The 110,637-nt window shown below is 68.2% G+C and carries 110 protein-coding genes, 1 tRNA gene and 1 pseudogene; 66 read left to right on the top strand and 46 right to left on the bottom strand.

Features of this window, described 5'->3' with window-relative positions; translation table 11 throughout:
- Nucleotides 1-226, top strand: a 226-nt coding sequence (locus DI276_RS05495; RefSeq protein WP_198680468.1) for a fatty acid desaturase family protein, incomplete at its 5' end; no start/stop codon positions are given.
- Here the strand turns inward: DI276_RS05495 and DI276_RS05490 are convergent.
- The 5 genes from DI276_RS05490 to DI276_RS05470 form a co-directional block, all read right to left on the bottom strand.
- On the bottom strand, nucleotides 146-1,654 hold the full coding sequence (locus tag DI276_RS05490; protein ID WP_112262153.1) for a glycoside hydrolase family 130 protein: 1,509 nt from the start codon (nucleotides 1,652-1,654) through the stop codon (nucleotides 146-148). The genes DI276_RS05495 and DI276_RS05490 overlap by 81 nt on opposite strands.
- Nucleotides 1,651-2,661, bottom strand: a complete 1,011-nt coding sequence (locus DI276_RS05485) for a glycosyltransferase (RefSeq protein WP_112262152.1) — start codon at nucleotides 2,659-2,661, stop codon at nucleotides 1,651-1,653. The genes DI276_RS05490 and DI276_RS05485 overlap by 4 nt, the downstream gene beginning before the upstream one ends.
- Complete coding sequence (locus tag DI276_RS05480; RefSeq protein ID WP_198680467.1) at nucleotides 2,658-3,662, bottom strand: glycosyltransferase; 1,005 nt, start codon at nucleotides 3,660-3,662, stop codon at nucleotides 2,658-2,660. The genes DI276_RS05485 and DI276_RS05480 overlap by 4 nt, the downstream gene beginning before the upstream one ends.
- A 178-nt stretch (nucleotides 3,663-3,840) precedes the next feature.
- Nucleotides 3,841-4,134 (bottom strand): hypothetical protein, encoded by a 294-nt coding sequence (locus DI276_RS05475; protein WP_157984533.1) that lies wholly within the window; start codon nucleotides 4,132-4,134, stop codon nucleotides 3,841-3,843.
- 264 nt (nucleotides 4,135-4,398) lie between these two features.
- Nucleotides 4,399-5,394, bottom strand: a complete 996-nt coding sequence (locus DI276_RS05470) for a tetratricopeptide repeat protein (RefSeq protein WP_157984532.1) — start codon at nucleotides 5,392-5,394, stop codon at nucleotides 4,399-4,401.
- 515 nt (nucleotides 5,395-5,909) lie between these two features.
- Between DI276_RS05470 and DI276_RS05465 the strand changes: the two genes are divergently transcribed.
- The 4 genes and pseudogenes from DI276_RS05465 to DI276_RS05450 form a co-directional block, all read left to right on the top strand.
- Nucleotides 5,910-6,887 carry a transcriptional regulator gene (locus DI276_RS05465; protein ID WP_157984531.1) on the top strand — a complete coding sequence of 326 codons (978 nt, stop codon included), beginning with the start codon at nucleotides 5,910-5,912 and terminating at the stop codon, nucleotides 6,885-6,887.
- Between the two features lie 144 nt (nucleotides 6,888-7,031).
- Nucleotides 7,032-7,760, top strand: a complete 729-nt coding sequence (locus tag DI276_RS05460; protein ID WP_157984530.1) for a GAF and ANTAR domain-containing protein — start codon at nucleotides 7,032-7,034, stop codon at nucleotides 7,758-7,760.
- 5 nt (nucleotides 7,761-7,765) lie between these two features.
- Nucleotides 7,766-8,506, top strand: a complete 741-nt coding sequence (locus DI276_RS05455; RefSeq protein ID WP_112262232.1) for a GAF and ANTAR domain-containing protein — start codon at nucleotides 7,766-7,768, stop codon at nucleotides 8,504-8,506.
- Between the two features lie 348 nt (nucleotides 8,507-8,854).
- Nucleotides 8,855-9,566 (top strand): annotated as a pseudogene (locus DI276_RS05450) (AI-2E family transporter); the annotation flags it as partial.
- Nucleotides 9,567-9,680: 114 nt separating this feature from the next.
- On the opposite strand, the gene DI276_RS05445 reads toward DI276_RS05450, so the two are convergent.
- The 3 genes from DI276_RS05445 to DI276_RS05435 form a co-directional block, all read right to left on the bottom strand.
- On the bottom strand, nucleotides 9,681-10,742 hold the full coding sequence (locus DI276_RS05445) for a magnesium and cobalt transport protein CorA (RefSeq protein ID WP_198680465.1): 1,062 nt from the start codon (nucleotides 10,740-10,742) through the stop codon (nucleotides 9,681-9,683).
- Complete coding sequence (locus tag DI276_RS05440) at nucleotides 10,739-11,230, bottom strand: STAS domain-containing protein (protein ID WP_269814226.1); 492 nt, start codon at nucleotides 11,228-11,230, stop codon at nucleotides 10,739-10,741. The genes DI276_RS05445 and DI276_RS05440 overlap by 4 nt, the downstream gene beginning before the upstream one ends.
- 277 nt (nucleotides 11,231-11,507) lie before the next feature.
- On the bottom strand, nucleotides 11,508-11,717 hold the full coding sequence (locus DI276_RS05435) for a hypothetical protein (RefSeq protein ID WP_112262144.1): 210 nt from the start codon (nucleotides 11,715-11,717) through the stop codon (nucleotides 11,508-11,510).
- Between the two features lie 303 nt (nucleotides 11,718-12,020).
- On the opposite strand from DI276_RS05435, the gene DI276_RS05430 reads away from it, so the two are divergent.
- Complete coding sequence (locus DI276_RS05430) at nucleotides 12,021-12,572, top strand: DUF5994 family protein (RefSeq protein ID WP_198680464.1); 552 nt, start codon at nucleotides 12,021-12,023, stop codon at nucleotides 12,570-12,572.
- A gap of 467 nt (nucleotides 12,573-13,039) precedes the next feature.
- Here the strand turns inward: DI276_RS05430 and DI276_RS05425 are convergent.
- Nucleotides 13,040-13,114: transfer RNA gene (locus DI276_RS05425), tRNA-Arg, on the bottom strand.
- A 150-nt stretch (nucleotides 13,115-13,264) separates the two neighbouring features.
- Here DI276_RS05425 and DI276_RS05420 point away from each other — a divergent pair.
- Nucleotides 13,265-14,173: a cation diffusion facilitator family transporter gene (locus DI276_RS05420; protein ID WP_112262143.1), complete on the top strand. Its 909-nt coding sequence runs from the start codon at nucleotides 13,265-13,267 to the stop codon at nucleotides 14,171-14,173.
- Between the two features lie 261 nt (nucleotides 14,174-14,434).
- Here DI276_RS05420 and DI276_RS05415 read toward each other — a convergent pair whose 3' ends face one another.
- A complete protein-coding gene (locus DI276_RS05415; protein ID WP_157984528.1) occupies nucleotides 14,435-15,094 on the bottom strand; it encodes a hypothetical protein in 660 nt (219 codons plus the stop codon).
- Nucleotides 15,095-15,234: 140 nt separating this feature from the next.
- Here DI276_RS05415 and DI276_RS05410 point away from each other — a divergent pair, with 140 nt between their 5' ends.
- Nucleotides 15,235-15,921, top strand: coding sequence for a hemerythrin domain-containing protein (locus DI276_RS05410; protein ID WP_112262141.1), 687 nt, complete (start codon nucleotides 15,235-15,237; stop codon nucleotides 15,919-15,921).
- A 50-nt stretch (nucleotides 15,922-15,971) separates the two neighbouring features.
- Here the strand turns inward: DI276_RS05410 and DI276_RS05405 are convergent, their stop codons facing one another.
- The gene (locus DI276_RS05405) at nucleotides 15,972-20,198 is read right to left on the bottom strand and encodes a GH92 family glycosyl hydrolase (protein WP_112262140.1); all 4,227 of its coding nucleotides are present in this window, start codon (nucleotides 20,196-20,198) and stop codon (nucleotides 15,972-15,974) included.
- A gap of 149 nt (nucleotides 20,199-20,347) precedes the next feature.
- Between DI276_RS05405 and DI276_RS05400 the strand changes: the two genes are divergently transcribed.
- Nucleotides 20,348-21,517: an ROK family transcriptional regulator gene (locus DI276_RS05400; RefSeq protein ID WP_198680463.1), complete on the top strand. Its 1,170-nt coding sequence runs from the start codon at nucleotides 20,348-20,350 to the stop codon at nucleotides 21,515-21,517.
- A 220-nt stretch (nucleotides 21,518-21,737) separates the two neighbouring features.
- On the opposite strand, the gene DI276_RS05395 is transcribed toward DI276_RS05400, so the two are convergent.
- The 3 genes from DI276_RS05395 to DI276_RS05385 all read right to left on the bottom strand — a co-directional run bounded on the left by DI276_RS05395 (nucleotide 21,738) and on the right by DI276_RS05385 (nucleotide 25,260).
- Nucleotides 21,738-23,612 carry an acyl-CoA dehydrogenase family protein gene (locus tag DI276_RS05395; protein ID WP_112262138.1) on the bottom strand — a complete coding sequence of 625 codons (1,875 nt, stop codon included), beginning with the start codon at nucleotides 23,610-23,612 and terminating at the stop codon, nucleotides 21,738-21,740.
- 137 nt (nucleotides 23,613-23,749) lie between these two features.
- A complete protein-coding gene (locus DI276_RS05390; RefSeq protein WP_112262137.1) occupies nucleotides 23,750-24,433 on the bottom strand; it encodes a DUF305 domain-containing protein in 684 nt (227 codons plus the stop codon).
- Complete coding sequence (locus DI276_RS05385) at nucleotides 24,433-25,260, bottom strand: DUF3105 domain-containing protein (RefSeq protein WP_112262136.1); 828 nt, start codon at nucleotides 25,258-25,260, stop codon at nucleotides 24,433-24,435. The genes DI276_RS05390 and DI276_RS05385 overlap by 1 nt, the downstream gene beginning before the upstream one ends.
- 169 nt (nucleotides 25,261-25,429) lie before the next feature.
- Here DI276_RS05385 and argS point away from each other — a divergent pair, with 169 nt between their 5' ends.
- From argS to rho, 6 genes are all read left to right on the top strand, one after another.
- Nucleotides 25,430-27,058: an arginine--tRNA ligase gene (gene argS / locus DI276_RS05380; RefSeq protein WP_112262135.1), complete on the top strand. Its 1,629-nt coding sequence runs from the start codon at nucleotides 25,430-25,432 to the stop codon at nucleotides 27,056-27,058.
- Entirely contained in the window at nucleotides 27,058-28,476 is a 1,419-nt protein-coding gene (gene lysA, locus DI276_RS05375; protein ID WP_112262134.1) for a diaminopimelate decarboxylase, read from the top strand. Before argS ends, lysA begins: the two co-directional genes overlap by 1 nt.
- Nucleotides 28,473-29,774 carry a homoserine dehydrogenase gene (locus DI276_RS05370; protein ID WP_112262133.1) on the top strand — a complete coding sequence of 434 codons (1,302 nt, stop codon included), beginning with the start codon at nucleotides 28,473-28,475 and terminating at the stop codon, nucleotides 29,772-29,774. The genes lysA and DI276_RS05370 overlap by 4 nt, the downstream gene beginning before the upstream one ends.
- A 14-nt stretch (nucleotides 29,775-29,788) precedes the next feature.
- A complete protein-coding gene (gene thrC / locus DI276_RS05365; RefSeq protein ID WP_408610495.1) occupies nucleotides 29,789-30,838 on the top strand; it encodes a threonine synthase in 1,050 nt (349 codons plus the stop codon).
- Nucleotides 30,835-31,680: a homoserine kinase gene (thrB, locus tag DI276_RS05360; protein WP_112262131.1), complete on the top strand. Its 846-nt coding sequence runs from the start codon at nucleotides 30,835-30,837 to the stop codon at nucleotides 31,678-31,680. Before thrC ends, thrB begins: the two co-directional genes overlap by 4 nt.
- 321 nt (nucleotides 31,681-32,001) lie before the next feature.
- Nucleotides 32,002-34,020, top strand: a complete 2,019-nt coding sequence (rho, locus tag DI276_RS05355) for a transcription termination factor Rho (RefSeq protein ID WP_112262130.1) — start codon at nucleotides 32,002-32,004, stop codon at nucleotides 34,018-34,020.
- Nucleotides 34,021-34,105: 85 nt separating this feature from the next.
- On the opposite strand, the gene DI276_RS05350 is transcribed toward rho, so the two are convergent.
- Nucleotides 34,106-34,468 (bottom strand): hypothetical protein, encoded by a 363-nt coding sequence (locus DI276_RS05350; RefSeq protein ID WP_112262129.1) that lies wholly within the window; start codon nucleotides 34,466-34,468, stop codon nucleotides 34,106-34,108.
- 279 nt (nucleotides 34,469-34,747) lie between these two features.
- Between DI276_RS05350 and rpmE the strand changes: the two genes are divergently transcribed.
- The 5 genes from rpmE to prmC all read left to right on the top strand — a co-directional run bounded on the left by rpmE (nucleotide 34,748) and on the right by prmC (nucleotide 39,627).
- Entirely contained in the window at nucleotides 34,748-34,960 is a 213-nt protein-coding gene (rpmE, locus tag DI276_RS05345; protein WP_112262128.1) for a 50S ribosomal protein L31, read from the top strand.
- Nucleotides 34,961-35,049: 89 nt separating this feature from the next.
- Entirely contained in the window at nucleotides 35,050-36,117 is a 1,068-nt protein-coding gene (prfA, locus tag DI276_RS05340) for a peptide chain release factor 1 (protein WP_112262127.1), read from the top strand.
- 22 nt (nucleotides 36,118-36,139) lie between these two features.
- Nucleotides 36,140-37,348, top strand: coding sequence for an acyl-CoA thioester hydrolase/BAAT C-terminal domain-containing protein (locus DI276_RS05335; RefSeq protein WP_112262126.1), 1,209 nt, complete (start codon nucleotides 36,140-36,142; stop codon nucleotides 37,346-37,348).
- Between the two features lie 11 nt (nucleotides 37,349-37,359).
- Nucleotides 37,360-38,745 carry a dihydrolipoyl dehydrogenase gene (gene lpdA, locus DI276_RS05330; RefSeq protein WP_112262125.1) on the top strand — a complete coding sequence of 462 codons (1,386 nt, stop codon included), beginning with the start codon at nucleotides 37,360-37,362 and terminating at the stop codon, nucleotides 38,743-38,745.
- An 18-nt stretch (nucleotides 38,746-38,763) separates the two neighbouring features.
- Nucleotides 38,764-39,627 (top strand): peptide chain release factor N(5)-glutamine methyltransferase, encoded by an 864-nt coding sequence (gene prmC, locus DI276_RS05325; protein WP_112262231.1) that lies wholly within the window; start codon nucleotides 38,764-38,766, stop codon nucleotides 39,625-39,627.
- Here the strand turns inward: prmC and DI276_RS05320 are convergent.
- Complete coding sequence (locus DI276_RS05320; protein ID WP_112262124.1) at nucleotides 39,624-39,884, bottom strand: hypothetical protein; 261 nt, start codon at nucleotides 39,882-39,884, stop codon at nucleotides 39,624-39,626. The genes prmC and DI276_RS05320 overlap by 4 nt on opposite strands.
- A 15-nt stretch (nucleotides 39,885-39,899) precedes the next feature.
- Here DI276_RS05320 and DI276_RS05315 point away from each other — a divergent pair, with 15 nt between their 5' ends.
- On the top strand, nucleotides 39,900-40,121 hold the full coding sequence (locus DI276_RS05315; RefSeq protein WP_112262123.1) for a hypothetical protein: 222 nt from the start codon (nucleotides 39,900-39,902) through the stop codon (nucleotides 40,119-40,121).
- A 333-nt stretch (nucleotides 40,122-40,454) separates the two neighbouring features.
- On the opposite strand, the gene DI276_RS05310 is transcribed toward DI276_RS05315, so the two are convergent.
- The 5 genes from DI276_RS05310 to DI276_RS05290 all read right to left on the bottom strand — a co-directional run bounded on the left by DI276_RS05310 (nucleotide 40,455) and on the right by DI276_RS05290 (nucleotide 44,352).
- The gene (locus tag DI276_RS05310; RefSeq protein WP_112262122.1) at nucleotides 40,455-41,204 is read right to left on the bottom strand and encodes an ESX secretion-associated protein EspG; all 750 of its coding nucleotides are present in this window, start codon (nucleotides 41,202-41,204) and stop codon (nucleotides 40,455-40,457) included.
- Nucleotides 41,201-42,361 carry a hypothetical protein gene (locus DI276_RS05305; protein ID WP_112262121.1) on the bottom strand — a complete coding sequence of 387 codons (1,161 nt, stop codon included), beginning with the start codon at nucleotides 42,359-42,361 and terminating at the stop codon, nucleotides 41,201-41,203. The genes DI276_RS05310 and DI276_RS05305 overlap by 4 nt, the downstream gene beginning before the upstream one ends.
- Before the next feature lie 89 nt (nucleotides 42,362-42,450).
- Nucleotides 42,451-42,990, bottom strand: a complete 540-nt coding sequence (locus DI276_RS05300) for a DUF3558 family protein (protein ID WP_112262120.1) — start codon at nucleotides 42,988-42,990, stop codon at nucleotides 42,451-42,453.
- Nucleotides 42,990-43,436, bottom strand: coding sequence for a type VII secretion target (locus DI276_RS05295; RefSeq protein ID WP_157984527.1), 447 nt, complete (start codon nucleotides 43,434-43,436; stop codon nucleotides 42,990-42,992). The genes DI276_RS05300 and DI276_RS05295 overlap by 1 nt, the downstream gene beginning before the upstream one ends.
- Before the next feature lie 100 nt (nucleotides 43,437-43,536).
- Nucleotides 43,537-44,352, bottom strand: a complete 816-nt coding sequence (locus DI276_RS05290) for a hypothetical protein (protein WP_112262118.1) — start codon at nucleotides 44,350-44,352, stop codon at nucleotides 43,537-43,539.
- A gap of 322 nt (nucleotides 44,353-44,674) precedes the next feature.
- Between DI276_RS05290 and DI276_RS05285 the strand changes: the two genes are divergently transcribed.
- From DI276_RS05285 to DI276_RS05225, 13 genes are all read left to right on the top strand, one after another.
- The gene (locus DI276_RS05285) at nucleotides 44,675-45,325 is read left to right on the top strand and encodes an L-threonylcarbamoyladenylate synthase (RefSeq protein WP_112262230.1); all 651 of its coding nucleotides are present in this window, start codon (nucleotides 44,675-44,677) and stop codon (nucleotides 45,323-45,325) included.
- A gap of 80 nt (nucleotides 45,326-45,405) precedes the next feature.
- Nucleotides 45,406-46,545: a glycosyltransferase family 4 protein gene (locus DI276_RS05280; RefSeq protein WP_112262117.1), complete on the top strand. Its 1,140-nt coding sequence runs from the start codon at nucleotides 45,406-45,408 to the stop codon at nucleotides 46,543-46,545.
- 58 nt (nucleotides 46,546-46,603) lie between these two features.
- The gene (locus tag DI276_RS05275; RefSeq protein WP_086664599.1) at nucleotides 46,604-47,050 is read left to right on the top strand and encodes a hypothetical protein; all 447 of its coding nucleotides are present in this window, start codon (nucleotides 46,604-46,606) and stop codon (nucleotides 47,048-47,050) included.
- 149 nt (nucleotides 47,051-47,199) lie between these two features.
- On the top strand, nucleotides 47,200-47,976 hold the full coding sequence (gene atpB, locus DI276_RS05270) for a F0F1 ATP synthase subunit A (protein ID WP_112262116.1): 777 nt from the start codon (nucleotides 47,200-47,202) through the stop codon (nucleotides 47,974-47,976).
- Nucleotides 47,977-48,037: 61 nt separating this feature from the next.
- Entirely contained in the window at nucleotides 48,038-48,283 is a 246-nt protein-coding gene (locus DI276_RS05265) for an ATP synthase subunit c family protein (protein ID WP_086664600.1), read from the top strand.
- 31 nt (nucleotides 48,284-48,314) lie between these two features.
- Nucleotides 48,315-48,857 carry a F0F1 ATP synthase subunit B gene (locus tag DI276_RS05260; protein ID WP_112262115.1) on the top strand — a complete coding sequence of 181 codons (543 nt, stop codon included), beginning with the start codon at nucleotides 48,315-48,317 and terminating at the stop codon, nucleotides 48,855-48,857.
- 3 nt (nucleotides 48,858-48,860) lie between these two features.
- Entirely contained in the window at nucleotides 48,861-49,694 is an 834-nt protein-coding gene (locus DI276_RS05255; protein WP_198680480.1) for a F0F1 ATP synthase subunit delta, read from the top strand.
- Nucleotides 49,695-49,740: 46 nt separating this feature from the next.
- On the top strand, nucleotides 49,741-51,387 hold the full coding sequence (gene atpA, locus DI276_RS05250; protein WP_112262113.1) for a F0F1 ATP synthase subunit alpha: 1,647 nt from the start codon (nucleotides 49,741-49,743) through the stop codon (nucleotides 51,385-51,387).
- Nucleotides 51,388-51,395: 8 nt separating this feature from the next.
- Nucleotides 51,396-52,310, top strand: coding sequence for a F0F1 ATP synthase subunit gamma (locus DI276_RS05245; protein ID WP_112262112.1), 915 nt, complete (start codon nucleotides 51,396-51,398; stop codon nucleotides 52,308-52,310).
- Complete coding sequence (atpD, locus tag DI276_RS05240) at nucleotides 52,303-53,739, top strand: F0F1 ATP synthase subunit beta (RefSeq protein ID WP_232836461.1); 1,437 nt, start codon at nucleotides 52,303-52,305, stop codon at nucleotides 53,737-53,739. Before DI276_RS05245 ends, atpD begins: the two co-directional genes overlap by 8 nt.
- Nucleotides 53,740-54,002: 263 nt before the next feature.
- Entirely contained in the window at nucleotides 54,003-55,211 is a 1,209-nt protein-coding gene (locus DI276_RS05235; protein ID WP_112262110.1) for an MFS transporter, read from the top strand.
- A gap of 16 nt (nucleotides 55,212-55,227) precedes the next feature.
- Nucleotides 55,228-56,730, top strand: a complete 1,503-nt coding sequence (locus DI276_RS05230; protein WP_112262109.1) for an ABC transporter transmembrane domain-containing protein — start codon at nucleotides 55,228-55,230, stop codon at nucleotides 56,728-56,730.
- Nucleotides 56,727-58,457 (top strand): ABC transporter ATP-binding protein, encoded by a 1,731-nt coding sequence (locus DI276_RS05225; protein ID WP_112262108.1) that lies wholly within the window; start codon nucleotides 56,727-56,729, stop codon nucleotides 58,455-58,457. The genes DI276_RS05230 and DI276_RS05225 overlap by 4 nt, the downstream gene beginning before the upstream one ends.
- Here DI276_RS05225 and DI276_RS05220 read toward each other — a convergent pair.
- Both DI276_RS05220 and DI276_RS05215 read right to left on the bottom strand, forming a co-directional pair.
- Nucleotides 58,454-59,668 (bottom strand): hypothetical protein, encoded by a 1,215-nt coding sequence (locus DI276_RS05220; RefSeq protein ID WP_157984526.1) that lies wholly within the window; start codon nucleotides 59,666-59,668, stop codon nucleotides 58,454-58,456. The genes DI276_RS05225 and DI276_RS05220 overlap by 4 nt on opposite strands.
- Complete coding sequence (locus tag DI276_RS05215; RefSeq protein WP_112262106.1) at nucleotides 59,659-60,147, bottom strand: SigE family RNA polymerase sigma factor; 489 nt, start codon at nucleotides 60,145-60,147, stop codon at nucleotides 59,659-59,661. The genes DI276_RS05220 and DI276_RS05215 overlap by 10 nt, the downstream gene beginning before the upstream one ends.
- Before the next feature lie 106 nt (nucleotides 60,148-60,253).
- Between DI276_RS05215 and DI276_RS05210 the strand changes: the two genes are divergently transcribed.
- Both DI276_RS05210 and DI276_RS05205 read left to right on the top strand, forming a co-directional pair.
- Nucleotides 60,254-60,619 carry a F0F1 ATP synthase subunit epsilon gene (locus DI276_RS05210; protein WP_112262105.1) on the top strand — a complete coding sequence of 122 codons (366 nt, stop codon included), beginning with the start codon at nucleotides 60,254-60,256 and terminating at the stop codon, nucleotides 60,617-60,619.
- Nucleotides 60,620-60,641: 22 nt separating this feature from the next.
- Nucleotides 60,642-61,073 (top strand): DUF2550 domain-containing protein, encoded by a 432-nt coding sequence (locus DI276_RS05205; RefSeq protein WP_112262104.1) that lies wholly within the window; start codon nucleotides 60,642-60,644, stop codon nucleotides 61,071-61,073.
- Here the strand turns inward: DI276_RS05205 and DI276_RS05200 are convergent.
- Entirely contained in the window at nucleotides 61,070-61,642 is a 573-nt protein-coding gene (locus tag DI276_RS05200; protein ID WP_112262103.1) for a cob(I)yrinic acid a,c-diamide adenosyltransferase, read from the bottom strand. The two genes, DI276_RS05205 and DI276_RS05200, sit on opposite strands and share 4 nt — an antisense overlap.
- Before the next feature lie 35 nt (nucleotides 61,643-61,677).
- Here DI276_RS05200 and murA point away from each other — a divergent pair, with 35 nt between their 5' ends.
- Nucleotides 61,678-62,943: a UDP-N-acetylglucosamine 1-carboxyvinyltransferase gene (gene murA / locus DI276_RS05195; RefSeq protein WP_112262102.1), complete on the top strand. Its 1,266-nt coding sequence runs from the start codon at nucleotides 61,678-61,680 to the stop codon at nucleotides 62,941-62,943.
- Here murA and DI276_RS05190 read toward each other — a convergent pair.
- Nucleotides 62,940-63,227 (bottom strand): hypothetical protein, encoded by a 288-nt coding sequence (locus tag DI276_RS05190; protein ID WP_112262101.1) that lies wholly within the window; start codon nucleotides 63,225-63,227, stop codon nucleotides 62,940-62,942. The genes murA and DI276_RS05190 overlap by 4 nt on opposite strands.
- Nucleotides 63,228-63,329: 102 nt before the next feature.
- On the opposite strand from DI276_RS05190, the gene DI276_RS05185 reads away from it, so the two are divergent.
- Both DI276_RS05185 and DI276_RS05180 read left to right on the top strand, forming a co-directional pair.
- Nucleotides 63,330-65,324, top strand: coding sequence for a protein meaA (locus DI276_RS05185; RefSeq protein ID WP_112262100.1), 1,995 nt, complete (start codon nucleotides 63,330-63,332; stop codon nucleotides 65,322-65,324).
- 17 nt (nucleotides 65,325-65,341) lie between these two features.
- On the top strand, nucleotides 65,342-66,100 hold the full coding sequence (locus tag DI276_RS05180; protein ID WP_112262099.1) for an enoyl-CoA hydratase-related protein: 759 nt from the start codon (nucleotides 65,342-65,344) through the stop codon (nucleotides 66,098-66,100).
- Here the strand turns inward: DI276_RS05180 and DI276_RS05175 are convergent.
- Nucleotides 66,015-66,872, bottom strand: coding sequence for a helix-turn-helix transcriptional regulator (locus DI276_RS05175; RefSeq protein WP_232836459.1), 858 nt, complete (start codon nucleotides 66,870-66,872; stop codon nucleotides 66,015-66,017). The genes DI276_RS05180 and DI276_RS05175 overlap by 86 nt on opposite strands.
- 102 nt (nucleotides 66,873-66,974) lie before the next feature.
- On the opposite strand from DI276_RS05175, the gene DI276_RS05170 reads away from it, so the two are divergent.
- The gene (locus tag DI276_RS05170) at nucleotides 66,975-67,673 is read left to right on the top strand and encodes an SDR family oxidoreductase (protein WP_112262228.1); all 699 of its coding nucleotides are present in this window, start codon (nucleotides 66,975-66,977) and stop codon (nucleotides 67,671-67,673) included.
- On the opposite strand, the gene DI276_RS05165 is transcribed toward DI276_RS05170, so the two are convergent.
- Together DI276_RS05165 and DI276_RS05160 are read right to left on the bottom strand one after the other, a co-directional pair.
- The gene (locus DI276_RS05165) at nucleotides 67,670-68,077 is read right to left on the bottom strand and encodes a hypothetical protein (RefSeq protein ID WP_112262098.1); all 408 of its coding nucleotides are present in this window, start codon (nucleotides 68,075-68,077) and stop codon (nucleotides 67,670-67,672) included. The two genes, DI276_RS05170 and DI276_RS05165, sit on opposite strands and share 4 nt — an antisense overlap.
- A complete protein-coding gene (locus DI276_RS05160) occupies nucleotides 68,074-68,649 on the bottom strand; it encodes a DJ-1/PfpI family protein (protein WP_112262097.1) in 576 nt (191 codons plus the stop codon). The genes DI276_RS05165 and DI276_RS05160 overlap by 4 nt, the downstream gene beginning before the upstream one ends.
- A gap of 109 nt (nucleotides 68,650-68,758) precedes the next feature.
- Between DI276_RS05160 and DI276_RS05155 the strand changes: the two genes are divergently transcribed.
- Entirely contained in the window at nucleotides 68,759-69,676 is a 918-nt protein-coding gene (locus tag DI276_RS05155; RefSeq protein WP_112262226.1) for a GlxA family transcriptional regulator, read from the top strand.
- Here the strand turns inward: DI276_RS05155 and DI276_RS05150 are convergent.
- Nucleotides 69,667-70,203: an NUDIX domain-containing protein gene (locus DI276_RS05150; protein ID WP_198680462.1), complete on the bottom strand. Its 537-nt coding sequence runs from the start codon at nucleotides 70,201-70,203 to the stop codon at nucleotides 69,667-69,669. The two genes, DI276_RS05155 and DI276_RS05150, sit on opposite strands and share 10 nt — an antisense overlap.
- A 54-nt stretch (nucleotides 70,204-70,257) precedes the next feature.
- On the opposite strand from DI276_RS05150, the gene nucS reads away from it, so the two are divergent.
- Nucleotides 70,258-70,917 carry an endonuclease NucS gene (nucS, locus tag DI276_RS05145; protein ID WP_112262096.1) on the top strand — a complete coding sequence of 220 codons (660 nt, stop codon included), beginning with the start codon at nucleotides 70,258-70,260 and terminating at the stop codon, nucleotides 70,915-70,917.
- Here the strand turns inward: nucS and DI276_RS05140 are convergent.
- A complete protein-coding gene (locus DI276_RS05140; RefSeq protein WP_157984525.1) occupies nucleotides 70,869-71,456 on the bottom strand; it encodes a hypothetical protein in 588 nt (195 codons plus the stop codon). The two genes, nucS and DI276_RS05140, sit on opposite strands and share 49 nt — an antisense overlap.
- A gap of 169 nt (nucleotides 71,457-71,625) precedes the next feature.
- Between DI276_RS05140 and DI276_RS05135 the strand changes: the two genes are divergently transcribed.
- The 4 genes from DI276_RS05135 (at nucleotide 71,626) to DI276_RS05120 (ending at nucleotide 76,387) form a co-directional block, all read left to right on the top strand.
- Entirely contained in the window at nucleotides 71,626-73,317 is a 1,692-nt protein-coding gene (locus DI276_RS05135; protein ID WP_112262094.1) for a sodium:solute symporter family protein, read from the top strand.
- An 11-nt stretch (nucleotides 73,318-73,328) separates the two neighbouring features.
- Nucleotides 73,329-73,574, top strand: a complete 246-nt coding sequence (locus tag DI276_RS05130) for a hypothetical protein (RefSeq protein ID WP_112262093.1) — start codon at nucleotides 73,329-73,331, stop codon at nucleotides 73,572-73,574.
- Nucleotides 73,575-73,772: 198 nt separating this feature from the next.
- Complete coding sequence (locus DI276_RS05125; protein WP_157984524.1) at nucleotides 73,773-74,795, top strand: hypothetical protein; 1,023 nt, start codon at nucleotides 73,773-73,775, stop codon at nucleotides 74,793-74,795.
- Between the two features lie 86 nt (nucleotides 74,796-74,881).
- Entirely contained in the window at nucleotides 74,882-76,387 is a 1,506-nt protein-coding gene (locus DI276_RS05120) for an aldehyde dehydrogenase family protein (RefSeq protein WP_112262091.1), read from the top strand.
- Nucleotides 76,388-76,409: 22 nt separating this feature from the next.
- Here the strand turns inward: DI276_RS05120 and DI276_RS05115 are convergent, their stop codons facing one another.
- Nucleotides 76,410-77,405 (bottom strand): ABC transporter substrate-binding protein, encoded by a 996-nt coding sequence (locus tag DI276_RS05115; protein ID WP_112262090.1) that lies wholly within the window; start codon nucleotides 77,403-77,405, stop codon nucleotides 76,410-76,412.
- A 143-nt stretch (nucleotides 77,406-77,548) separates the two neighbouring features.
- Between DI276_RS05115 and dhaK the strand changes: the two genes are divergently transcribed.
- The 5 genes from dhaK to DI276_RS05090 all read left to right on the top strand — a co-directional run bounded on the left by dhaK (nucleotide 77,549) and on the right by DI276_RS05090 (nucleotide 82,618).
- Nucleotides 77,549-78,541: a dihydroxyacetone kinase subunit DhaK gene (gene dhaK, locus DI276_RS05110; RefSeq protein ID WP_112262089.1), complete on the top strand. Its 993-nt coding sequence runs from the start codon at nucleotides 77,549-77,551 to the stop codon at nucleotides 78,539-78,541.
- 1 nt (nucleotide 78,542) lies between these two features.
- Nucleotides 78,543-79,169 (top strand): dihydroxyacetone kinase subunit DhaL, encoded by a 627-nt coding sequence (dhaL, locus tag DI276_RS05105; RefSeq protein ID WP_112262088.1) that lies wholly within the window; start codon nucleotides 78,543-78,545, stop codon nucleotides 79,167-79,169.
- Complete coding sequence (gene dhaM, locus DI276_RS05100; protein WP_112262087.1) at nucleotides 79,166-79,855, top strand: dihydroxyacetone kinase phosphoryl donor subunit DhaM; 690 nt, start codon at nucleotides 79,166-79,168, stop codon at nucleotides 79,853-79,855. Before dhaL ends, dhaM begins: the two co-directional genes overlap by 4 nt.
- Nucleotides 79,856-80,214: 359 nt before the next feature.
- A complete protein-coding gene (locus tag DI276_RS05095) occupies nucleotides 80,215-81,990 on the top strand; it encodes a 3-hydroxyacyl-CoA dehydrogenase family protein (protein WP_112262086.1) in 1,776 nt (591 codons plus the stop codon).
- Nucleotides 81,991-82,033: 43 nt separating this feature from the next.
- Nucleotides 82,034-82,618, top strand: coding sequence for a DUF3558 family protein (locus DI276_RS05090; protein ID WP_112262085.1), 585 nt, complete (start codon nucleotides 82,034-82,036; stop codon nucleotides 82,616-82,618).
- Here DI276_RS05090 and sigJ read toward each other — a convergent pair.
- Complete coding sequence (sigJ, locus tag DI276_RS05085) at nucleotides 82,590-83,465, bottom strand: RNA polymerase sigma factor SigJ (RefSeq protein ID WP_112262084.1); 876 nt, start codon at nucleotides 83,463-83,465, stop codon at nucleotides 82,590-82,592. The genes DI276_RS05090 and sigJ overlap by 29 nt on opposite strands.
- 42 nt (nucleotides 83,466-83,507) lie before the next feature.
- Between sigJ and DI276_RS05080 the strand changes: the two genes are divergently transcribed.
- The gene (locus DI276_RS05080; RefSeq protein ID WP_112262083.1) at nucleotides 83,508-83,891 is read left to right on the top strand and encodes a hypothetical protein; all 384 of its coding nucleotides are present in this window, start codon (nucleotides 83,508-83,510) and stop codon (nucleotides 83,889-83,891) included.
- On the opposite strand, the gene DI276_RS05075 is transcribed toward DI276_RS05080, so the two are convergent.
- Nucleotides 83,827-84,027, bottom strand: a complete 201-nt coding sequence (locus DI276_RS05075) for an FmdB family zinc ribbon protein (RefSeq protein WP_112262082.1) — start codon at nucleotides 84,025-84,027, stop codon at nucleotides 83,827-83,829. The genes DI276_RS05080 and DI276_RS05075 overlap by 65 nt on opposite strands.
- Before the next feature lie 32 nt (nucleotides 84,028-84,059).
- Here DI276_RS05075 and DI276_RS05070 point away from each other — a divergent pair, with 32 nt between their 5' ends.
- Complete coding sequence (locus tag DI276_RS05070; RefSeq protein ID WP_112262225.1) at nucleotides 84,060-84,353, top strand: hypothetical protein; 294 nt, start codon at nucleotides 84,060-84,062, stop codon at nucleotides 84,351-84,353.
- Between the two features lies 1 nt (nucleotide 84,354).
- Here the strand turns inward: DI276_RS05070 and DI276_RS05065 are convergent, their stop codons facing one another.
- Both DI276_RS05065 and DI276_RS05060 read right to left on the bottom strand, forming a co-directional pair.
- Entirely contained in the window at nucleotides 84,355-85,035 is a 681-nt protein-coding gene (locus DI276_RS05065; RefSeq protein ID WP_112262224.1) for an alpha/beta fold hydrolase, read from the bottom strand.
- Nucleotides 85,035-85,580, bottom strand: a complete 546-nt coding sequence (locus tag DI276_RS05060) for a GNAT family N-acetyltransferase (RefSeq protein ID WP_112262081.1) — start codon at nucleotides 85,578-85,580, stop codon at nucleotides 85,035-85,037. The genes DI276_RS05065 and DI276_RS05060 overlap by 1 nt, the downstream gene beginning before the upstream one ends.
- A 45-nt stretch (nucleotides 85,581-85,625) precedes the next feature.
- Here DI276_RS05060 and DI276_RS05055 point away from each other — a divergent pair, with 45 nt between their 5' ends.
- Nucleotides 85,626-86,132 (top strand): histidine phosphatase family protein, encoded by a 507-nt coding sequence (locus DI276_RS05055; RefSeq protein WP_232836458.1) that lies wholly within the window; start codon nucleotides 85,626-85,628, stop codon nucleotides 86,130-86,132.
- 87 nt (nucleotides 86,133-86,219) lie between these two features.
- On the opposite strand, the gene DI276_RS05050 is transcribed toward DI276_RS05055, so the two are convergent.
- Complete coding sequence (locus tag DI276_RS05050; RefSeq protein WP_112262080.1) at nucleotides 86,220-87,419, bottom strand: chromosome segregation protein; 1,200 nt, start codon at nucleotides 87,417-87,419, stop codon at nucleotides 86,220-86,222.
- Nucleotides 87,420-87,455: 36 nt separating this feature from the next.
- The gene (gene ccrA, locus DI276_RS05045) at nucleotides 87,456-88,769 is read right to left on the bottom strand and encodes a crotonyl-CoA carboxylase/reductase (protein WP_232836457.1); all 1,314 of its coding nucleotides are present in this window, start codon (nucleotides 88,767-88,769) and stop codon (nucleotides 87,456-87,458) included.
- A gap of 164 nt (nucleotides 88,770-88,933) precedes the next feature.
- Here ccrA and DI276_RS05040 point away from each other — a divergent pair, with 164 nt between their 5' ends.
- Both DI276_RS05040 and DI276_RS05035 read left to right on the top strand, forming a co-directional pair.
- Nucleotides 88,934-89,293, top strand: a complete 360-nt coding sequence (locus DI276_RS05040; RefSeq protein ID WP_112262222.1) for an SPW repeat domain-containing protein — start codon at nucleotides 88,934-88,936, stop codon at nucleotides 89,291-89,293.
- Between the two features lie 61 nt (nucleotides 89,294-89,354).
- Nucleotides 89,355-89,921 (top strand): TetR/AcrR family transcriptional regulator, encoded by a 567-nt coding sequence (locus DI276_RS05035; protein ID WP_232836456.1) that lies wholly within the window; start codon nucleotides 89,355-89,357, stop codon nucleotides 89,919-89,921.
- Here DI276_RS05035 and mce read toward each other — a convergent pair.
- Nucleotides 89,884-90,330, bottom strand: coding sequence for a methylmalonyl-CoA epimerase (gene mce / locus DI276_RS05030; protein WP_112262077.1), 447 nt, complete (start codon nucleotides 90,328-90,330; stop codon nucleotides 89,884-89,886). The genes DI276_RS05035 and mce overlap by 38 nt on opposite strands.
- A gap of 123 nt (nucleotides 90,331-90,453) precedes the next feature.
- Between mce and DI276_RS05025 the strand changes: the two genes are divergently transcribed.
- The 5 genes from DI276_RS05025 to DI276_RS05005 all read left to right on the top strand — a co-directional run bounded on the left by DI276_RS05025 (nucleotide 90,454) and on the right by DI276_RS05005 (nucleotide 95,541).
- Nucleotides 90,454-91,644 (top strand): acetyl-CoA C-acetyltransferase, encoded by a 1,191-nt coding sequence (locus DI276_RS05025; RefSeq protein WP_112262221.1) that lies wholly within the window; start codon nucleotides 90,454-90,456, stop codon nucleotides 91,642-91,644.
- 9 nt (nucleotides 91,645-91,653) lie between these two features.
- Nucleotides 91,654-92,598, top strand: coding sequence for a methylmalonyl Co-A mutase-associated GTPase MeaB (gene meaB, locus DI276_RS05020; protein WP_112262076.1), 945 nt, complete (start codon nucleotides 91,654-91,656; stop codon nucleotides 92,596-92,598).
- On the top strand, nucleotides 92,595-93,203 hold the full coding sequence (locus tag DI276_RS05015; protein ID WP_112262075.1) for a hypothetical protein: 609 nt from the start codon (nucleotides 92,595-92,597) through the stop codon (nucleotides 93,201-93,203). The genes meaB and DI276_RS05015 overlap by 4 nt, the downstream gene beginning before the upstream one ends.
- A 209-nt stretch (nucleotides 93,204-93,412) precedes the next feature.
- A complete protein-coding gene (locus DI276_RS05010) occupies nucleotides 93,413-94,897 on the top strand; it encodes a sensor histidine kinase (RefSeq protein WP_157984523.1) in 1,485 nt (494 codons plus the stop codon).
- A complete protein-coding gene (locus DI276_RS05005; RefSeq protein WP_112262073.1) occupies nucleotides 94,888-95,541 on the top strand; it encodes a response regulator in 654 nt (217 codons plus the stop codon). The genes DI276_RS05010 and DI276_RS05005 overlap by 10 nt, the downstream gene beginning before the upstream one ends.
- Here the strand turns inward: DI276_RS05005 and DI276_RS05000 are convergent.
- On the bottom strand, nucleotides 95,538-96,854 hold the full coding sequence (locus tag DI276_RS05000) for a glycosyltransferase family 2 protein (protein ID WP_112262072.1): 1,317 nt from the start codon (nucleotides 96,852-96,854) through the stop codon (nucleotides 95,538-95,540). The genes DI276_RS05005 and DI276_RS05000 overlap by 4 nt on opposite strands.
- 318 nt (nucleotides 96,855-97,172) lie before the next feature.
- Here DI276_RS05000 and wecB point away from each other — a divergent pair, with 318 nt between their 5' ends.
- From wecB to DI276_RS04985, 3 genes are read left to right on the top strand one after another with little or no spacing between them, the layout of a single operon-like run.
- Nucleotides 97,173-98,429, top strand: a complete 1,257-nt coding sequence (gene wecB / locus DI276_RS04995) for a non-hydrolyzing UDP-N-acetylglucosamine 2-epimerase (protein ID WP_112262071.1) — start codon at nucleotides 97,173-97,175, stop codon at nucleotides 98,427-98,429.
- Nucleotides 98,426-100,189 carry a DUF2334 domain-containing protein gene (locus tag DI276_RS04990; protein ID WP_198680461.1) on the top strand — a complete coding sequence of 588 codons (1,764 nt, stop codon included), beginning with the start codon at nucleotides 98,426-98,428 and terminating at the stop codon, nucleotides 100,187-100,189. Before wecB ends, DI276_RS04990 begins: the two co-directional genes overlap by 4 nt.
- Nucleotides 100,186-100,791, top strand: coding sequence for a hypothetical protein (locus DI276_RS04985; protein WP_112262070.1), 606 nt, complete (start codon nucleotides 100,186-100,188; stop codon nucleotides 100,789-100,791). Before DI276_RS04990 ends, DI276_RS04985 begins: the two co-directional genes overlap by 4 nt.
- Here DI276_RS04985 and DI276_RS04980 read toward each other — a convergent pair.
- From DI276_RS04980 to DI276_RS04950, 7 genes are all read right to left on the bottom strand, one after another.
- On the bottom strand, nucleotides 100,776-102,311 hold the full coding sequence (locus DI276_RS04980; RefSeq protein ID WP_112262069.1) for an alpha/beta hydrolase: 1,536 nt from the start codon (nucleotides 102,309-102,311) through the stop codon (nucleotides 100,776-100,778). The genes DI276_RS04985 and DI276_RS04980 overlap by 16 nt on opposite strands.
- Before the next feature lie 14 nt (nucleotides 102,312-102,325).
- Entirely contained in the window at nucleotides 102,326-103,849 is a 1,524-nt protein-coding gene (locus DI276_RS04975; RefSeq protein ID WP_112262068.1) for an alpha/beta hydrolase, read from the bottom strand.
- 185 nt (nucleotides 103,850-104,034) lie between these two features.
- Nucleotides 104,035-105,009, bottom strand: a complete 975-nt coding sequence (locus tag DI276_RS04970) for an ABC transporter substrate-binding protein (protein WP_112262067.1) — start codon at nucleotides 105,007-105,009, stop codon at nucleotides 104,035-104,037.
- Between the two features lie 17 nt (nucleotides 105,010-105,026).
- A complete protein-coding gene (locus DI276_RS04965; RefSeq protein WP_112262066.1) occupies nucleotides 105,027-106,061 on the bottom strand; it encodes an ABC transporter permease in 1,035 nt (344 codons plus the stop codon).
- Nucleotides 106,061-106,825: an ATP-binding cassette domain-containing protein gene (locus DI276_RS04960; RefSeq protein ID WP_112262065.1), complete on the bottom strand. Its 765-nt coding sequence runs from the start codon at nucleotides 106,823-106,825 to the stop codon at nucleotides 106,061-106,063. Before DI276_RS04960 ends, DI276_RS04965 begins: the two co-directional genes overlap by 1 nt.
- Complete coding sequence (locus DI276_RS04955) at nucleotides 106,822-107,853, bottom strand: class I mannose-6-phosphate isomerase (protein WP_232836455.1); 1,032 nt, start codon at nucleotides 107,851-107,853, stop codon at nucleotides 106,822-106,824. The genes DI276_RS04960 and DI276_RS04955 overlap by 4 nt, the downstream gene beginning before the upstream one ends.
- Nucleotides 107,850-108,833, bottom strand: a complete 984-nt coding sequence (locus DI276_RS04950; RefSeq protein ID WP_112262063.1) for a LacI family DNA-binding transcriptional regulator — start codon at nucleotides 108,831-108,833, stop codon at nucleotides 107,850-107,852. Before DI276_RS04950 ends, DI276_RS04955 begins: the two co-directional genes overlap by 4 nt.
- A gap of 245 nt (nucleotides 108,834-109,078) precedes the next feature.
- On the opposite strand from DI276_RS04950, the gene DI276_RS51840 reads away from it, so the two are divergent.
- Both DI276_RS51840 and DI276_RS04945 read left to right on the top strand, forming a co-directional pair.
- Complete coding sequence (locus DI276_RS51840; protein WP_232836454.1) at nucleotides 109,079-109,237, top strand: hypothetical protein; 159 nt, start codon at nucleotides 109,079-109,081, stop codon at nucleotides 109,235-109,237.
- Nucleotide 109,238: 1 nt separating this feature from the next.
- On the top strand, nucleotides 109,239-110,465 hold the full coding sequence (locus DI276_RS04945; protein ID WP_232836453.1) for a glycoside hydrolase family 47 protein: 1,227 nt from the start codon (nucleotides 109,239-109,241) through the stop codon (nucleotides 110,463-110,465).
- Nucleotides 110,466-110,637 lie beyond the last annotated feature (172 nt).

Here is a 110,637-nt window from a genome sequence, read left to right as displayed (position 1 = left end):
GTTCCACCTCATGACCGGCAACCTCAGCCACCAGATCGAGCACCACCTGTTCCCGGACCTGCCCAGCAACCGGTACGCCGAGATCGCGCCGAAGGTCCGCGCGCTCTGCGAACGCTTCGGCCTGCCGTACACCACCGGGCCGTTGCTACAGCAGACCACCAGCGTGTGGAAGCGCGTGCTGAGGCTCGCTTTCCCCGGTCAGGGCGGCCAGCAGACCGCGCAGTGACGTGGTCGCCAGCCCGATGGTCGCGTCGCTCGCGCCGTAGGGGATCACCAGCGTGTCGTCGTGCAGCAGGGCGCCGCAGGAGTAGACGACGTTGGGCACGTAACCGTCGCGTTCGGCGGCGGTGGGCAGCAGCAGCGGTTCGGGCAGCGTCGCCAGCACCCGCTCGGGGTGGTCGAGGTCGAGCAGCATCGCGCCCATCGTGTAGACCCGCATGGGGCCGACGCCGTGGGTCAGCACGAGCCAGCCCTCAGGAGTCTCGATGGGCGAACCGCAGTTGCCGACCTGGACGAGGTCCCAGTCCCGGCCGGGCACCTGCACGGGCTGGGTCCCGTTCCAGGTCCTGATGTCGTCGGAGGTCACCACGGCCGAGCTCTCGCCGTCCCCGCGCGTCAACGCCGCGTACCGGCCTCCGATCTTCCGGGGGAACAGGGCCATGCCCTTGTTGCGTGCGGCCGAACCAGTCGTCTGCGTGATGTGGAACGTGCGGAAGTCCTTGGTCTGCAGCAACTGTGGTGCGACATCGACACCGTCGAAGGCGGTGTAGGTGGCGTAGTAGGTCTGTTCGCCGTCATCGTCGGTGAAGCGCACGAACCTGGCGTCCTCCATGCCCTGGCGTTCGGAGGGGCCGGTCGGCCAGAGCACCCGCCCGCTGACGACGGTGTCGCCGGGGAACTCCGAGGTGTAGTTGCACGCGGCGATCCACCGGATCAGTTCGACGGTCCGGTGCGCCTCCTGGCGGGCGACCAGGCTCGGGTGCAGGCCGGCCAGCACCAGGTCCAGGTCGGTGCCGGTGAACCGTGCGGGCAGCCACCGGTTCAGGACGGCGGAGACCTCGTCGTCGTGGCCGAACTCGGCGAGCTTGCCCTGGAAGAGGCGCTTCTCGTACACCGCCTGCTGGTGCGCACCGGTGGTGACGACGTTCGGTGGCGTGTCGACGGTGAGCGCGCCGCCGGGACCGATCACCCCGGTGCGGAAGCCGATCGAGGACAGATGGCCCTCACCGATGCCACGCACACTGAGCACATATCTCAGCTGCCCCTGTGCCATTCCGCTCTGGTCGGGATGCGCGACCATGGACGGGTTGCACAGCGCGGCGCCTTCGATGGCGTACTCGTGCGTGAAGTACGCGCCGATGAGCAGCCGGCGGGACTCGGACAGCTCGACACCCGCGGCGAGGCGGTGACTGACGCTCGCGAAGTGATCGGTGAAGATCGCCCGGACGTCCCGGTGCCTGCCCGCGAACATGCGGACCGTGCGATCCAGCGCGGTGCACACCGTCGCCTCGTCCAGTGCCATCACCCGCCGGATCACGGCCGCGGACCGCGACTCGTGCTCTGGCCGCTCCTCTCCCGGCACGAACAGCTTGGCGATGACGCGGCGCGGGTTCGGCCGCAGCCGCAGTGACGTTCGCGTGATTTCGGCGTTCATCCGGTGCTCCCCAGCAAGGTGCGGCCGTGTTGCAGAGTGGAGATCAGCGCCAGGGTCGACTCCGCGCCCTGGTTGCGGTTGGGGCCGTCGTGGGTGAGTCCGTCGTAGCCGCCGCCGGTCTCCTCGTCGAGCATGGGCAGGCCGAGATCGTTGTCGCCGTCGAACCACGCGACGGCGCGGCCGACACCGATGAGCCACCGAAGGTCGCCTGTGACCTGGTTGGCGCGAGCACAGGCGTCGGCGAGCGCGGCGACCTCGATGGGTTGCTGGTCGAACGCCGGGCGAGGTTCGCCGACGCGCCAACCGCCTGCCGGGGTCGGCGACAGGTGGACCTCGTCCGACTCGACGGCGAGCAACCAGTCCAACAGTTGCAGGCCGTCATCGCGGATCTGGGGATCGTCGAGGAGGTCGCCCGCGGCGATGAGCGCCTCGGGCAGTACGGCGTTGGCGTAGAAGAGTCGTTGTTCGGGCCACGGCCAGTCCGGTGTGTCACCGGGTTCGCCGACGTACGAGGCGATGTCACCGAGCAGCTTGGCCGCGAGCGCGTGATCGGGGTCGCCGCTGAGCACCTCAGCGGCGCCGAGGGCGGCGAAGGCCATCGAGCGCACCGATGGTGGCCGGTGGTGGGCGCTCCTCTCGAAGCGGGCCAGTGCGGCCTGCCGGATCCAGGGCACCGGGCAGCGGGCCGCTGCGGTGCCCAGCCCCCACAGCGCGCGTCCCCACCAGTCGCCGAGGCCTGGCTCGTCCAGCCAGCCGCGGTCGGGACCGAGCCGGTTGTGGAAGCGCCCGTCATCGGCCTGCGCGTGAGCGGTGAAGGCGAGATAGCGCTCCAGCAGGACGACCAGATCGGCGGACAGCTCCGGCTCGCGGCACAGCACGACCAGACCGCGGGCGACGTCGTCCAGGCAGTAGCCGTGTTCCCGGCGGGGCAGTGGACCGTCGGCGTGCTCGTGCAGACCCGTGTCGTCGCTGAGCCGGATCAGGTGAGTGAAGCTCGGGCCGGTCACGTGGTCACGACGACTCGGGCGGTGAGAAGGCGCTCTGCCAGGCGGTGATACCGGTTCGCGACGGCTGACCAGCTCAGCGCCGGGGCGAGACTGGTCGAACGGTCGCTCATCGCGGCCGCGAGTCCCGGTTCGGTCAGCACCCGCCGCAGCGCCGCACTGATGGCGGCCGAGTCGCGGTGGGGAACCAGCAGCCCGGCCCCGTCCGCCAGCAGTTCGACGGCGTGCGGGAACTCGGTCGCCACCACCGGTTTGCCCGCGGCCAGGGCTTCGATCAGCACGCCGGACGTGACCTGTTCGGAGGAGTCGTAGGGCAGCAGGACGACATCGGCTTGGCCGACCAGCTCCGCCAGCGCGTTGACCTCGCGGTAGGCCGGGTCGAACTCGACCAGGTCCGCGACGCCGAACGCGATCGCGCGGTCGCGCAGGTTGCTGCGGTAGAGCTCGCCCTCGTGCGCCAGCACCTTGGGATGGGTCTGGCCGGCCACCAGGTAACGGGGCCGCAGGTCGCGCAGCGCAGGCAGTGCGGAGATCCCCCATTCGATGCCCTTGCCGTGTCCCAGCAGACCCCAGGTGAGGATCATCGGCCGGTCGGTGGACGGACCGCGGGCGGGTGGCTCGACGGGAAGTGCGCCGTGCGGGATCACGACGACCTCGTCTGGCCGTTCGACGGCGTAGCCGTCCACGAGCCGCTGCCGCGCGGCCTCGGACATGGTCACCACAGCGTCGGCGAAGCCGACGGCCTCCTCGAGCACCTGCCGCTGGCCAGGAGTGGGCGTGGTGAGCACCGTGTGCAGCACGATGATCACCGGCACCCGCAGGCGGGCGAGCACGCCCAGCACGTCCGCGCCGTCGCGGCCGGCGTAGATGCCGTACTCGTGTTGCACCACCACCAGGTCGCAGCGGTTGAGCACCTCGGCAGCCTCCTCGACCGCGCCGGGAGTCATCTGGTGCACCATCGAGGTTCCCGTGGCGGCGACCGGCTCCGTGAGAACGCGGACCACCCTCCCCGTGCTCCCCGGGGTCGCCGCGGTCAGATGGTGCAGGAGTGACGCGGTGAACGTGGCGAGGCCACATTGCGTCGGCGGATACGTGCTCAGAAAACCGTAAGTGCGGACCACGAAGCGGGCCTTTCGGATTGATGGAAGCAGAAGCTCCACTGTGGACTGCGCTGACGAGTGGTCAACGCACCCGGTGCGGGAGGTGACCGTCCAGGTGCAGCGTGTGCACCGCGACCCGGCCCTGGCGCGCGGGCACTGTGAGGCGATGTCCGTCCAACGTGGCGAGATCGATGGTGTGCACGGGGCGTGCGACGAACCCCTCGAGCCGAGTCCGGCGCCAGCCGGCGGCGAGGTGGTAGTAGCTCAGCCAGAGCACATCGCCCAGTTCGGCGAGCAGTGTGCGCGGCGAACGTCGAGGCCGCTCGGAGGACGGGACGGCCGGTGGTGCGGTGGGAAGGTGGGATGCCGACATCATGCCGGGCTCCCGTCTCCGGCCGGAGAAACGGCCGGTTCAGTTTTTTCGCCGAGTACGACGTGGGCTTGACCGCTCACGTACGAGGTGTTCCTCGGCAAAATCAACTCTACACCATTCAGGCTGTGCTCGGCTGAATGTGAAGCATGATTTTTGGTTGCCGGTCTTCGCAGGTGGGAGGCACTCTTGGCGATCTTTTGGAACTGATTTGAGTTTCATTCGCGTGTAACATGGTGGCGAATCGCACAAATTCCGCGGATTGCAGAATCAAGACCCCGGCGGGAGCGAGCGGGCTGTTCGCGAGAACTGCTTGACCGGGGCCGCGATACCGGCGATGCGCGCGGACAGTTCCCGTGCGCCCGCGTGGGAGCCGTGTCGCCGCGCGAGCAGGCCGAGCGGGCGGAGACGATCACGGACGCGGGCCGAGCCGATGTCCTCAGTGGACGCCATCGCCCGGAATCCGATGTCCACCGCACCGTCGATGTTCCCTTCGACGAGGTGGTTGATCGCCAGGAGGATGTGGCTGAAGGCGCGGCTGCGGGCCATCGCGTCGCCGTAACCGCCGATCGCTCTGGTCAGCAGTGGAATGGCGATGCGGGTGTGGCGCGGGTTCGCGGTGCGGGCCAGATCGGTGTGGACGGCACCGGCCAGGGCAGACAGGTCGTTCTCGGTGAAGAACTTCGCCCACTCGGGCACAGGGGTGTCGCCGGCGGCGGCGAAGTGCTCCTTGCCGCGGTTGAGCAGAACGCACGCCATGTCCTCGTCACCCTGTTTGGCGTGTGCCCACGCGGCGTTCATGGACAGGATGCTGGCCCCGATCTCGTCGCCAGGCCGGGTCACGTCACGTTGCCCGAGTTCGAAGTACCCGAGCGCGTCGTCGAGGTTTCCCTGATGCAGGCACACGCGTCCGAGCCGGTAGCAGATGTTGGCGATCAGCCCGCTGTGGCGGCCGCGGCCGGCCAGCACCAGGGCGTGGCGGAAGTGTCCGCGGGCACTGCCGGCCAGGCCCGCGTCGAAGCACACCCAGCCGGCGAGGTTGTGCAGATCGGCCAAGGCGACGTGCAGCCGCTGGCGCACCACCGGCGTCGCGGAGGCTTCGGCCGTCTCCTCGCACTCGCGCACTCGGAGCCGGACGGCATCGAGGCAGGCCTCGCCGCCGTGCCGGTAGTCCAGCGCGCGCAGAGCGTGCGTGTCCGACTCCATCCGTGCGACGTCGGAGGCACCGATCGACAGAGGGGCAGGAAGAAGGTGCGGAGCGGCCACGGCGACTCTCCTGGCGTGCGGACGGAGAAGTGGGCACCGCCGAGGTCCGGAGCGGTCGAGCGACCATCCGGCTGACGACTCGGCGAGCCGCCAGGCCAGGAAACCCTGATCACCACAGAGGATAGACCGGCTCCTCGGCCGGGTGTGCCGCCGTTCGACGGACCGAAGCCCGCGGCCGGCAACGGCGGTGTCCGCTCTTGTCGAGCAACAACAAAGCACTGCAGGCTGCACCGCATCTTGAGCGTGACCGAGTTTCCGCCAATGCGTTGTGCACCCCGCAGTGGCGACTGATTCCCGGCGACCACGCCCACGTCCGTTCACCCGTCTGCTGCCGCCCCGTTCGGTGGCAGCGGTCGCCCGTGAGCTCAGCTAGGTTGACACCGGTCGAGTCATGTCGACGAATGTTCGTTCCGCTCCCAGTTCTGCGGCTGACCAGCCGCTGGCCGGGGGCGGGTAACCGCCCTGGACCCCGGCGGCGCCCACTTCCTTCAGTACCGGCTGACAGGAGTGCCGCCATGGCGACCCCGGATTTCCTTCCTGGCGCGGAACGTGCACCGCGCAGGATCAGTCTGTCCGATGTGGAGCGGTTGGAGGCGGAGACAGACGCCTTGCGCCTGATGGACTACCGCCTCGGCGGGGGTGCCAGTCTCGCCGCGGTCCGCACGCGGATGGGGGACGGGCGGCTGATGCTCGAGGCGTCAGCCGCCGAGTACGTGCAACGGCGGCTGCACGTGGCGCTGGGCGATCTGTACAACCTCGCCGGCTGGGTGTCCTTCGACGTCGGCCTGGTCGGCAGCGCCCACGTGCACTTCGCCGAAGCGCTGATACACGCGGGGTGGGGCCGGAGCAACAGCCTGGTCGCCAACATCTGTTATCGGCTCGGACGCGTGTGTTTGCACCACGGGAGCCTCGACGAGGCTTTGGACCACTTCGAGCTGGGCCGGCTCGCGGCAGCCGGGCCGGGTGACGAGATCGCGGCCAGCATCCTGTCGGTGAACGCGGCGTGGACCCACGCGAGGAAGGGAGACGGTGCTCAGACGCTCGCCGACCTCGACCGCGGCCGGAGTCACTTCGCGGCCGCCGACCACACCGCTGTGCCCTCCTGGGCCAGGTTCTTCACCGAGACCGATCTGTCCGCCGTGACCGGTGCCGTCCACACCGATCTTGCCCTCACCGTGAACCCTCACCACACCCGGAACGCGATTCCGCTGCTCACTGAAGCAGTCGGCGACTACGGCGACGACATGGCCCGCAGCCGCGCGCTCAGCCTCATCCTGCTGTCCATCAACCATCTGCTCGACCGGGACCTCGACCAAGGCGTTGCCGTCGGATTCCGAGCGCTGGCATCCGCCGAACAACTGGCCTCAGCACGCGTCCGTGACCGCATCCGCCCGCTCGGCGAGCACGCGGAGCAGCACCGCTCGCACGCCGGCGCACGCGAACTCGCCACGTGTGTCGCCGCTCATGTCGGTACACCGGCGGGGCCGCGCTGACACGTTCCGCGGTTGGAGCTGCTGTGTTCGACGAGCGCCACCCCCGCACTGGTCCCGATCGCTCCCGTAACCGGAGTCTGGCAGCGGGCGCGTGAAGGACTAGAGTCCGTACGTACGAGATCACAATGGCGAGGAGTGACCGGAGTGGGCACGAATCGGCATCTCGACCTGCTCGTCGTGATCAATGAGATCGCCAGGGCCGACCAGGTGCCCGTCGATGTCCGCCATGTCTGTCTTGCCTGCAAGGTCGGCCTGAACGCGGCCGGCGTCGCGGTCTATCTGATCGGTAGCGCGCAACCACTGGAAGTCGCCGGAGTCACCGGCGACGAGATGGCCGAGTTGCAGGCGACGGTGGGTGAGGGGCCGGTGTCGGAGGCTCTGCGGCAGAACCACCCGGTGTTCGTGTCCGATCTGGCGGACGGGTGGAGTGCGAGTCGCTGGCCCGTGTTCGCTCCGGCCGCGGTCGCGGCCGGGGTGGCGGCGGTCTTCGTGATCCCCCTGACGCTCGGGGCGATCGCGCTGGGCGCGCTGGAGATCTGCCGGCACGTCGGCGGCCCGTTGTCGCAGGACGAGCTCGCGGACGCGCTGCTGTTCGCCGACACCGCGACAACGCTGCTGCTCGGGCGGCCCGCGACACCGGCGTCGCAGGACGGCGCCGACCTGTGGGGCACGGAGCCGGAGCGCCGGTGGGGAGTGGTGCACCAGGCCACCGGGATGGTGTCGGTGCAGCTGGACACCGATCTCGGCGAGGCGTTCCTGCGGTTGCGGGCCCATGCGTTCCTCACCGGCCGCCGCCTGTCTGAGGTCGCGGCCGACGTGGTCGCGCGCAAACTGAGGTTCACCCCGGATACCAACCATGAGAAAAAGAGGTGAGTCACGTGTTGGACCGGCGGATCGCTCAGACCTTCGTCGAACTGGCGGACACGCTCGTGCTGAGGTTCGACGCCATCGACTTCCTGCACACCCTGACCGAACGCTGTGCCGAGCTGCTGGAGGTCGACGCGGTCGGGATCCTGCTGGCGGATCAGCGGGGTGCGCTGAACCTGGTGGCCGCGTCCACCGAGCAGGCCAGGATGCTGGAGCTGTTCCAGCTGCAGGACGAGGAGGGCCCCTGCCTGGACTGCTTCCGCACCGGGCAGCCGGTGGCGTGCGACGACCTGGCCCAGGAGCCGCAACGCTGGCCCCGGTTCACGCTCGCGGCGCGCGAACAGGGATTCTCCGCCGTCCACGCGGTGCCGATGCGACTGCGTGAGCAGATCGTCGGCGCGCTGAACCTGTTCCGGACCTCCCCCGGGGTCATCCCGGAGGAGGCGGTCGAGCTGGCTCAGTCCTTCGCCAACGTCGCGACGATCAGCATTCTCCAGGTCCGTGCGCTCCGGCACAGCGAGATGGTCACCGAACAGCTGCAGAACGCCCTCAACAGCCGCGTGGTCATCGAACAGGCCAAGGGCATCCTGACCGAACGCCTGCAGATCGATGTCGAGGACGCGTTCTCCCTGATGCGGAACTACGCACGCACCCACAACCAGCTGCTGTCGGACGTCGCGAAGCAGGTGGTCTCGCGATCGCCCGAGATCGCCGAACTGACGGGGATCGACAATCTCGGGTCACACCGTTAGAGAGGCGGCGCAGTCCACCGGCGTGAATTCGACCGAGCAGAGAGCACTTCGCGCGTCGGGAGCCGGAACTGGCGCCGTCCTCGGCGCTGCCCGAGAACGGTCATGAGACGACCGGGACGGGAGTCGCACGATGCCGAGCGAGCGCGCCTACAGGGTTCCCGCGCGGACCATCCTCGCGACCATCGGGCTGACCCTGGCCACGGTCGTGGCCGTGGTGTTCGTCATGCACGTCCAACGAGTTCTGGTGTGGATGCCATCGCGGTCGTCTTCACCGTCGCGCTCTACCCGACGGTGAACTGGCTGCAGAACCGTGTCAGCTGATACCGCCGCTCGCTGGCGACACTGGTCGTGTTCCTCGTGGTCTTCCTGGCGTTCGGCGGCGTGCTCACGCTCTTCGCCCTACCGCTGGCCGAGCAGGGCACGCAGCTGGCGGCACGGTTGCCCGACATGATCGCCGACGCACGCGGCGGCAGAGGCCCTGTCGGGACTCTGCTGGAGCGCACCAACGCGCTGGAGTTCCCCCGCGACAACGAAGAACGCATCCGGCAGTTCGCCACCGGCCTCGGCACCCCGGCGCTGAACTTGCTGCGCAGTGCGGTCACCGGGATCGTCGCGACCATCTCCATCTTCGTGCTGGCCTACCTCGCGGTGCTGCAAGGCCCCAAAGTGATCGACGGGACGCTCGCGCTCTTCCCGCCGCAACGCGCGCAGCGCATCCACCGCGTCGGCCGCGAGTGCGCGAAGACCGTCACCGGCTACATCACCGGCAACCTGCTCATCAGCGTGATCTGCGGCGTGCTCACCTACATCGTGCTGAAGATCCTCGGAGTGCCGTTCGCCGAGCTGATCGCGGTTCGTCGCAATAGCCGACCTGATCCCTCTGGTGGGCGCCATCCTCGGCGCGGTGGTCGCCGGCGTCGCCGCGCTCATACACTCGCTGCCCGCGGCCATCACCGTGATCATCTTCTTCATCGTCTACCAGCAGCTGGAGAACCACCTGCTCCAGCCGGTGATCTTCTCCCGCACGGTCCGGCGCAACCCGTTGACCGTGCTCGTCGCGTTGCCGCTGGCGACCGAACTCGCCGGAATACTCGGCGCCTTGCTCGCCATCCCGGTCGTCCTGCGCGACGTCTGGCACCACCGCGCCGCAGCGCCGGACGCCGGACCTGTCGGGTCAGAGCCAGCCGCGGCGTCTGAACACGAAGTACAGGCCGGTGCAGACCAGCGCCATGAGCAGCAGCGCGAACGGGTATCCCCACATCCAGTTCAGCTCGGGCATGTGGCGGAAGTTCATCCCGTAGATCGTCCCGATCAGGGTGGGAGCGAACAGGATCGCCGCCCATGAGGAGATCCTCTTGATCTGCTCGTTCTGCGCGTTGCTGGCCTCGGCGAGGCGTTGCATCTCCTCGTTCTGCGCTTGGGTGACCAGGGTGGTGTTGACGGCGAGGATGTCGGCGAGCACGCCGCGAAAGCCGTCGACCTGCTCGACCACGCTGATGACGTGGTCGGCCACGTCGCGCAGGTGGCGCTGAAGTTCCTCGTCGACGCCGTGCTCGGCGAACCCGGCTGAGAAGTTGTCGAGGATCGTGAGGAGCGGGTGGGTGGCGCGCTGGAACTCCATCACCTCACGGGACAGCTCGTAGATTCGCCGGGAGGCGTTCGGGTCACGGCTGAACACCTGGGTCTCGATCTCTTCGATGTCGTTGTGCAGTCCGGACACCACGGGCGGGTAGCCGTCGACCACCGCGTCCAGCACGGCGTACAGCACCGCCTCGGGGCCCAGCCGCAGCAGGTGCGGCTGGTTCTCCAGCCGCTGCCGCACGCCGGCCAGGTCCGGTGTGTCGCTGTGCCGAACCGTGAGCACGAAATTGGGACCCACGAACAGGTGCAGCTCACCGAACTCGACCCGCTCGGTGTCATCGCGGTAGCTGGCCGAGCGCAGTACCACGAACCGGGTGTCGCCGTAGCGTTCCAGTTTCGGGCGCTGGTGGGCCGTGATGGCGTCTTCCACCGCCAGTTCGTGCAGCCCGAGCTGGGTGGCCGCGTCCATGAGCTGTGCCTCGGCGGGTCGGTAGAGGCCGATCCAGGCCGTGCTGTCGGGCTGCGCCTCGATCAGTTGGAAGGTGTCGGCCAGGGTGGCTGGGGACGCGGCATGCCGCCCGTCCGAGTAGACGACGTTGTTGATGATGCTGCTGTTTTCTGAAGGCAACTGCTGGTACTCCTTGCCGGAGGTCACACCGAGGACGGCGTACCGGGCCCAGCGCGCGGCCCTGGCAGGATGCAGTCATCGTCGGCAACGTCGCCTGGGCGCAGCCGGGCGTGGGCGACGTCGGGACAGACATCGAACAACTCGTCCAGTCCGGTGATCGCCAGCGGCCGAAGCACCACTCGAGTGCCTGCGACGAGACACAGCCTGACGCCGGCCGTCTCTGCCGCTTCCCTGACAGTGACCAGGACGGTGAGCCCGGCTGCTCCGAAGAAACTCACATCGGTGAGGTCTATGACCAGACGTGGGTGAGCCGGCCGCAAGTGATGGAGGAGGCGGTCACACAGCAGCGGGCCGGTGGACCTGTCCACCTCGCCGTGCACGGCGACCACGAACGCACCGGGCGGGGCCGGGCACACGGTGACACTCAGAATCTCCTCACCTGGCTGGAAATCTGGTTGGACAGCAGCTGCGCGCCTCGGACGGTTCGTCGGCGTGCGCTGGAGGGAGGGCGTCATGGGGGACATCTCCTGGTAGTTCTTCGTCAGGTTCGGGAGAGGGTCGAGTCGGACTTCGTTCGAAGCTCGATACCGGCCTCACCGTGCGGCGAAGGCGGTTGTGGAGAACTGAGGATGAAAACGTTTTCTTGCCATCGCGCGATCTTCATGGTCGAGCCGCCCTTCCGGTCACCCGTGTCGTGACGCGGATGCGGTCAGGCGGGTTCGGCGTGATGGAAGTTGCCAAGACTTGGCACCGGCGGGCTCGCCGGCGGCCGGACGTGTGCCGACCCGGGAGTCATGTGGCTGTCCCATTAGGACTGACTGGAAGGGCGTCCGCTGCATCACCGGTGGCGAGCGCGCGGATCCGGTCGATCATCAGTTCGGCTTCGGCCGCGCTGAAAACGCCCAGCGCGACAGCACCCAGGATGGATGCGACCGTGCTCTGGTGGGGCTCCGCAATCCCCATGAGCGTCGTGGTAGCGGAAAGCTGATCGACCTGCGCCATGAGAGTGCCCCTCGGTCGGCTGCCGTCATGCCGGGGTCCAGGGCACTTCCAGGAACACTACTCGCTTGTCAGGACAACGTTTGATCATCGCGCGCCTCGGCCTGCGCCGGCCGCACACGCAAGGCGCCAAGCCGTGCGCACGACACGGTCCAGCCGCCTTCTGGCCAGTGCTGCCAGGGGTTCATCGGCGTAGGCTGAGGGCACCAGAGGCGAACGAGCACCGCGGTGTCGCAGGTGCCGCCTCAGGCGCAGGAGCAATCCCGGCGCTCACTCATCGGGTGAACCGGAGGCAGGAGCTCCGAGATGATCTCGGATCAGCTCAGTCCCACCCGCACGCCACCGACTGACCATCGCGACCTCTCGTTGCGCTTGCAGATGAAGCCGGCGGGGACGGCACTCAAACCCGTCGCCGGTGGCTGGTGGCCGTGGTCGGACGACCCAGCAGCCGAGTTCCCCGCCCTGATCGCCGCACTCGGCGCCTGGGTGGGCCCGGTCAACCGTGTCTCCTACCACCTGGACACCTGGGGTCCAGTCGCCAGGAAAGCACCCGTCGACGGCCGGATGGTTCGATTCGAGGGCTTCCGGTCGATCGATCCGCACACCGTCGTGGTGATCGGATCCGACCGCCGGAGGGTCAGCCTGCTCGTCGTGCCGCCCGCCATCCCAGCAGGTGTGGCACGCGCGGTGCTGAGGTCGGTCGCCGACCGCGACTCGACCGCGAGCGTCGCCGACATCCTGGCCGCCAACGGCGTGCTGCTGGAAACCCACGACCTCAGCCTCATGATCGTTCCCAGGTCCCGCCCGGCAGAGCCGGCCGAAGAACGGTGGGAAGCCGAAGGCGGCCACATCAGGTGACCCGGACGCTTCCAGTTCGAGACTGAGCGGCACGGCGTCTCATTCCGAGTCGAGCGGCGACGCGGTGGACCGCACGACCTGTCTGGCGAGCCGGCGATGTTGAACGGCCGGCATTCGCGCCCACCACCGCTGACCGGAGTCCTTGGCGGGTCGCCCGCCGACTGCGCGCACGCCGACGCGCTGCGGGCACTGCCCGCTGAGCTCGGCGGTGACCTCGTGGTGACCTCGGCTCGCCGTCGGCCTGGTCGTGGCCCAATGCCCGGATGAAGGCGACCACGACGAGTTCGTCACCGAAGCTCTGACGTTCCTCGAATCGTGACTGGATGCTGCTCTTCCTCGGCGCCGCCGCTGATCGGCAGACCTGGATGGCACGAACCTGCGCACGTCATCCAGCAAAAAATATGCTCGGTAGCGACCTATCGCTACCGAGCACAACTATCCTGAACTGCAGAAACGCTTGATCAAAGTGGTGCCCCCGGCAGGATTCGAACCTGCGCACCCGCCTCCGGAGGGCGGTGCTCTATCCCCTGAGCTACGGGGGCGCTACCAACATGGAAGATCCTAGCGCACGACAGCGACCAGGTTTCACACCTACCCCCGCCAACGGCCCCACAGTGGTCTCCGTCACCTGCACCCCTGGTCGGGAATACCCCCGATTGCACTCATGCGCATATCGCTATATGTTCCGAGTCATGGGTCACGGGCACGGACACGGAACGGCGTCAGCCAGCGGTCAGCACGCCGGCAAGCTGTGGATCGCCTTCGGCATCGGCGCGGCGTTCATGGTGGTCGAGTTCGTCGTGGGGTTCGCGACGTCGTCGCTCGCGCTGATCTCGGACGCCGCGCACATGCTCACGGACGTGCTGGGTGTGGGCATGGCGCTGGCCGCGATCCTCGTGGCGCGCAGGGCCAAGGCCGGCAAGAACCGCACGTTCGGGTTCTACCGGGCTGAAGTGCTGGCGGCGCTGGCCAACGCGGTGCTGTTGTTCGGAGTGGCCGGGTATGTGATCTACGAGGCGGTTGGGCGGTTCCAGGACCCGCCTGCGGTGGCGGGCTGGCCGGTGCTCATCGCCGCCGCGCTCGGGCTCGGGGCCAACCTCGTGAGTTTCAGCGTCCTCAAGGAGGGTGCCAAGGACAGCATCAACGTCAAGGGGGCGTACCTCGAGGTGCTGGCCGACCTCATCGGGTCGGTGGGTGTGCTGATCTCCGCGGTGGTCACCATCACGACCGGGTGGAAGTACGCGGACCCGATCATGGGTGTGTTGATCGGCGTGTGGGTGCTGCCGCGGACGTACGGGCTGGCGAAGAACGCGCTGCACATCCTGTTCCAGCACGCGCCCGAGCGGCTTGACGTCACCGAGATGCAGGCGGCACTCACCCAACTGCCCGGCGTCACCGAGGCGCACGACCTCCACGTGTGGACGCTCACGAGTGGCATGGAGGTGGCTTCCGCTCACCTCGCGACCGCCGAGGATGCCGACCATGAGAGCGTGCTCAACGCGGCTCAGTCGTTGCTGGCGACCAAATACCACATCGAGCACGCCACGTTGCAGGTCGAGGGCGGCTCGTCAGCGCAGCGGTGCCGGGAGCTTTCTTGGTGAGGCCGGCAGGTCGCGCATCCCGTCCTTGGTGGACGGGGCTCCGGTTCGTGACGGAACGGGCTCGGTTCGAGGTTGCGGTACCGGGACCCAGACGCGGCCTCGTTCGAACGGCACCACAACAGCCTCCCCAGTCACCGCTGATGAATTGCCAAGATCTCATCTGAAGTACGTCCGAACGGGATAGAGCCGTTCAGGTGACGAGAATAGCCGCGCTCCGTGACGGAATGCGGCCTTTTCCGGGCAGAGGAGAGCAGTTGGGCGTTACAGCCCAGTGGGCTGTCCTGCCTTCGGCCCCTTCACGAGCACGGCGCGGACGCCGACGACGGCGAACCAGAGCGCCATCAGCATTCCGATGATGAACAACACGTCGAGCGACTCGATGCCGAGCGGGCCGACCGCCCAGGGACCGAGGCTCCAGCAGATGCCTCCGACCACGGCGCCGGCCGCGACGACGGGGTGGGCCAGCTGTCGTCCGCCGAGCACCGCCAGCGCGGCCACCGAGCAGCCGAACAGCGGGAACGCCAGCAGCGCCAACACCATGTGGGCGTTCAGGAACGGCGTCGCGTGGCCCGCTGCCGCCGCGTCGCTCTCGAACGTCGCCGCGAGGTGCGGCACGTTCTCGACCACCGACAGGACCGCGCCGGCAACCGCCACCCAGCCGGCGCGGCGGGCGGCGGCCGACAGCGCAGGTCGATCACGAAGCAAGCCGATCAGGCCCACGGCGAACAGGATCGAGCTCAGCAGGATCAGGCTGTGGGAGGGGATCCACAGCGAGTCGCCGATCCAGGCCGCTTGGGCGGCATGCCCGGACAGCGCCGAATCTTCCTCGGGGTGCAACATGCCGCCGATGAACAGCGCGACCGCACCGGCGATCAACGCCCAGGGCCACTGACCAGTTCGCGGCGCTGCGTCTGCGTTCATGACGAAAGTGTGCCGCGCAACAGCCTTGATCACTGGAAACTCCGCGAAACTGTTCCGAAAAGCGGTCCGGCAGGCCTGGAAACGGGACGGATTCGGCGTTGCAATGGCAGCGGCCGCGGTGTCGATCTACGGTCACCGGCATGGACGCCGCAGAACAGCCCCGCACCACCGGGGAGAGGGTGGACACCTGGGAGATGGTGGTGATCCACAGGTGGTTCAAGCGCGAGTTCGCCCAGCTGCCCGCGCTGGTCCGGGGCGTGGCTCCGGGCGACCGCGCCGGCGCGCGGTATGTCGCCGAGTTCGTCGAGATGATGGTCGAGCTCTTGCACCACCATCACGTGGGCGAGGACGAGATGCTCTGGCCGAAGCTGCTCGAGCGCGTCGGCAGCATGGACAGCGAACTCGTGCAGCGCATGGAGAAGCAGCACGAGGTGGTCGGGAACGCGCTCAACCGGGTGGATGAGCTGCTGCCGCAGTGGAGGCAGAACGCCGACGAGTCCACCCGCGGTGAGCTCGCCGAGGTCCTCCACGGCATGTCCGTGGCGTTGATCGAGCACCTGACCGAGGAGGAGAACAAGGTCCTCCCGCTGGTCTCGGTGCACATCACCCAGGCGGAGTGGGACGCGCTGGGCCGCAACGGCGCGAGCAGCATGCCCAAGGGCGCCAAGGGGTTCGACGTGATCGGGATGATCCTGCAGGAGACCACGCCCCAGGAGCGGGCCGGGTTCCTCCGCCTGCTGCCGGCTCCGGTGCGCATGCTCTACAAGATCGTCGGCGCCGGCATCCACCAGCGCGCCAAGCTTCACCGACGCCAAATCGCCGCGTGAGAAAGGGCCGCGTTCCGATGACGGAACGCGGCCCTCAACTCAACTGGCGACTACAGGCCGGAGCACTGACCTGCCTTCGGCCCCTTCACGTCGTTGGTGAAGCCGTTGTTCAGCGGGGCGGGGTCGTTGCCAGTGCAGGACAACGGCCCGCCCACCGTCGAGAACGCCACGACGGAACGGGTCTTGTTGGACGTCAACGAGATCGGGCCACCGACCGAGGTGTTTTCGACCGCGACCTCGACCGTCGAGGCGTTCACCGACACCGGGCCGTCCACCCGAGTGCCCACCAGCACCACGGACGCCGCGTCCGACGCCGACAGCGGGCCCTTGATCTGGCCGCCGAAGACGTACAGCGTGGCACCGCGCGCGACCGTGACCGGGCCGTTGATCGTGGCACCGTCCACATAGGTCACGCCCTTGACCTCCAGCGGACCGTTGACCGTGCCGGTCACCGTGGTGGTGGGAGCCCGCAGCGGCTTCGACAACAGCTCGAACTCCGCCAGCGCGACGTCCTCCGAGAACTCCAGGCGGTAGAAGTTGTAGCGGCCAGGCGACGCGATCTTGAACGACCGGGTGTACTGCTGCCACTGGAAGTTCTCGCCGGAGCGCTTGTCGACCGTCGCCCACGTCTTGCCGTCGTAGGAGGCCTTGAGCTCCCACGAGGACGGGGACTTGCCCGACTTCGCGTTGGTCAGCGTGTAGAACTCCGCCTTCTCCTTGGCGTCGGCCGCCTTGAAGTCGAACGAGCGGACCACCGCCGAAGTGGTGGAGTTGTTGTCCACCAACGCCCCGGCGGACACACCGGCCGAAACGTCCCGCAGCGGCGCCGGAACCGCGTCACCGGTGGTGATCGAGTCCGGCACGTCTCCAGCGCCCGTGCCCCACGCCGACGGCGCCGGGCCCATGTCGAAGTCGATCGTGGCACCAGCAGCGAGCACGTCGTGCGGCAGCGACGTCTTGCTCCACGCCTTGCCGTTGACCTTCACGCCCTGCACGTAGATGTTCTTCGCGCTGTTCTTGGGCGCGTTGATCACGAGCTTCTTGCCGTTCTCCAGCTTGACCGTGGCCTTGGTGAACAGCGGCGAACCGATCGCGTAGGCCGGCTTGCCCATCTGCAACGGGTAGAAGCCCAGCGACGAGAACAGGTGCCACGCGGACATCTCGCCGTTGTCCTCGTCACCCGCGTAGCCCTGACCCTGCTCGGAACCCACGTACAGGCGCGAAAGGACCTCGCGCACCTTCTCCGCGGTCCGCGCCGGCTTGCCCGTGTAGTTGTACATGTAGGGGATGTGGTGCGACGGCTGGTTGGAGTGGCCGTACTGGCCCATCCGCACGTCCCGCGCCTCGACCATCTCGTGGATCACGCCGCCGTAGCCGCCGGGGAACTTGGCCGTCTCCGGCGAGGTGAAGAACTGGTCGAGCTTCTGCGCCAGCTTGTCCCGCCCGCCGTACAGGTTCGCGAGACCCTGCCCGTCGTGCGGCACCGTGAACGCCATGTTCCAGCCGTTCGTCTCGGTGTAGTCGTAGCGCCAGTCCTGCGGGTTGTACTTCGCCGGGTCTTCGACGCGCCACGAGCCGTCAGTGTTGCGGCCCTGGAAGAAGTCGATCCGCTTGTCGAACGTCAGCACGTAGTTCTGGGCGCGGTTGAGGAAGTACTCGTACTCCTCGGCGTACCGCTTCTCACCTGTCTTCTCGTGCAACGCCTTCGCCATGTTCGCGATGCCGAAGTCGTTGAGGTAGCCCTCGATCGCCCACGACCACGCCTCGTGCTCCATCTGGTCGTGGCCGGTCCAGCCGAGGAAGATCGACCGGTCCATGCCCTTGCGGCCGACCGCGCTGTTCGGCGGCAGCACGGAGGCGTTCTTCACCGCGGCGTCGTACGCGGCCTTGATGTCGAAGTTGTTGACGCCCTTCAAATAAGCGTCCGCGAACGCCACGTCGGAGCTCGTGCCGGTCATCAGGTCCGCGTAGCCGGGGGAGGACCAGCGCGACACCCAGCCGCCCTCCCGGTACTGCTCCACGAAGCCGTCGGCCATCTCGCCCGCCTTGGACGGGGTGAAGAGGCTGTAGGCGGGCCAGGTCGTCCGGTAGGTGTCCCAGAACCCGTTGTTGACGTAGATCTTGCCGTCCACGATCTTCGCGCCGGTCTTCGTCGGTGTGTTCGCACCGGCCGCCGGCGACACCGGGGACGCGTACTGCAGCTTGTCGCCGACCTTCTCGTAGCCCGAGTTCGGGTACAGGTAGAGCCGGTACATGTTGGAGTACAGCGTGATCAGCTGGTCCTCAGAGGCGCTTTCCACCGACAGGATGCCGAGGATCTTGTCCCACGCGGCCTGCGCGCGGTCGCGCACGGCGTCGAAGGAGTCCGAGGGCTTGATCTCCTGGTCCAGGTTCGACTTCGCCTGGTCGACCGAGATCAACGACGTGGCGAGCCGCAGTTCGACCGTCTTGTCGCCGAACGAGAAGTAGCCGCCCACGTTGTCCCTGCCGAAGCCGGACAGCTTGCCGCTCGCCGTCACCGCCTTGTCGACCTTGCCGTAGACGAACAACCGGGTCGTGCCCGCCGAACCGATCCGCACGTCGGAGAAGCCTGTGACGACACCGCTCGCCGCGTCCAGCGTGAGGCCGCCGGAGTTGTTGACGTTGTCGAACACCAGGTTCTTCTGCTCGCCGTCGGTGAACGTGAACCGGAAGACGGCCGCGTGGTCGGTCGGCGCGATCTCGGTCTTCATGCCGTTCTCGAAGGTCACGCCGTAGTAGTGCGCCTTCGCGATCTCGTTGTCGTGCTTGAACGGCAGCGACCGCAGCGCGCGGTCCTGCGTGGGTGCCTTGTCCGACGGCATGACCTGGAACGTCTGCCGGTCACCCATCCACGGGCTCGGCTCGTGCGACGCGGTGAACGCCTGCAGCGTCGTCAGGTTCTGCGCGTTGTTGTGCTGCTGGTACTCGTACAGCCAGCTGGACGAGCCCGCGTTGGTCATCGGGGTCCAGAAGTTGAAGCCGTGCGGCACCGCCGTCGCCGGGAAGTTGTTGCCGCGCGAGAAAGAGCCGTTCGAGTTCGTGCCGCGCGTGGTCAGCACGTAGTCCGACGGCTTCGCGTACTGCTTCTTGACGACGTCGCCGATCCGGATGTCGTCGTACCAGGCACCGAACTCCGTGGGGCCCTTGGGACCGTCGTAGGCGACCAGGATCCGCTTGATCGTCTTGCCGGCCGCGACCGCGCCGATCGTGGACGCCACCTTGTTCCACTGGTTGGCGTACAGGAACTTGCCCGCGCCCTGGCCCTGCGGCGACAGCACGGCGCCGTGCTGGTCGACCGCCTTGAGGTCGCTCAGGTACGTGCCGTCGGAGAACGCCAGGTCCACCGAGGAGTACGTGCTCGGGTAGTTCAGGTTGTCGTTCACCCAGTCCGGGAAAACCATGTACGACAACTCGGTCTGCGGCTCGACCTTCACGTCGACGTCGAAGACCTTGTTGTAGCTGTAGGCCCTGCCCTCGGTCGTGTGTCTGCCCTGGGCGCGGAACGCCTTCTGGCCGGTCCAGCCGACCCGTGACTTGGCCGTGTAGCCGCTCGTGGGACCGGTGCCGACGAGGCTGCGCATGTTCGGCGCCGGCGGGTTCGTGGAGCCGTCGGAGAGCTCGATCTCGGAGATCTGCACGAGGTTCACGCCGTGGTTCGCCGTGATGTCGATCTTGTAGTGCCGGTACGACGCCGGCGAGGTGACGTCGTAGACCTTGGTCTGGAACCGCTCGGCGAAGTCCTGCCCGGTGCGGGTGTCGACGACGGTCCAGTTGGTGCCGTCGTTCGAGCCCTGCAGCGTCCAGTCCTTGGGGTCGCGCTCCGGTGCGTCGTTCGCCGACGAGACCGAGTACTTCTTGATCGTCTGCGGGCCCGCACCGAAGTCGAACGTCACCCAGCCGGTGGCAGCGAAGACCAGCCACTTGGTGTTGATGTTGCCGTCGTTGATCTTGTCAACGCCCTCGTTGGGGGCGTTCTCACCGCTGGCCGCCACCAACGCCTTTTCGGCGACGTTGCCGGGGAGGCTCGTGCCGCTCGACCCGATCACGCCGGCCGACTTGGGGTTGCCCGCCGGGTCGGTCTCGACCGTGCTCACCCACGACGGTTGCGGTTGACCGTCCTCAAAGGACGACGAAAAGCCCACGCCTGACTCCTCTGGTGCCGCGGCCGCGTTGCCGCTGGTGACGCCGCACACCAGTGTCGCAGTGATCGCAAGGCTCAACAGAGTCGTAGTTCGTCTTTTCCCCAGTTGCCTCATTGCAACCCTTCCGCCGCCGCCTGCCCCATTTGCGAGGCAGCGTTTCTGCACGTGACATCGTTGTCAAGGGACCGGACATAGATTGTCTGCAAACCTGTCCTCTCAACAGTTGCGCGCACGGACCACCGCTCAAGATCTAGACTCGGTCGGTGACCGACCGCAAGCCGCCAGAGGTGGGTACACCAGCGGGCATGCGCGTGCTCAACCAACGCGCGGTGCTGGATCGGTTGCGCCGTCTGGGTGCCGCCACGCGGCCGCAGATCGCGAAGGACACCGGGTTGTCCAAGCCGACGGTCGGTCAGGCGCTCGTCGATCTCGAACGCCACGACCTGGTGCGCCCGATCGGCCGCACGTCGTCCGGCCCCGGCCGCTCCGCCGTGGTCTACGAGCCGAACCCGGCCGCGGGGTACGTGCTGGGCATCGACATCGGGCGCGAGCGGATCAGGGCGGCGGTGGCCGATCTGGGCGGGTCCGTGGTGGCACGCGTGGACGAGCGCAACCGCAGCCGGTCCGCGTCTTCCTTGGTGCGCACGGTGACCGAGCTGGCCGCGCGGACCGCGGCCGACGCGGGGATCGCGCTGACGGACGTCGTGGTGAAGGTGATCGGCAGTCCCGGGGTGATCGACCAGCGCTCGCGGGTGGTGCGGCACGCGCCCAACCTGCCCGGCTGGGAGTCCGCCGGCGTGCTCGACGAGCTGGAGTCGTCGCTGGGACCGGTCGTGGTCGTGGAGAACGACGCCAACCTGGCCGCGTTGGGGGAGCACGTCTACGGCGCGGCTCAGGACGTGCGCGTGTTCGTCTGCGTGACCGTCGGCACCGGTGTCGGCATGGGAATCTGCGTGGACGGCGTGCTGTTCCGCGGCGCGCACGGGGCTGCGGGCGAGGTCGGATTCCTGCCGTTCGGGAAGTCCGCTTCGGACGTCCAACGTGGACAGTTCGAGGAGGCTGCGGCGGCGGAGTCCGTTGTGGCGCTGGCGCGTGAACGTGGGTTGTCGGCGCGCTCTGCTCGGGACGTGTTCGCTGCCGCGCGTTCCGGTGACGTGCAGGCTCTTGAGGTCGTGCGGGTGGAGGCGGAACGGCTGGCGTTCCTCGTCGCCTCGGTCGCCGCGGTGATCGACCCCGAGCTGGTCGTGCTGGGCGGTGGCGTCGGGTCGAACGTCGACTTGTTGCTCGAACCCGTGGAAGCCGCGTTGCGCACGATGACCCCGTTGGCGCCGCGGATCGTGGCCGGCTCGCTGGACGACGGCGCGGTGCTCTCCGGAGCGATCGCGATGGGCCTCGAAGCAGCCCGTGAATTGGTCTTTGAAGTTACTCTCTGAGAGTAGTTGACTGCCCCTCACCTGGTAATTCACTCAATTGTCGTAACTGTTAACGGCGTTCAGTGTCTTAGCGTTACCGGCACCTCCACCTGGAGGGTGTTGTGTCCTTCCGTTGCAAGGGGAGTCGGTAGGGGGATGCGGGGGACGTAGCCCCCTACCGGCCGTGCACTGGGCAGGTGCCGCGCCCGCACCATCAGCCTGCCCAGTGCAGTAACGGCTCTTACCGCGGTGTCGGCCGGTGGACGTTGGTCGCCGTCGACTCGCGGTGCGTCGAGTCCGCGATCCAGCTGCCGGGGATCGACGCGTCGATCACGCCCTCCTCCAGCCACGCGTAGTTGCCGTCCATGACCTGCTTGGCCAGCACCACGTCGCTGTCGTCGGTGTTCTTCCACAGCTTCTCGAACAGCTCGTCGACCCGGATCCGCGCCTGCTTGGCGAACGCGTCCGCGAGCGCTGCGGCGTTGGGGTTCTTGTCCTGCTGCGCCCGCACGCACGCGGCGCTGATCGCGAACAGCTCGGCGCCGATGTCCACGATCCGGCTGAGGAACCGCTGCTTGCGCTCCATCTTCCCCTGCCACCGCGACATCGCGTAGAACGTCTGCCGCGCCAGCTTGCGCGCCGACCGTTCGACGAACCGCAGGTGCTTGGCGAGCGGCCCGAACTCGGTGTAGCCGGCCGGGCTCTGCCCCTTGCCGACGACGAGCGTGGGCAGCCACTTGGCGTAGAACCCACCCGCCTTCGCCGCGGCCTTCATCTTCGCCTGGCGATCCGCGTCGGGGTCGATGATGTCGCCGGCCACTGACAGGTGAGCGTCCACGGCCTCGCGGGCGATCAGCAGGTGCATGATCTCCGTCGAGCCCTCGAAGATGCGGTTGATCCGGAGATCGCGGAGGACCTGCTCGGCCGCGATGCCGCGTTCTCCGCGCGCTGCTTGGCTTTCCGCCGTCTCGTAGCCGCGGCCGCCGCGGATCTGGACCAGTTCGTCGGCCACCAGCCAGGCCTTTTCGCTGGCGTAGAGCTTCGCCAGTGCGGCCTCGATCCGGATGTCGTGCTTGCCGGCGTCGGCCAGCTCGGAACTGAGGTCCAGCACGGCTTCCAGCGCATAGGCCGTCGCTGCGATGTAGGCGATCTTTCCTGCGATGGCTTCGTGTTTGCCTACCGGCAGGCCCCACTGCGTGCGCGCGGTGGACCACTCGCGGGCGATCTTCAGGCACCACTTGGCGCTTCCCGCGCAGAGTGCGGGGAGGCTGAGCCGGCCGGTGTTGAGGGTGGCCAGCGCGATCTTGAGGCCGGCGCCCTCCTTGCCGATGAGGTTCTTCTTGGGCACCCGGACGTTGTGGAACCTCGTGACACCGTTCTCCAGGCCCCTCAGGCCCATGAAGGCGTTGCGGTTCTCGACGGTGATGCCTTCGGCGTCCGCTTCCACGACGAACGCGGTGATGCCCTTGTCCGGCACCTGGGCCATGACGACGAGAAGGTCGGCCACGACTCCGTTGGTGGTCCACAACTTCACGCCGTTGAGCACGTAGTCGTCGCCGTCGGGCGTCGCGGTCGTGCCGAGGCGGGCGGGATCGGAGCCGACGTCCGGCTCGGTGAGCAGGAACGCGGTGATCTCGCCCTTGGCGCACCGCGGCAGGAACTCCTGCTTCTGCTCAGGGCTGCCGAACATCGCGATCGGCTGCGGAACGCCGATGGACTGGTGCGCTGACAGCATCGCGCCGATTGCCGGGTTGGCGCTGCCGACGAGCATGAGCGCCTTGTTGTAGTAGACCTGGGTCAGGCCTACGCCGCCGTACTCCGGCTTGATCTTCATACCGAACGCGCCCAGGTCTTTCAGGCCCTTGAGGACGTCGTCTGGGATTTGGGCGTCGCGTTCGATCACTGCGTTGTCGATGTGGGACTCGGTGAACTTGCGGAGCTTCTCGAGGAAGGCTTCGCCTCGTTCGCGGTCTTCTGCGGTGCCACTCGGATGCGGGTGGATGAGGTCGATGCGGAAGTGACCGAGGAAGAGCTCTTTGCCGAAGCTCGGTCGCTGCCAGCGGGTTTCCCGTGCTTGTTCGGCGACCTGCCTGGCCGCGCGCTCGTCGACGGTCATGGTTACCTCCGAGTAGGGGTGTGACCTACGTTACTCGGCGGTAGGCGGATGTCCACTGGTCCGGCGGGTGAAAACGATGAAGGGCTCCTTCATCCACGTGAGGTGGAGGAAGGAGCCCTTCATCGAGCAAAACCGGGCTACGGCAGCGGGGCGGCTCCGCGCTTCGCCAGGTAGTCCTTCATCAGTTCGGTCTCGCTGCCCTGCGACTTCAGCATGTTGTCGGCCAGGGTCCGGACGAACGGCTGCGAAGCCCGAGTCGCCGCGTACTCCGCCATTGGTGCGCCGCCCACGTGGTGGCGGAGCATCAGCTGGAGGAAGTACACGTCGAAGTCGCGTCCGGCCGGCATCGTGCGCAGCTTGGTCAGCTCGTCGGTGACGGCCATGCCCGGCATCAGCGGCTTGCCCGCTTCGGGTGTGGTGGCGCCGTGGCCGTGGACGCCCGAGTCGTTCATCCAGGCCATGTAGACGCCGGAGACGTTCTGCTCGTGCTCGTTCCACATCATCAGCCAGCCCTTCATGCGGCCGACCTGTTCGAGCTGGGTGGAGGCGATGTCGAAGGCGAGCTGGCGGATCTCCGGGTCGCTGGAGCGGTCGCGGGCGATGTTGGCCATCTGGATGCCCTGCAGGTGGTGCTGGGACATGTCCTGGCAGAAGCCGATGTCTGCGGAACCGGAGGCCGGAACCGCGGAGGATGACGAGCCGGGGAGCTTGACCAGCAAACCTACCGCCGCGCCCAGCAAGAGGACGGCGAGCACGGCGGCGCTGATGACGAGCGTCCGAGCGACCCCTGAGGGCCGCTCGGACGCGGTGTCAGACGACATCAGCTCGACGGGGGCGTCGAGGCTGAGCCCGACGGCGGCGTGTTCGGCTGCTGGCCCTGCTGGCCCTCGGTGGTGGACTCGTCCTTGCCACCGTCCATCGGCACGGCGTCGGCGCCCGGCTTCTCGGCGACGAACGGGGCCGGGTTGGAGAGGAACTGCGTGTTCTCGCAGGACGCGCCGACCTCGGGGTACGTGTTCGGGTTGCGCAGCAGCGAGGAGATGAACTGGTCGACGCGCTCGTCGTCGGCCTTCTCGACCTTCAGCTGGTGGCCCCAGGACTGCAGGGAGATCGGCTTGTCGAGGCCCGGGAACGGCGACAGCATCATGTACGGGACGCCCTCGACCTTGGTCTTGAGCTTCGCGAGCGCGTCGTCCTTGACCTGGTCGGGGTTGTAGGCGATCCAGACGGCGCCGTGCTCGAGGCCGTGGACCATGTTCTCCGTGCGCACGGCCTTGTCGTAGACGACGCCGGTGCAGTCGGCCCACTGCGAGTCGTGCGGGCCGCCGAAGGCAGGGGTCTGGTCGTAGGCGACGCGCTGGGTCGGCTCGACGTGGCGGGAGCCCTTGTACTCCTTGGACACGATGCCCGCGAGCTGCAGCGACGGGTCCTTGTTCGTGTCCGAGGGCTTCCACTTGGCCAGGGCGGCCTCTTTGGCGTTGTTCGCGCTGATCTGCGTGTACGCATATCCGAACACGCCGCCCGCGAGGCCGAGAACGGCGATCACCGCGATGATCGTGCCCCACGGCTTCGGCTTGCTCGCCACCACGGAGGAACGGGCGGCCGCCACGCTGTTGCGTGTGGCCTTCGTCTTCTTGCCGCTTACCATGTCCGCCTCAGTTGTCGTCCTGGTCAACCGGCGCCAGTGTAGGGACTTCGTGTCTGGTCACTGTCAGCGCGTAGCGATACCACGTGGGCGTTAACACTTGCCGTCTCACCCTCCGGGAGCCGGTAACCCGGTCGAGACCTGCGACAACGCTTCTCTAGACTCATGCGTCGTGACACCTGAAGCGCTCGCCGATCTCGTCCGGACCACGGTTGCCCAGTTGCTGGCCGACCGACGCCTGGACGCTGCTGCTCTCCCCGAGCAGGTGACGGTCGAGCGCCCCAGAAACCCCGAGCACGGCGACTACGCCACGAACATCGCGCTCCAGCTCGCCAAGAAGGTCGGCGTCGCGCCCCGCGACTTCGCCAGCTGGCTCGCCGACGCACTGAAGGAACAGCCCGCCATCGCCAAGGCGGATGTCGCCGGACCGGGCTTCCTCAACCTGACGATCGCCACCGAGGCCCAGGGCGCGATCGTCGCGGACGCGCTGAAGGACGGCTACGGCACCGGGGCGGAGCTGGCCGGCAAGAAGATCAACCTGGAGTTCGTGTCCGCGAATCCGACCGGCCCCATCCACCTCGGTGGTGCGCGCTGGGCGGCCGTCGGTGACGCGCTCGGCCGGGTCCTCGCAGCCCGTGGTGCCGAGGTCACGCGCGAGTACTACTTCAACGACGCGGGCGCGCAGATCGACCGGTTCGTCCGGTCGTTGATCGCCGCCGCGAAGGGTGAGCCGGCTCCCGAGGACGGCTACGCGGGCACGTACGTGAGCGACATCGCGGCCGAGGTGCTGCGTCGCGAGCCGGGCGCGCTCAGCGACCCCGAGCTGGTGCGCAAGGTCGGCGTCGGGCTGATGTTCGACGAGATCAAGCGCACCCTGCACGACTTCGGCACCGACTTCGACGTCTACTTCCACGAGGACTCGCTGCACCAGAGCGGCCGAGTGGCCGAGGCCGTCGCCAAGCTCAAGGCCAACGGCTCGCTGTACGAGAAGGACGGCGCCTGGTGGCTGCGGTCCACGGACTTCGGTGACGACAAGGACCGCGTCGTCATCAAGAGCGACGGCGACCCCGCCTACATCGCGGGCGACATCGCGTACCTGGTCGACAAGCGCGGCCGCGGTTTCGACCTGTGCATCTACATGCTCGGTGCGGACCACCACGGCTACGTCGCGCGCCTCAAGGCCGCCGCGTCCGCGCTCGGTGACGACCCGGACAGCGTCGAGGTGCTGATCGGCCAGCTCGTGAACCTCGTCAGCGGCGGTCAGCCCGTGCGGATGAGCAAGCGCGCGGGCACCGTCATCACGATGGAGGACCTGGTCGACGCGGTCGGCGTGGACGCCGCGCGGTACGCCATGATCCGCTCGTCCGTCGACTCCGGCCTGGACATCGACCTCGACCTGCTGCGCAAGCACAGCAACGACAACCCGGTCTACTACGTGCAGTACGCCCACGCGCGCACGTCGTCGATCCTGCGCAACGCCGCCGATCTCGGCATCACCCCAGGTGAGGACTTCGCGCTGCTCACCCACGAGCGCGAGGGCGACCTCATCCGCACCATCGGCGAGTTCCCCCGCGTCGTGGCCACCGCCGCCGAACTCCGGGAACCGCACCGCGTAGCTCGCTACCTCGAAGAGCTCGCGGGCACGTACCACCGCTTCCAGCAGGACTGCCGCGTGCTTCCGCGCGGCGACGAGGAGACGACTCCGTTGCACCAGGTCAGGCTTCAGCTCGTGAATGCGACCAGGCGGGTCTTCGCCGCGGGCCTCGGCCTGCTCGGCGTGACCGCCCCGGAGCGCATGTGATGCGCGCGCACCCGGCCGGACCCCGGCACGCCGACGTGATGGTTCCCGGCAACACCGCCGGCGACCGCCCAGCTACCGCCGAGCAGCTCGACTACCTGCCGCCGCACGTGTGGCCGCGCAACGCCGCCCGCAACGCTGATGGCGTCGTGGAGCTGGCGGGCGTGGACGTGCGCGGGCTCGCCGAGCAGTACGGCACGCCGCTGTTCGTGATGGACGAGCAGGACTTCCGCGCGCGCTGCCGTGAGCACGCCGAGGCGTTCGGCGACCCGACGCTCGTGCACTACGCGTCCAAGGCGTTCCTGAGCGTCCAGGTCGCGAAGTGGGTGGCCGAAGAGGGCCTCTCGATCGACGTCTGCAGCGGCGGCGAGCTCGCGATCGCACTGCGCGCCGACTTCCCCGCCGAGCGGATTGCGTTGCACGGCAACAACAAGAGCGTTCCCGAGCTGATCGCGGCCGTCGAGGCGGGCGTCGGCGGGATCGTGCTCGACAGCTACCACGAGATCGCGCGCCTCGACCAGATCGCGCGGGAACGTGGTGTGGTGCAGCCGGTGCTGATCCGCGTGACGGTCGGTGTCGAGGCGCACACGCACGAGTTCATCGCGACCGCGCACGAGGACCAGAAGTTCGGCTTCTCGCTGTCCTCGGGTGACGCGGCCGAGGCCGTGCGCCGCGTGCTCAAGGCCGGTGGCCTCAAGCTCGTCGGCCTGCACAGCCACATCGGCTCGCAGATCTTCGACGCGTCCGGCTTCGAGGTCGCTGCCCGCCGCGTGATCGGCCTGCTCTCGGACATCCGGAAGGAACACGGCGAGATCGAGTCGCTGACCGTCGTCGACCTCGGCGGTGGCCTCGGCATCGCGTACACGCCGGACGACGACCCGCCTCCGCCCGCCGAGCTGGCGCGGCAGCTGCACAACATCGTGCAGAAGGAGTGCGAGCACAACGGCCTGGAGATGCCTCGCATCGCGGTCGAGCCCGGCCGCGCGATCGTCGGCCCCGGCACGGTCACCGTGTACGAGGTCGGCACCATCAAGGACGTCGAGCTCGACGGTGGCGCGCGGCGCCGGTACGTCAGCGTCGACGGCGGCATGAGCGACAACATCCGCACGGCGCTCTACGACGCGGTCTACGACTGCAAGCTCGTGTCGCGCGCGGCCGAGCCCGAGTCGCGGGCCGTGCTGTGCCGCGTGGTGGGCAAGCACTGCGAGTCCGGTGACATCGTGGTGCGCGACTGCTGGCTGCCCGATGACCTCGCGCCGGGAGACCTGGTGGCGATCGCTGCGACCGGGGCCTACTGCTACTCGATGGCGAGCGGGTACAACCGACTTCCACGGCCCGCGCTCGCCGCGGTGACCGGTGGAGAGGCGCGGCTGCTGCTGCGCCGGGAGACCGAGGACGATCTGTTCCGTCTGGAGGTATGAAAGCCGTGAAACCGATTCGGGTCGCCTTGCTGGGTTGCGGCACGGTGGGCACGGAGGTAGTCCGGCTGCTGACGGACCAGGCCGAGGACCTCACCCAGCGCATCGGCGCGCCGGTTGAGCTCGCCGGCATCGCCGTGCGCAGGCCGAACAAACACCGCGAAGTGCCGGAGCACCTGCTCACCACCGACGCCGCCGCGCTCGTCGCGTCGGACGAGGTGGACGTGATCGTCGAGGTCATCGGCGGCATCGAGCCGACGCGCGGGCTGCTGCTGGACGCGTTGAAGGCGGGCAAGTCCGTCGTCACGGCGAACAAGGCGCTGCTGGCCGAGCACGGTTCCGACCTGTTCGAGGCCGCCGACTCGTCCGGTGCCGACCTCTACTTCGAGGCCGCCGTCGCCGGCGCGATCCCGTTGCTGCGCCCGTTGCGGGAATCCCTTGCGGGAGACCGGATCACGCGCGTCATGGGCATCGTGAACGGCACGACGAACTTCATCCTGTCCGCGATGGACGCCACGGGCGCGGGCTACGCCGAGACGCTCGAGGAGGCCTCGCGGCTCGGTTACGCCGAGGCCGACCCGACCGCCGACGTCGACGGGTTCGACGCGGCGTCGAAGGCCGCAATCCTTGCGTCTCTTGCGTTCCACACGCGAGTGACGGCGGCGGACGTGTACCGGGAGGGCATCCGCTCGGTGTCCGCGGCGGACATCGCGGCGGCGAAGGGCCTCGGCCGCACGGTGAAGCTGCTCGCGATCTGCGAGCGCGTCACCGCCCCGTCCGGCCAGGAATCAGTCGCCGTTCGAGTGCACCCCGCCATGATCCCCAGGACGCATCCGCTGGCTTCGGTCAACGGTGCGTTCAACGCGGTGTTCGTCGAGGCCGACGCGGCGGGGGAGATGATGTTCTACGGGCAGGGTGCCGGTGGCGCCCCGACGGCGAGCGCGGTGCTCGGCGACCTGGTCGCCGTGGCGCGCAACAAGGTCGCGCGCGGACGCGGTCCGCGCGAGTCGGCCTACGCCGCGCTTCCCGTGCAGCCCATGGGGAACACGCCCACGCGCTACCACATCAGCCTCGACGTGGCGGACAAGCCCGGTGTCCTCTCGCAGGTCGCCGCGGTCTTCGCCGAGCACCACGTGAGCATCGCCGCGGTGCGCCAGGAAGGCCGCGTCGAGGACGCCAGCCTGGTGATCGTCACGCACGCGGCGACCGACGCCGCGCTGCGGTCCACTGTGGACAAGATCGGCGGCCTTCCGGTGGTGCGGGAGGTCGTCAGCGTGATGAGGGTGGAGGGCGAGGAATGAGCGGCCCTGAAAATGTGACAGCAAGAGCGGGCTGGCCCGGTCTCATCAACGCGTACCGGGACCGCATCGAGATCCCCGAGGGCGCGGAGGTCGTGACGCTGCACGAGGGCGGCACGCCCCTGGTGCACGCCAAGCGTCTTTCCGCCGCCACCGGTTCGGACGTGTGGGTCAAGGTCGAGGGCGCGAACCCGACCGGCTCGTTCAAGGACCGCGGCATGACCGTGGCGATGACGTACGCGCTGGCGTCCGGCCTGAAGGCGGTCATCTGCGCCTCCACCGGCAACACCTCGGCGTCCGCTGCCGCCTACGCGGCCAAGGCCGGTCTGACGGCGGCCGTGCTGGTGCCCAGCGGCAAGATCGCGATGGGCAAGCTCGCGCAGGCCGTCATGCACGGCGCGAAGATCCTGCAGATCGACGGCAACTTCGACGACTGCCTGGAGCTGGCGTCGAAGACCGCGGCCGAGTACCCGGTCACGCTGGTGAACTCGGTCAACCCGGTGCGGCTGATCGGTCAGCAGACCGCCGCGTGGGAGGTCTGCGACGTGCTCGGGCAGGCGCCGGACGTGCACTGCCTGCCGGTCGGCAACGCGGGCAACATCACCGCGTACTGGAAGGGTTACACGTCGTACTCGCGCGGTCTGCCGCGCATGTTCGGCTTCCAGGCCGCGGGCGCCGCGCCGTTGGTGTCCGGTGAGCCGGTGGCGAACCCCGAGACCATCGCGACCGCGATCCGGATCGGTTCGCCGGCGTCGTGGACCGGAGCGATCAACGCTCGCGACGAGTCCGGCGGCCTGATCGACGCCGTCACGGACGAGCAGATCCTGGCCGCGTACCGACTGCTGGCCTCGTCCGAGGGCATCTTCGTCGAGCCCGCGTCGGCCGCGTCCATCGCCGGTCTGCTGATGACCGCGGAGGACGGCCGGCTGCCGAAGGGCTCCACGGTTGTGTGCACCGTCACTGGACACGGTCTGAAGGACCCGGACACGGCGTTGCTCGGTGTCACGGAGGTCGAGCCGGTGCCGGTCGACCCCGGTGCGGTCGCGCACGCGCTGGAGCTGGCGTGAAGTTCCTGGTTTCCGTCCCCGCGTCGACCGCGAACCTCGGTTCGGGGTTCGACGCGCTGGGCATGGCGCTCGGGATGTACGACGACGTCGAGGTGGCTGTCGCCGACGGCCTCTCGATCACCGTCGACGGCGCAGGAGCCGGTGACGTCCCGCTCGACGAGAGCCATCTCGTCGTGCGGGCCGTCCGCGCCGCCGGGTACACGGGTGGGCTCGCGCTGCGGTGCCGCAACACCATTCCGCACGCACGAGGACTGGGCTCGTCGGCCGCAGCGATCGTGGCGGGTGTCGCAGCCGGATTCACCCTGACGGGTCGCGAGTTGGACACGGACGCGTTGCAAATCGCTGCTGAGTTCGAGGGCCACGCGGACAACGCTGCGGCTTCGTTGTTCGGCGGCGTTGTCGTTGCGTGGTTCGAAGGAGAGCGTTACCGCGCCGTCCGGATGGAGCCCGACGCACGGGTGCGCCCGGTCGTCCTGATTCCATCCCAGGAGTCGTCCACCAAGACGACGCGCGGCCTGCTTCCCGCCGAAGTGCCGCACGCGGACGCCGCGCACGCCGCGGGCCGGGCTGCCCTGGCGGTGCACGCGCTGACGTCGGATCCGTCGGTTCTCCTTGCTGCTACTGAGGATCGACTCCACCAGAACTACCGCGAGCCCGCCTGGCCGGACACCGTTCGGGTGATCAACGATCTTCGCAAGCTCGGTGTTCCCGCGTGCGTGTCCGGAGCGGGACCCACCGTGATCGCGTTCGGCGAGATCCCGGCCGAGGTCGACGTGCACGGCTTCGACGTGCGGAGACTCCACGTCGATCGGTCTGGCGTGCGCGTTCGTCCATTGGACTGACACGCCCGACCCCGGTTGTTGCATGCATGAGGACCGGCGTCTACCCTCGGGGGCGATCAGTCACCGCGCGCACGGGCGCCGGTGTCGCGCCCGGACACTCGTTCCGGGTCGCAATCCTTTTGTGTTCCGGCTCTGTGCCGTGCGGGCGGGGCGGACGCAAAAGAGGCACCCGATCGCCGTGTGACCTGAGAAAAGTCCCGTGCTTGCCGGAAGCGGTGTGTGCTTCCGTCTGCATCGGACTTGACCGTCGTTCCCCGTTCCGTGGGGATGACGGGTCCGCTGGGCCGCGTAGGAGGCGGGGCCTGGTCAGGAAGGACATGTGTGAGCAACACCGATTTGCTGAGCAGCGATGTCGCAGCTGCTTCTGGTTCTGGAGCCGAGGAGAACGCTCTGTCCACCCCTTCGAACGGCACGACGCCGCGCCGCCGCGCGGGTCTGTCCGGCATGGTGCTCGCTGAGTTGCGCGAGCTCGCCGGCCAACTGGGCATCACCGGAACCGCAGGTCTGCGCAAGGGCGACCTGATCGCGGCCATCAAGGAGAAGCAGGGCTCCGGCGCGCCTGCCAAAGCCGAGAAGCCTGCAAAGGCCGCGAAGGCCCCTGCCGCCGAGAAGCCGGCTGCCAAGGCGCCCGAAAAGGTCGTCGAGAAGATCGTCGAAAAGCCTGTTCAGCAGCAGCTCGAGGTAGCGGAGAAGCCCGCGGCCGCCGAGTCCGGTGCTGCCGACGACGCCGGCCGCTCCTCGGAGGACGGCGGGCGCCGCGGCAACCGTCGCCGCCGTTCCGGCCGTGGTGGCGGGAACGCCGAGGCGGGCGACGGCCAGCAGCAGGAGCAGCAGCGCCCCGAGCGCGCTGAGCGCCCCGACCGCGGTGAGCGTTCCGACCGCGGTGAGCGTTCCGACCGCGGTGAGCGTTCCGACCGCGGCGAGCGCTCTGACCGTGGCGAGCGTTCCGACCGTGGCGAGCGCTCCGAGCGTTCCGACCGCGGCGAGCGCCAGGACCGCGGCGAGCGCGGTGACCGTGGTGATCGCGGCGGCCGTGACCGCAACCGCGACCGCGGCGACCGCAACGACCGCCAGGGTGGCGGCCCGCAGGGCGACGACGACGGAGACGGCCGTCGTGGCCGGTTCCGCGACCGTCGCCGCCGCGGTGGCCGTGGCGAGGGCGGCGAGCGCCAGGACCGCGAGACCGAGGTGCGCGAGGACGACGTCCTGCTCCCGGTCGCAGGCATCCTGGACGTGCTGGAGAACTACGCGTTCGTCCGCACGTCCGGCTACCTGGCCGGCTCGAACGACGTCTACGTCTCGCTCTCTCTCGTCCGCAAGTACGGCCTGCGCCGCGGCGACGCCATCACCGGCGCCGTCCGCCAGCCGCGCGAGGGCGAGCAGCAGCGCCAGAAGTTCAACCCGCTGGTCCGCGTCGACAAGATCAACGGCCTGGACCCGGACGAGGCGCGCAACCGCCCGGACTTCACCAAGCTGACGCCGCTCTACCCGAACGAGCGTCTGCGCCTGGAGACCGAGCCGCACATCCTCACCACCCGTGTCATCGACCTGGTGATGCCGATCGGCAAGGGCCAGCGCGCCCTGATCGTGTCGCCGCCGAAGGCCGGCAAGACCTCGGTGCTGCAGTCGATCGCCAACGCGATCACCAAGAACAACCCCGAGTGCCACCTGATGGTCGTCCTGGTGGACGAGCGTCCGGAAGAGGTCACCGACATGCAGCGCTCGGTGAAGGGTGAGGTCATCGCCTCCACCTTCGACCGGCCGCCGTCGGACCACACCACCATCTCCGAGCTCGCCATCGAGCGGGCGAAGCGGCTGGTGGAGATGGGCCACGACGTGGTCGTGCTGCTCGACTCGATCACGCGTCTGGGTCGTGCGTACAACCTGGCGGCGCCGGCTTCCGGCCGGATCCTGTCCGGTGGTGTCGACTCGACCGCGCTGTACCCGCCGAAGCGGTTCCTGGGTGCTGCTCGGAACATCGAGGGTGGCGGGTCGTTGACCGTCATCGCGACTGCGCTGGTGGAGACCGGTTCCGCTGGTGACTCGGTGATCTTCGAGGAGTTCAAGGGCACGGGTAACGCCGAGCTGAAGCTCGACCGGAAGATCGCGGACAAGCGGACGTTCCCGGCTGTCGACGTCGACTCTTCCGGTACTCGTAAGGAAGAGCTGCTGCTGTCGCCGGATGAGATGGCGGTCACGCACAAGCTGCGTCGGGTGCTGCACGCGCTGGATGGGCAGCAGGCCATTGATCTGCTGCTGGACCGGCTGCGGAAGTCTCGTACCAACATCGAGTTCTTGATGCAGGTCGCGAAGACCACGCCTGGGGCTGAGCAGGACTGATTCTCGGCGTAAGTTTCACGTGAAAAGACCCCCGGTGCTGGTCATCGGGGGTCTTTCGCTGTCCGGTCACTCGAATGCCGAAGTGTCAGCGGCAGTCTGAGGCCGCCTGGTTCTCGTCGTTCTGCACCAGGCACTGGAACACCAGGCCCAGCAGCACCGGCAGCCCTACCACTGCAGTGACCAGCGCGGGTACCTCCACCGCGCCCACCAGCACCCCGAAGGTCAGCACAGCGACCAGATACGGCCACCGCAGCCAGGTGCGTTGCCAGGAACGCCGCCATCGCACGCCGCCGGACACGGCAGCCGCTACGGCCACGCCTGCGCCGGACACCACGGGTGACAGCGGCACCGTGGTCCAGGATGCGGTGATCAGCCCTGCCGACCCCATCAGGCCGAACACGGCGGCGGAGAACAGGAACGGCACGGCCAGCCACAGGCGCTGGTTCATTGGCCGTTCGGCGGTGCAGAACACGGCACACAGTCTGATGGACGGTCACCAACAACACGGAGCCGTATGTGGCCGAACGGCCACACCTTGCGCCGAACGGCGTATCAGGGACGTTAAACGGCTGTGATTTCTGCCACCCGAGACCTGCCGTGCGGGCCGTGGGAACAACCGCGTTTTTGCACGTGTTGAAGGGTCTGGCAAACTAAACGGTCGAGTCCGGCTCCGGTTCACCCGTTCACCAACTGGGACCCGGCGGCCATCCTTGAAAGGGACAAGATCTTGAAGACTGGCATCCACCCGGAGTACACCGTCACCGAGGTGACGTGCAGCTGCGGCAACCACTTCACCACGCGCAGCACCACCGCCGCGGCCGAGGTTCGCGTCGAGATGTGCTCGAACTGCCACCCGTTCTACACGGGCAAGCAGCGCATCCTGGACACCGGCGGTCGCGTCGCGCGCTTCGAGGCGCGTTACGGCAAGCGCAACAAGTAGCTGCTTCAACGGCGCCTGACCTCGGCAAACGTGCCGAGGCAGGCGCCGTTTGCCGTTCTAGAGGGACCACCTAGAAGGAGCCGAACAAAGTGTCGCAGTCGCTGGACAGCCTGCTAGCCGAGTACGACGAGCTCGAGAAGAAGCTCGCCGACCCCAGCGTGCACGCTGACCAGGCAGGCGCGCGCAAGCTCGGCAAGCGGTACGCCCAGCTCGGGCCGATCGTGCAGACGGCTCGCGAGATCGAGCAGGTCAAGAGCGACCTCGAGGCGGCCAAGGAGCTCGCTGCTGAGGACAAGGCGTTCCAGGAGGAGGCCGAGCAGCTCGAGGAGCAGCTTCCCAAGCTGGAGGAGAAGCTCACCGAGTTGCTGCTGCCGCGCGACCCGCACGACGGCGACGACGTGTTGCTGGAGATCAAGTCCGGTGAGGGTGGCGAGGAGTCCGCGCTGTTCGCCGGTGACCTGCTGCGTATGTATACGCGGTATGCGGAGCGTCAGGGCTGGAAGGTCGAGATGCTCGACGGCACCGACTCCGACCTGGGCGGGTTCAAGGACGTCACGGTCTCCATCAAGACCAAGAGCGCTACCCCGGACGGTGTCTGGAGCCGGCTGAAGTGGGAGGGCGGCGTGCACCGGGTGCAGCGCGTGCCCGTCACCGAGTCGCAGGGGCGCATCCACACGTCCGCGGCCGGCGTGCTCGTGTTCCCCGAGGCCGAAGAGGTCAGTGGCGAGGTCGAGATCGACGAGAAGGACCTGCGCATCGACGTCTACCGGTCGAGCGGCAAGGGCGGGCAGTCGGTCAACACCACCGACTCCGCGGTCCGCATCACGCACCTGCCGACCGGCATCGTCGTCTCCTGCCAGAACGAGCGCAGCCAGTTGCAGAACAAGGCGCGCGCGATGCAGGTGCTGCAGTCCCGCCTCGCTGCCCTCGCGGAGGAGCAGAAGGCGCAGGAGCAGTCGGACGCGCGTCGCACGCAGATCCGGACGGTCGACCGGAGTGAGCGGGTGCGGACCTACAACTTCCCCGAATCGCGAATTTCTGATCACCGGGTTGGGTACAAAGCGCATAACCTGGACCAGGTGCTCGACGGTGACCTGGACGCGGTGGTGGACGCGCTGGCCGCCGCCGACCGGGCAGAACGGCTCGCAGGCGGGTAATCCGACGTGAGAGGGGCGCGTTGTGGCCGAGATCCTGGTGAATCCGCAGACCGCACCCCTCGATCAACCGGTCGACATCGTCGTCGTCGGCCTGAAACCCGGCCAGCCGATCACGGTTCAGCTCTCCACGGGCGACCGCGCGTCCCATGCCGTCTTCACCGCTGATGATCGCGGTGTCGTCGACCTGACGAGGCACGCTCCGGCGGAGGGCAGCTATCGCGGCGTTGACCCGATGGGGTTGTTCTGGTCGCTGGAACGCACCGGCGGGAAGCCTGCGCCGATGTGCCTGTCGGTGGAGGGCGTGGGCGACCGCGTCCTCGAGCGGCTGACCGTGCCCGAGGGCGTCGAGCGGGTGGAGGTCCGGGAGAACGGCCTGGTGGGCACCCTGTTCGCCCCTGGGGACGACGGAACCGAGCTGCCTGGCGTCATCGTGCTCGGTGGCTCGGAGGGCGGCCTGCACGAGTCGGACGCGGCGTTGCTGGCCGCGCACGGGTTCGTGACCTTCGCGCTCGGCTACTTCGGCATGAAGGGACTGCCGGAGCGGCTCGTGGACATCCCGCTCGAGTACTTCGGCACCGCCATCGACTTCCTCGCCGAACGTTCCGGCGAGATCGGCGTCATCGGCGGCTCTCGTGGCGGCGAGCTGGCGTTGCTGATCGGCGCGACGTACCCGCAGGTCAGGGCCGTCGTCAGTGTCGTCGGCAGCGGCGTGGTGACTCAGGGCATCGGGCCCGGCGCGAACCTGCTGCAGATCCTCCAGCACGACGCGGCGTCGTGGACGTTGAAGGGCGAGCCGCTGCCGTACCTGCCGTACTACGTGGGCGACGAGCTGCGGTCGAAGATCGTCAACGACGAGCCGGTGCCGCTGCGGCTCGCGTTCGACACGTCCGACGGCATCCCCGAGGACACCGAGATCCGCGTCGAGAACATCGTCGGGGGTGTGTTGCTCATCTCGTCCGGGCACGACGACGGGTGGCCGTCGACCGAGCTGAGCGAGGTCGCGATGCGGCGGTTGAAGGACCACGAGCACCCGTTCCCGTTCGAGCACGTCGTGTATCCCGAGGCAGGACACCTGATCGCGGCCCCGCCGTACCGTCCGGCCACCGACGTGACCTATCCGGGGCCCGGTGTCACCTTCTCGGGTGGTGGTGTTCCGCAGGCCACAGCGCACGCTCAGGCGAACGCTTGGAAAAGGACGGTTGAGTTCTTGCAGGAGCAGCTCGGGACCTAGGGTGTGTGCTTATGAGCGCACACTTTGATGTCGTCGTCGTGGGTGCGGGTCCCGGCGGGTACGTCGCCGCGATCCGGGCGGCTCAGCTCGGGCTGAAGACCGCCGTCGTCGAGGAGAAGTACTGGGGCGGCGTCTGCCTGAACGTCGGCTGCATCCCGTCGAAGGCGCTGCTGCGCAACGCCGAGCTCGCCCACATCTTCACGCACGAGCAGAAGACGTTCGGCATCAAGGTCGACGGCACCGTCAGCTTCGACTACAGCGCGGCGTGGCAGCGCAGCCGCAAGGTCGCGGACGGGCGCGTCAAGGGCGTGCACTTCCTCATGAAGAAAAACGGCATCACCGAGTACAACGGGTGGGCCAACTTCACCGACGACCACACCCTGACCGTCGGGGACGAGACGATCACCTTCGGCCACGCGATCATCGCCGTGGGCGCCACGACCCGGCTGCTGCCGAACACGCAGGTGTCCGACCGCGTCGTGACCTACGAAGAGCAGATCATGACCGAGGACCTGCCGGAGTCGATCATCATCGCCGGCGCGGGTGCGATCGGCGTCGAGTTCGCCTACGTCATGCACAACTACGGCGTGAAGGTCACCATCGTCGAGTTCCTCGACCGGATGGTGCCGTTGGAGGACGCCGAGGTCTCCGCCGAACTGCTCAAGCGCTACAAGAAGATGGGCGTCGACGTGCGCGTCGGTACCCGCGTCGAGTCGATCGACGAGTCCGGCCCCAAGGTCCGCGTCACGGTGTCGAAGAACGGCGCTCAGGAAGTCCTGGAAGCCGACAAGGTCATGCAGGCCATCGGTTTCGTGCCGCGCGTGGAGGGCTACGGCCTCGAGAACACCGGCGTCAAGCTGACCGAGCGCGGCGCGATCGACATCGACGGCCGCGGCCGCACGTCCGTGCCGCACATCTTCGCGATCGGCGACGTCACCGCGAAGCTGATGCTCGCGCACACCGCCGAGTCGATGGGCATCATCGCCGCGGAGACCATCGCGGGTGCCGAGACGATGGAGCTCGACTACGTGATGATCCCGCGGGCGACGTTCTGCCAGCCGCAGATCGCGTCGTTCGGCTACACCGAGGCGCAGGCCCGCGAAAAGGGCTACGACGTCCAGGTCGCGAAGTTCCCGTTCACCGCGAACGGCAAGGCCCACGGCCTCGCCGACGCGGGCGGCTTCGTGAAGCTGATCAGCGACGGCACGCACGGCGAGCTGCTCGGCGGCCACATCATCGGCCCCGAGGCCACCGAGCTGCTGCCCGAGCTGACGTTGGCGCAGCAGTGGGACCTCACCGTCCACGAGGTCGCGCGCAACGTCCACGCGCACCCGACGCTGTCCGAGGCCGTCAAGGAAGCGGTACACGGCCTGGCCGGGCACATGATCAACTTCTGAGATAACTTTCCGCTGATGATGAACCGGCAGCCGCTCCGCCTCGCGATCTCCGAGGCGGCCAAGATCCTCTCCGAGGCGGGCGTGGACAGCGCACGCGTCGACGCGGAGTACCTGGCCGCGCACGTGCTCGGGGTCGAACGCGGGCGGCTGCCGCTCATCCCGCTGGTCGATCCGCCGGTGATCGACCAGCTGCACAAGCTCGTCCGCGTCCGGGCCTCGCGGATTCCGTTGCAGCACATCCTCGGCTGGGCGCAGATGGGTCCGATCTCGGTCGAGGTCGGGCCTGGCGTGTTCGTGCCGCGGCCGGAAACAGAACTGCTGATGGAGTGGGGCCTGAAGGCTCTCGTCGGCGTTTCTTCGCCCGTGGTCGTGGATCTGTGCACCGGGACCGGCGCGTTGGCCTTGTCGATCGCGCACGCTCGGCCGGACGCCGTGGTGCACGCGGTGGAGATCGATCCGCAAGCGCTTGCGTGGACGCGCCGCAACGCCGACGCGCGGGCTGCTCTGGGAGACACGCCGCTGCGGCTGCACTCCGGCGACGCCACGGATCCGGCGCTGCTGTCCGATCTGGACGGTCAGGTGGATCTCGTGGTGTGCAATCCGCCTTACGTGCCAGAGGGAGTGGAGGTCCAGCCCGAGGTCGGCGTGCACGATCCGCATCACGCGGTGTTCTCCGGCGCCGACGGCCTGGACGTGATCCGGCACGTCGTTTCCGCTGCCGCGCGGTGGCTGAAGCCGGGCGGTTCCGTCGGCATCGAGCACGACGACACACAGGGTGAATCCGTGCCGGCCCTGCTCTCAGCGCGCCGAGTGCTGACGGACGTCGCTGACCACTTTGATCTGGCGGGGCGGCCTCGGTTCGCAACCGCCCGCCGCGTCTAGAACAGCGCGTCGAAGGCCTTCGCCAGTTCCCTCATCTGCTCGCCAAGGCCGCGGTCAGCCAGCTCTTCCATCAGCTGATCGGTGACTTCCTTGCGGGGCTTGGGTTTGCGCGCCTCGACACGCAGGTCGTCAACCGTCTCGATGGTGGCCGTCGGCGCCTTGGCGTCGTTGAGGTCCTCACGCAGCTCGTCGAGGAGCCTCAGCACCGCGCTCACGTCCTTGATGTGTCCGATGTGGACGAAGTTTCGTTCGCTCATGAGCTTCCTCCGCCCGTGGTGATGCCGCTGGTCACGATCGCGGGCCTTGCGCCGCTCGGCGGCCAGCACTCCGCGTACGACGTGCTGCCGTTGCTGCTCCCGGACAACCCGCCGATGAGCCTGCAACGCATCGAGCGCAGCGCGATCCGGCTCACCGCTGAGTCGAGCGCGAGCGGTCCGCGCGGCGAGACCCGCCCAAGCCCGAGCAGCGACCCACTCCCGGCGCGCAGGAGATGACATTGTCCTGTCCACTTTCTGTCATTGAATTGAGCACTTCGCGTTTGCGCTGGTCAACGGCATGGCTGACGTGCATTCCGGCGTCTTTGCCGCTGATTGTTGAAACAATAGTCGTTCCTGATCGGAATGGAACAGGCGCGGCACAATTGCGAATTGTCAATGCGCCGAACGAGGGGCTGCGCGCCGCGGAGCCGGGCGCTGAGTTGCCAAATCCTGGCCAATAACCTGACGTTCGGGTTCGCTGGGGCCAAACGGTCGTATGTTCTGACGTCGGGGAGGGCACGCGGTCACGCGCTTGAGGATCCGCCGCCTCGCGCGTGACCGCGTGTGTGCCTATCGTTCGCTCGTCATCGCAAGCACCTGTCCCAGGTGCCGCGCCAGACCCATGTTGTCGGCAGGACTGATGGTGAACCAGCCTGCGCGGGTCTCGACGTTGGTGTAGCGGCCCTGGTTCGTGTCGATCCAGGTGACGGGCGGGAAGTCCCGTTTGGTGCGCCCCTGTCCCATCTGGACGAGGAAGTGGCCGTTGCCGATGGCCGGCCCGGTCAGCATCTGCTTTGCGATGCGGACATCGTCGTTCTGCGTCGTGCGAACCGATTGCCGGAAGCCGTCTTGTTGTTGCGGGGCTTCGAAGGCTTGTGCAGGCACGGTCACGAGTTTGCCGGGGCCTGGGCGGCCCGGCGGCATGGCGTTGGCCAGGCTCGTCGCGATCTCGTTGGGCTGCACCAGGTTCAGCGTGATGCCGGCGTCGTCCTGGTTGACCAGCACGGCATACCCGCCGCGGGCCACCACGCTGGCCCTGACGACTTTCTGCTGGTTCAAGTCCGGCATGCACATCGCGATGACGCGAAGTTCGGGGCGCGCCAACAGGTTCAGCGCGTCCTCGAGGTCAGGCTCCGGCCGCCCGCGCCGCACGAGCCCTCGGCGTTCGAGCTCCTGGTGCACCGAAGCCTTGATGCGGGCGCGCTCGTCGAGCGTCTCGCCGTGCTGGTTGATCTCAAAGGGGTAGGGAATGCTCCCCGCCCGCAGGTCCTCCCAGAGAACCTCGAACGCGGGCAGGGAGAGCTGAGCGATCTGCCTCATCCGCCGATCACCGGCGGCGCGACCATGCGATCGTCGTCGAAGAACTCGTCAGTGGGCACGAGGTAGTTCGACTTGTGCTCCTTGTCCTCCCCACCTTGGCCGCCGCCGGCACCGGCGCCGGCGCCACCAGCACCCATGCCGCCCGCGGCACCCGCGCGACCAGTTGCGCCACCCGCCGCTGTTCCTGCAGCTCCCGCGTTGCCCATGACGCCGGCGCCACCGCCGGGGTTGGCAGGCCCGAAGCTGCCCATGCCGCGCCCACCGGCACCCATGCCACCGGCACCCATGCCGCGGCCACCCGCGCCACCGGGCCCACCGCCAGGTCCACCGGGTCCGCCGGGACGCATGCCGGGTCCACCGCCGGGAGGCCTGCCCTGACCGTTGGGCGGGCGCATGCCGGGTGGCAGCATGCCGGGAGGTCCGTACGGCGGGCGGTTCTGGTTGTTGCCGCCGGGGTTGTTCGGGTTGTTCAGGTTGCCCGGCAGGTTCGGGTCCTTGGTGGGCGGAGCGACCCAGGACGGGTTCGTCGTGCCGTTGTTGGTGCCCGGAGGCATAGACGGCATGCCGGTGTTGCTGAACCGCTGGTTGGCGTTGACGTTGCTCAGGCTGTGCGAGCTGTTGCTGCTGCTGGGCTGCGTGACGCCCTGATCCTGCGTGACCTGCGGGGTGGACTCCATGGTGGGCATGGACATCGCGGCCGACATCATCGTGTTGTCGCGCGTCTGCATGACCTGCACAGCTTCGGCCTTGGCCTCTTGCTTCTCGTTGTGCTTCATGAACATCTCGACCGGCGAGGCGACCATCGCCGGCGGGAAGATGACGGAGGCGCCCGCCCACTTCTTCGCGATGTCGAGGGGGTTGAAGTCGACCGGCTCGGGCATGCTCTTGTTCGCCTGAACCGCCGCGTCCCGCTGCGTGGCGATGGCGTTCGAAGTGCGCGTGAAGCCCTCACCGGTGGTGTCGGCGAAGGTGCCCACCTTGCCGAGCGCTCCCCGGACCGCCTCGGCTGCCTTGCCCGTCCACCCCGCCTGCGACCCGTTGACCAGGATGTTGAAGTCGGTGGCCAGTTCCTTGAACTTGGTACCGAGTTGGGCCCAGGCGTCGATCACCTGGTTCGCCTCGGTCGGGCTGTACTTCTCGGTGACCAGCTTCTTCATTTCTTCATGCGGCTGGCCTGGGTAGTTCGCGTTCGGATGCGGAACGGTGGGCTTGACGGGCGCCATGAGATTCCCCCCCTCGGGCGGCGTTAGGGCAGTTTCGGTGCGATCAGTTCGGCGGCCTTCGAGGCCCGGTCGCAGGCGGCCGCGGTGTCGTCCGAAGTGGTGGTCAAGTTTCCGATCACCACGACCGAGGACGACTCACTGACCGCGATGGCGAAAGTGCAGGCGCTCTTGGCGCCGTCCGGTGCCTCGACCTTGGTCGCGTCGTACTTGCCGACCTTGGTCTGTGTGATCTTGTCGCCGTCGAGGTTCAGGGCCTTGACGCCCGAGTCGGTGCGGATGCCGACCTGAAGGCCGCCATTGCCGCTGATGGCCCAGTCGCAGCTGTTCGCGGTTCCCACCTGCTTTGGCTTGCCGGGGTACTTGAGGCCGAGACCGGTGACCTCGCTCTCGGCGAGCAAGTCGCACGGCTTCGCGTCCTTCAAGCCGGACGTTTGGTCGGCGTTGCTGTTACTGGTCGGAGTAGAGCCACCGGTCGGCGTCGGGTTGGCGTTTCCCGAGGTGCCTGAGCAGCCGGCGCTGAGCATGGCGAGGCCGACCGTAGTGGCAATGAGGATGCGCTTCATTACTTCCCGTCGAGTTTCTTGATGGAATCGGCATGACTCTGGTCAACGGCCTTGTAGGTCGCGCGGCTCTTCTCGATCTGGGTCTTGAGATCGTCAATCGCCTTTGCGACGTCCTTGAGCGTCTGCTGGGCCGCTCGACCGAAAGTTCGGTTGCCCTGGCTGATCTGTTCGGCGTACCCACCACCGAGCTTCGTGTCCATGCTCAGGTTGGCCGCGTCGCGGACGACCTCGTCGACGACGTCCTTCATCTCGGTGAGCTTCTTGATCATTGAGTCGACGAGATGCGGATCTACCGACAGCGCCTGGGTTTCGACCGCGACCGAGACCGCTTTGGCGGCGTCGACGATGGCGCCCAGACCTACCCCGAATATGCCGTCCCACGTGCCGCCTGTGGCCTTGTCGGCGAAACTGCCGACCTTGCCGCTTGTCACAACTTCCTCGGACACAGAAGCTCGACCCTCCCCGATTGCGCTCTGTGGTCGGCTCATGACCATACAGTGGTGCGCCCGTTTGGGGGATGCGTTGAACTACTTAACCCTGTTTGGGCTAAAACTTCACCCTGGTCAGGAACGTCCTGAACGTGGTAAGTGAGAACAAAACCGCAGTTCTTCGCGCTTGGCGTCGCCTGCGTCTGCGTGAGTGGTGGTCAACACCACTCCACGCAGTTCGCCTCGGCTCGCTGCCCCGGCTACTTCGTCGCGCCTTGCTCGGTGATGTGCTTCGCCGCCGGCAGCAGTTCGTCGCGCAGCCCTCCACAGGACGCTGCATGTAGGAGGCCCCTCCGTAGTCGCTCTGCAGGCCGACGTTCACATCGCCCATCTGGAAGTCGAGCACCCAGTCGATCTGGATGTTGCTCATGCAGGTCTGGCCCGTGCCCAGGGACGGGGTGACCGCCACCGGCGGGCCGAACGGGTGCTTGTCCGCCGGGTCGCATTGGTAGGCGTTGCGGTCGATCGCCGCCTGCGGCTTGTCCCACATCCGCAGTGATGCTTCGAGTGCGCGGTAGTTCTCCTTGTCCGAGCTGGCTTCGGGAGCGATGTTGTGGCGCTCGCACAGTGCGCCGCCCTGCAGGGACGACTCAGGGTGGCGTTCCATGGCCGTGTCGGCTGCCATGACGTGGAACTGGGTCTTGACCAGCGCGGGCAGACCCCGCGTTCGGGCAGGACTTCTGGAACGCCTTGGCGTCCAACGAGCCGTACGGCTCGTTTTATTGGTCTGGAAGGCGATGTCGACGATAAGGTCCTGCTGCCAGAGGGAGATGTCCCAGGTTTCGTTCTTGCGGTCCTCGTAGTTGGCGATGTCCTTCTGTGCGGTGAACGGTGGCTGGTACACGAAGACCTGTACCCACTCGAGGCTCTTCATCGAGTAGGAGCAGCGGGTCAACGGGCCCAGCGTGCCTTGGGGAGCGCCTTGTCCGCCGGGACGTCGATGTCTAGGTAGTCGTGGCTGACCGGGAACTGGTCGGTCAGCGTGATGCCGAGATGGAGGAACGCGCCGGTGCCGCCCGCCTGCCAGAACCACGGCGAGCCCGACGAGCAGGCCTGTGCGGGACAGGCGGTGGCGGCACAGGCGGGCCGTTCGGTGTGGAGGGTTCGCCCGCTCTGGTGAGTGACTGCCGCGCGGAGCCCGGTTGAAGGGCGGGCCGTACGACGGCCGGTCGGCGAGGCTGACTAGGCTCACCGAGGTGAGCACGGTCTACGACTGCAGCGAACCGAGCAACCGCGCGGCGGGTCTCGCCGCCGCGGCCGGTGCGGTGCGGAGCGGGCGCCTTGTCGTCCTGCCCACCGACACCGTTTACGGGATCGGCTGCGACGCGTTCGACGCTGAAGCGGTTCGGAGCCTTCTCGAGGCCAAGGGGCGTGGGCCTGACATGCCCGTGCCGGTTTTGGTCGGGTCCTGGACCACGATCGACGGGCTGGTCCTCAGCGTGCCTCGGCAGGCGCGGGCGCTCATCGAGGCGTTCTGGCCTGGAGGGCTGAGCATTGTGCTGCCGCACGCGCCCAGCTTGGCCTGGGATCTCGGGCAAACGCGCGGCACGGTGATGTTGCGGATGCCGTTGCATCCGGTTGCGCTGGAGCTGCTCAGGGACGTCGGGCCGATGGCCGTGTCCAGCGCGAACAAGACTGGGCATGCGCCGGCTTCCAGTGCGCAGGAGGCGAGGGATCAGCTCGGGGATTCGGTGCCCGTGTACCTCGACGGTGGGCTTAGTGGCGAGAACATCGCCTCCACCATCGTCGACCTCACCGGACCGGACGCGCTCATCCTCAGGGAAGGTGCGGTCAGCAAGGAAGAGGTCAACGAGGTGCTCGGCATCGAGGTCGAAGTAGCGCGCTGACTGGCGGCTGACAGAATTGATCATGTCGCCGCGGGTACCGTGGCGAGCACCCCGAACACTCCCGATCGATTGGTAGGCCCGTGGGGCCCGCATCCTCGTTCATCCTTCCCGTGCGCGAGTACCTGCTCGTCGCGTTGATCGCTGCCGTCGCGACGTTCTTGCTCGTCGGCCTGGTGCGCGCGATGGCGTTCCGGCTCGGGGCGGTGGCCTACCCGCGCAAGCGCGACGTGCACGTGCAGCCGATGCCGCGCATGGGTGGTGTCGCCATCTACGGCGGCGTGCTGTGCGGCATGTTCGTGGCGCACCAACTGCCGGTGCTGCGGGCCGCGTTCGACTTCTCGAACGACCCGTGGGGCGTCATGGTCGCGGGCGGCGTCATCGTGCTCGTGGGCGCGATTGACGACCGGTTCGAGCTCGACTCGCTCACCAAGCTCGCCGGGCAGGTCACGGCTGCGGGCATCCTCGTGTTGTTCGGTCTGCAGTGGATGATCGCGTGGGTGCCGTGGGACGGCGGCGCGACCATCAGCCTCGACCAGAACCAGGGTGCGCTGCTGACCGTGCTGCTCGCGGTCACGATGATCAACGCGATGAACTTCGTCGACGGCCTCGACGGACTGGCTGCCGGCATCGGGCTCATCGCGGCCGCGGCGACGTGTGCGTTCTCCATCGGCCTGCTCGTCGAACGGCAGGGCGCGGTCGAGGCCTACCCGCCCGCGCTGATCGCCGCCGCGCTCGCCGGCGCGTGCCTGGGCTTCCTGCCGCACAACTTCAACCCCGCGCGCATCTTCATGGGCGACTCGGGCTCGATGCTCATCGGCCTGATGCTCGCCGCGGCCACGACCAGCGCGTCGGGCAAGATCAACCAGGCCACGGGCAGCGCGGCCGACCTGCTCGGTCTGCTGTCGCCGCTGATCGTCGTCGCCGCGGTGCTGTTCGTGCCGCTGCTCGACCTGCTGATGGCGATCATCCGCCGCACGCGCCGCGGGGAGAGTCCGTTCTCGCCCGACAAGATGCACCTGCACCACCGATTGCTGGAGATCGGTCACTCCCAGCGGCGGGCAGTGCTGCTCATCTATTTGTGGGCGGGCGTGCTTGCGTTTGGAGCCGTAGCTCTCACGTTGTTCGACCCGATCATCGTTGCGACGTGCTTCGTCATCGGGTTGATCGTGGCGTTCGTCGTCTCCGCGATTCCGCGACTCAGGGAAGCTCGCAAGTCCTGACGGTTTCACCGAGGGGCTGCCTGCGGCCTCTCAAATGCGGGTTCCTACACTTCGAGACATGAGCGACGCGGACGAGGTTGTCACGCACGAGCTGGTGATCCAGCGGCTCGCCGGGGAAATGTTCCGCGCGGCCGTGTGGGCCGCGCTCGGCACGTTCGCCGTCGGCGTAGTTGTGTCAACGGTGATCTGGGGGACTGAAGGTCTCTACGGATCACTCATCGGTGGTGTCATCGCCATTGCTTCGAGCCTCGCCACGCTGTTGTTGATGCGCAAGACCGCGGCGCTCGACCCCATGTTCGTGATGGTCGCCGCACTCGGCGGATTCATGGGCAAGCTGATCGTGCTGCTGGCCGCGGTGATCTTGCTGCGCGGGCAGGACTGGCTCGAGCCCAAGGCGCTCGGAATCACACTGGTCGCGACGGTGCTCGTGACGTCGTGGCTCGAGGCCAGAGCGTCCAAGCGCAGCCGCAGCCAGATGGTGGTCCCCGCCTCCGAAGGCACCTGAGACCTGCTGATATGGTCGCGCTGACCAGGGACACCCGATCGCAGGGGTGCCTCTCGTAGTCGCTTGCGAACCGTAAGGTACGTTAAGTCCAGATCGTGACGATTCCCCCGGCGGAGTGAACGCCGGCCGGGAGAACCGGAAGGAACACAGTGACCAAGTTGCTGGCTTCGGGGGGCGAGTTCGTCGCTCCCGGTGTGAAGGACTTCTTCCTCCCGCCGATCTTCGGCGAGGTCACGAAGCCGATGGTCCTGCTGGTGCTGTCGATCGTGATCATCGCGGCGTTCTTCCTGGCCGCGTCACGGAACCTGAAGCTCATCCCCGGCAAGTTCCAGTTCGCCGCCGAGTCGGTTTACGACTTCGGGCGCAACAGCATTGCCAGGGAGCAGATCGGCGCGAAGGACTTCAAGCCCTTCATCCCGCTGATCCTCACGATCTTCACCTTCGTCCTGGTGAACAACCTGTTCGGGCTCATCCCGGTCATCCAGTTCCCGACGATGTCGCACATCGGCTTCCCGCTCGCCGTTTCGTTGCTCGTTGTTTACCCGGTGTACCACTTCGTCGGGTTCAAGCGGCACGGCTTCGTGGGTTACTTGAAGCACCAGACGATTCCGCCGGGCGCGCCGTGGTTCGTGCTCCCGCTGCTGATTCCGATCGAGTTCTTCCAGAAGTTCATCCTGAACCCGATCACTCTGGCGATCCGAGTTTTCGCCGCCATGTTCGCCGGGCACCTGCTCCTGCTGGTGTTCACCCTGGCTGGTGAGTTCCTCCTGCTGAACGGTGGAATCACCGTCATCGTGGCGCCGGTGTCCTTCGCCTTCGCCATCGCGCTGACCTTCCTGGAGGCACTGATCATGTGCCTGCAGGCCTACATCTTCGCGCTGCTGTCTGCCAGCTACATCGGCATGGCGCTGGCAGAAGAGCACTGAGAAACACAAAGCCTCCGATCCGCGAACACTCGCGGACCGAGTTGGAAAGGGAACAGCAACAGTGAGCGCTATCCAGCTTGCCCAGGACGCCGTCAACCTCAACCAGGGCCTCGCGGCCATCGGTTACGGCCTTGCGGCTATCGGCCCGGGCATCGGCGTGGGTCTGATCTTCTCCTCGGTCATCAGCGGCACCGCCCGCCAGCCTGAGGCCCGCGGCGTGCTGCTGAGCCTCGCGTGGACCACCTTCGCCATCGTCGAGGTCCTCGCGCTGATCGGCTTCGTCGTGTACTTCATCGCGACTGCCTGACCGAATCCTGATCGCGTTAGGAGATTCCGTGATGCCCCTCATCCTGGCTGCGGAGGGCCCGGTCAACCCGGTTCTGCCGCACACCTCGGAGATCATCCTCGGTCTCGTCGCGTTCCTGCTCCTCTTCTTCGTCATCAAGAAGTTCGTGTCGCCGAGGTTCGAGGCGCTGTACGCGGAGCGGACGGCCAAGATCGAGGGTGGCATCGAGAAGGCCGAGCAGGCGCAGGCCGAAGCTCAGCGCACTCTTGAGCAGTACAAGGAGCAGCTGGCCGAGGCTCGTGCCGAGGCCGCGCGCATCCGCGACGACGCGCGGGCCGAGGGCCTGCAGATCATCGAGGAGCTGCGTGAGCAGGCGCAGGCCGAGTCCGCGCGCATCGTCGCGCAGGGCCAGCACCAGCTGGACGCTCAGCGCGCCCAGATCGTCGCCGAGCTGCGTGCCGACCTCGGCCGCACCGCCGTCGAGCTGGCGAGCAAGGTCGTGGGCGAGTCCCTCGAGGACGAGGCCCGCCGCCGCGGCACCGTCGACCGCTTCCTCAACGAGCTGGACGCCGTCGCGGCGCCGGCGAGCAAGTAGAGGCTGCCGATGACGTTGCATGCCGCAAGTCGTGAAGCTCTGGCAGCCGCGGAACTGCGGCTGCTGGAGCTGGCCGACGCCACCACGTCGACGGACGACCTCGCCAAGCTCGGCGAGGAGCTCTTCGCCGTGCTCGGCCTGCTGATCGAGCAGCGGACGCTGCGCGGCGCGCTCGCCGACGCCTCGTCCGACGCCGCTGGCCGTGAGCAGCTCGCCCGCGGGCTCTTCGCCGGCAAGGTGAGCGACGCGACGCTGCAGGTCCTGGTCGCCGTCGTGACGGCGCGCTGGTCCAGCCCGCGTGAACTCGTCGACGGTGTCGAGTCGCTCGCCCGCACCACGCTGCTGGTGCGCGCCGAGCGCGATGGCCAGCTGGACTCGACCGAGGACGAGCTCTTCCGGCTCGGCCGCATCGTGGCCAACTCGCACGAGCTCGAGCTGCTGCTGGCGGACCCGGCCGGGTCCACCGACGGCAAGGTCGCGCTGGTCGGCTCCCTGATCGAGGGCAAGGTCAGCCCGGTCACCACGACGCTGGTGAGCCAGCTGGTCCGCAACCCGCGCGGCCTGCGCGTCGCGGACGGCCTGGCCGAGCTCGCGGACCTGGCGGCCAAGCGCCGGCAGCGTTCCGTCGCGCACGTGCGGTCCGCCGTGGAGCTGACCGCGGCGCAGGTCGACCGCTTGACCGCGACGCTGACCACGATCTACTCGCGCCCGATCGCGCTGCACGTCGAGGTCGACCCGGCTCTGGCCGGCGGACTCTCGATCAAGATCGGCGACGAGATCATCGACGGAAGCATCGCCGGCCGGTTGGCGGCACTGCGCCGCAATCTCGCCAGCTAGCCCCCGAGCCCTTTCCCAAGAACGAAGAAGTGAGAGCAGGAACGACATGGCGGAGCTGACGATCTCGTCGGACGAGATCCGCAGTGCGATCGAGAAGTACGTCTCGAGCTACTCCCCGGAGGTCAGCCGGGAAGAGGTCGGTGCCGTCTCCGAGACCTACGACGGCATCGCCATCGTCGAGGGCCTTCCGGGCACGATGACCAACGAGCTGCTCGAGTTCCCCGGTGGCGTCCTCGGCGTCGCCCTGAACCTCGAGGTCCGCGAGATCGGTGCGGTCATCCTCGGTGACTTCGACAAGATCGAAGAGGGCCAGGAGGTCCGCCGGACGGGCAAGGTCCTGTCCGTGCCGGTCGGCGACGGCTTCCTCGGCCGCGTCGTCAACCCGCTGGGCCAGCCGATCGACGGTCTCGGTGACATCGTCGCCGACGACAACCGCGCCCTGGAGCTGCAGGCCGCCTCCGTGCTGCAGCGTCAGCCGGTCGGTGAGCCGATGCAGACCGGCATCAAGGCCATCGACGCGATGACCCCGATCGGTCGCGGTCAGCGTCAGCTGATCATCGGTGACCGCAAGACCGGCAAGACCGCGGTCTGCATCGACACGATCATCAACCAGAAGAAGGCCTGGGAGTCGGGCGACCCCAAGCAGCAGGTCCGCTGCGTGTACGTCGCCATCGGCCAGAAGGGCTCCACCATCGCGGGCGTCAAGACCGCGCTGGAGGAGGCGGGCGCGCTCGAGTACACGACGATCGTCGCCGCTCCCGCTTCCGACTCGGCCGGCTTCAAGTGGCTGGCGCCGTACACCGGTTCCGCCATCGGCCAGCACTGGATGTACCAGGGCAAGCACGTCCTGATCATCTTCGACGACCTGACCAAGCAGGCAGAGGCGTACCGCGCGATCTCGCTGCTGCTGCGCCGCCCGCCGGGCCGCGAGGCGTACCCCGGCGACGTCTTCTACTTGCACTCGCGTCTCCTCGAGCGTTGCGCGAAGCTGTCGGACGAGATGGGCGGCGGCTCGATGACGGGTCTCCCGATCATCGAGACCAAGGCGAACGACGTGTCGGCGTACATCCCGACCAACGTCATCTCGATCACCGACGGTCAGTGCTTCCTCGAGTCCGACCTGTTCAACGCCGGTGTCCGCCCGGCCGTCAACGTGGGTATCTCCGTCTCCCGCGTCGGTGGTGCCGCGCAGATCAAGGCGATGAAGCAGGTCTCGGGTTCGCTGCGTCTCGACCTGTCGCAGTTCCGCGAGCTGGAGGCCTTCTCCGCGTTCGCGTCCGACCTCGACGCCGCGTCGCGCGCCCAGCTGGACCGCGGTGCCCGCCTGGTCGAGCTGCTCAAGCAGGGCCAGTACTCCCCGGTGCCCGTCGAGGAGCAGGTCGTCGAGATCTTCGCCGCGACCAAGGGTCACCTGGACGACGTCCCCGTCGCCGACATCCGGCGCTTCGTCGCGGACTTCAAGGACTCGCTGCGCCGCAACCACGCGGACGTGCTCGCAAGCATCGTCGAGACGAAGCAGTTCGGTGACGACGCCCAGAGGCGCGTTGTCGACGCCGTGACCGAGTTCAAGAAGCAGTTCACCGCTTCCGACGGCACGACGATCGTCAACGAGGCCGCTGAGAAGGCGATGGACGCCGACAAGGTGGGCCAGGAGTCGGTGAAGGTCCACAAGCCCGAGCCCACCAAGAAGTGATCTGAGCCATGGGCGCACAGATTCGGGAGCTCCGCCAGCGGATCCGAACGGTCAACTCGACCAAGAAGATCACGAAGGCCTACGAGCTCATCGCGACGTCTCGCCTCGCGAAGGCGCAGACCAGGGTCGCGGCCTCCCGGCCGTACGCGGAAGAGATCACGAACGTGCTCTCCGCGTTGGCCGAGGCCTCGGCGAACCTCGACCACCCGCTGCTGTCGGAGCGTGAGAACCCGAAGCGCGCCGCAGTGCTGGTGATCACGAGCGACAAGGGCATGTGCGGCGGTTACAACGCCAACGTCCTCAAGGCCGCCGAGCAGCTGATCCAGCTGCTCCGGTCGGAGGGCAAGGAGCCGGTGCTGTACGTGACCGGCCGCAAGGGCCAGGGCTACTACCAGTTCCGCCGTCGTGAGGTCACGGGCGCGTGGAGCGGGTTCTCGCAGACCCCGCACTACGTCAACGCGGTCGAGGCCGGTGACGCGCTGGTGGAGGCGTTCCTGGAGGGCACGGAGGACGGTGCGCAGGGCGTGGACGAGATCCACGTCGTGTACACCGAGTTCAAGTCCATGCTGAGCCAGACGCCGGCCGCCAGGCGGATCGCGCCGATGGAGGTCGAGTACACCGGCGAGACCCCCAAGGGCCCGCGCGCGGTGTACGACTTCGAGCCGAGCGCGGAGGCGCTGCTCGGTGCGATGCTGCCCAAGTACGTGAAGACGCGTCTGTTCTCCGCCATGCTGGAGGCTGCGGCTTCGGAGTCGGCTGCTCGTCGTACGGCCATGAAGGCCGCGACGGACAACGCGACGGAGCTGGTCCGGAACCTCAGCCGGGCGGCGAACTCGGCCCGTCAGGCCCAGATCACCCAGGAGATCAGCGAGATCGTCGGTGGCGCTGCCGCGCTTACCGGTGGCGCAGGAAGTGATGAGTGACATGAGTGCTACTGCCACCACCACCCGCACCGGCCGTGTGGTCCGGGTGATCGGTGCGGTCGTCGACGTGGAGTTCCCGCGCGACGCCGTGCCGGAGCTGTTCAACGCTTGCCACACGGAGATCACCTTCGAGGCGGTCGCCAAGACGCTGACCCTCGAGGTCGCGCAGCACCTCGGCGACAACCTGGTCCGCTGCATCTCGATGCAGCCGACCGACGGTCTCGTCCGCGGTGCCACCGTGACCGACTCGGGTGCCGCGATCTCGGTGCCGGTCGGCGACGTCGTCAAGGGCCACGTCTTCAACGCCCTCGGTGACTGCCTCGACCAGCCCGGCCTCGGCCGCGACGGCGAGCAGTGGGGCATCCACCGCAAGGCTCCGTCGTTCGACCAGCTCGAGGGCAAGACCGAGATCCTCGAGACCGGCATCAAGGTCATCGACCTGCTCACCCCGTACGTCAAGGGCGGCAAGATCGGCCTGTTCGGCGGCGCGGGCGTCGGCAAGACCGTGCTCATCCAGGAGATGATCACGCGTATTGCCCGTGAGTTCTCCGGTACGTCGGTGTTCGCCGGCGTCGGTGAGCGCACCCGTGAGGGCACGGACCTGCTGCTGGAGATGGAAGAGATGGGTGTTCTCGGGGACACCGCTCTCGTCTTCGGTCAGATGGACGAGCCGCCCGGCACGCGTATGCGCGTCGCGCTGTCCGCTCTGACGATGGCGGAGTACTTCCGCGACGTCCAGAACCAGGACGTGCTGCTCTTCATCGACAACATCTTCCGGTTCACCCAGGCGGGTTCCGAGGTGTCGACCCTGCTGGGCCGCATGCCGTCCGCCGTGGGTTACCAGCCGACGCTGGCCGACGAGATGGGTGAGCTCCAGGAGCGCATCACCTCGACGCGCGGTAAGTCGATCACCTCGCTGCAGGCCATCTACGTGCCCGCGGACGACTACACCGACCCCGCGCCGGCCACGACCTTCGCCCACCTGGACGCGACGACGGAGCTTTCCCGTCCGATCTCCCAGAAGGGCATCTACCCGGCCGTCGACCCGCTGTCGTCGTCGTCTCGAATCCTCGAGCCGTCGATCGTCGGCGAGGAGCACTACCGGGTGGCCCAGGAGGTCAAGCGGATCCTGCAGAAGTACAAGGAGCTGCAGGACATCATCGCCATCCTCGGTATGGACGAGCTGTCCGAGGAGGACAAGGTCCTCGTCGGTCGCGCGCGTCGTCTCGAGCGCTTCCTCGGCCAGAACTTCATCGTGGCCGAGAAGTTCACGGGTCAGCCCGGCTCGTTCGTGCCGATCAAGGAGACGATCGAGGCGTTCGACCGCGTCTGCAAGGGCGAGTTCGACCACTACCCGGAGCAGGCGTTCTTCTCCTGCGGCGGGTTGGACGACGTCGAGGCCAACGCCAAGAAGCTGGCCGGCAACTGAGCTAGCTCGCGGCTTTCCTGAGGGCCGTCTCTCCATTGTGGAGGGGCGGCCCTTTGGGCGTTCTTGGGGCGTGCGTGCTTGCGTTGGGTTGTTTGGCCTGCGGTCATCACCGGGTTACCCGCGTTGGCATTGCGCTGTCCGGCTCGCTTCGCATCGCCACTGGGTGGGTGCGCCTCGGCTTCGCCTTCGGCCCGCGTCTGCCGGGTGGCTTGGTTTCCATTGGACGGAAATGGGTCTCCCCGTCGTTGGTGTGGCGTCGCACGATGCACGGCACCAGCAAGGCCTCGGCGTGGAGGAGAGCGCACGTGAACAAATGGGTGTTGCCGCTGTGTTGGACTGCCGTGTTGTTGGACGGCTTTGACCTCGTCGTGCTCGGCACGGTGATTCCCGTGCTGCTGCAGGAGAAGCTGCTCACCACGGCGTCGGCCAGCGCGGTGTCCACGGCCGGCCTGTTCGGGATGATGCTCGGCGCGCTGATCATCGGGACCATCACCGACGTCATCGGGCGGCGCAAGGTCATGATCTACGCGGTGGCCGGGTTCTCCGTGTTCACGTTGGCCTGTGCGGTGGCGCAGGACGCCACGACGTTCGGAGTGCTCAGGTTCCTTGCGGGGCTTGGGCTTGGCGGGTGTCTGCCCACGGCCATCGCGTTGGTGAACGAGGCGCGGCCTCAGCAGGGTGGGCGGGCCACCACGCTCATCATGACCGGGTATCACGTGGGTGCGGTCATCACGGCGTTGCTCGGCATCGTGCTCATTCCTCAGCTCGGGTGGCGGTCGTTGTTCGTCGTGGGGGCGTTGCCCGCGCTTGTCCTGATTCCCTTGATGGTCAAGCACTTGCCGGAGACCGTTGTGCGCAAGGCGCCTGCCGGTGTGGCCGTGGGGTCGTTGTTCAAGCCCGGACTGCGGAAGGCGACGGTCGCGTTCTGGGTGGCGTCGTTCATGGGGCTGTTGTTGGTCTATGGACTCAACACGTGGTTGCCGCAGATCATGCGCAGCGCCGGGTACGAGCTCGGTACGGCGCTGGCGTTGTTGCTCACGCTCAACATCGGGGCTGTGGTTGGACTTCTGATCGCGGGCACCGTCGCTGACCGGGTTGGAATCAGGCCGGCGGCCATCGGGTGGTTCGCGGGTGCGGTGGTGTTCTTGGGGTTGCTCAGCATCAAGTTGCCGGGCGTTGGCGTGTACGTGGCTGTGTTGTTGGCCGGGTGCTTCGTGTTCAGTGCGCAGGTGCTCGTTTATGCCTACGCGGGACGGGTTTACGAGGAGAACCGCGCTACCGGTATCGGGTGGGCCGCGGGCATTGGGCGGTTGGGTGCGATCAGTGGGCCGTTGTTGGGCGGTGCGTTGCTCACGGCTGGTTTGGCGTATCCGTGGGGCTTCTACGCGTTCGCGGTCGTCGCGGCGTTGGGGGCAACGGCCGTTGGTGCGATTGGGCTGAAGGCGAAATCGGTCGTGGCGCCCGCCGGGTGATGGCAAGGTCGGGTGCATGGCCCGACATGCTCCGTACGACGATCCGGGTGATCCGGACCTCCGATCGCCCTGGCGGTACCTGTGGTGGCTCGTGCGGATGCAGCCGTGGCGGGTGCTGGCCGGGGCGTGGTGGGGGTCGCTGTGGATGTGCGGGCTGCTCGTGCCGCCGTACCTCATCACCAAGGCCGTTGAGGACGGTCTGCGCGGCGGCGACCGAGGTGCGTTGGTGTGGTGGTGCGTCGCGCTGGTCGTGGTGGCGGGGTTGTTGGCGCTCGCCGGGATGGCGCGGCACCGCACCATGACGATGGTGCGGACGGATGCCTCGTTGCGGACGGCGCAACTCGTGGTCCGGCACGTCACGCGGCTTGGTGGGGTGGTGCGGCGGAAGTTGTCCGCGGGGGAGCTCACGTACCTGCAGAACGGTGACACGGCTCGGGTTGCGCACGCGCTCACCAGCGCTGGGCCCGGAGTTGGTGCGGTGGTCGCGTACGTGGCCACTGCGGTGTTGCTGGTGCGGATCTCGCCGCTCGTCGCGGTGGTGGTGTTGCTGGGTGTGCCGGTGCTGGCGGTGGTCACCGGGCCGGTGATGCGGGGGCTGCACGCCGTGGAGGCCGGTTATCGGCAGAGCCAGGGGGAGCTGAGCTCGCGGGCAGGGGACATCGTGGCCGGGTTGAAGGTGCTGTCCGGGATCGGTGGCAAACCGGCGTTCGCCGAGCGCTTCGGGGCCAAGTCGCGCGAGGTGCTGCGGGACGGCTATCGGGTGTCGGCGTGGCTGAGCTGGGTGCAGGCGCTCACGTGGGGGTTGCCGGCGCTGTTCCTCGCGGTGGTCACGTGGATCGTGGCGCGGATGGCGGTGACCGGGGCGATCACCGTGCCCGAGATGCTCGCCGTCTACCTGTACGTCACGACGTTGATCGTGCCGGTCAGCTTCTTCATCGAGGGTGCGGACGCGATTCCGCGGGCGTTGGTGTCGGCGCGGCGGGTGATCGAGATCCTGAAGCTGCAGCCGGATGCTCCCACCGACGACACCCCGGTGCTGGAGGTGAAGAGCGGCGCGCTGACCGTGGTGGTCTCCGCCGACGCGAAACTGGCCAGGGAAGCGGTGGATCGGCTGCCGGGAGTTGTGGCGGACAACGACGACTACCTGTTCGCCGGGTCGGTGCGCGAGGCGGTGTCGGTGGCCGAGCACGACGACGCCGTGCTGGAGCAGGCGATCTGGGCGGCCGCCGCGGTGGACGTCGTGGAGGCCCTGCCGGAGGGGCTCGACTCGCACCTGGAGTCCCAGGGGCGCAACGTTTCCGGCGGTCAACGGCAACGGCTCCGGCTCGTCCGGGCGTTGCTCAGCGAACCGGAGGTGCTGGTGCTCGTCGAGCCCACGTCGGCGCTCGACGCGGTCACTGAGGCGGCCGTCGCGCAACGGGTGAAGCAGACGCGGCTCGGGCGGACCACCGTGGTCGTGTCGTCGTCGCCGTTGTGGATCGGGCAGGCCGACCAGACGGTGCACCTGGAGAACCGATGAACCGGCTGCCGATCGCGGACCGGCGCGAGGTGCGGCGCGCTGCTGTCCGGTTGATGCGGGGCGAACGACGCGCGTTGACCGTCGTGCTCGTGCTCACCGCCCTGACGGCGTTGGCGGGGCTCGTCGGGCCCTACCTGCTCGGCAAGATCGTCGGTGGCGTGCAGGACGGCACGCTGACCTTGTCCACTGTGGACATGATCGCGCTCGGCGTGCTGGGTGCTGCGGTGGTGCACCTGTTGCTGGTGCGGTACAGCGCTTTGCAGACCACGCGTCTCGGCGAACGGTTGCTGGCCTCGTTGCGGGAGGAGGCGGTGGGGCGCTCGCTGGCCTTGCCGGCGCGGGTGGTGGACCGGCTCGGCACAGGCGATCTGCTCACCCGCGTGACGAGTGACGTCGGCACGGTCGGGCTGGCGTTGCGGGACAGCGTGCCCGAGGTGCTCACGGGCGTGGTGCACCTCGTTGTCGTGTTCGTGGCGATGTTCGCGCTGGACCCGGTGCTCGGACTGGTCGCGCTGACCGGCGTGCCGTCCGTCGTGTGGGTGGTGCGTTGGTATCTCGCTCGTGCGCGCGACGCGTACCTCGCGGAGAGCGAAGCCAACGGGGACGTGGCGGAGATTTCCGCAGCGGTCGGCGAGGGCAGCCGGACGATCGAGACGTACGGGCTGCGGGACCGGCTGGTGGCCGCCGCGGACGACACCGTCGCGCGGTCGTACCGGGCGCGCATGCGGACGCTCGGGCTGCGCAGCGTGCTGTTCCCGGTGACCGGTTTCGTGAACGTCCTGCCGACCGCGTTGGTGCTGCTCGTCGGCGGCCTGATGTACACGGCGGACGGCGTTGGCATCGAGGTCGTCGTCACGGCCGGCCTGTGGGTGTGGCGGCTCGTCGAGCCGATGGACCGCATCCTGTTCTGGATCGAGTTCCTGCAGCGCGGCGGTGCGTCGTTCGCGCGGATCGAGGGCATCGGGGCGCAGATCGAGCCGGCACCCGCGGTCGACGTGCCGGACAGCGACCGCATCGAGGTGCGCGGCGTCCGCTACTCCTATGTGGACGGCCACGAGGTGCTGCACGGCGTCGATCTCGTGGTGCAGCCAGGCGAACGGCTGGCGATCGTGGGCGTGTCCGGTGCGGGCAAGTCGACGCTGGGGCGGCTGATCGCGGGTGTCGACCGGCCGGCGGAGGGTTCGGTGCTCGTCGGTGGCGTGCCGGTCGCGGATCTCGTGGCGGCGGGCGAGCAGGAGATCGTGCTGGTGACGCAAGAGCATCACGTGTTCATCGGGACGTTGCGGGAGAACCTCGCGCTGGCCGTTCCCGATGCCTCCGACGAGCAACTCGTTGCAGCGTTGCGGACCGTCGACGCGCGATGGTTCGACGAGCTGCCGGACGGGTTGGACACCAGGCTGGGTGCCGGTGGGCTGCAGCTGGATCCCGCGCAGGCACAACAACTCGCGCTCGCACGGGTGGAGGTCGCCGATCCGCACACGCTGGTGCTGGACGAGGCGACCTCCTCGCTCGACCCGGCCACGGCCAGGCACGCCGAGCGTGCGATCGCGGCCGTGCGGGAGAGACGCACGGTGATCGCGATCGCGCACCGGTTGCAGACCGCGCGTGACGCGGACCGGATCGCGGTCGTCGACGCGGGCCGCGTCGTGGAGTTGGGGCCCCACGACGATCTGGTCGCCAGAGACGGCACCTACGCGACGCTCTGGCGCTCCTGGCACGGCGGTTAGAGCGGCACCTGGACCGAGTCGCCTTCAGCTCGCTCGACCCTCACCTCGGTCGTACCCGCGGGCGCGATCCACACGTCGGGACGTCGGTCCGGGCCGATCCGGAACCCGAAGTCGGCCACGACGGTCCCCAGGTCGCCGGGCAACCGCACCCGTGCCGGCAGTGGTGCGGTCTTGCGCGTCGGACCTCCGGCCACACCGCTGTCGAACGTGCCGTTCGCGCGGTAGAGGGCGGCGTACGTCTCGCCGTTGGCCTCGAACACGTTGGCGAACCTGCCGTCCGGCAGCCACGCCCGCACCTGCCACCGCCCCCACTCGTCATCACGCACGAGGTAGTCGAGCACCCCGGCTCGTTGCATGTCGCGGTGCGCCAGCATCGACTTCATCTGCGGGTGCTCGTCGTGCTTGTCCGTCGCCCACACGCTGTCGGTCCAGCCGAGGCCGGGATGCGGTTTGAAGGCGGTGTCCGGTCCGTAGTCCTGCTTCGCCATGAGCGGTTCCCTGAGGAAGTCGTCGGCAGCGGGCTGGGTGTCGGCGCGAACGAACACCGGTCGGTCCGCCGGCTGGGCGCTCACCACGGCCACGCCGCTGCCGCCGGTGTCGGCTGCCTGCCACTGGCGCGACAGCCGGCCGTCCTCGCCGCGCACCGGTCGTTGCGACCAGTACACGGTCTGGCCGAGGCTCAGCACGACAGTCGTCGACTGGCTCGCGCCGAAGCGGTAGATCCCGCGCTCGCGTTCGCCGTCGACCAGCATTTCGCGGTCCACGACCTCATTCCCGGCGACCAGGCCGACGAGGGTCATCGGCGTGGGGGTGCTCGTCCCCCGGACCGGCTGCACGATCAGCACCGCGGGGCCGGACGGTGTCTGGCCCGCCCAGAAGACGTGTGCGGGAGCGGAGAAGTCCGCGATGCGCTCCGGCGCCTTCTGTGTGCTTTGCCACACGCGCAGCGCCTGCTCGACGACTGTCCGGTCGGAGGCCAGGTCACCACTCGTGGCGGCCGTCAGCCGTTCATCATCCGTGAGCAGCGGCGGTTCGGAGGAGCGAGTCAGCACCACCCCCGTCGTCACGCCTGCGAGCAGCGCCACAGCCGCGGTCACGGCGAGCAGTTTGCGCGTGTGTCGTCGTCGCGCACCGGCCATCACGTCCCCCACGAATCCCGGCCGCACGTCCAGGTCTGCCGTCGCGGCCTCCATTGCTTCTTTCAGTTCCACGTCAACACCTGCTCACCCATCAGCTCCCGCATGCGGGCGAGGCCGCGCGAGGTCTGGCTCTTCACCGTGCCGATGCCGCAACCCAGCGTGCGGGCGGTCTCGGCCTCGCTGAGGTCGTCGAAGAACCTCAGCACCAGCACCGCGCGCATCTTCTTCGGCAGCTGCGCCAACGCACGCACCACGCTGTCCGCGTCCACGACCTGCTGTTCGTGCCCCCGAGCCGCAGGTACCGCCCCCAGTTCCAGCGGTGCCTCCGGCTTGCGGGAACGCCGTCGCCAGCGGTTCGCGGCCGCGTTGGCCAGCGCGGTGCGCGCGTAGGCTTCCGGGGAAGTCCGGATTCGGCGCCACTTGCCGTACATGCCCATGAGGACGTCCTGCAGAATGTCCTCGGCGGCGCCTTTGTCACCGCCGCACAGCAGGTACGCGGTGCGCAACAAAGCCTGCGAACGCAACGCCACGAAGTCCTCGAAGTCCTGCATGTCCCCCCTTCGGCGGTTGTCGAAGGTACTGACACCGGGCGGGGCGGCAAGGTTGTCAGGCGACCGTTTAGACTCAGTTCGACTCCAGACGACGAGGGAGATACGCGTGGCCGAGATGACCGTTGAACTGGTCGCCGTTGAACGCCGCCTGTGGTCCGGTAAGGCCACCTCTGTTTCGGCTCAGACGACCGAGGGGGAGATCGGCATCCTGCCCGGTCACGAGCCCGTTCTCGGTCAGCTGGTCGAGGGTGGCGTGGTGCGCATCCGCACGACGGACGGTGGCCTCGTCACCGCCGCGGTGCACGGTGGCTTCCTCTCCGTGACCGGCACCGGCGTATCGATTCTCGCCGAGGACGCCGAGCTCGCGGGCGAGATCGACGTGGACGCGGCGCGGACGGCGCTGCAGGACGCGGACGATGCAGAGCGCGCACGTGCGGCAGCGCGCGTGCGGGCCGTGGAACAGTCGGCCTGAGACCGGGCGCGAGGCCGCAGCCGTGGGGATCACCGAGATTGCCGGACTGATCCTGCTTGGAGTGGCAGTCGTCATCGCCTACTTCGCCTGGCGCCGCATCCGGCTGCTGCGTGAGGGCGGCGTGCACGTCGCGCTGCGCAGTCAGTTCGACGATCGCGGCCGAGGCTGGCACCTGGGCGTGGGGCACTACCGGGGCGACTCGTTCGCCTGGTTCCGCGTGCTCTCGCTCGGGTCGGGGCCAGACCAGCTGATCTCCAGAGACGGACTCGAGATCGACGCGCGCCGTGAGCCGACGGGGCCGGAGGCGTACGCCATGCCGGTCGGCGCCACGGTGCTGCGGTGCCGCATTCCCGGCGGCGAGGTCGAGATCGCGATGGGCCCGGACGCGCTCACAGGATTCCTGTCCTGGCTCGAGTCAGCGCCTCCGGGCCGTTCCATTCCCTGGGCCTCTTAGGCGTTCTCCCCGGGCTGCCACAGCACGTCGCCGTCCGGGTTGGCCACGCGGGCCAGGATGAACAGCAGGTCACTCAGCCTGTTCAGGTACTTCGCCGTCAGCACGTTCGTGTGCTCGGCGTCGGCCTCGATCAACGACCAGGCACGCCGCTCTGCCCTGCGCGCGATCGTGCGCGCCTGGTGCAGCAGGGCCGCGCCGGGCGTGCCGCCGTTCAGGATGAACGAGTCGAGCTTGCCCAGCCGCTCGTTGAACGTGTCGCAGTAGCCCTCCAGGCGGTCCACGTAGGCCTGGGTGATGCGCAGCGGCGGGTACTTGGGGTCCGGCACGATCGGTGTGCAGAGGTCAGCTCCGACGTCGAACAGGTCGTTCTGCACCTTGCGCACGACGTCGTGGACGTCATCTGCCAGCTGTCCCAGCGCCAGGGCCACGCCCAGTGCCGCGTTCGTCTCGTCGACGTCCGCGTACGCCTCGATGCGAGGCGAGGTCTTCGGAACGCGCGAGAAGTCGCCGAGGCCGGTCGTGCCGTCGTCGCCGACCCGCGTGTAGATCTTGGTGAGATGTACCGCCATGACTGCAATGTAGGGCCAGTACGTAGGATTGCCGCGTGAGCGAGCATTTCCGGGTACACGGTGGCGCACGTCTGGTCGGCGAGGTTGATGTCGTCGGCGCAAAGAACAGCGTCCTCAAGCTGATGGCCGCTGCTCTGCTCGCCGAGGGCACGACGACCCTCACCAACTGCCCCGACATCCTCGACGTGCCGCTGATGGCGGACGCGTTGCGCAGCCTCGGGTGCGAGGTCGAGCTCGAGGGTGACGTGGCGAGGATCACCACGCCGGCGGAGCTGAGCTACCACGCCGACTCCGAGGCGATGGGCAAGCTGCGGGCGTCGATCTGCGTGCTGGGGCCGCTGGTCGGCCGGTGCAAGCGCGCGGTCGTGGCGTTGCCGGGTGGCGACGCGATCGGCTCGCGGCCGTTGGACATGCACCAGAGCGGGCTCGAGAAGCTCGGCGCCAAGACCTGGATCGAGCACGGCTGCATCGTCGCCGAGGCCGAGGGGCTGCACGGCGCGCAGATCTGGCTCGACTTCCCGAGCATGGGCGCCACCGAGAACATCCTGATGGCGGCCGTGCTGGCGAACGGCACGACGGTCATCGACAACGCCGCGCGCGAGCCGGAGATCATCGACCTGTGCCTGATGCTCACGCAGATGGGCGCGCGGATCGAGGGCGCGGGCACGTCCACGTTGACCGTGCACGGCGTGACCGAGCTCAAGCCGACCGAGCACCGCGTGATCGGCGACCGGATCGTCGGCGCGACGTGGGGCTTCGCCGCCGCCATGACCCGCGGCGACGTGCGGGTGCGCGGCGTGAACCCGCACCACCTCGACCTGGTGCTGGAGAAGCTGCGCATGGCGGGCGCCGAGGTCACCGTCTACGAGGGCGAGGACGAGGGCTTCCGGGTCGTCATGGACGGGCGGCCCAAGGCGGTCGACTTCGTGACGCTGCCGTACCCCGGTTTCGCCACGGACAACCAGCCGTTCGCGATCGCGCTGTCCGCGGTCTCCGAAGGCACCTCGATGATCACCGAGAACCTGTTCGAGGCGCGGTTCCGGTTCATCGACGAGATGATCAGGCTCGGGGCCGACGCGCGCACGGACGGTCACCACGCGGTGATCCGCGGCGTGGAGCAGCTGTCCAGTGCGCCGGTCTGGGCCTCGGACATCCGCGCTGGTGCGGGGCTGGTGCTGGCCGGTCTGTGCGCGGACGGGGCCACCGAGGTCTACGAAATCTTCCACATCGAGCGCGGTTACCCTGGGTTCGTGGAAAACCTCCGCAAGCTCGGTGCCGACGTGGAGCGCGTCAGCTCCTAGGTTTTCAGCACCAGCCGCGCGTCCGCGACGTCCGCCGGGAACACCATCACCCGGTACGGCGCGTTCCGCGAACGCGTGGCACGCACCCCGTTCGCCTTCAGCTTCTGCACGAGGACGTTCGCGGCCTCCTCGGTGGGCACGATCGCCACCTCGCTCAGCAACCCGAAGTCCGTGCCGTCGAGATCCGGCACGGGCCGCTTGTCGTTGCCCACGAAGTACCTCAACGCCAGCGCCAGCAGTCCGATCACCCCGAACACGACCACTGTCTGGTAGATCGCCGTCACCACTCAATCATGCTCTTGTGGTCTCGATTCAGTGAGCAATCGCACGCGCAGCTTTGGTTACCGGCCAGTACGCTCCGAACAACAACGTCGTGGGAGGTTGCTGTGCCGTACCCGAGTGACCGTGAACGCGACCGCCCCTGGGTGATGCGCACGTACGCGGGTCACTCCTCGGCCGCGGCTTCCAACGCCCTGTACCGCCGGAACCTCGCGAAGGGGCAGACCGGCCTGTCGGTGGCGTTCGACCTGCCGACGCAGACCGGCTACGACCCCGACGACGAGCTCGCGAAGGGCGAGGTCGGCAAGGTCGGCGTGCCGATCAGCCACATCGGCGACATGCGCCAGCTCTTCGACCAGATCCCGCTCGGCGGCGCCAACACGTCGATGACGATCAACGCGACGGCCATGTGGCTGCTCGCGCTGTACGTCACCGTGGCGGAGGAGCAGGGCGCGGACCCGTCGGCACTGGCCGGCACGACGCAGAACGACATCATCAAGGAGTACCTGTCCCGCGGCACCTACGTGTTCCCGCCGGGACCGTCGCTGCGGCTGATCACCGACATGGTCGCGTGGACCGTGTCGAACGTGCCGAAGTGGAACCCGATCAACATCTGCAGCTACCACCTCCAGGAGGTCGGCGCGACGCCGGCGCAGGAGGTCGCGTACGCGATGTGCACGGCGATCGCCGTCCTGGACTCGGTGCGCGACTCCGGTCAGGTGCCTCAGGAGAAGTTCGGTGAGGTCGTCGCCCGCATCTCCTTCTTCGTGAACGCCGGTGTGCGGTTCATCGAGGAGATGTGCAAGATGCGCGCGTTCGCCCAGCTGTGGGACGAGATCACGCTGGAGCGCTACGGCGTCGAGAACCCGAAGCACCGCCGGTTCCGCTACGGCGTGCAGGTCAACTCGCTGGGCCTGACCGAGGCGCAGCCCGAGAACAACGTCCAGCGCATCGTGCTGGAGATGCTCGCGGTCTCGTTGTCCCGCAACGCTCGTGCCCGCGCGATCCAGCTGCCGGCGTGGAACGAGGCGTTGGGCCTGCCGCGGCCGTGGGACCAGCAGTGGGCGCTGCGCATGCAGCAGGTGCTGGCCTACGAGACGGATCTGCTGGAGTACGAGGACATCTTCGACGGCTCGCCGGTCATCGAGGCGAAGGTCGGGGAAATTCTGCGCGGTGCGCGCGAGGAGATCGACCGCGTGCAGGCGATGGGCGGTGCCGTCGCGGCCGTCGAGTCCGGCTACATGAAGTCGCAGCTGGTGTCGTCGCTGGCCGACCGCCGTCGCCGCGTCGAATCGGGCGAAGAAGTCGTCGTCGGTGTCAACAAGTTCGACACCACCGAGCCGTCGCCGTTGCAGGCGGAGGGCGCGAACGCGATCGAGACCATCGACCCGATCGTCGAGATGCACGCGGTCGAGGCGATCCAGCAGTGGCGTGCTGCCCGCGACAACGCGGCTGCCGCGGCTGCGTTGGACGCTCTGCGCGAGGCCGCGAAGACCGACCAGAACCTGGTCGAGGTGACGCTGGCCTGTGCGCGCGCCGGCGTGACGACCGGCGAATGGTCGCAGGCGCTGCGTGAGACGTTCGGCGAATACCGCGCGCCCACGGGCGTTTCCGGTGCTTCAGCCTCGGGCGAAGCAGGTTCGGAGATCGCACGCGTGCGCGACCGGGTGCGCGGGACCGGCGAGGAGATCGGCGAGCGGCTGCGCATGCTGGTCGGCAAGCCGGGCCTGGACGGCCACTCGAACGGCGCCGAGCAGGTCGCCGTGCGCGCCCGCGACGTCGGCTTCGAGGTCGTCTACCAGGGCATTCGCCTGACGCCGGCACAGATCGTATCCGCCGCCGTGCAGGAGGACGTGCACGTCGTCGGCCTCTCGATCCTGTCCGGTTCGCACCTCGAGGTCGTGCCCGCCGTGGTCGACGGCCTCCGCGCGGCCGGCGCCGGCGACATCCCGGTGATCGTCGGCGGCATCATCCCGCCGGACGACGCTCAGAAGCTGCGCGACCGGGGAGTGGCGCGGGTGTTCACGCCGAAGGACTACGAGCTGACCGAGATCATGGACGAGATCGTCACCGTGATCCGCGAGGTGCGTTCTTTGGCGTAGGGCCTTAGATTCGCGGGATGGTCGACGTTGCGCGTGAGGGCTCGGTTGTTCGCATCACGATGAACCGCGTTGCCCGGCGCAACGCGCTGTCTGCCGAGCACTTGAGTGAGCTGCTGGAGGCGTTCCGCGAGGCTGGTGCTTCCGATGCGGCTGGCATCGTCCTGGCCGCTGACGGGCCGGTGTTCAGCGCGGGGCACGACTTCGCTGACGTGCACGCCCGCGATGAGGAGGGCGTGCGGCTGCTGCTGGAGCTGTGCACGGTGGTGATGAAGACCATTCAGTCCGTGCCGCAGGTGGTGATCGCGCGCGTTCAGGGCTTGGCGACTGCGGCGGGGTGCCAGCTGGTGGCGTCGTGTGACCTCGCGGTTGCGGCGGACACGGCGGGATTCTCGTTGCCCGGCGGGAAAGCCGGGTGGTTCTGCCACACGCCCGCAGTGCCGGTAGCGCGGTCGATCGGGCGCAAGCGATTGATGGAACTGGTGCTCACCGGCGACGTCATCGACGCGCAGACCGCCGTCGAGTGGGGGCTGATCAACAAGGCCGTGCCCGCCGAGGAGTTGGACGCTGCCGTTGACGACCTGCTGGCGCGGGCTACCAGGGGGTCGCGGGCTTCGAAGGCCGTGGGGAAGCGGACGATCTACGCGCAGCTCGACCGGCCCGAGGCGGACGCGTACGACATCGCGCTGGCGGTCATGGCCGAGACTTCGCAGTCCCCGTCAGCCAAAGAGGGGCGGGCGTCGTTCCTGGAGAAGCGGCCGCCCGTGTGGCCCGACTAGTCGCGAGGAGCTTCAACCCGTCGGCGCTCGTGCTGCCCGGCTCCGCCTGGTAGATCACGAGCATCTGGCCCGGCGCCTCGCGCACGTCGAACGAGTGGAAGCTGAGCGTCAGCGGGCCGACGGCCGGGTGCACGAAGTCCTTGGTGTCCCTGTTCTTCCCGCGAACCTCGTGCTGCGCCCACAGTTCGGCGAACACCGGGCTGACGCTCAGCGCCTCGACCATCTCGCGCAGTCGTGGTGACTTCGGGTCGGCGGTCTGCCGCAGGTGCGCGACAGTGGTCTGCGCGAGCCACCGCCAGCGCGGGTAGAAACTCGTGGCGACCGGATCGAGGAACGTCATCCTGGCCGCGTTGTCGGCCGGTGTGAACGGCTCGTACAGGGCGTCGCCCAGCGCGTTCGACGCGAGGATGTCGAGCAGCGAACTCATGACGAACGCGGGGGTGTCGTGCAGGCCGCTGATGAGCCTGCGCAGTTCGGGGCTGACGACGTACGTCGAGTGCCCCTCCTCGGCGACCACTCCGGCGAGGCGGTGCAGATGGGCCCTGGCATCGGTGTCGAGCTGGAGTGCGCGGCTGAGCGCGTCGAGGACCTGGGCTGACGGGTTGGTCTCCCGGCCCTGCTCCAGGCGGGCGTAGTAGTCGGCGCTCACACCGGCCAGGACGGCGACCTCTTCTCGTCTGAGGCCCTTGACCTTGCGCTGGGTGTGGCTGGGCAGGCCCGCGTCCTCCGGGTTGACGCGGGCGCGGTGGGCTTTCAGGAACTCGCCGAGCACGTCCTCGAGGTTATTCGCCTCGCGCGTGTGTTGCCCGGGTGTGCCACACCTAGGCAGAAGGTGTCCTGGTTGGCGCTGTTCTGGCTGGCCATCGTGGTGGCCATGAGCAAAGTTGTGTTGATCAGTGGAGCTTCCAGCGGTATCGGTGAGGCCGCGGCCCGCGTCCTGGCGGCTGCCGGGCATCAGGTGTTCCTCGGGGCGCGCCGGGTCGATCGGCTGGAGGCGTTGGCCGAGGAGATCGGCGGAGCGCACGCGCCGCTGGACGTGACATCGCGTGAGTCGTTCCAGGCGTGGGTGGACGCGGCGGTCGAGCGGTACGGCCGCGTTGACGTGCTGGTGAACAACGCAGGCGTGATGCCCTTGTCCCCGTTGGACGCGCTGAAGGTCGACGAGTGGGACCGGATGGTCGACGTGAACATCCGCGGTGTGCTGAACGGTCTCGCCGCCGTGCTGCCGTTGTTCCGCGATGGAGGCCACGTCGTGAACGTCGCCTCCATCGCTGCGCACTCGGTCGTGCCCACCGCGGCCGTGTACTGCGCGACGAAGTACGCGGTGCGGGCGTTGTCCGAGGGGCTGCGTCAGGAACGGACCGACCTGCGGGTCACCGTGATCTCGCCCGGTGTCACGGAATCCGAGCTGGCCGACACCATCACGCACCCCGAGACGGCGGAGTTCATCGAGGAGTACCGGAAGAACGCCATCCCGGCCTCCGCGATCGGTGAAGCCATCGCGTACGCCGTCGCGCAGCCCGAGTCCGTTGACGTGAACGAGATCGTGGTGAGGCCGGTCGGCCAGCGCTAGGCCCCGGTGGTGGATCCGGGCCGGAGGATCATCAGCACGGTCACGGTGGCCCAGAGCAGGTTGAATGCGCCGGTGTACATGGCCAGGTGCTTGATGTCGTTGGTTTTGATGGCCTTCTCCTGGCCGGGCAGGATTTTCAGGGCGAGCACGAACGCGGCGGCGGTGGTGAGCGCGATCGAGACGATCACCCAGGGGTGGCCGGTCACGCCCATCACGCCGGCCGTCGCGAACCCGAAGACCGGTACCGAGATGCCGATCAGTGCGTAGACGCGGCAGATGCGGTGCAGGAGTTCGGGGTTGCCGTTGTTGGTGACGGCTTTGGGGAACATGCTGGCGGCGACGGTGACCGGGCCGATGGCGATGATGGCGGCCAGGACGTGGAGTGAGAGGAAGAGCTTGCTCACGCGGTCCTCCAGGCGGTGCCGCGGCGTTCGTGGGCGAAGAGTTGCTCGACTTCGAGCGCTCGCTGGGGGCCGATCTCGCGTTCTACGAGGTAGAGGCCGAGGTCGATGCCCGAACTGACGCCGGCGGCGGTGACCAGGTTGCCGTCGTCGACGATTCTCGCGCGGATGGCGTTGACGCCCATGGACTCCAGCGCGTGCAGGCCGAGGTGGTTCGTGGTCGCGTTGCGGCCCTTGATCAAGCCGGCCATGGCCAGCACCAGCGATCCACCGCACACGGTGGCGATGGTGTTCTTGTGGGTCAGTGCGGGTGCGAGAGTGGCCGTGGCCTTGCTGAGCAGCGCGATCGTCTCGTCCTCCTGGAGGGCGGCCGCGCCGGGTACGACGATGATGTCGGCGTCCGGGTCGAGCAGGGCGGTTGCCTTGAGCGAGAGCAGGTTCATCCCGGCCGGGACCTCTCGTGGCCCTTCCGCTGTGACGAGTTCGGCCCTGACTCCGGCCGCGGTCAGCGTTTCGTACGGGCCGATCACGTCCAACGGGTCAAAGCCGTCGAACAACACCACCTGAGCGAGCATTCGCCCCTCCCTGCTTGTCGGTGATCACGACGGTAGGAGCGGGCGGCGGCCGGGAGAACTGGCTGGAATGCCATGTTCCAACGGATTCTCGCCAGCTACGGTGGTGCACGTGCACGAGGTGGCAGTGGTAGCGATGGACAGCGTCGTCCCGTTCGACTTCGCGACTCCGGTGGACGCCTTCAACTGGACCGGGCGGTACCGGGTCCGGGTCTGCGGTCCGAAGAGGACTGTCGATGCGAGCTGCTTTCAGCTGAAAGTGCCGCACGGACTGGAGTTGCTGTCCGAAGTGGACACAATAGTGCTGCCGGGACATGATCCGGCCATGCAGGTTCCCAAGGCGCTCATCGCGGCGCTGCGGCAGGCTGCGGCGAGAGGCGCGCGCATTGCGTCGATCTGCACGGGCGCGTTCGTGTTCGCGGCGACCGGGCTGCTGGACGGGCTGCGGGTGACCACGCACTGGCTCGGAGCCGAGGAGTTGGCGGCACGGTTTCCGGCGCTGGAGGTCGACCCGGACGTGCTCTACGTCGACAACGGGCAGTTCCTGACGTCCGCTGGTGCCGCGGCCGGGCTGGACCTGTGTCTGCACATGATCCGGCGCGATCACGGGTCGGCGGTGGCGGCCGATGCGGCGCGGTTCGCCGTGATGCCCCTTGAGCGCGAAGGCGGGCAGGCGCAGTTCATCGTCACGCCGCCGGTCAAGCCGCAGGGGGCGCAGCTCGAACCCGTGCTGCGGTGGATGGAGGCCAACGCCGTGCGCGATCTGACGTTGGACGACGTGGCGAAACAGGCCGGCATGAGCACGCGGACGTTGAACCGCAGGTTTCGGGAGCAGACCGGCACGACGCCGTTGCAGTGGCTGCACCGGGCGCGGGTCCGGCAGGCGCAGCACCTGCTGGAGACCACGAACCAACCGGTGGAGCTGATCGCGAGCCGTGTCGGGTTCGGGTCGGCCACGGCGTTCCGCGACAGGTTCAAGCGGATCGCCGGCACCTCGCCGAACGCCTACCGCGCGGCGTTTCAGGGTTGAGCGTGCTCGTGCAGCAGGAGCAGCGTGTAGGCGGCGATCGACTGGGCGTCGGTGATCTCGCCCTTGGCGATCATCGTCTCGAAGTCGGCGCGCGGGAACCACGCCGAGCGCATGTCCTGCTCCTCGTGCTCCCGCTCGTGGAAGCCCTCGGTCAGCTCGGTCGCGAGGAACACCCGTCCGCGCTGCGACGACATGCCCGGCGCCACGTCGATCAGGCCCAGTTCGATCATCCGGCCGGCGCGCAGTCCCGTCTCCTCGCGGAGCTCGCGCGTGGCGAGTTCCAGCGGGTCGGAGTCGGCGCGGTCCGGCGCGGTGCCCTGGGGGAACTCCCAGCGTCGCAAGCCGATCGGGTAGCGGAACTGCTCGACGAGCCGCACGCGTTCGCCGTCCAGCGGGATGATCAGCGCGAAGTCCGGCTTGTCGACGACGCCGTAAATGCCGGTGGTGCCGTCGGCGCGCTGGATCTCGTCCTCGCGGACGGTCATCCACGGGTTCGCGTACACCTGACGGCTGCCGAGGTTCTCCACGCCACGGACCGTACCTAACGCCTCGTTTCTGGACACACCCCGTAGCCTGTCGCGGTGCGTCTCGTCATCGCTCGCTGCCAGGTCGACTACGTAGGCCGACTCACCGCCCATCTGCCCATGGCTCAGCGACTGCTGCTGATCAAGGCCGACGGGTCGGTGTCGATCCACTCCGACGACCGCGCCTACAAGCCGTTGAACTGGATGAGCCCGCCCTGCTGGCTGATCGAGGACCCGGACATCTGGACAGTCCAGAACAAGGCGGGGGAGAAGCTGATCATCACCCTCGACGAGGTGCTGCACGACTCCAAGCACGAGCTGGGCCCGGAACCCGGCCTGCAGAAGGACGGCGTCGAAGCCGACCTGCAGAAGCTGCTCGCCGAGCACGTCACGACCCTCGGCGACGGCTGGACCCTGGTGCGCCGCGAGTTCCCGACCGCCATCGGCCCGGTCGACCTGATGTGCCGCGACGCGTCCGGGGTCTCGGTCGCCGTGGAGATCAAGCGGCGCGGGGAGATCGACGGCGTCGAGCAGCTGACCCGGTACCTGGAGCTGCTCAACCGCGACCCGCTGCTCGCGCCGGTGCAGGGTGTGTTCGCGGCGCAGCAGATCAAGCCGCAGGCTCGGGTGCTGGCCGAGGACCGCGGGATCCGGTGCGTGGTGCTGGACTACGACGCGTTGCGCGGGATCGAGCCGGACGAGTTCCGGCTGTTCTGATAGACCACCATGAGCGTGTAGGCGAAGGTGTCGAGCCGGTTGTGGTCGAGATCCCGCAACCGGTAGACCGCAGATGTCACGTCGCCGGCTTCGGCAATTGCGCTGACCTCGTCCCGCACGGCCTCCGGCAGCGCTTCCCAGTCGGGCGCTGAGCGACAGGGGGCGCAGATTTCGCCCCAGGTCTCGTCGCAGCCCAAGAGCGGCCGGTCGCACGACGGGCATGTCCAGCCCACCTGGCCGTGCTCGGTCTCCGCGCAGGAACAGGTCCGCTTCCGCACTCCGTTGCGGTATGAAGCCATGATCATGTAGGTCATGGTCGGGCGCTGGTAACCGTCCAGTTCCGCCAGCCGGTAACCCGACGGGATCACCCTGTCCGCGTCGACCATCTCGCCGATCTCGTCGCGCACGGCCTGGGGCAGCGCTTCCCAGTCCGGCCGCAATCGACATGAGGTGCAGAGTTCGTCCCGGTCGTCGCTGCAGCCCACGCTCACCGCGCGGCACAACGGACAGAGCCAAGCCATCTGCTCGTGATCGGTCACCAGGTGAGTCTCCGCAACGCCGTATCCCAACGCATCCCATTTCTGATGAGCGCCCCATCGCGCCTCGTGGTTTCGTGATCACGCACGCGGGGTAAGAAGTCGCGCACCTGGAGTAACGTTCCCTCCTGGTCGTTCATGTTGGACTTTGTGGAAGTCTGGGAGGTGGGCCGTGCGAGTGTTGGCCGAGGCGGACCTGCGGCTCGACGCGGGGCCGATCGACTACGCGTTGCTCGTCATCTACTTCGTTGTGGTGCTCGGCATCGGCGTGATGGCACGGCGATCCGTGAGCTCCAGCCTCGACTTCCTGCTGTCCGGGCGATCACTGCCGGCCTGGGTCACCGGCCTCGCGTTCATCAGCGCGAACCTCGGTGCGCTCGAGCTGATGGGCATGACGGCCAACGGTGCGCAGTACGGCATGGCGACGGTGCACTACTACTGGATCGGCGCCATCCCCGCGATGGTGTTCCTCGGTCTCGTGATGATGCCGTTCTACTACGGGTCCAAGGTGCGCAGCGTTCCCGAGTTCATGCTGCGGCGCTTCGGCAAGCCTGCACACCTCGTCAACGCCATCAGCTTCGCCGTTGCGCAGATCCTGATCGCGGGCATCAATCTGTTCGCTCTCGCGGTGATCATCGACGCGCTGCTCGGGTGGCCACTGCCGGTGTCCATAGTGGTCGCCGCGATGGTGGTGCTCGCGTACACGGCACTCGGTGGCCTCAGCGCCGCGATCTACAACGAGGTGCTGCAGTTCTTCGTCATCGTGGCCGCGCTGGCGCCGCTCACGATCGTCGGCCTGATCAAGGTCGGCGGCTGGCAGGGACTGGTCGAGAAGGTCACCGACCAGGAGCAGTTGAGTGCCTGGCCCGCGACGGAACTCACCGGCCTCGACAGTCCTGTGTGGAGCGTCGTCGGGTTGGTGTTCGGGCTCGGCTTCGTGCTGTCGTTCGGTTATTGGACGACGAACTTCGCCGAGGTGCAGCGCGCGATGAGCGCGAAGTCGATGTCGGCGGCCAAGCGCACGCCGATCATCGGTGCGTACCCGAAGGCGCTCATCCCGGCGATCATCATCATTCCTGGCATCATCGCCGCGGTGATCGTGCCGGAGATGGCGCAGCTCAAGGCGGGCGACACGAGCAGCGGGGTGGTCTACAACAACGTGCTGCCATTGCTGATGCGCGACCTGCTGCCCAACGGCATCCTCGGGATCGCGATCACGGGTCTGCTGGCGAGCTTCATGGCCGGTGTGGCGGCGAACGTCAGCTCGTTCAACACGGTCTTCACCTACGACCTGTGGCAGGACTACATCAAGAAAGACCGGCCCGACGAGTACTACCTGCGCGTCGGACGGTTGGCCACGGTCGGCGCGTGCGTGCTCGCGATCGGCACGGCGTTCATCGCGGCGGCGCTCGGCGGGTCCAACATCATGGACTACATCCAGGCGCTGTTCTCGTTCTTCAACGCGCCGTTGTTCGCGACGTTCATCGTCGGCATGTTCTGGAAGCGCATGACGCCCACCGCGGGCTGGGTGGGTCTGCTCGCGGGCACGTTCACCGCGATGTTCGTCTACGCGATCTCGGAGCCGTCGTTCGGCATCAAGTGGCTGGAACTGCCCGGCCAGGGCGCGAGCTTCCTCGGTGCGGGTCTCGCGTTCGCGGTGGACGTCGTTGTGAGCGTCGCGGTCAGCCTCGTCACGCGGCCGAAGCCGGACAGCGAGCTGGTCGGACTGGTGTACAGCCTGACGCCCAAGGAAGACCGGTCGCACTCCACCACCGGTGAGGACGCGGGCTGGTACCGCTCGCCCGCCCTGCTCGGCGGCGGAGTGCTGGCGCTGACGACCGTTCTCTACGTCATCTTCGGCTGAGGGAGGCCGTCATGAGGTTGTTCGACCTGCGATTGATCATCGCTTTCCTCTTCGGTCTGTACGGCGTTGTACTCGTCGTCGTCGGGGTCGGTTTCACGTCCGACGACGACCTCAGGAAGGCCGAAGGGGTCAACATCAACCTGTGGGCCGGCGTCGCCATGGTGGTGCTGGCGGCGGTGTTCGCCGCGTGGGCGACGCTGCGGCCGCAGTTCACGAAGCCGGCTACGACTGGGGACGACCTGGGTAAACAGGGTTGAAGGCCTCGATCGTCCACGCGTCGAGCCAGTTGAATGCGCGGCGAATTCGGTTAACCACGTCTCTCCTTCTCTCGGGGTCTTCACCCGGTACAGCGCGTTGATCTTCTGAATCGTTCCCGTAGCGGAGGGTGACACGTGCCACGGGCTAACTCGGGGTACCGCCCACGAACGCCCGCAAAGGTCGCTACCGTGCACGTCGTGCTCCGTTTTCGTGCCACGCGTGCCATGGCTGTGGTCGCCGCCGCTGCCGTGCTGACGGCCGGCTGTGCGACTGGTCCCGGTCTCGCCAAACACCACTCGCCGCGCCGCACCGTGCAGGCGGGAGCGGATGCGAGCTCGACCGACCCGTCGGCCAAGCCGTCCGCGCAGCCGAACAAGCCGGTCGACCCGGCGTTCGCCGCCGAGCGGATGCGGCTGGTCAACCCGTGCGCGTTGATCGACAAGGACGTGCTGCAGACGGTCGGCACGCCCTCGAAGTACTCGAGCAGCTACTACACGCGCTGCTCCAACTACATGAAGGACAAGGCGGGCAAGAACCTCGGGATCACGCTGGACGTCGGCTACACGCTGACGTCCTCGGACCTCAAGAACGCGACCAAGCAGCTTGCCGGCCTGAAGAGCGGCGAGCAGAAGCTGACGTCGTCGTGCTTCATCACCGTGGTGACGCAGGAGAACCCGGCACAGGCCCTGCGCGTCCAGGTGACCACCGGCACCGGCGACCAGGCGGCCGAGCCGTGCGAGCCGGGGCGCAAGGTGCTCGAGGGCGCGGTCCGCAAGGCTCGGGGCAACCCGCAGAAGTACACGCCGCCCAAGGGCTCGCCGGTCGAACTCGACCCGTGCACGGTCGTCGACAAGGCGACGCTCGCGCCCGTTCTCGGCGCCTCGCCGCGGTCGCTGCCGTTCGGTCTGCACAAGTGCTCGTGGTACGCGCAGAACGGGCAGATGGAGCTCGAGTTCAAGACGGCGCGCATCCCGAAGGACGGCAAGTTCGACCCGAAGTCGGTCGAGGTCGACCTCGGTGGTGGGGTGAAGGGCTACCAGGTACTCAAGGAGGGTCCCTTCCCGACGTGCGACCTGATCGTGGTCCGCACGAAGGACTCGAGCGACGCGGGTGAGGTCGCCGAGTTCTCGATCGGGGCTCAGAAGGAGAACCAGCTGGACCGCTGCCAGGCGACGCAGGCGTTCGCCAAGGCCGTGCTCCCGAGCCTGCCCAGTGCCTGACGTGGCCGGGCGAGGCCAGGCGGGGGCTGAAAGTTCCTCAAGTACGCGTTAGTGTCAAGGTTACTGGCGAGTACCCGGGAGGGCCCATGACGCAGACCGCTTCGGACAGCGCGCTGTCGGCCGATGGCGAGCAGCGGCGGTTCGCTTCACTGGACCCGCGCACGGGCGAGGTCGTCGCGCATCACCCGATCCACACGGCGGCCGAGGTCGAGGACGCGGTGTCCTCGGCGCGCGAGGCCTTCGCGTGGTGGGCAGGCCTCGGGTTCGAGGGGCGCAAGACCAAGCTCGACGCGTGGCGCAGAGTCCTGTCGAAACGCGCCGACGAGTTCGTCGCGTTGATCAGCGCGGAGACCGGCAAGCCCGCCGACGACTCCCGCGTCGAGATCGCGCTGGTGATGGACCACCTGCACTGGGCGTCGCGGCACGCGGGCCGCGTGCTGGGCAAGCGCCGGGTCTCCTCGGGCATGCTGATGTTCAACCACGCGGCGACGTTGGAATACCGGCCGTTGGGTGTCATCGGCGTCATCGGGCCGTGGAACTACCCCGCGCACACGCCGATGGGTTCGATCTCGTACGCGCTCGCCGCGGGCAACGCCGTGGTGTTCAAGCCTTCCGAGTTCACGCCGGGTGTGGGCACGTTCCTCGCGTCGACGTTCAGCGAGGCGGTACCGGAGTACCCGGTCTTCCAGGTCGTGACGGGCTTCGGCGAGACGGGCGCGGCGCTGTGTGCGGCCGGCGTCGACAAGCTCGCGTTCACCGGCTCCACGCGGACCGGCAAGAAGGTCATGGCGGCGTGCGCTCAGACGTTGACGCCGGTGCTGGTCGAGTGCGGTGGCAAGGACGCGTTGATCGTCGACTCCGACGCCGACCTGGTCGCCGCTGCCGAGGCCGCGATGTGGGGCGCCGTGTCGAACGCCGGTCAGACGTGCGCGGGCGTGGAGCGCGTGTACGTGGCCGAGGACGTGGCCGACGAGTTCATCGAGATCGCGGTGAAGCGGGCGCGCAAGCTCAAGCCGGGTGGCGAGCCGAGCGCGAACCTCGGGCCGATCACGATGCCGTCGCAGGTGGAGATCATCCGCGAGCACGTGCAGGACGCGCTGGACCGCGGTGGCAAGGCGCTGGTCGGTGGGCCGGAGTCGATCAGGCCGCCGTACGTCGAGCCGGTCGTGCTGACGGACGTGCCGGAGGACTCGCTGGCGATCACCGAGGAGACGTTCGGACCGACCGTGGTGATCAACCGGGTGCCCAACGCGCTGGAGGGCGTGCGGCTCGCGAACCAGTCGAAGTACGGGCTGGGCGCAGCGGTGTTCTCGAAGTCGCGCGGCGAGGAGCTGGCGCGGGAGCTGCGGGTCGGCATGGTGTCGATCAACGCGGTGCTGACCTACGCGGCGATTCCCGGGCTGCCGTTCGGCGGCGTGGGCGACTCCGGGTTCGGGCGCATCCACGGTGAGGACGGGCTGCGCGAGTTCGCCTACCCGAAGGCCGTGACGAAGCAGCGGTTCAAGGCGCTGCTGGACATGACGACGTTCGACCGGTCTTCGCTGGCGGGCAAGCAGATGCTGCGGCTCGCGCGGATGCTCTTCGGACGCTGAAGAGCACCCGCGCGGCGCCCGGTCAGGCGCCGAGCTGCTTCTTGAGGTCGTCCAGCACGACGTTCGCGGCGAGCACGCCGAGACCGAGGAAGTAGGTCTCGTCGAGCACCGGCTTGGCCTTGCCCGCCTTGACGGCGTTCAGGCCGGTCCACAGCGGGCCGCCGAGCACCGAGGCCTGCGCGGTCTTGGCCGGGTCGCCGTAGGTGGAGTACACGACGAAGTCGGCGTCGGCCTTGCCGATCTGCTCGGCGCTGACCTCGGCGGCCAGGTCGTCGACCTGGGACGGCGTCGGCTGCGGGATCTTGGCGTCGATCAGGATCGTGCCGATGAAGGACTTCTTGGCGTACAGGCGGATCTTGCCGGGCATGAACCGCAGGGCCGTCACGGTCGGGCGCACGCCGAGCTTCTTCTCGATCGCGGTGCCGGTCTCGGTGGCCTTGTCCGTGTAGTCCTCGAGCATCTTCGCGGCGTCGGCCTGGCGGTCGAGCGCGGCGGCGTTGAGGAGGAAGTTCTCCTTCCACACGTAGCCGGGCCGCACCGCGAAGACGGTCGGGGCGATCGCGGAGAGCTTCGGGTACTGGGCTTCGGCGCGCAGCTGCGAACCGAGGATCAGGTCGGGGTTGAGCTTGGTGATCGCCTCGAGGTTGAGGTTGTTGATGGTGCCGACGTTCTCCGGCTGGCCGCCCTTGTCGCCGATGTAGGACGGCATGGTGGGGGAGCCGTCGGTGTAGGCGATGCCGACCGGCTTGATGCCGAGTGCGACGACGTTGTCGAGCTCGCCGGTGTCGAGCACGATCACCCGTTCGGGCTTCTTCTCGAGCTTGGTCTCGCCCATCGCGTGCTTGATCGTGCGGGGGAACACGCCCGGCTTCTCTTTCGTGCCGAAGCCGTTGCTCAGCTCGTAGGCCTTGCCGAAGTCCTCGCCGCCCTGGGCGACGGTGGGCTTGTCAGGCGTGCTCGAGCCGCAGGCGGTCAGGGTTAGCGCGACTGCGACGAGCAGCGCTGCTCTCTTCGACACGACGTGGTTCCTCCGCTACTTGGCGTGATGTTGACCTGCATTTCTTAGGGCAGGCTAACGGTACCGGGGGCGTTTGCCCGTTCCGAGTGTCAGACCCCCGGAGTAAGAAGGAACACGGTCACCTTTCTCGGGAGGGCGCGTCGATGAAAAAGATCATCAATGATCCGGAAACCGTGGTGCAGGACGCCCTGCGGGGAATGCAGGCTGCCCATTCCGATCTTTTGTCCGTGCACTACGACCCCGCTGTCGTGGTGCGCGCGGACGCCCCGGTGCAGGGGAAGGTGGCGATCATCTCGGGCGGTGGGTCCGGCCACGAACCGCTGCACGGCGGGTTCGTCGGGCGCGGCATGCTCGACGCGGCCTGTCCTGGCGCGGTGTTCACGTCGCCGACGCCGGACCAGGTGGCTTCCGCCGTGTCGCTGACGGACGGCGGCGCGGGCGCGTTGCTGATCGTGAAGAACTACACCGGCGACGTGATGAACTTCGAGATGGCAGGCGAGCTCGCGGAGTCCGAGGCGCGCTCGGTGGTGGTCGACGACGACGTGGCCGTGCAGGACTCGCTGTACACCGCCGGCCGTCGCGGGGTCGGCGGCACGGTGCTGCTGGAGAAGATCGTGGGCGCGGCGGCGGACCGCGGCGACGATCTGGCTTCTTGTGAGGCGTTGGCACAGCGCGTTGTTGGCGCGGTGCGCTCGATGGGCCTCGCGCTGACCGCGTGCACGGTGCCGCACGTGGGCACGCCGTCGTTCGAGCTGGCCGACGACGAGATGGAGATCGGCATCGGCATCCACGGCGAGCCGGGCCGCCAGCGGGTGCCGGCCGGGTCTGCCTCCGAGATGGTGTCGGCGTTGCTCGACCCGATCTTGGCCGACCTGCCGTTCGCGTCCGGTGACCGGGTGCTGCTGTTCACGAACTCAATGGGTGGAACCCCGCTGATCGAGTTGTACTTGGCGCACGGCATCGCGGAACAGCTGCTGGCTGATCGGGGGATCACGGTGGAACGCAGGCTCGTCGGCCCGTACATCACCAGCCTGGAGATGCAGGGCATGAGTCTCACCCTGCTTCGGCTGGACGACGAGATGATCTCGTTGTGGGACGCGCCGGTGCACACGCCCGCACTGCGGTGGGGAGTCTGAGGTGGGGTGCACGGCAGCAGACGTCGTCGCGGCGCTCCGGCTGGCCGCCGGGGTAGTGCAGGAGCACCGCGACGAGCTGGTGCGCCTCGACCAGGCGATCGGCGACGGTGACCACGGCGAGAACCTCAGGCGCGGCTTCACCGCGCTGCTGTCCCGGTTGGACACCGAGGAGCCCGCTTCGCCCGGCAAGGTGCTGAAGCTGGTCGCCACCACGTTGATCTCCACGGTGGGTGGCGCGGCGGGCCCCTTGTACGGCACGGCTTTCCTGCGCGCGTCGGCCGCGGTGGGTGACTTGGCGGAACTCGACTGCGACGCCATCGCCCGAGCCCTCCAGGCCGCGCTGGATGGTGTGGTTGCCCGCGGCAAGGCTGTGGTGGGTGACAAGACGATGGTCGACGCCCTGACGCCGGCGGTGGCCGCCGCGGAGTCGGTGGACGGCTCGGTGGCCGCGGTGCTGTCCGCGGCGGCCGACGCGGCCGCTGAAGGTGCGTCGTCAACGGTGCCGATGGTGGCGCGCAAGGGCCGGGCGTCGTACCTGGGCGAGCGCAGCGCCGGCCACCTCGATCCAGGAGCCCGTTCCACAGCGTTGTTGTTGCGGGCCCTCGCGGACGCGGCGGCCAAGGCATGAGCCGCGTCGGACTGGTCGTTGTCTCGCACAGCGACATGCTGGCCAACGGCGTGGCCGAGCTGTCAGGCCAGATGGCCCCGGACGTGGTGGTGCTGCCCGTCGGCGGCACGGAGGAGGGCGGCCTCGGCACCGACTACGGCTCGGTGGTCGAAGCCCTGGCAGACGCGGACTCCGGCGCGGGCGTGGTCGTGCTGTACGACCTGGGCAGCGCCAAGATGACGGCCGAGATGGCCGTGGAGTCCGCGGACGACCCGTCGCGCTACTCGGTGGTGGACGCGCCTCTGGTGGAGGGCGCGGTGGCTGCTGCCGTTGCGGCACAAGGCGGTGCCTCGCTGGCCGACGTCGCGGCCGCTGCGGAGGGCGCCTCTGGTGAGACGCCGGCCGCGGTGCCGTCGCGTCCTTCGTTGCACCTCGTGCCGGACGCGGTGTCGGCGGAGGTGTTGCTGACGAACGATGTCGGGTTGCACGCGCGCCCTGCCGCGTTGCTGGCGCGGACGGTCGCCGAGCTCGATGCCGAGGTCGTCGTGCGATACGGCGACGAGGAGGCGAACGCGGCCAGTGTGCTGGCGTTGATGGGGTTGAGCGCGCCGGGCGGTAAGACGATCACGGTGGTGGCCACGGGGAAGGACGCCGGGGAGGCGGTGCGGCGGATCGAGGAGCTGGCGGAACGGGGATTCGACGACTAGCTGCGCGCCAAGAACACCTCGCGCGTCCGAAAGTTGCCGCCGGTGCTCGGCCCGTGACTCGGCACCCCGAGCGGTCCGAAAGCGCCGTCCCGGAGCTCCTGCCCGCGACCCATCACCACACCCCTCCCGGCCCCAGCGCAGCTGTCACCAGAGCCCGCGCCGCCCAACCCGGATGGCTCAACTTCAGCCTGCCCCACACGGGTTCACCTGGCAGAAGACCGGGTCTAGGCGTTTGCTAGACCGATAACTGTTTCGATCCTGATGGCGAAGCTCACGGCGCCCGTTCGCACCGGGGGTGGCATAGTCGCCCGCAAGTTACTCCTTGGTAGCCCACGCTTTACCCCGCAGGGAGGTCTGCAGTGGCGCGCGAAATCAACACCGTCGGAGTCGTCGGCTTCGGAACCATGGGCGCGGGCATCGTGGAGGTACTCGCGCGCACCGGGCTCGCGGTCAAGGTGGTGGAGGTCGACGCGGCGGGCGTCGAGCGCGGCCTCGGGCACCTCGAGCACTCGACGAGTCGGGCCGTGAAGCGCGAGAAGCTCACGGAGGCCGAGAAGAGCGCGCTCGAAAGCCGCGTCTCGACGTCGCTCGACCTCCACAGCCTCGCCGACTGCGATCTGGTCATCGAAGCGGTGCCGGAGAACGTCGAGCTCAAGGCCGGGATCTTCAAGCAGCTGGACGAGATCCTGCAGCCTGAGGCGATCATCGCGTCGAACACGTCGAGCCTGTCGATCACCGAGATCGGCGTGCACACGCGCAGGCCGGGCAAGGTCGTCGGCCTGCACTTCTTCAACCCGACCCAGGTGCTCAAGCTGGTCGAGGTCGTGCGCACGGTCGTCACGGAGCCGGACGTGATCACCGACGTGGTGGCGTTCACGCAAAAGCTGGGCAAGTCGCCGGTCGTGATCGGCGACCGGGCCGGGTTCATCGCCAACGCGCTGCTCTTCCCGTACCTGAACCACGCGGTGAAGATGCTCGAGTCCAAGTACGCGACGCGTGAGGACCTCGACGCCGCCATGCGGTACGGGTGTGGTTACCCGATGGGGCCGTTGGCGTTGTTGGACCTCATCGGTCTCGACACCGCGTACGAAATCCTCGACACGATGTACCACCAGTCGCGCAACCGGTTGCACGCGCCGGCGCCGTTGCTCAAGCAGATGATCACGGCGGGTCTGCTCGGCAGGAAGACCGGGCGCGGCTTCTACACCTACGACGGGCCGGACTCGCCGGTGGTCGTCAAGGACGCGCAGACACCGTCCGAAGTGGACGCGACAACGCAGACCCGTGAGGTCCAACGGGTTGGTGTCATCGGCACGGGCACGATGGCGACCGGTATCGCCGAGGTGTTCGCCAAGCGCGGGTACGACGTGGTGTTGCGCGCTCGCAGCCTGGAGAAGGCCGAGAAGGCGATCGGCGCCGTCAAGAAGTCGTTGGACCGCGCGGTCAGCAAGGGCAAGCTCGCCGAACAAGATCGCGACGCAACGCTGGCACGCATCACGCCCGCCGTCGAGTTCGTCGAGTTGGCGGACTGCGACCTGGTCGTCGAGGCCGTCGCCGAGGAGATCGGCATCAAGAAGGAGGTCTTCGCGGCGCTCGACGAGGCGTGCAAGCCCGGCGCGGTGCTCGCGACGACCACGTCCTCGTTGCCGGTCATCGAGATCGCCGCGGCGACGAGCAGGCCCGAGGACGTCGTCGGCCTGCACTTCTTCAACCCGGCGCAGGTCATGAAGCTGGTGGAGATCGTCGAGACGATCTCGACGGGCGCCGACGTGGTCGCGACGGCCCGCAAGATCTGCCTCGACCTCGGCAAGCACCCGGTGCACTGCGGCGACGTGGCCGGCTTCATCGTCAACGCGCTGCTCTTCCCGTACCTCAACGACGCGGTGAAGATGCTGGAGGCCCACTACGCGGAGGCCGACGACATCGACAACGCGATGAAGGTCGGCTGTGGTCTGCCGATGGGACCGTTCGCGCTGCTGGACGTCGTGGGCCTGGACGTGTCGCTGGCGATCCAGCGCACGCTCTACCTGGAGTTCCGCGAGCCCGGTTTCGCGCCGGCGCCGTTGCTGGAGCACCTGGTGACGGCCGGTCGCCTGGGCCGCAAGACGGGCAAGGGATTCCGGGATTACTCGTGAGCCGCTAACAGGAGCACCATGTCTCGTCTGGCATGGTGGTGCCATGCGGCGACTGGTGCTCCTGTTGGCTGTCCTCGTGCTCGCTTCCGGCTGCGCCCGGACGACCGTCGGGGGCAGTCCGGTCGCGCAGGCGCCGCTCGACGTGACGTCGCCGTTCGACAAGGAGGGCTCCACGGAGCCCAGCTCGTCCGAGGAGCCGGAGACCGCGCCGATCGACGGTGAGGTCCAGGGCGTGTGCGCGAAGCTGAAGTGGACCGACCTGCCGTACCCCGGCGCGAAAGCAGAGACGCCGCCCACGCAGATCAACTACGACTCGACGTTCGACCAGTCGTGCCGCTGGACGACGAAGATCGACAACGTCGAGGTCGGCGTCTCCCTGCGGTTCCGCGAGGGCAAGCAGATCACGATCGAGCGCACCACCGGCGACTGGGACGTCAAGGGCCGCAAGGTCACCTACCTCGACCGCTCCGACGAGCAGGACGTCGAACCCTCGTGCGTGCTCGTCGTGCCGTACGACGCCGGTGGGCTCGGGATCATCATCATCGACTCGTCCGGCAAGTTCGGCACCGTCTGCGACCAGGGCCGCAAGGTCGCCGAGGTCATGATCGACCGCGAGAACTCCAACTAGTCAGCTTCTCCGGGTTCCGCACCGCCCAGATCCTGGTGATCCGGTCGCCCTCCACCTCGAACGCCGCGACCGTCACCGCGACACCGTCGCGAGTCGCAACGAGGCCAGGCCTGCCGTTGACGGTCCGGTCGAGAACCGTCAGCTCCGGCATCATGCGCGCGATGCCGACGAGGTAGCCCGCGATCTGCTCGCCGCCTTCGATCGGCTTCAGCGCGGTGCTGGCCAGCCCACCGCCGTCCGCGATCATCACGGCCGCCGGGTCGAGCAACGCGACGAGAGCGTTGATGTCCTTCGCTTCCCACGCCTGCCGGAAATCGCGCACGACGTCCGCGTGCCGTGCGGCCGGGATCTCGTCGCGCCGGGACGCACTGACGCGGCGTCGCGCGGAGGTGGCGAGCTGCCGGCACGCCGCCGGACTCCGGCCGACGATCTCCGCGATCTCCGCGAACGGGTAGCGGAAGACGTCGTGCAACACGAAGCTCACCCGTTCCGCCGGGGTCAGCTGCTCCAGCACCACCAGGAACGCCATGGTGACCGACTCGTCGAGGGTGACCTGGTCCGCCGGATCGCCCCAGTCCTCGCGGTCCGGGAGCGGCTCCGGGATCCACTCGCCCACGTAGCGCTCCCGCCTGACCCTGGCCGACCCCAGCAGGTCCAGGCAGATGCGCCCGGCCACGCGCGTCAGCCAGGCGCCGGGGGACTGGATGGCGTCCCGCTGGTCCGGTGGCAGGGCGTACCACCGCGAGCAGGTCTCCTGCAGCACGTCCTCGGCATCGGTCAACGAGCCCAGCAGGCGGTAGGCGACGTTCAGCAGCTGCCGCCGTTCGCGCACGATCACGTCAGCCATGCCCCCACCTCACATTTCGCGCGGCTGCGTCGTCGGACCGTCATGAACCTCTTGCGCGCCACCGTCGCCCTGCAGACCGCACTCATCTTCGTCCAGTCGATCACGGCGGGGCTGAGGATGACCCTCCCGCACGGCCACGTCTTCCACAGCGCCGGCTCGTACACGTTGTGGGTCGTGACGGTCGCCCACCTGGTCGTCGCGGTGCTCGCATGGCGACGAAGCGGGTCGCTTCAGCCCGTCTGGTACGCGCTCGGCTTCCTGGCGTTCATGACAGCTCAGGTGTACGCCGGCCTCTTCCACCTCACGGCCCTGCACGTCCCGCTCGCCGCGGCACTGCTCGTCGCGAGCGTGCTGTACCAGCTCAGGATCCGCAGCACCCGCCACCACAGCAGCCGCCACCCTGAGCAGCTTGCTGGGTCCCGCTGATCCCGGCCATCGACAGCAGCTTGACCGTGTCGGGGTGCCCGTCGGGGCAGTTCGCCGGCGCGGACGACTCGCTCATCGGGCGCTGCAGCTCGAAGGTGTCGTCGCAGGTTCGGCAACGGAACTCGTAGGTCGGCACGGGCTGATTCTACGAGCGATTACGGTGTGGCCGTGCCTCGTCGTAACGCACCCAGGAACGAAGATCCCCGACCGCTCGGAGGCGGTGTCGGCTGGGCCCGCGCCGAGTCTGGCCCGGACGGCGAGTGGCTGGTCCGCGCCATCTCGGGGGCACAGGCGCAGAAGACTTATCGCTGCCCCGGCTGTGACCACGAGATCCGCCCCGGCGTCGCGCACGTCGTGGCGTGGCCCGCCGAAGAGACCGGCTCGGTCGAGGAACGCCGGCACTGGCACCAGGCGTGCTGGGAGTCGCGCGGCCGGCGTGGGCCGACCGCGCGACGCTGGTGAGCTAGAGCCGTACCTGCTCGCGCCACCGTTCCAGCCGCATGCGGAACTCCTCAGGCTGCTCAACGGGCGAGAGGTGTCCCGCGCCTTCGATCCGTTCGCTCGTCGCGTGTTTCAACGTCACCGCGAGCTTCGCGGCCACGTCGGGCGGCGTGAGCTTGTCGTGCTCGCCCACGAGAACGAGCGACGGGACGTCGAGCGTCTCCAGCACGTCCGCGGAGTCGGGCCGCTTCGCCATCGCGCGCTGCCACCACGCCACGTCCTCGGCGCGCTGCTCGAGAATCATGGTGCGCACCAACGCTTTCGCCGCGTCCGAGGCGTCCGGGCCGAGCAGGTTCGGCAACATGGCCTCCGCCAGCCACTCGCCGACGCCCTCGCGCTCCACCCGGTCCGCCATCGCGTGCCGGGTCTCGACGGCTTCCGGGGCGTCTGCGGTGTGCTTGGTGTCGACGAAGACCAGGCCCCTCACGCGTTCCGGCGCCTGCCTGACCACCGCCATCGCGACGTAGCCGCCCATCGAGCACCCGCCGAGCACGACCTCGTCGCTCGGCAGTTCGGCGATGACCTGGCTCGCGAGCGTGTCGAGGTCCGGTTCGCCGTCCCCGCGCAACGACGGCGTCAGCGCGCCCGGCACGTCCCACATGCGCGCGTCGAGCGGAAAGGCGTGCAGCAGCACCAGATCCATCAGCTCTCCCACTCCGGCGCCAGCACCGACCACACCTCGAGGTCCTGCCGGACCCCGCGGTGCAGGAAGTACGAGCGCAGCACCCCGTCCTTGGTCATCCCGAGCCGCCGGGCGACCGCGATGCTGGGCGCGTTCTCCGACGACACCAGCCACTCAACCCGATGCATGCCGCGCTCGCGAATCGCCCAGTCGATCAGGATCCTCGCCGCCTGCGTGATCAGGCCCTTGCCGGTGGCGCTCGGCTCCAGCCAGCACCCGACCTCGGTCCGCGCCTGCTGCACGTCCATCACGCGCAGCAGCACGCCGCCGACCAGCTTGTCGTCGAGCCAGATCCCCAAGATCCGCCCGTCGTCGGCAGCCGCCTTGTCCGCGTAGCGCTGGAGCAGCGCACGCGCGTTTTCGAGGTCCTTCGCGGCGTCGGCGAACCCGATGTGCTGCCCGATGAACTCCCGGCCGCGCTCCATGTGCGCGAAGAACTCCTCCGCCTGCCAGGGTTCCAACGGCCGCAGCTCGGCGCCGTCCGTGCCCAGCGATTTCACGAACATCCTGTTTCCCCCAAGATGAGTGTGGTGACGACCCGAATCGTATTCGTGCGCCATGCAGACTCCGTCCGGCCGCGCCTCGGTGAACCCGACTACGACCAGCGGCCCCTCAGCCCGGCCGGGCTGCAGCAGGCCGAGGAGCTGGTCGAGCGCCTGGTCGCGTACGCGCCGGCGGTCGTGCTGTCGAGTCCGCAGTTGCGTGCGGTGCAGACCGTCACGCCGGCTGCCAAGGCGCTGGGGCTGGAGGTGATCACGTGGCCCGAGCTGCGGGAGTGGGAGTCGGGGCTGGTGCCGAGCGACGACTGGGAGACGCTCTACACCTACAGCTGGGCGAACACCTCGACCGCCCACGGGACAGGCGAGAGCCTGGACCAGCTGACCGTGCGGGCCGGGAAGGCGTTGGCGCGCATGGCTCAGGAGTACCCGGACGCCACCGTGGTGGTGGGGTCGCACGGGACGATCCTGTCGCGTGCGCTGATCGCGGCAGGGCATCACGCGGACTGGGACTTCTGCCGCACGATGCCGATGCCGGCGATCTACGAGGTCATGCCCTGACCTGCGCAGACACGAAATTGTCGGTGCTGGCTGGGATAATTGAAACAGGGGACCCCTGGAGGGGGACCCCTGCGTGAGCTTGCGTCGTCAGGACTTCTTGGCGGGCTGCGGCCGCGAGATCTTGGCAGTCGGACCGTCGACCTGAGGCGTCTGGGCCGGCTTGCTCGGAGCGGCCTGAGGCGCTGCGGCTTGCGGAGCCGGAGCAGCAGCAGGTGGTGCAGCAGGAGCCGCAGGTGCCGCCTGTGCGGGAGCGGGCTGAGCCGGCACGGGACCAGCGGCCGACTCCTTCTCCTCCTCCACCGGGTCGAGCAGCGGCACGACCTCCTGCAACGCCGTCCGCACGCCGTGCAGCTGGTGCGAGAGGCGGTTGCGCAGGTTGCGGAGCTGGTCGACGCGCTGGGTGGCAGCGGTGGTGCGGCGGTTCGCTTCCTCGGTGGCCTCGCGGACTCGGCGGTTCGCCTCGTCGGTGGCTTCCTGGATGCGGGCCGTGGCCTCGGTGAGCGCGTCGTGGCGGCGGCGGTTGGCCTCTTCGGTGGCCTCGCGCACGCGGCGTTCGGCTTCGGCCTTGGACGAGGTCTGCTCGGCAGCGATGGCCGCGCGCACACGAGCGGCTTCCTCGGCGGCTTCCCGCGTACGACGGTCGGCCTCGGCCTTCGAGGTGGCTTCCTGCTGCGCCAGCGTGGCCATCGCCTCGGAGCGGCGGGCGGCCATCGCGATCTCGAAGTCCTCTTCGACGGTCACGCGGCGGGCCTCGGACTCGTCGGCGATCTTGCGAGCCGCGGCCTCGGCTTCGGAGACGATCTTCTCGGCTTCGTTGCGGGCCGTTTCGAGAACGCCCTTGTGCTCGGCCTCCATGGCCGCGCGGCGCTCGTCGAGCTCGGCGATCAGCTTCTCGTAGCGCTGGCGGAGCACACCCGCGTCGGCTTCCGCCTTGGCGCGGATGTGCCCGCCCTCCGCTTCGGCACGGGCCCTGATCTCGTTGGCCTCGTCCTGGGCCAGCCGCAGCATGCGCTGGAGGCGCTCGGAGAGCCCCTCCAGCGTCGTCGGCGGCAGTGACAGGCGCTCGACCTGGCTGCGCAGCTCGGTCATCTCCGAGCGCGCGGCTTCCAGCTGGCGCGCCAGGTCGGACGTCTGGGACACGGCGGCATCGCGGTCCGCGGCCAGCAGCCGCAGGTCCGAGTCGAGGCGTTCGAGATGATCCTCGACCTGGGCGCGGTCGTAACCGCGCTTGACGATGTCGAAGCCGGATCCCAGTGGGACGAGGTCACGGTCGTCGGCGAGGCCCATGCCCCTCACGCTACCCGTTCGGGTAACCCCAGAAGGTCACACACCCCGGAATCGGTTGATGGCCGTGAGGTGCTTCGCGCGCATCTCGTGATCGAGAACACCCAGACCCTCTTCCGGAGCAAGGCACAGCACACCGACCTTGCCCTGGTGCGCGTTGCGGTGCACGTCGAAAGCAGCCTGGCCCGTTTCGTCCAATGAGTACACCTTGGACACTGTCGGGTGGATCTTTCCCTTGGCGATCAAGCGGTTCGCCTCCCACGCCTCGCGGTAGTTCGCGAAGTGCGAGGAGATGATCGACTTCAGGTTCATCCACAGGTAGCGGTTGTCGTACTGGTGCATGTATCCGGAGGTAGACGCACACGTCACGATCTTGCCGCCCTTGCGCGTCACGAAGACCGAGGCGCCGAACGTCTCACGGCCGGGGTGCTCGAACACGATGTCCGGGTCCTCGCCACCGGTGAGCTCGCGGATCTTCGCGCCGAACCGCTTCCACTCGCGCGGGTCCTGCTCGTGCTCGTTCTTCCAGAACTTGTAGCCCTCCGCGGACCTGTCGATGATCAGCTCGGCACCCATCGAGCGGACGATCTCCGCCTTCTCCGGCGAGGAGACGACGCAGATCGGCGTCGCGCCACCGTTCAGCGCGAACTGCGTGGCGTACGAGCCGAGACCACCGGACGCGCCCCAGATCAGGACCGTGTCGCCCTGCTTCATGTTGGCGCCGTTGGTCGACACCAGCTGGCGGTACGCGGTGGAGTTGACGAGACCGGGCGACGCCGCTTCCTCCCACGTGAGGTGCTTGGGCATCGGCATCAGCTGGTTCGACTTCACCAGCGCGAGGTCGGCGAGACCACCGAAGTTCGTCTCGAAGCCCCAGATCCGCTGCTGCGGGTCGAGCATCGTGTCGTTGTGCCCGTCCGGCGCCTCCAGCGGCACGTCCAGACAGTGCGCCACAACGCGGTCACCCGGCTTCCACGCCGTGACACCGGGACCAGTGCGCACGACGACGCCGGCCAGGTCCGAGCCCACGACGTGGTACGGCAGGTTGTGGCGGCCGCCCAGCTTCTTCAGGAAGCCGAACGTGGACACCGGCTCGAAGATCGAGGTCCACACGGTGTTGTAGTTGATCGCGGAGGCCATCACGGCGACCAGAGCCTCGCCCGGCCCGAGCTCCGGCGTGGCGACCTCGTCGACGTGCAGCGACTTGCGCGGGTCCTTGTCCCGCGTCTCGAGGCCCGAGAACATGTCGGCCTCGTCCGCGTGCACGGTCACGCCCCGATAGCTCTCCGGAACGTCCAAGGAACCGATCGCGTCCAGCTCGTCGGCCAGAATCGCGTCAAGGATCTTCTGCACGGCGGCATTCCTTCCCAAGTGAGGGATAGTCGCAGGTTGCCGGAGGTTACTCAGTAGTAACCGATTCAGAATCCTGCTTGTGAGGGATTCCACTCGGAAGAGTTGACCGGGCGGCCAACCAAGGAGGAGCATCGAGAGTGTCCGAGAAGGAGGAGGTGGTGGAGATGACCAAGGCGTGGACCAGGTGGCAGGACTGGGCCGAGGTGGCTATCGGCGTGCTGGTGCTGCTCTCCCCGATCGTCGTGGACACCTCGAACGCGGCCATGTGGACGCTGATCGTGCTTGGCGCGCTCATCGCGATCGACGGACTCGTCGACCTCGCCATGCCCGCGATGATCTACGGGGAGTACGTGCAGATGGTGCTCGGAGCTCTGCTGTTCATCTCGCCGTGGGTGATGAGCTACACCGACATGATGGCGGCCTCGTGGGTCTCCTGGGTCGGTGGCGTGCTCACCGTGGCCGCGGGGGCGCTCGCCATGCCCGCCGCGAATGCCGCACACTCGGCTGCGGCGCAACCGCACTGATCACTCAGCAAACCTGTGGGCCCAAGAACCTTCTTGGGCCCACACACCCGTGGAGGAACGCGTGGAGGATTCGGCCAAGGAGCGCATCCTGGCCGCGGCCGAGGAGCTGTTCGCCGACTCCGGCTTCGACGCCACCCCGACCTCGCGCATCGCCGAACGCGCCGGCGTGCCCAAGGGCCTGGTGCACTACTACTTCAACCGCAAGAAGGACCTGCTGGCCGCATTGGTCGCGCGGCTGCCGGACAGCACGGTCGACCACCGCAGGGTGGTCGTGGTCGGGGACATCGCCGAGTCGTTGCGAAGGCTCGTCGCCGCGCTTGACGCGCGCTTGAACGCCTCACCGCTGTTGTCGCACCTGCTGTGGCGTGAAGCGGATACGCATTCTGCTGTCCGCGACGCCATGCAGGCGCGCTACGACAACGTTGCGGCGCAGATCAAACAGGTCATCCTCGCCGCGGGCGGGGCGGCGGTGGCGATCAAGGACGTCGAGGCGGCCGCGGCACTCCTCGCGCTGGCCGTGAGCTACCGGCATTCGGTGGCACGGCACAGCGACGAGGAGGACCCGATCGATCGGGAGCTGACGTTCGTGGCTAGTGCGCTGGTCCAGCAGGCTCGACCAGCTCGATGAGCACGCCGCCGGCGTCCTTCGGGTGCACGAAGTTGACGCGGCTGTTCGACGTGCCGCGCTTCGCCTGGTCGTAGAGCAGCCGCAGGCCCTTGCTCCGCAGCGCGTCCGCCGCGACGTCCACATCGGACACCCGGTAGGCGAGCTGCTGCAGGCCGGGGCCGGAGCGGCCGATGAACTTGGCGATCGTCGAGTCCTCGTTGAGCGGCGCCAGCAGCTGGATGGCGGTGCCGTCGTGGTCGCCGGGCGCGTGCAGCATCGCCTCGCGCACACCCTGCTCCTCGTTCACCTCTTCGTGGGCCACTTCGAGCCCGAAGTTGTCGCGGTAGAACGCGATGGCGACGTCGAGGTCGGGCACCGCGATGCCCACGTGGTCGACCGCGGTCACGAATCGAGCGATGTCTGCGTTCATAGCGGGGAGGGTAACTACCTGATCGGTGCAGGTGCCCCTGTGCGGGGTCTCACACGATTACCGCCCAGTAGCCGCAGGTATGGTGCCTAGTTAACGACCGTTCGCTCTTCCATGGAGGCAGCTGTGTCCGGTTCCGTCATCGTCGCCGGGGCGCGCACCCCGATGGGGCGACTGCTCGGATCGCTCAAGGATTTCTCCGGCGCCCAGCTCGGTGGCGTCGCGATCAAGGCGGCACTGGAACGCGCGGGGGTCGCTCCCGAGCAGGTGCAGTACGTGATCATGGGTCAGGTGCTCACCGCCGGCGCGGGCCAGATTCCCGCCCGTCAGGCCGCGGCCGCCGCGGGCATTCCGATGAGCGTGCCCGCGCTGACCATCAACAAGGTGTGCCTGTCCGGCATCGACGCGATCGCGCTGGCCGACCAGCTCATCCGCGCCGGTGAGTTCGACGTCGTCGTGGCCGGTGGCCAGGAGTCGATGACGCAGGCGCCGCACCTGCTGCCGAAGTCGCGCAGCGGGTTCAAGTACGGCGACGTGACGCTGCAGGACCACATGGCGCACGACGGCCTGTTCTGCGCGTTCGACCAGGTCGCGATGGGCTCGTCGACCGAGAAGTACAACGGCCGCTACGGCGTCACCCGCGAGGAGCAGGACGCGTTCTCCGCGCGTTCGCACCAGCTCGCCGCGAAGGCCGCGGAGAACGGCGTCTTCGCCGAGGAGATCGCGCCGGTCGCGATCCCGCAGCGCAAGGGCGACCCGATCCTGTTCAGCACGGACGAGGGCGTGCGCGCGGACACGACCGCCGAGTCGCTCGGCAAGCTGCGCCCGGCGTTCGCCGCGGACGGCACCATCACCGCGGGCTCGGCCTCGCAGATCTCCGACGGTGCCGCGGCGGTCGTCGTGATGAGCAAGGCCAAGGCCGAGGAGCTGGGCCTCGAGTGGATCGCGGAGATCGGCGCGCACGGCGTCGTCGCCGGCCCCGACGCCTCGCTGCACGAGCAGCCGTCCAACGCCATCAAGGCCGCCTGCGCCAAGGAGGGCATCGAGCCCGCCGACCTCGACCTGATCGAGATCAACGAGGCGTTCGCGGCGGTCGGCATCGTGTCGACCAAGCAGCTCGGCATTTCCGAGGACAAGGTCAACGTCAACGGCGGCGCCATCGCGCTCGGCCACCCGATCGGCATGTCCGGCGCCCGCATCGCCCTGCACCTCGCTCTGGAGCTGCAGCGGCGTGGTGGCGGCGTGGGTGCCGCGGCGCTGTGCGGTGGTGGTGGTCAGGGCGACGCTCTGATCATCCGCGTGCCTGCCAAGGCCTAGTGTCTTGGCGTGGCTGTTGATGTAGCAGGACTGGTCGACCGCGCGCGTGACGGCGAACCGCGCGCGGTCGCCAGGCTGATCTCCCTGGTGGAGCAGGGGAGCACCGCGTTGCCCGAGGTGGCCGCGGCCCTTGCACCGCACACGGGGAGCGCCCAGGTCGTCGGCATCACCGGCGCTCCCGGCGTCGGCAAGTCGACCTCCACCAACGCGCTGGTCAAAGCGTTCCGGGAACAGGGCAAGCGGGTCGCGGTGATCGCCGTCGACCCGTCCAGCCCGTTCTCCGGCGGCGCGCTGCTGGGTGACCGCGTGCGGATGGGCGACCACGCGACCGACTCCGGCGTGTTCATCCGCTCGATGGCCACGCGCGGACACCTCGGCGGCCTGTCCTGGGCCACTCCGCAGGCGTTGCGCGTGCTCGACGCGGCGGGTTTCGACGTGATCCTGGTGGAAACCGTCGGCGTCGGTCAGTCCGAGGTCGAGATCGTGGCGCTCGCCGACACGACCCTGGTGCTGCTCGCGCCCGGCATGGGCGACGGCATCCAGGCGGCCAAGGCGGGCATCCTGGAGATCGCGGACGTCTTCGTGGTCAACAAGGCAGACCGCGACGGCGCGGACCAGACCGCCCGCGACCTCAAGTACATGATCTCGCTCGGCCGGCGCGAACGGGAGGGGCCGCTGTGGCGCCCGCCGGTGGTGAAAACCGTGGCCGCGCGCATGGAGGGCCTGGACCGCGTGGTCGAGGCGATCGCCGAGCACCACGAGTGGATGGCCTCGCACGGCGAGTTGGAAGAACGACGGCTGCGTCGCGCGGGCGCCGAGATCGAGGCGATCGCGGTGGAACGGATGCGCACGCGGTTCGGCCCGGTGGACCAGCTGGCCAAGCGCGTGGTGTCCGGTGAGCTGGACCCGTTCGCCGCGGCGGAGCAGTTGATCAGCGGTAACCTGCGGTCATGACCGCTTGGGGACCGCCGCCACCTGTCGTCGTCGACCTCGGCAAGAGCGACACCCGCAAGGTGCTCATCGGTGGCTCGGTCGCCGGCGCACTGGGCATCCTCGCCCTGGTCGGCGCTGTGTCGGCGTTCGTGGACGGCGAACCGGTCGGCGGGAGCATCGCGGCCGTCATCGGCATCGCCTTCACCGGCATCGGCGTGATGGCCGTCGTGAAGTGGAAGACCATCTCCCGCCCGCGCAAGCTGATCATCGAACCGCAGGGCATCCGCCTCGACGACCCGCAGGGCATGCCGTGGGCGGTCGCCTGGCAGGAGCTGGGCGCCATCTCGATCTCGCGCACCCAGGAACGCGCGGTCCAGCTGGCAGACGCCCTGGTCAGGCGCACTCTGGTGCGGGTCGACCTGCACCCGCGCGACCCACAACGGTTCCGCCCAGCACACCCCACGATGGAACCCTTGTGGGAGTTCCACCGCGTCCAGAACGGCTACCGCCTCCCGCTGGGCGACTCGGCGGGCTTCATCGGCCCGCTCGACCACGGCCTGCGCACGTTCGCGCCGCAGATCTACCGCGGCGTCATCGACGAGGGCTTCACGGTAGGCCTCCACTAACGGGTGACATTTACGGGCACGCGGGCGCTCCGCGTGCCCCTCAGGCTCTCGCGAGGCCCAGGCGTGAACTTGACGGTCTACTCTGAGTAGTTCCGGTTCTCACCGTTTGCGGTGATGGGCTCCCCTTTGACTACGCAGAGGAGTTACCCTCAGTCGGTTCGTACGGTGTCACTTCTCTCCCCCCAAGGGGTGAAGCCGTGGGCGGCAACATGAGCACAGAACAGCGCGTGCTGGATGTTGTGCTGTCGTTCGCCGACGACGACACCCTTCCCGAGCTGCTCCGCCACGTCGTGGAGTCCGCCTGCGAGCTGATCGAGGCCCCGTACGGAGCCCTCGCCGTGATCGACGGTCACCGCGAGCTGCTGGAGCACACCGACGGCCAGCCCCACATCACGAGCGGTGACCCGCGCTCGATCGGCGTAGCGGACTTCCTGGGCGCCCAGATCAAGGTGCACGACGAGACGTTCGGCAACCTCTTCCTGTCCGGGAAGGCGGAGTTCACCGACCAGGATCGGGACGTCCTGACGGCACTGGCCACGGCGGCGGGCTCGGCCATCGGCCACCTCGACCGCTACGAGCGGACCCGCAAGCGCGAGGTCTGGCTGAGGGCCGCGGCCGACGTGACCGCTGACCTCCTGACCGGCACCAACGGCAGAGACGCCCTCTACCTGGTGGCCGCCACGGCCAGGCAGACCGCGAAGGCCCACTTCGCCGCGCTGGCCCTGCCGGACCACAACGGCGACCTGGTGATCGAGGTGACCGACGGCGGCACCTACGACGCCGAAGGCATGCGGGTCCCCAAGGACGGCACGGTCAGCTACCGCGTCTACGAGTCCGGCCAGGCGGAGTGCCACGAGGAAGGCAGGGTCCCGACGGTCCCGGGGCCGTGCGCGGTCGTGCCGCTGACCGTGGGCGACCGCAGGACCGGCGTGCTGATCCTCGCCAGGCGCAGGACCGAGCCGCAGTTCGACGACCTCGACCTGATCGAGGCCTTCGCCGCCCAGGCAGCGCTCGTACTCGAGTTCACGCGGGCGCGGGGCGACACCGAACGACTCGCGGTGCTGGAGGACCGCGACCGGATCGCCAGGGACCTGCACGACCTGGTCATCCAGCGGCTGTTCGGGCTCGGGCTGGGCCTGCAGGGCCTGACCGGGTCGAACGTCGAGCTCACCGAACGGATCAGCGGGTTCGTGGAGGAGGTCGACCACACGATCCGCGAGATCCGCCGAACCATCTTCTCCTTGCAGGAACCACCGTCCGGGAGCACGAGCCTGCGCGGCCAGTTGCTCAACGCGGTGCACGAGTCGGCGCGGTTGCTGGGGTTCGAGCCGGACGTGTCACTGGAGGGGCCACTCGACACCGTGGTGCCGGACAAACTCAGGCCCGATCTGCTGGCCACGCTGCGAGAGGCGCTCACGAACGTTGTGCGCCACGCGAGAGCGCGGCACGTGGCTGTCGCCGTGAGCGTCAACCGCACGATGACCCGCTTGGAGCTCACCGTGAAGGACGACGGGCGCGGCTTGCCGTTGACTGACGATTCCTGCGGCGTGCCACACCACGCCGGGGGACTCGCGAACATGGCGGCTCGGGCGCGGCGCCATCACGGTGACTGTGCGGTGGACTCCATCCCCGGTGCGGGCGTGAGCATCACGTGGTTCGCGCCATTGGTGCTGCAGGAGGCGAGATGGCGATAGCAGTGCTGTTGGTGGACGACCACGAGATCGTGCGGCGCGGGCTGGTGCAGTTGCTCGCGCAGGCCGACGACGTCAACGTGGTGGGGCAGGCGGACAGCGCCGCCGCCGCGATCACGTTGGCCCCCAGGCTCAAACCCGACGTGGCGATCATCGACGTCCGGTTGCCCGACGGCGACGGCGTCACGGTGTGCCGCGAGATCAGAAGTCTCGTGCAACCGGCGCCGGCGTGCCTGATGCTCACGTCCTATTCGGACGACGAGGCGTTGTTCGGCGCGATCATGGCCGGCGCGTCCGGGTACATGCTGAAAGAGGTCAGCGGCAACGATCTCGTGGCCGCGGTCCGCACGCTCGCGACCGGCGGTTCGCTGCTGCACGCCGGTGTCACGGCGACCGTGCTGCAACGACTCAGAGGCGGGCCGGAGGAAGATCCGCGGTATGCCGCGCTGAGCCCGCAGGAACGCCGGATCCTCGACCTCATCGCCGAGGGCATGACGAACCGGCAGATCGCCAACCGGCTGTTCCTCGCCGAGAAGACCGTGAAGAACTACGTGTCGTCGCTGCTGCACAAGCTCGGCTTCGACCGCAGAACCGAGGCGGGGGTCTACGCGGCCCGACGCAGACGCACCCACCCCGGCGCGTTCTAAGCGGCTTTCGGCACCGGTTTTGCGACCGGAACTTCCTTCTCCACCAACCGTTCCGTCTTCGCCCACGAGTTGCGTCCCGCGACGTGCCGGTACAGCGCGCGCAACGTGGAGATCGAGCCCAGGATCAGGAAAGCTGGGTAGGCCAGACCCACGAGCAGGCACCGCCACAACGGCTCGTCGCCGTGCCGGAGCCGGTGCACCACGCCCCAGATCAGGCCGGGCAGCACCAGTGCCACCAGCCAGATTCCCAGCGCCAGCAAGCTGTTTGAGCCGCTCGCGGTGATACCGCCGATGTTCTGGCCGCTGACCTGTGCGTAGAAGTTGACGCCCACCAACGCGGTGATGAGCAACGTCATCGGCGCGACCAGCCACGGCGTCAGCAGGTACTGCAGGAACTCCAGCAGTGCCACCGATCCCACGTTCTTGGCCCTCACCAGCTTCGGCACGTACCCGAGGCACTGCAGGTTGCCCTGGCCCCAGCGGGTGCGCTGACGCAGCAGGCGGTGCACGTCGACCAGGCCCTGCTGGGTGATCGTCGCGTGCGTGGCGTACCGGATCCGCCGGCCCTTGAGGTGCACGCGCAGGCCCAGTTCCAGGTCCTCGACCAGGCAGGCGGACCACGGCGCGTCGCCGAGGTCCATCAGCGCCGCGAGCCGCACGAACTGGCCGTTGCCGCCGAGGCCGACCGTGCCGACGACGTCCCGCAACGACTGCGCGGCGTCCACGACGCAGCTGAACTCCAGGTCCTGCAGGAACGCCAGCAGGTTGGTGCGGTTGTGGATGCGGACGCGGCACTGCACGGCGCCCACGTCGCGCCGTCCGAAGTACGTCGTGATCTCGGTCAGCATGCCGGGCTCACCGCGTCCGTCACCGTCGATCACGCCGACGATCGTGCGGTGCACCGTGCCGTCGGTCTCGGCGATGCCGCGGATGTACCGGTAGGCGTGGTTCAGCGCCTCACCTTTGCCCTTCCGGGCATCGGGGAGGTTCCGCCGCAGCACGTGCAGGCGGTGGTCGTCGATCTCGGCCAGCACGTACGGCGTGCGGTCGTCCGAGCCGTCGTCCACGACGACGACTTGGACCGGCGTGCGTGCGCCGTCCAACGCCAGCGCTGAACGCACGGTGTTAGCCACAACGCGTTCTTCGTTCAGCGCGGGAATGATGATCCAGTACTGCAGCGGATGCCGCGAAGGAACGTCCGGTCCACCCGGTTTCGGTCGCCACCAGACGAACAGCGCGAGCACCAGGTTGTAACTGGGCCAAAACACGAGCAAGACGAGCATGAACGTCGCGAATTGTGTCGCGTCCCTCATGACACAAACCTGTCTACAAAAGCGGTTGCGCTCTCAACAACAGCGAACCGGATGTGAAGTTGAGTCATTCTCGCTCCGGTAACGATGCACCGAGCAGGTCCGAGATACCAGACAGCAAGGCCAGGAGCTGGTGTTCGAGGGCGAGACTAGGGCTGGTGGGCCGGAGCGTCAACCGGCCATATCGGGGACGAATGGAGCTTCACACACGAAGTTCGTCAAGCTAATCACCGAAATGGCGGTACCCGCGCGGAGCGGTTGTCAAATGATTGTCAGCGATGCTCGAGCCGATGACCGAGTCGCTGTCCGGAGAGGTAAAAGATGGGACCAAGTGCCCTGGTGCCCGGCCCACGGCAGTTCGATCGGGGAGAAGTACCCGAGGTCTTTCTCGTGGCGGGAACTCGTCCGGAGGCGGTGAAGCTGGCACCGGTCGCCGCCGCGATGTTCGCGGGCGGACGCATCCGGCCCGTGCTGGTGAACTCCGGGCAGCACCCGGAGATGGTCGACCAGGCCCTGGAGTCGTTCGGCTTCGCGTCGGACGTCCGGCTCGAGCTGAACCGCGCCACGGGCGGTCAGGCCGAGCTGACCAGCCAGCTGATCGAGGAACTCGACCGGCTCTACGCGGAACGCTCGCCGGCCGCGGTGCTCGTCCAGGGCGACACGACGACGACGCTCGCCGGCGCGCTCGCCGCGTTCTGGCACCGGATCCCGGTCGCGCACCTGGAGGCCGGGCTGCGCTCGTACGACCTGACCTCGCCGTTCCCCGAGGAGGGCAACCGCAAGATGGTCGGCCAGCTCGCGTCGCTGCACCTCGCGCCGACCGCGGCCGCCACCGCCCACCTCGCGGCGGAGTCGTTGCAGGGCAACAACGTCCTGACGATCGGCAACACCGTGGTGGACGCCGTGCTCGACGTCGCCGCCAGGCGTGCGCCCTACGGGGACCTGCGGCTGCAGGAGGTCGAGGCGAGAGTCCACGCAGGACAGTCGCGGCTCGTGCTGGTCACCACGCACCGCCGCGAGTCGTGGGGTGAACCGCTCGACCGCGTGCTGCACGCGGTCGCCGACGTCGTGGCCGCCCGCCCCGACGTCGAGATCGTGCTGCCCGCGCACCCGAACCCGGCTGTGCGGCACCAGGTTCTGCAGGTGCTGGGCGGGATCGGGCGCGTCACGGTCACCGACCCGCTGCCGTACGCGCAGATGGCCCGGCTGCTCGCGCAGTGCACGCTGGTGCTGTCCGACTCGGGCGGCATCCAGGAGGAGGCGCCGTCGTTCGGCGTTCCGGCGCTGGTGCTGCGGGATGTGACCGAGCGGATGGAGGCCGTCAACGCGGGCTGCGCCGTGCTCGTGGGCACCGACCGCGAGCGGATCACCGCGCTCACCCTCCGGTTGCTCGACAACCCCTCCGCGCGCGAGGCGATGACCGCCGAGGGCAACCCGTTCGGCGACGGGCTTGCCTCCGTGCGCACCGAACAGGCATTGGCCTGGCTGCTGGGCCTGCAGCAGCAACGACCCGTTGAGTTCGCTCCTTACGCGGGCAGCGCGACTCTGCGCACGTCCGGAGAGGTGGAGGTGGCATGAAGGCCGGACTTCTCAAGGCGGCCGTGGGAGTTGCCCTCGCGGTCTCGATGGTTCCCGCGCCCGCGCAGGCGGATCTCTCGCTCGGCCTCAAGCTCGGCGAGATCGTCGACAGCGTGCTGCCGGCACCTCCGACGCCGGACACCACGCCGTCGACCACCAGCCCTCGCATTCGCAAGCGCACGACGCAGCCCGGCGTGATCTCGACCGTGCTCGGGGCCGCCACCCAGGCCGCAGCGGCCGGCACGAACGGCGGCGGCGCACCGGGCGCGCGGTCGACGCAGAAGACGTTGGTGCTCTACGACAACACCGGTCCGTGGGCGTGGCTCGGCGAGGCGTACGCGGTGCAGACGGGCAACCTCGTCTCGCACGGCAGCCCGTACGTCATGCACCCGGTCGGCTCGTACACCGCGGGTGAGCTCGCCGGCTACACCGGCGTGATCTACATCGGCTCGACCTACGACGAGCCGATCCCGGTGGCGTTCCTGGACGACGTGCTGGCGACCACCAAGCCGGTGCTGTGGATGGCGCACAACATCTGGCAGCTCACCGCTCGTGCGCCGAACTTCGCCGCGACCTACGGCTGGAACTGGGTGCAGTACGACACGGGTGCCGCGACCACCGTCCGGTACGAGAACACCGACCTCGGCCGCAACTCGCTCGCGACCGCGTCCGGTCTGATGATCACCTCGATCACCGATCCGGCGATCGCGTCGGCACCGGCGATCGCGACCGGGTCCGCCGTCGGTCCGATCAACTGGGCGACCAAGGCCAGGAACCTGACCTACATCGGCGAGATCCCGTTCAGCTACGTCGACCACGGCGACCGCTACCTGGCCGCCGCCGACCTGATCAGCAAGGTCTCGAACCCGGCGATGGCCGACCGCAAGCGGGCGCTGGTGCGGATCGAGGACGTCGGCCCCGACGCCGACCCGAACGAGCTGCGCGCGATCGCGGACTACCTGTTCTCGCAACGCATCCCGTTCAGCATCGCGGCCTATCCGCGCTACGCCAACCCGTTGGGCGCCGACAACAACGGGGTGGCGGAGTTCGCGAACCTGGCGGAGCGGCCGCAGGTCGTCAACGCGTTGCGGTACATGCAGAACCGCGGCGGCACGATCCTGATGCACGGCTACACGCACCAGTTCGGGAACCTGGTCAACCCGTACGACGGCCGCAGCGGCAACGACTTCGAGTTCTACACGGCCCACGTCAACGAGAACGACAGCGTGATCTACGACGGCCCGGTGCCCGGTGACTCGGCCGAGTGGATGCAGGGCCGGATCAACTCGTCGACGACGACGTTCGCGCAGGCCGGTTTCGCCAGGCCGACCATCTTCGAGCCGCCGCACTACGCCGCGTCGGCCGTGGACTACCAGGTCATCCAGCAGAACTTCGGCAAGCGCTACGACCGCGGCCTGTACTTCGGCGGGTACTGCCCCGGTGGCGCGTGCGGCACCGGCACGCCGCAGTACGACAAGATCTACGGCCAGTACTTCCCGTACCTGGTCCGCGACGTCTACGGCTCCGTCGTGGCGCCCGAGGCGGTGGGCAACGTCGAGCCCGAGCCGTTCAACAACCACCCGGCTCGCCTGCCGGTCGACCTGGTCAGGACGGCGCAACAGCTCAAGGTGGTCGATGATGGGGTCGCGAGCTTCTTCTACCACCCGTACCTCGGTACCGGGTACCTGCAGCAGACCGTGCAGGGGTTGAAGAACGCGGGCTACACGTTCGTCTCCGTCGGCACCGTGATGGCGGGGTGACTGGAGGTTCGGTGCGCTGGTGGTGGGCGGTGCTGGTCCTGGCCGGGTGTGCTGCCGGTCCGTCCGCTTCCAGTTCGACGGACGGATGGCAGGTCACCGTCTACTACACGGCGGTCGAGTCGTTCCACAGTGGACCCTCGGTGCCTGTCCGAGGCTGTCCGGTCATCGACTGCGAGAACGGAAACGACCTGCTCGGCACGTTCCCGCAGTCGTTCGCCGAGGCGGTCGAGGACGAAGGTACCGGCCGGACCACCTCCGGCCGGTACCTCAACTGGTCCCACGACAAGGGCTACTGGCTCGACTCCGCGCCGCGTGACGCGTTCGGCAAGCCCTTGCAGCCCTTCGTCTCCGCGGCTGCCGACGGGCTCAGACGGGGAGCACGGATCAAGCTCGTCTCGTGTGGACAGACGCCCGTCGACGGGGCTGTGTGCCAGAAGCTCGTGTCCTCGTCTTGGGAGATCCGCGACGAGTTCACGCCGGGGCTCGGCGGAGACCGGCACCTCGACCTCTACCTGGGCGAGGAAACCGGCCCCCGGTTCACCGAGAGTCCCTGGTACACCACCTTGTCCGAGGTGGTGCTGGAGGTTCACCAGCCGAGCTGAACCGCCAGCTCGCGAGCCTGCTCCAGCACACCGGCCTGCTGCTGACCGGGTTCGGGCAGCGGCACGCCGGGACAGGACAGGTCACCGGCGGGCGTGACGCGGTCGACGAGGTAGCGCTCGACGATGTCGTTCACGCACTTGTTGTCGAACCCGTAGATGCCGTGGTCACCCTCGTCCTGCACGGTCAGCATCCGGGAGCCGGCGAACCCGGCGTGCGCCTTGCGTGCGCCCTCGATCGGTGTCGCAGCGTCGCGCACGGACTGCACCATCAACGTCGGTGCGACGCCGATTCCGGTGGGGCGCTTGAGGTTGACGTTCGGCCGGTCCCAGTACGCGCAGGGACCCATGATCTGGTAGTAGCCCAGCAACGGCCACTTGGCCCCGTCCCTGGCGGCGTCGCGCTCCAGGAACTCGCGGCCACCGCGGAACGGGGTGTCGTTGCACAGGATCCCGTAACGCGTGCCGAGCAGGGCGTCGGGGTAGCTCGCCTGTGCCTTCAGCTGCGCGGGCACCGCGCCCGCCAGCTCGGCGAACTTCTGTGCGGTGGTCTCGAAGGCGTACTTGCTGTACTGCCCCTGGAACAGCACGAAGTCCAGCGAGACCGGGTAGTAGGTGCCGTCCGGCAGCGTGACGGGCTGCTCCGCGAGCTTCGCGCGGGTCCGTTCGTAGGTCTGCCGCACCTCTTCGCCGGTCTTGCCGAGGTGGTAGATGTGGTCGTACTTGGCCACCCACGGCAGGAAGTCGACGCGGAACCGCCGCTCGACGCCCATGCCGAAGTCGCCGAACACCTCCTGCCACGGCCCGGTGAACTGGGTGTTGGAGTCGAGCACGATCTTGTCGAGCGTCTTCGGGAAGTACGTGGCGTAGTAGGCGCCCATCCAGCTGCCGCCGGAGTAGCCGAGCCAGTCGACCTTCTTGCGGCCCAGGACCTGCCGGAGCAGGTCGAGGTCGCGGACGGTCTGCTCGGTGGTGATGTGGCGGCCGAGCTCGCCGGACTTGGTCTGACAGAACTTGGCCTGCAGTTCCATGCCGCCGTAGATGAGGTCGAGGTTGGTCTTGCTGCGGTCACGCGGGTCCGTCGAGCCCAGCGTGTCGTACAGGCCGCACGTCACGTTGCTGCTGGCACCGGTGCCGCGGACGTCGATGCCGATGATTTCGGCGTTCTCGCTGAGCTTCGGGCGGTCCAGGTAGATGAGCGGCATCGTGCGGCCCGCGCCGCCGGGTCCGCCGGGGTTCGTGAACACGGTGGTCTTCGCCGTGCCGGTCGTCGGCTTGAGCCGGCTGACCGCGATCGTGATCGTCTTGCCGTTGCGCGGGTTGTGCCAGTCCATGGGCGCGGTGAACTGACCGCACTCAAGACGTTCCGCGCCGGGCGGGAAGCCGGGCGGTACCGGGTCGAAACACCGCTGCCACTTGATCTCCTGGCGAGCCAGGCCGGTGTCGGCCTGCGCAGGTGCCGCGATGAGCAGTGAGCTTGCCGTGACGACGGCCAACGCCGCCGCGATCTTCTTGCGTTGCATCGGTTTCCCCTCCTCTACCAACCGAGCTGGGTGGCGAGCTGCCGCGCCTGCACGAGCGCGTTGCCCGTCGTGCCGCCGGGCTCGGGCAGCGGAACTCCCGGGCACGACAGGTCTTTCGCGGGTGGCACGCCGTCGACGAGGTAGCGCTCGACGATGTCGTTCACGCACTTGTTGTTCCACCCGTAGATGCCGTGGTCACCTTCGTCCTCGACGGTGAGCAGGACGGAGTTCTTGAAGTTCCGGTGCGCTTTCTGCGCGCCCTCGAGCGGCGTGGCCGGGTCGCGCACCGACTGCACCATCAACGTCGGTGCGACGCCGATTCCGGTGGGCTGCTCGAGCTGCACGTTCGGCCGGTCCCAGTACGCGCACGTGCCCATGAGCTGGTAGTAGCCGAACAGCGGCCACTTCGCGCCGTCCCGCACCGCGTCGCGCTCCAGGTACTTCCGGCCGCCCTGGAACGGCGTGTCGTTGCACAGGATCGCGTGCAGCGTGCCGAAACCGGCGTCCGGGTAGCTCGCCTGCGCCGCGAGCTGTGCGGGTGCGACACCGGCCAGCCGGGCGAGCGTCTGGGCGGCGCCGTCGAACCCTTCCTTGACGTAGATGGAGCCGCGCAGCACGAAGTCCAGCGTGACCGGGTAGTAGGTGCCCTCCAGCAGCGTGACGGGCTGCTCGGCCAGCTTCGCGCGGGTCCGCTCGTAGACCTGGCGGACCTCCTCGCCGGTCTTGCCGAGGTGGTAGACGTGGTCGTACTTCGCCACCCACGGCAGGAAGTCGACGCGGAACCGGCGTTCGAAGCCCATGCCCCAGTCGTCGAACACGGCCTGCCACGGGCCGGTGAACTCGGCGTTGGAGTCGAGCACGATCCGGTCGACCGTCTTCGGGAAGTACGTGGCGTAGTAGGCGCCCATCCAGCTGCCACCGGAGTAGCCGAGCCAGCTGACCCTCTTCTTGCCGAGGATCTGCCGGAGCAGGTCGAGGTCCTTCACCGTCTGCTCGGTGGTGACGTGGCGGCCGAGCTCGCCGGACTTGGTCTGGCAGAACTTGGCCTGCAGCTCCATGCCGCCGTAGATCAGGTCGAGGTTGGCCTTGCTGCGGTCACGCGGGTCCGTCGCGCCGAACGCCTGGTACAAGCCGCAGGTGACGTTGCTGCTCGCGCCGGTGCCGCGCGGGTCGATGCCGATGATCTCGGCGTTCTCGCTGAGCTTCGGGCGGTCGAGGTAGACCAGGGGCAGCGTGCGCCCTTCCCCGCCCGGTCCGCCGGGGTTGGTGAAGACCGTGGTCTTCGCCGTGCCGGTCGTCGGCTTGAGCCGGCTGACCGCGATCGTGATGGTCTTGCCGTTGCCGGGGTTGTTCCAGTCCATCGGCGCGGTGAACTGGCCGCACTCCAACCGTTCCGAGCCCGGTGGGAAGCCGGGAGGCGGTGTGTCGAAGCACTTCTGCCAGTTGATGGTCTGGGTGGCTGCTTGCGCCTGTGGTGCGATGAGTAGCGAGGTGGCGGTGACGGCGACTAGTGCCGCCGCGATCTTCTTGCGGTGCATTCGGTTCCCCCTCCGATGAGCTACCAGCTCATCGCGTCGAGGGGTGCCCGAGCATCGGCCTAAGGATGGCGACCGCCTACAACTTGGGTCTTACGCCGACCCGGCCAAACCCTGATGACGTTCGTCATACAGCGCAGCAGGGCCGCCCCTCGCACGGGACGGCCCTGCTGCGGTTGCTCGTGAGATCAGCAGGCCTTCTTGTAGAAGTACTTCGAGTTCTTCTCCGCGTCGTCCTTGGTGATGGCGACCAGGTCGGTCTCGATGTTCCGCTTGTTCGCCTTGCCGTCGATCGCGGCCACGGCCTGCTCGACACCCTGCTTGCCGATCGTGCCGGGGTCCTGGGCGATCAGGGCCTGCACGAAGCCCGCCTTCAGGTCCTCCACCTGCTTGGGCGAGGCGTCGAAGCCGACCAGGTTCACCGCACCGGTCTTGCCGGCGTTGCGCAGACCGGTCGCCGCACCCTCGCCGGAGTTCAGGTTGGTGGCGAACACACCGATCAGGTCGGGGTTCGCGGCCAGCGTCGCGGTCACCTTCGACGCCGCGGTGGCGGCCTCGTTGTCGGTGTACTGCTGCCCGACGTACTTGAGGTTCGGGTACTTCTTGATCTCGTCCTCGAAGCCCTTGGCGCGGGCGTCGGTCGTGGACGTGCCGGCCTTGGTGTTGAGCACCAGCACCGAGCCGGTCTTGCCGGCGGTGAGCTTGTTGATCGTCTCGGCGGCGAGCTTGCCGCCCTGCTCGTTGTTGGACGAGATGGTGGACGAGGCGATCGAGGTGTCCTGCAGCTTGGTGTCGACCTCGACGACCTTGATGCCCGCGTCCTTGAGCTGCTTCATCGGGCCGGCCATGGCCTTGTCGTCGGTCGGCGCGATGAGCACCGCCGCGGGCTTCGAGGCCAGGACACCAGTGACGATCGGGGTTTGCTGGGCCGCGTCGAACTTGGAGGGGGCCTGCGTGTCGGTCTCGTAGCCGGCCGCCTTGGCCGCCTCCTCGAAGCCGCACTGCATCGAGATGTAGAACGGTTCCGCCGTGATGCCGGGAATCAGCACCAGCTTCTTGTTCGCGGCAGCGTTGCCCGAACCCGAGTCACCAATCTGCCCGCCTCCGCCACACGCGGCGAGCAGGAAAGCGGCCGACACGGCCACTGCGGAGCGGATCTTCATTGGTCCAGCACCTTTCCCTAACGTTGGTTGCGCGCCCGCCGCCGTGTCTGGTCCAGCCACACGGCGGCCACCAGCACGATCGCCACGGCGATCGGCTGCCAGAACTCCTTGACCCCGATGATCACGAGGCCCTTCTCCAACACCGCCGGGATGAACACACCGAACACCGTGCCCAGCACCGAACCCGTACCGCCGAAGATGCTGGTCCCACCCAGTACGACGGCGGCGATCGCGTTCAGGTTGTCCGTCTCGTGGCCGGTGACGACCGCGACCCGGAAGAACGCGTTGCCCATGAAGCCCGCCAGACCGGCGAGGGTGCCCGCGAGCAGGTAGACCTTCGTGAGGTGGCCGCGCACCGAGATGCCCACGCGCCGGGCCGCCTCCTCGTTCGAACCGACCGCGTAGGTGTAGCGGCCGAAGCGCGTCGTGGACAGGAGAAGCGCGCCGAGAGCGGTGACGATCGCGGCCACGATCACGATGTTCGGGATGCCGAACCACGTGCCGGAGCCGAAGGTGCGGTTCAGCTTGTCCGGGATGCCGGAGACGTTGGAACCGTTGTTCAGCAACAGGGCCGCGCCCTGCGCCGCGCCGAACGAACCCAGGGTCACGATCAGCGGAGGGATCTTCGCGCGGGAGATCAGCAGGCCGTTGAGCAGTCCCCACACCGCGCCGCTGACGACCGCCACCAGCAGGCCGAACGCGATCACGCCCCAGCCTGCGTTCGTCGCGTCGCCGCCGGACACCGAGTTCATCGCCATCGCGGAGCTCACGCTCGCGAACACCAGCACCGAACCGACCGACAGGTCGATGCCGGAGGTGATGATCACGAACGTCATGCCGACCGAGAGCACCAGCAGCACCGCGGTCTCCGCCAGCAGGAACTGCAGCGTGGTGACCTGGAAGATCGCGTCCGGGCGGATCGCGCCGAACACCGCGACCAGCAACAGCAGCACCAGGCCGATCCAGAGCGTGTTCGCGCCGGTCAGTCGCTTGATCAGCGGCGTGCGCTGCTCGTCCGAGAGAGATGACAACGTTGTCTTCTCATTGGTCATCACGCGACGTCCTCCTGCGACAGTGCGCCGGTCATCGCGCCGACGAGCTCTTCGACAGTCGTGTCGGCGGCCTTGAACCGGGCGACTCTACGACCTAGGCGCAGCACCTCGACCCGGTCCGAGACCGACAGCACCTCGGGCATGTTGTGCGAGATCAGCACCACGGCGATGCCCTCGTCGCGCACGCGCTTGATCACGTCCAGCACGCGTTCCCGCTGCACGACACCGAGTGCGGCGGTCGGCTCGTCCATGAACACGAGCTTCGACGCCCACGCGACCGACCGGGCGACCGCGACCGACTGGCGCTGACCACCGGACAGCGCCGCGATCGGCACGTCGATGCTCTGCAGCGTCGCGCCGAACCTGGTGAAGTGCTCGGCCGCCTGCCGGCGCATCGCCTTCTTGTCCAGCACGCCCAGCCAGCCGAGCGGGCCGGACTTGAGGATCTCCCTGCCCAGGAACATGTTCGCGGCCGGGTCGAGGTCCGGCGCGACCGCGAGGTCCTGGAACACCGTCTCGATGCCGCGGTCGCGGGCGTCGTTGGGGGAGTGCAGCGTCAGGGGTTTGCCCTCGAACAGCAGGGTTCCGCTGGTCGGCTGCTCCACCCCGGACAGGCACTTCACCAGGGTGGACTTCCCCGCGCCGTTGTCGCCGATCAGCGACACGACCTCGCCGGGGTGGGCGGTGAACGAGGCACCGCGGAGAGCTTCCACGGTGCCGTAGCTCTTCGTGAGATCACGAGCCTCCAGCAACGGCTCGCTCATGGCGACACATCCTCCACTGTGGACAGTACGGGCGGTCGGCAGCGGATCGCCACCAGGTCACCGGTCAGCCCGAGCTCTCCGGCCGCGTGCGGCACGACGACGGTGCTGCCCTTGTGCACCTCCAGCTCACCGAGCTGGCCTGACCCCTCCAGCACCACCAGCACGGCGAACGACGGCTCCAGTGCGGAGGAGCCCTCCACGTGCAGGCGGTCGGCCTGGAAGAATGGGTCCGCGTCGTGGCCGAGCAGGTCGACCGACGGCGCCCACTTCTCGGACGTCTGGCGCACGAGCTTGTCCAGCCGGCTGCCCCAGCCGTGCCGGTCGACGCAGTCCAATGCGACGTCGTAGCCGAGGCCGAGGTGGCCGACGTCGGCGTTGGCGAGGAAGCCCTGCCACTCCAGCGTCACCGAGAAGTCCGTGGGCTGCTGCAGTTCGACGATGAACACGCCCTCGCCGATCGCGTGCGGCACACCGGCCGGCACGAAGACCGTGTCGCCCGGCCGCACGCCGACCGGGTTCAGCGCGTCCAGCATCGCCGCGGTGTCCTGCGTGGCCACCCACTCGGCGATCTTGTCCGCGGGCACCTCGTCGCGGAATCCGATGTAGACGGTCGGGTCCGCGCCGGACGTGCCGACGACGATCCACGCCTCCGTCTTGCCGTGGCGGCAGTTGAGGTGTGCGGAGGCGAAAGCGTTGGACGGGTGGCAGTGCACGGGCAGGCGCTGGCCCGCGTCGAGCAGCTTCACCAGCAACGCCGTGTCGGCGCCGAACTTCGCCACGTGGTCGGGGCCGAGCCACCCGGTCGGGTCCGCCTCGACGGCGTCGCGGAGCAGGATGCCGTTCGGCAACGTTGTCAACCCGGCATCGCTGCGGCCGAACAGCGTCGTCGTCGAGGCCACCCAGTCCTCGGGTCCGAAGTCACCGCTCGTGCCACCGCGCAACGCGGCGATCGCGTCACCGCCGCGGTAGAACTGCTTCGGCTGGTTCGCCGGCAGGTTGACAGGCTGGTGGAGCACACCAGAACTCACGCGTGGACCTCCCCGGATCCTCGTGGCACCAAGCGCACCGGCAGCACGACGCGGCGCGGTGGTGAGTTGTCGCCGTCCAGTCGGGCGAACAACAAATCGGTGGCCGCCTTGCCGAGTGCGCTCGCGTCGTGTGCGATCACGGTCACCGGCGGCGACAGCAGGTCGGCGAGCTCGAAGTCGTCGAAGCCCACCAGCGCCGGCTTCTCGGCGACGCCCGCGAGCGCTCGCAGGATGTGCACGGTGATGCGGTTGTTGCCGGCCACGATCGCCGTCGCGGGATCACGCATGCTCTGCAGCCGTTGCAGCGTCGTCACCACAGTGCTCTCGTCGTGCGGCCCCATCGCCACGAGTTCCTCGTGGTATCCGATGCCCGCACGCACACAGCCCTCGCGGTAACCGCGCAGGCGTTCGTTGGCGGTGAAGATGTCCGGCGCGTCCCCGAGGAACGCGATGCGGCGATGGCCATGTGCAGCCAGATGGGTGACCGCCTCGACGGTGCCGCCGATGTTGTCCACCAGCACGGTGTCCGCCACGACGTCGCCCGCCGGGCGGTCCAGGAACACCACGGGCGTGCCCGCGCGCATCTCCGGCACCAGATAGCTGTGCTGCAGCCCGGCGGGCACGATCAGCAGGCCGTCGACCCTGCGGCTGCAGAACTCCAGCGCGAGCTCCCGTTCGCGGCCGGGGTCCTCGTCAGACGACCCGGAGATCACCTGTCTGCCTCTGAGCCTGGCGATTTCCTCGACAGCGCGGGTCACGCCGGAGTAGAACGGGTTGCCGACGTCCTCCAGCACCAGCCCGATCGTGCCGGTGGACGAACCACGGCGCAGGTTGCGGGCACTCAGGTTCCGCCGGAACCCGAGCTGGTCGATGGCCGCCAGCACGCGCTCGGCGGTGGACGGGTGTACACCTGGTTCGTCGTTGACCACGCGCGAGACGGTCTTGATGCTGACGCCCGCCAGCCGCGCGACGTCGTTCATCGTCGCGCGACGGACCTTGCGCTGACCGGCTGCCGGTCCGCTGGGGGACAACGTTGTCATAGTGGCCGTATCTCACCTCGCCTTTACCTCGTTGTCAACCGTTCCGGAACCGGTCAAGCGGCTCTTCATTTCGCCGGATGGTGTCCCGAACCGGACAGGTGACCGCGGTGGTCTTGACCTCTTCCCCGTGCACACCGCAAGGATCGGGTGACAGACAGCGTTGTCAGCCAGAGGGGAGATCAGCCATGCGTGACCTGCCACGCCGAAGCGTTCTCAGCCTCCTCGGAGCCGCCGGACTTGCCGCCGGCGTGCCCGGTGTCGCTGCTGCTCAACCACCACCCGACGGCTGGCGAACCGTCGCAGAAGACGTGCGCAACGAGACCCGCTGGGCCTGGCGGTCCTAATGTGGAGCGTGCGTTCGGCCACGACCAGATCAAGCCGGTGTCCGGCGGTTTCGAGGAGTTCTTCGTCCCCGGCCACCCGATGGGCCTGACCGTCGTGGAAGCCCTGGACACGTTGTGGCTCATGGAACTCGACGCCGAGTTCGCCGAGGGCGTCCGCTGGGTCAAGTCTCATCTGTCCTTCGACGTGAACGCACCGTTCCAGGTCTTCGAGACCAACATCCGCATGCTGGGCGGCCTGCTCTCCGCGTACCACGTGAGCGGCGACTCCGCGTTGTTGGCCCTGGCGCGCGACCTGGGCGACCGGCTGCTGGTCGCCTTCACGAAGTCGCCGACCGGAATCCCTTACCGCTACGTGAATCTGCGTTCCGGTGCCGTCTCCTCACCCGAGACGAACCTCGCCGAGACCGGCACGTACATCACCGAGTTCGGCTCCTTGTCCCGGTGGACCGGCGACCGCAAGTACTACAACGCAGCCAAGAAGGCCTTCAAGTACACCTTCGACCGCCGTACTTCTGTGGATCTCCTGCCTTGGGACGTGCACGCCGAGACGGGCGCCTGGCGCAACCGCTTCGCCACGATCGGCCCACCCGCGGACTCCTACTACGAATACCTGTGGGACGGCTGGCACCTGTTCGGCGACCGCGACCTCAAACAGTGGTGGGACGTACTGCTGCGCGGGATCTTGCGCTCGCAGACCGACGTCGTAGGTGGCCGCCTGTGGTTCGCCCAAGTCGACGCCTTCACCGGCCGTCGCGACGCGCGAACCCAGAGCGAGCTCGCCGCGTTCTTCGGCGGCCTGCTGGCCGAGAGCGGCGACGTGCGGCGCGGCCGGGCGTACCACGACTCCTGGACCGCCGTGCAGGACCGCTACGGCGTGCTGCCCGAGGGCATCAACTACACCTCCCTGCGCCCGACCTCGGTGGGCAACCAGCTCCGCCCCGAGTACGCCGATGCGGCGTTCTTCCTGTGGCTGGCGACGCGCGACGAGGTGTACCGCTCGCGCGCCCACCGGCACTACCAGGAGATGAAGCGGACCTCGCGCACCAACTACGGCTACACGATCCTGCGCGACGTGACGACCGGGGCTCAGGGCGACTTCTGTCCTGGGTACTGGTGGTCGGAGCAGCTCAAGTACTACTGGCTGATCTTCGGTGACGCACGGCGCTTCGACTACACCAACCACTACCTGTCCACCGAGGGCAACCTCTTCCTGGGGGCGCGTCGGTAGGTGGTTCGAGACTCCGGGTTCTGAGCTCCGCAACTTGGCGGCGGCGGTGTTCAGGCCCGGTCTCACCTGGGCCGGGGTGCCGGAGCGGCGGCGGTGGCACCCCGGCCCAGCCCTTTGGTGCTCGCGGTGGTGTCGCCTTCCAGCGTGGTTGCTCGGGTGGCCGGACGGGGCT

It is taken from the genome of Lentzea terrae, assembly GCF_003265345.1.
GTDB lineage: Bacteria > Actinomycetota > Actinomycetes > Mycobacteriales > Pseudonocardiaceae > Lentzea > Lentzea terrae.
The sequence above is the reverse complement of the archived record's forward strand: the minus strand, read 5'-3'. Positions and strand labels throughout refer to the sequence as shown.

Bases quoted from the DNA above. Each gene is read 5' to 3' on its own strand.
- DI276_RS05390 (WP_112262137.1), bottom strand. From the start codon at position 24,433: ATGTCGTCTGACACCGCGTCCGAGCGGCCCTCAGGGGTCGCTCGGACG.
- DI276_RS05050 (WP_112262080.1), bottom strand. From the start codon at position 87,419: ATGGGCCTCGCCGACGACCGTGACCTCGTCCCACTGGGATCCGGCTTC.
- sigJ (WP_112262084.1), bottom strand. From the start codon at position 83,465: ATGGCTGACGTGATCGTGCGCGAACGGCGGCAGCTGCTGAACGTCGCC.
- atpA (WP_112262113.1), top strand. From the start codon at position 49,741: ATGGCGGAGCTGACGATCTCGTCGGACGAGATCCGCAGTGCGATCGAG.
- DI276_RS05320 (WP_112262124.1), bottom strand. From the start codon at position 39,884: ATGAGCGAACGAAACTTCGTCCACATCGGACACATCAAGGACGTGAGC.
- DI276_RS05260 (WP_112262115.1), top strand. From the start codon at position 48,315: ATGCCCCTCATCCTGGCTGCGGAGGGCCCGGTCAACCCGGTTCTGCCG.
- DI276_RS05275 (WP_086664599.1), top strand. From the start codon at position 46,604: ATGAGCGACGCGGACGAGGTTGTCACGCACGAGCTGGTGATCCAGCGG.
- DI276_RS05410 (WP_112262141.1), top strand. From the start codon at position 15,235: ATGGACGCCGCAGAACAGCCCCGCACCACCGGGGAGAGGGTGGACACC.
- DI276_RS05395 (WP_112262138.1), bottom strand. From the start codon at position 23,612: ATGACCGTCGACGAGCGCGCGGCCAGGCAGGTCGCCGAACAAGCACGG.
- DI276_RS04975 (WP_112262068.1), bottom strand. From the start codon at position 103,849: ATGCACCGCAAGAAGATCGCGGCGGCACTAGTCGCCGTCACCGCCACC.
- DI276_RS04970 (WP_112262067.1), bottom strand. From the start codon at position 105,009: ATGAAGATCCGCTCCGCAGTGGCCGTGTCGGCCGCTTTCCTGCTCGCC.
- DI276_RS05010 (WP_157984523.1), top strand. From the start codon at position 93,413: ATGAGCACAGAACAGCGCGTGCTGGATGTTGTGCTGTCGTTCGCCGAC.
- DI276_RS05065 (WP_112262224.1), bottom strand. From the start codon at position 85,035: ATGGATCTGGTGCTGCTGCACGCCTTTCCGCTCGACGCGCGCATGTGG.
- DI276_RS05015 (WP_112262075.1), top strand. From the start codon at position 92,595: ATGACCGCTTGGGGACCGCCGCCACCTGTCGTCGTCGACCTCGGCAAG.
- DI276_RS05245 (WP_112262112.1), top strand. From the start codon at position 51,396: ATGGGCGCACAGATTCGGGAGCTCCGCCAGCGGATCCGAACGGTCAAC.
- DI276_RS05300 (WP_112262120.1), bottom strand. From the start codon at position 42,990: ATGAAGCGCATCCTCATTGCCACTACGGTCGGCCTCGCCATGCTCAGC.
- DI276_RS05440 (WP_269814226.1), bottom strand. From the start codon at position 11,230: ATGACGCCCTCCCTCCAGCGCACGCCGACGAACCGTCCGAGGCGCGCA.
- DI276_RS05370 (WP_112262133.1), top strand. From the start codon at position 28,473: ATGAAAGCCGTGAAACCGATTCGGGTCGCCTTGCTGGGTTGCGGCACG.
- DI276_RS05465 (WP_157984531.1), top strand. From the start codon at position 5,910: ATGGCGACCCCGGATTTCCTTCCTGGCGCGGAACGTGCACCGCGCAGG.
- wecB (WP_112262071.1), top strand. From the start codon at position 97,173: ATGGGACCAAGTGCCCTGGTGCCCGGCCCACGGCAGTTCGATCGGGGA.
- DI276_RS05060 (WP_112262081.1), bottom strand. From the start codon at position 85,580: ATGTTCGTGAAATCGCTGGGCACGGACGGCGCCGAGCTGCGGCCGTTG.
- DI276_RS05475 (WP_157984533.1), bottom strand. From the start codon at position 4,134: ATGATGTCGGCATCCCACCTTCCCACCGCACCACCGGCCGTCCCGTCC.
- DI276_RS04965 (WP_112262066.1), bottom strand. From the start codon at position 106,061: ATGACCAATGAGAAGACAACGTTGTCATCTCTCTCGGACGAGCAGCGC.
- DI276_RS04960 (WP_112262065.1), bottom strand. From the start codon at position 106,825: ATGAGCGAGCCGTTGCTGGAGGCTCGTGATCTCACGAAGAGCTACGGC.
- DI276_RS05180 (WP_112262099.1), top strand. From the start codon at position 65,342: ATGGTCGACGTTGCGCGTGAGGGCTCGGTTGTTCGCATCACGATGAAC.
- DI276_RS05435 (WP_112262144.1), bottom strand. From the start codon at position 11,717: ATGGCGCAGGTCGATCAGCTTTCCGCTACCACGACGCTCATGGGGATT.
- DI276_RS05000 (WP_112262072.1), bottom strand. From the start codon at position 96,854: ATGAGGGACGCGACACAATTCGCGACGTTCATGCTCGTCTTGCTCGTG.
- DI276_RS05385 (WP_112262136.1), bottom strand. From the start codon at position 25,260: ATGGTAAGCGGCAAGAAGACGAAGGCCACACGCAACAGCGTGGCGGCC.
- DI276_RS05005 (WP_112262073.1), top strand. From the start codon at position 94,888: ATGGCGATAGCAGTGCTGTTGGTGGACGACCACGAGATCGTGCGGCGC.
- prmC (WP_112262231.1), top strand. From the start codon at position 38,764: ATGAACCGGCAGCCGCTCCGCCTCGCGATCTCCGAGGCGGCCAAGATC.
- DI276_RS04990 (WP_198680461.1), top strand. From the start codon at position 98,426: ATGAAGGCCGGACTTCTCAAGGCGGCCGTGGGAGTTGCCCTCGCGGTC.
- DI276_RS05200 (WP_112262103.1), bottom strand. From the start codon at position 61,642: ATGGCGGTACATCTCACCAAGATCTACACGCGGGTCGGCGACGACGGC.
- DI276_RS05090 (WP_112262085.1), top strand. From the start codon at position 82,034: ATGCGGCGACTGGTGCTCCTGTTGGCTGTCCTCGTGCTCGCTTCCGGC.
- DI276_RS51840 (WP_232836454.1), top strand. From the start codon at position 109,079: ATGCGTGACCTGCCACGCCGAAGCGTTCTCAGCCTCCTCGGAGCCGCC.
- DI276_RS05225 (WP_112262108.1), top strand. From the start codon at position 56,727: ATGAACCGGCTGCCGATCGCGGACCGGCGCGAGGTGCGGCGCGCTGCT.
- DI276_RS05170 (WP_112262228.1), top strand. From the start codon at position 66,975: ATGAGCAAAGTTGTGTTGATCAGTGGAGCTTCCAGCGGTATCGGTGAG.
- DI276_RS05040 (WP_112262222.1), top strand. From the start codon at position 88,934: ATGACCAAGGCGTGGACCAGGTGGCAGGACTGGGCCGAGGTGGCTATC.
- DI276_RS05290 (WP_112262118.1), bottom strand. From the start codon at position 44,352: ATGAAGAGCCTCGAGTGGGTACAGGTCTTCGTGTACCAGCCACCGTTC.
- mce (WP_112262077.1), bottom strand. From the start codon at position 90,330: ATGAACGCAGACATCGCTCGATTCGTGACCGCGGTCGACCACGTGGGC.
- dhaK (WP_112262089.1), top strand. From the start codon at position 77,549: ATGAAAAAGATCATCAATGATCCGGAAACCGTGGTGCAGGACGCCCTG.
- DI276_RS05415 (WP_157984528.1), bottom strand. From the start codon at position 15,094: ATGAACGCAGACGCAGCGCCGCGAACTGGTCAGTGGCCCTGGGCGTTG.
- DI276_RS05080 (WP_112262083.1), top strand. From the start codon at position 83,508: ATGAACCTCTTGCGCGCCACCGTCGCCCTGCAGACCGCACTCATCTTC.
- DI276_RS05405 (WP_112262140.1), bottom strand. From the start codon at position 20,198: ATGAGGCAACTGGGGAAAAGACGAACTACGACTCTGTTGAGCCTTGCG.
- DI276_RS05215 (WP_112262106.1), bottom strand. From the start codon at position 60,147: ATGCAGGACTTCGAGGACTTCGTGGCGTTGCGTTCGCAGGCTTTGTTG.
- lpdA (WP_112262125.1), top strand. From the start codon at position 37,360: ATGAGCGCACACTTTGATGTCGTCGTCGTGGGTGCGGGTCCCGGCGGG.
- DI276_RS05160 (WP_112262097.1), bottom strand. From the start codon at position 68,649: ATGCTCGCTCAGGTGGTGTTGTTCGACGGCTTTGACCCGTTGGACGTG.
- DI276_RS05310 (WP_112262122.1), bottom strand. From the start codon at position 41,204: ATGAGGCAGATCGCTCAGCTCTCCCTGCCCGCGTTCGAGGTTCTCTGG.
- DI276_RS05350 (WP_112262129.1), bottom strand. From the start codon at position 34,468: ATGAACCAGCGCCTGTGGCTGGCCGTGCCGTTCCTGTTCTCCGCCGCC.
- DI276_RS05120 (WP_112262091.1), top strand. From the start codon at position 74,882: ATGACGCAGACCGCTTCGGACAGCGCGCTGTCGGCCGATGGCGAGCAG.
- DI276_RS04980 (WP_112262069.1), bottom strand. From the start codon at position 102,311: ATGCAACGCAAGAAGATCGCGGCGGCGTTGGCCGTCGTCACGGCAAGC.
- DI276_RS05230 (WP_112262109.1), top strand. From the start codon at position 55,228: ATGGCCCGACATGCTCCGTACGACGATCCGGGTGATCCGGACCTCCGA.
- DI276_RS05430 (WP_198680464.1), top strand. From the start codon at position 12,021: ATGATCTCGGATCAGCTCAGTCCCACCCGCACGCCACCGACTGACCAT.
- DI276_RS04950 (WP_112262063.1), bottom strand. From the start codon at position 108,833: ATGAACGACGTCGCGCGGCTGGCGGGCGTCAGCATCAAGACCGTCTCG.
- DI276_RS05490 (WP_112262153.1), bottom strand. From the start codon at position 1,654: ATGAACGCCGAAATCACGCGAACGTCACTGCGGCTGCGGCCGAACCCG.
- DI276_RS05235 (WP_112262110.1), top strand. From the start codon at position 54,003: ATGCACGGCACCAGCAAGGCCTCGGCGTGGAGGAGAGCGCACGTGAAC.
- lysA (WP_112262134.1), top strand. From the start codon at position 27,058: ATGCGCGCGCACCCGGCCGGACCCCGGCACGCCGACGTGATGGTTCCC.
- DI276_RS05305 (WP_112262121.1), bottom strand. From the start codon at position 42,361: ATGAAGAAGCTGGTCACCGAGAAGTACAGCCCGACCGAGGCGAACCAG.
- dhaM (WP_112262087.1), top strand. From the start codon at position 79,166: ATGAGCCGCGTCGGACTGGTCGTTGTCTCGCACAGCGACATGCTGGCC.
- atpD (WP_232836461.1), top strand. From the start codon at position 52,303: ATGAGTGACATGAGTGCTACTGCCACCACCACCCGCACCGGCCGTGTG.
- DI276_RS05420 (WP_112262143.1), top strand. From the start codon at position 13,265: ATGGGTCACGGGCACGGACACGGAACGGCGTCAGCCAGCGGTCAGCAC.
- DI276_RS05130 (WP_112262093.1), top strand. From the start codon at position 73,329: ATGAGGTTGTTCGACCTGCGATTGATCATCGCTTTCCTCTTCGGTCTG.